106 protein-coding genes, 1 tRNA gene, 3 pseudogenes and 1 riboswitch are annotated in these 113,357 nt (G+C 59.0%); of the genes and pseudogenes, 57 read left to right on the top strand and 53 right to left on the bottom strand.

Features of this window, described 5'->3' with window-relative positions; all coding sequences use genetic code 11:
- Nucleotides 1–257 precede the first annotated feature (257 nt).
- The 13 genes from AKU94_RS13075 to AKU94_RS13010 all read right to left on the bottom strand — a co-directional run bounded on the left by AKU94_RS13075 (nt 258) and on the right by AKU94_RS13010 (nt 14,775).
- Nucleotides 258–1,334 (bottom strand): ABC transporter substrate-binding protein, encoded by a 1,077-nt coding sequence (locus tag AKU94_RS13075; RefSeq protein WP_050527700.1) that lies wholly within the window; start codon nt 1,332–1,334, stop codon nt 258–260.
- A gap of 81 nt (nt 1,335–1,415) precedes the next feature.
- Nucleotides 1,416–2,516 (bottom strand): ABC transporter ATP-binding protein, encoded by a 1,101-nt coding sequence (locus AKU94_RS13070; protein ID WP_050527699.1) that lies wholly within the window; start codon nt 2,514–2,516, stop codon nt 1,416–1,418.
- A gap of 239 nt (nt 2,517–2,755) precedes the next feature.
- Entirely contained in the window at nt 2,756–4,237 is a 1,482-nt protein-coding gene (locus tag AKU94_RS13065; protein ID WP_050527698.1) for a protein adenylyltransferase SelO, read from the bottom strand.
- Between the two features lie 18 nt (nt 4,238–4,255).
- Nucleotides 4,256–4,762 carry a peptide-methionine (S)-S-oxide reductase MsrA gene (msrA, locus tag AKU94_RS13060; protein WP_050527697.1) on the bottom strand — a complete coding sequence of 169 codons (507 nt, stop codon included), beginning with the start codon at nt 4,760–4,762 and terminating at the stop codon, nt 4,256–4,258.
- Between the two features lie 66 nt (nt 4,763–4,828).
- A complete protein-coding gene (locus AKU94_RS13055; RefSeq protein ID WP_050527696.1) occupies nt 4,829–6,115 on the bottom strand; it encodes an amidohydrolase family protein in 1,287 nt (428 codons plus the stop codon).
- Nucleotides 6,115–7,062 carry an ABC transporter permease gene (locus AKU94_RS13050; protein WP_050527695.1) on the bottom strand — a complete coding sequence of 316 codons (948 nt, stop codon included), beginning with the start codon at nt 7,060–7,062 and terminating at the stop codon, nt 6,115–6,117. Before AKU94_RS13050 ends, AKU94_RS13055 begins: the two co-directional genes overlap by 1 nt.
- Complete coding sequence (locus AKU94_RS13045; RefSeq protein WP_050527694.1) at nt 7,059–8,108, bottom strand: ABC transporter permease; 1,050 nt, start codon at nt 8,106–8,108, stop codon at nt 7,059–7,061. Before AKU94_RS13045 ends, AKU94_RS13050 begins: the two co-directional genes overlap by 4 nt.
- A complete protein-coding gene (locus AKU94_RS13040; protein ID WP_050527693.1) occupies nt 8,098–9,633 on the bottom strand; it encodes an ABC transporter ATP-binding protein in 1,536 nt (511 codons plus the stop codon). The genes AKU94_RS13045 and AKU94_RS13040 overlap by 11 nt, the downstream gene beginning before the upstream one ends.
- Nucleotides 9,630–10,640 (bottom strand): BMP family protein, encoded by a 1,011-nt coding sequence (locus tag AKU94_RS13035; protein WP_408633701.1) that lies wholly within the window; start codon nt 10,638–10,640, stop codon nt 9,630–9,632. Before AKU94_RS13035 ends, AKU94_RS13040 begins: the two co-directional genes overlap by 4 nt.
- 242 nt (nt 10,641–10,882) lie before the next feature.
- On the bottom strand, nt 10,883–12,370 hold the full coding sequence (locus AKU94_RS13025; RefSeq protein WP_050527691.1) for a malonate--CoA ligase: 1,488 nt from the start codon (nt 12,368–12,370) through the stop codon (nt 10,883–10,885).
- A complete protein-coding gene (locus AKU94_RS13020; RefSeq protein WP_050527776.1) occupies nt 12,367–13,659 on the bottom strand; it encodes a malonyl-CoA decarboxylase in 1,293 nt (430 codons plus the stop codon). The genes AKU94_RS13025 and AKU94_RS13020 overlap by 4 nt, the downstream gene beginning before the upstream one ends.
- Before the next feature lie 48 nt (nt 13,660–13,707).
- The gene (locus AKU94_RS13015; protein ID WP_050527690.1) at nt 13,708–14,367 is read right to left on the bottom strand and encodes a GntR family transcriptional regulator; all 660 of its coding nucleotides are present in this window, start codon (nt 14,365–14,367) and stop codon (nt 13,708–13,710) included.
- A gap of 21 nt (nt 14,368–14,388) precedes the next feature.
- Nucleotides 14,389–14,775 carry a YciI family protein gene (locus tag AKU94_RS13010; protein WP_050527689.1) on the bottom strand — a complete coding sequence of 129 codons (387 nt, stop codon included), beginning with the start codon at nt 14,773–14,775 and terminating at the stop codon, nt 14,389–14,391.
- A gap of 89 nt (nt 14,776–14,864) precedes the next feature.
- On the opposite strand from AKU94_RS13010, the gene AKU94_RS13005 reads away from it, so the two are divergent.
- The 7 genes from AKU94_RS13005 to AKU94_RS12980 all read left to right on the top strand — a co-directional run bounded on the left by AKU94_RS13005 (nt 14,865) and on the right by AKU94_RS12980 (nt 20,313).
- The gene (locus AKU94_RS13005) at nt 14,865–15,734 is read left to right on the top strand and encodes a fumarylacetoacetate hydrolase family protein (RefSeq protein ID WP_050527688.1); all 870 of its coding nucleotides are present in this window, start codon (nt 14,865–14,867) and stop codon (nt 15,732–15,734) included.
- The gene (locus AKU94_RS13000) at nt 15,731–16,396 is read left to right on the top strand and encodes a malonic semialdehyde reductase (RefSeq protein WP_083445062.1); all 666 of its coding nucleotides are present in this window, start codon (nt 15,731–15,733) and stop codon (nt 16,394–16,396) included. Before AKU94_RS13005 ends, AKU94_RS13000 begins: the two co-directional genes overlap by 4 nt.
- Before the next feature lie 83 nt (nt 16,397–16,479).
- Complete coding sequence (locus tag AKU94_RS12995; protein WP_050527687.1) at nt 16,480–17,553, top strand: C4-dicarboxylate TRAP transporter substrate-binding protein; 1,074 nt, start codon at nt 16,480–16,482, stop codon at nt 17,551–17,553.
- Between the two features lie 28 nt (nt 17,554–17,581).
- Nucleotides 17,582–18,127 (top strand): TRAP transporter small permease subunit, encoded by a 546-nt coding sequence (locus AKU94_RS12990; protein ID WP_050527686.1) that lies wholly within the window; start codon nt 17,582–17,584, stop codon nt 18,125–18,127.
- Nucleotides 18,128–18,129: 2 nt separating this feature from the next.
- Entirely contained in the window at nt 18,130–19,437 is a 1,308-nt protein-coding gene (locus AKU94_RS12985; RefSeq protein WP_050527685.1) for a TRAP transporter large permease, read from the top strand.
- A gap of 10 nt (nt 19,438–19,447) precedes the next feature.
- Nucleotides 19,448–19,705, top strand: a complete 258-nt coding sequence (locus tag AKU94_RS20465) for a dioxygenase (protein WP_232295766.1) — start codon at nt 19,448–19,450, stop codon at nt 19,703–19,705.
- Nucleotides 19,675–20,313: a dioxygenase family protein gene (locus tag AKU94_RS12980; protein ID WP_232295765.1), complete on the top strand. Its 639-nt coding sequence runs from the start codon at nt 19,675–19,677 to the stop codon at nt 20,311–20,313. The genes AKU94_RS20465 and AKU94_RS12980 overlap by 31 nt, the downstream gene beginning before the upstream one ends.
- Before the next feature lie 208 nt (nt 20,314–20,521).
- Here the strand turns inward: AKU94_RS12980 and AKU94_RS12975 are convergent, their stop codons facing one another.
- Nucleotides 20,522–21,628 carry an acyltransferase family protein gene (locus AKU94_RS12975; protein ID WP_269744967.1) on the bottom strand — a complete coding sequence of 369 codons (1,107 nt, stop codon included), beginning with the start codon at nt 21,626–21,628 and terminating at the stop codon, nt 20,522–20,524.
- A gap of 666 nt (nt 21,629–22,294) precedes the next feature.
- On the opposite strand from AKU94_RS12975, the gene rnk reads away from it, so the two are divergent.
- Nucleotides 22,295–22,735, top strand: a complete 441-nt coding sequence (gene rnk / locus AKU94_RS12970; protein ID WP_050527683.1) for a nucleoside diphosphate kinase regulator — start codon at nt 22,295–22,297, stop codon at nt 22,733–22,735.
- A gap of 58 nt (nt 22,736–22,793) precedes the next feature.
- Here rnk and metG read toward each other — a convergent pair whose 3' ends face one another.
- Nucleotides 22,794–24,503, bottom strand: coding sequence for a methionine--tRNA ligase (gene metG, locus AKU94_RS12965; RefSeq protein ID WP_050527682.1), 1,710 nt, complete (start codon nt 24,501–24,503; stop codon nt 22,794–22,796).
- A 150-nt stretch (nt 24,504–24,653) separates the two neighbouring features.
- On the opposite strand from metG, the gene AKU94_RS12960 reads away from it, so the two are divergent.
- Both AKU94_RS12960 and AKU94_RS12955 read left to right on the top strand, forming a co-directional pair.
- Nucleotides 24,654–25,334 carry an AzlC family ABC transporter permease gene (locus AKU94_RS12960; RefSeq protein WP_050527681.1) on the top strand — a complete coding sequence of 227 codons (681 nt, stop codon included), beginning with the start codon at nt 24,654–24,656 and terminating at the stop codon, nt 25,332–25,334.
- Entirely contained in the window at nt 25,327–25,638 is a 312-nt protein-coding gene (locus AKU94_RS12955) for an AzlD family protein (protein ID WP_232295764.1), read from the top strand. Before AKU94_RS12960 ends, AKU94_RS12955 begins: the two co-directional genes overlap by 8 nt.
- Here the strand turns inward: AKU94_RS12955 and AKU94_RS12950 are convergent.
- The 5 genes from AKU94_RS12950 to AKU94_RS12930 are packed head-to-tail and all read right to left on the bottom strand — an operon-like array spanning nt 25,605 to nt 33,185.
- Nucleotides 25,605–27,773 carry an aminoglycoside phosphotransferase family protein gene (locus tag AKU94_RS12950; RefSeq protein ID WP_050527680.1) on the bottom strand — a complete coding sequence of 723 codons (2,169 nt, stop codon included), beginning with the start codon at nt 27,771–27,773 and terminating at the stop codon, nt 25,605–25,607. The two genes, AKU94_RS12955 and AKU94_RS12950, sit on opposite strands and share 34 nt — an antisense overlap.
- Nucleotides 27,757–29,580 (bottom strand): ABC transporter ATP-binding protein, encoded by a 1,824-nt coding sequence (locus AKU94_RS12945; RefSeq protein ID WP_050527679.1) that lies wholly within the window; start codon nt 29,578–29,580, stop codon nt 27,757–27,759. The genes AKU94_RS12950 and AKU94_RS12945 overlap by 17 nt, the downstream gene beginning before the upstream one ends.
- Nucleotides 29,577–30,728, bottom strand: a complete 1,152-nt coding sequence (locus AKU94_RS12940; protein ID WP_050527678.1) for a glycosyltransferase family 4 protein — start codon at nt 30,726–30,728, stop codon at nt 29,577–29,579. Before AKU94_RS12940 ends, AKU94_RS12945 begins: the two co-directional genes overlap by 4 nt.
- On the bottom strand, nt 30,728–31,957 hold the full coding sequence (locus AKU94_RS12935; protein WP_050527677.1) for a glycosyltransferase family 4 protein: 1,230 nt from the start codon (nt 31,955–31,957) through the stop codon (nt 30,728–30,730). The genes AKU94_RS12940 and AKU94_RS12935 overlap by 1 nt, the downstream gene beginning before the upstream one ends.
- Before the next feature lie 13 nt (nt 31,958–31,970).
- On the bottom strand, nt 31,971–33,185 hold the full coding sequence (locus AKU94_RS12930; protein WP_157056545.1) for a glycosyltransferase family protein: 1,215 nt from the start codon (nt 33,183–33,185) through the stop codon (nt 31,971–31,973).
- A gap of 126 nt (nt 33,186–33,311) precedes the next feature.
- On the opposite strand from AKU94_RS12930, the gene AKU94_RS12925 reads away from it, so the two are divergent.
- Genes AKU94_RS12925 through AKU94_RS12915 form a run of 3 tightly spaced genes read left to right on the top strand, consistent with a single transcriptional unit; the run spans nt 33,312 to nt 35,653 of the window.
- Complete coding sequence (locus tag AKU94_RS12925) at nt 33,312–33,650, top strand: PepSY domain-containing protein (protein ID WP_232295763.1); 339 nt, start codon at nt 33,312–33,314, stop codon at nt 33,648–33,650.
- 6 nt (nt 33,651–33,656) lie between these two features.
- On the top strand, nt 33,657–34,316 hold the full coding sequence (locus AKU94_RS12920; protein WP_050527675.1) for a response regulator transcription factor: 660 nt from the start codon (nt 33,657–33,659) through the stop codon (nt 34,314–34,316).
- A 2-nt stretch (nt 34,317–34,318) separates the two neighbouring features.
- Complete coding sequence (locus tag AKU94_RS12915) at nt 34,319–35,653, top strand: sensor histidine kinase (protein WP_050527674.1); 1,335 nt, start codon at nt 34,319–34,321, stop codon at nt 35,651–35,653.
- Between the two features lie 24 nt (nt 35,654–35,677).
- Here AKU94_RS12915 and AKU94_RS12910 read toward each other — a convergent pair whose 3' ends face one another.
- Together AKU94_RS12910 and AKU94_RS12905 are read right to left on the bottom strand one after the other, a co-directional pair.
- The gene (locus tag AKU94_RS12910) at nt 35,678–37,069 is read right to left on the bottom strand and encodes a TRAP transporter large permease (protein WP_050527673.1); all 1,392 of its coding nucleotides are present in this window, start codon (nt 37,067–37,069) and stop codon (nt 35,678–35,680) included.
- Complete coding sequence (locus tag AKU94_RS12905; protein WP_050527672.1) at nt 37,069–37,647, bottom strand: TRAP transporter small permease subunit; 579 nt, start codon at nt 37,645–37,647, stop codon at nt 37,069–37,071. The genes AKU94_RS12910 and AKU94_RS12905 overlap by 1 nt, the downstream gene beginning before the upstream one ends.
- Nucleotides 37,648–38,037: 390 nt before the next feature.
- Here AKU94_RS12905 and AKU94_RS12900 point away from each other — a divergent pair, with 390 nt between their 5' ends.
- Nucleotides 38,038–39,066, top strand: coding sequence for an acyltransferase family protein (locus AKU94_RS12900; RefSeq protein WP_050527671.1), 1,029 nt, complete (start codon nt 38,038–38,040; stop codon nt 39,064–39,066).
- Between the two features lie 4 nt (nt 39,067–39,070).
- Here the strand turns inward: AKU94_RS12900 and trxC are convergent, their stop codons facing one another.
- The 4 genes from trxC to gcvT all read right to left on the bottom strand — a co-directional run bounded on the left by trxC (nt 39,071) and on the right by gcvT (nt 44,029).
- Nucleotides 39,071–39,514 carry a thioredoxin TrxC gene (trxC, locus tag AKU94_RS12895; RefSeq protein WP_050527670.1) on the bottom strand — a complete coding sequence of 148 codons (444 nt, stop codon included), beginning with the start codon at nt 39,512–39,514 and terminating at the stop codon, nt 39,071–39,073.
- Nucleotides 39,515–39,611: 97 nt separating this feature from the next.
- Nucleotides 39,612–42,452: an aminomethyl-transferring glycine dehydrogenase gene (gene gcvP, locus AKU94_RS12890; RefSeq protein ID WP_050527772.1), complete on the bottom strand. Its 2,841-nt coding sequence runs from the start codon at nt 42,450–42,452 to the stop codon at nt 39,612–39,614.
- Nucleotides 42,453–42,518: 66 nt separating this feature from the next.
- A complete protein-coding gene (gcvH, locus tag AKU94_RS12885) occupies nt 42,519–42,878 on the bottom strand; it encodes a glycine cleavage system protein GcvH (protein WP_050527771.1) in 360 nt (119 codons plus the stop codon).
- Between the two features lie 32 nt (nt 42,879–42,910).
- Nucleotides 42,911–44,029, bottom strand: coding sequence for a glycine cleavage system aminomethyltransferase GcvT (gene gcvT, locus AKU94_RS12880; protein ID WP_050527770.1), 1,119 nt, complete (start codon nt 44,027–44,029; stop codon nt 42,911–42,913).
- Nucleotides 44,030–44,174: 145 nt separating this feature from the next.
- A riboswitch (glycine riboswitch) is annotated at nt 44,175–44,277 on the bottom strand.
- 77 nt (nt 44,278–44,354) lie between these two features.
- On the opposite strand from gcvT, the gene AKU94_RS12875 reads away from it, so the two are divergent.
- Together AKU94_RS12875 and AKU94_RS12870 are read left to right on the top strand one after the other, a co-directional pair.
- Nucleotides 44,355–44,915, top strand: coding sequence for a gamma-glutamylcyclotransferase family protein (locus AKU94_RS12875; protein WP_050527669.1), 561 nt, complete (start codon nt 44,355–44,357; stop codon nt 44,913–44,915).
- A 220-nt stretch (nt 44,916–45,135) separates the two neighbouring features.
- Nucleotides 45,136–46,041: a hypothetical protein gene (locus tag AKU94_RS12870; RefSeq protein ID WP_157056544.1), complete on the top strand. Its 906-nt coding sequence runs from the start codon at nt 45,136–45,138 to the stop codon at nt 46,039–46,041.
- A 79-nt stretch (nt 46,042–46,120) separates the two neighbouring features.
- Here AKU94_RS12870 and gltX read toward each other — a convergent pair whose 3' ends face one another.
- The gene (gltX, locus tag AKU94_RS12865) at nt 46,121–47,455 is read right to left on the bottom strand and encodes a glutamate--tRNA ligase (protein WP_050527769.1); all 1,335 of its coding nucleotides are present in this window, start codon (nt 47,453–47,455) and stop codon (nt 46,121–46,123) included.
- A 157-nt stretch (nt 47,456–47,612) separates the two neighbouring features.
- Between gltX and AKU94_RS12860 the strand changes: the two genes are divergently transcribed.
- Both AKU94_RS12860 and AKU94_RS12855 read left to right on the top strand, forming a co-directional pair.
- On the top strand, nt 47,613–48,830 hold the full coding sequence (locus AKU94_RS12860) for a multidrug effflux MFS transporter (RefSeq protein WP_050527667.1): 1,218 nt from the start codon (nt 47,613–47,615) through the stop codon (nt 48,828–48,830).
- 51 nt (nt 48,831–48,881) lie between these two features.
- Nucleotides 48,882–50,291, top strand: a complete 1,410-nt coding sequence (locus tag AKU94_RS12855) for a helix-turn-helix domain-containing protein (protein ID WP_050527666.1) — start codon at nt 48,882–48,884, stop codon at nt 50,289–50,291.
- On the opposite strand, the gene AKU94_RS12850 is transcribed toward AKU94_RS12855, so the two are convergent.
- The 5 genes from AKU94_RS12850 to betI all read right to left on the bottom strand — a co-directional run bounded on the left by AKU94_RS12850 (nt 50,288) and on the right by betI (nt 55,041).
- A complete protein-coding gene (locus AKU94_RS12850; protein WP_050527768.1) occupies nt 50,288–50,527 on the bottom strand; it encodes a YdcH family protein in 240 nt (79 codons plus the stop codon). The genes AKU94_RS12855 and AKU94_RS12850 overlap by 4 nt on opposite strands.
- A gap of 88 nt (nt 50,528–50,615) precedes the next feature.
- Complete coding sequence (locus AKU94_RS12845; RefSeq protein WP_050527767.1) at nt 50,616–51,272, bottom strand: thermonuclease family protein; 657 nt, start codon at nt 51,270–51,272, stop codon at nt 50,616–50,618.
- A 65-nt stretch (nt 51,273–51,337) separates the two neighbouring features.
- Nucleotides 51,338–52,984, bottom strand: a complete 1,647-nt coding sequence (betA, locus tag AKU94_RS12840; RefSeq protein WP_050527665.1) for a choline dehydrogenase — start codon at nt 52,982–52,984, stop codon at nt 51,338–51,340.
- 21 nt (nt 52,985–53,005) lie between these two features.
- Nucleotides 53,006–54,448, bottom strand: coding sequence for a betaine-aldehyde dehydrogenase (betB, locus tag AKU94_RS12835; RefSeq protein ID WP_050527664.1), 1,443 nt, complete (start codon nt 54,446–54,448; stop codon nt 53,006–53,008).
- Complete coding sequence (gene betI / locus AKU94_RS12830) at nt 54,445–55,041, bottom strand: choline-binding transcriptional repressor BetI (protein WP_157056543.1); 597 nt, start codon at nt 55,039–55,041, stop codon at nt 54,445–54,447. The genes betB and betI overlap by 4 nt, the downstream gene beginning before the upstream one ends.
- An 86-nt stretch (nt 55,042–55,127) precedes the next feature.
- Here betI and choX point away from each other — a divergent pair, with 86 nt between their 5' ends.
- From choX to choV, 3 genes are read left to right on the top strand one after another with little or no spacing between them, the layout of a single operon-like run.
- Complete coding sequence (gene choX / locus AKU94_RS12825; protein WP_050527662.1) at nt 55,128–56,060, top strand: choline ABC transporter substrate-binding protein; 933 nt, start codon at nt 55,128–55,130, stop codon at nt 56,058–56,060.
- Nucleotides 56,061–56,107: 47 nt separating this feature from the next.
- Nucleotides 56,108–56,962, top strand: coding sequence for a choline ABC transporter permease subunit (choW, locus tag AKU94_RS12820; RefSeq protein ID WP_050527661.1), 855 nt, complete (start codon nt 56,108–56,110; stop codon nt 56,960–56,962).
- Nucleotides 56,959–57,990: a choline ABC transporter ATP-binding protein gene (choV, locus tag AKU94_RS12815; RefSeq protein ID WP_050527660.1), complete on the top strand. Its 1,032-nt coding sequence runs from the start codon at nt 56,959–56,961 to the stop codon at nt 57,988–57,990. The genes choW and choV overlap by 4 nt, the downstream gene beginning before the upstream one ends.
- A gap of 67 nt (nt 57,991–58,057) precedes the next feature.
- Here choV and topA read toward each other — a convergent pair whose 3' ends face one another.
- A complete protein-coding gene (topA, locus tag AKU94_RS12810) occupies nt 58,058–60,805 on the bottom strand; it encodes a type I DNA topoisomerase (RefSeq protein ID WP_050527659.1) in 2,748 nt (915 codons plus the stop codon).
- A gap of 135 nt (nt 60,806–60,940) precedes the next feature.
- Nucleotides 60,941–62,110, bottom strand: coding sequence for a DNA-processing protein DprA (dprA, locus tag AKU94_RS12805; protein ID WP_050527658.1), 1,170 nt, complete (start codon nt 62,108–62,110; stop codon nt 60,941–60,943).
- Nucleotides 62,111–62,260: 150 nt separating this feature from the next.
- Between dprA and AKU94_RS12800 the strand changes: the two genes are divergently transcribed.
- From AKU94_RS12800 to AKU94_RS12770, 7 genes and pseudogenes are all read left to right on the top strand, one after another.
- Nucleotides 62,261–62,716: a tellurite resistance TerB family protein gene (locus tag AKU94_RS12800; protein ID WP_050527657.1), complete on the top strand. Its 456-nt coding sequence runs from the start codon at nt 62,261–62,263 to the stop codon at nt 62,714–62,716.
- Between the two features lie 82 nt (nt 62,717–62,798).
- A pseudogene (locus tag AKU94_RS12795) lies at nt 62,799–63,598 on the top strand (ABC transporter ATP-binding protein).
- 41 nt (nt 63,599–63,639) lie between these two features.
- Nucleotides 63,640–64,362: a transporter substrate-binding domain-containing protein gene (locus tag AKU94_RS12790; RefSeq protein ID WP_050527656.1), complete on the top strand. Its 723-nt coding sequence runs from the start codon at nt 63,640–63,642 to the stop codon at nt 64,360–64,362.
- A 67-nt stretch (nt 64,363–64,429) separates the two neighbouring features.
- Nucleotides 64,430–65,311, top strand: a complete 882-nt coding sequence (locus AKU94_RS12785) for an ABC transporter permease (RefSeq protein WP_050527655.1) — start codon at nt 64,430–64,432, stop codon at nt 65,309–65,311.
- The gene (locus AKU94_RS12780) at nt 65,308–66,135 is read left to right on the top strand and encodes an ABC transporter permease (RefSeq protein ID WP_050527654.1); all 828 of its coding nucleotides are present in this window, start codon (nt 65,308–65,310) and stop codon (nt 66,133–66,135) included. The genes AKU94_RS12785 and AKU94_RS12780 overlap by 4 nt, the downstream gene beginning before the upstream one ends.
- Before the next feature lie 3 nt (nt 66,136–66,138).
- Complete coding sequence (locus AKU94_RS12775; RefSeq protein WP_050527653.1) at nt 66,139–67,476, top strand: glutamine synthetase family protein; 1,338 nt, start codon at nt 66,139–66,141, stop codon at nt 67,474–67,476.
- Nucleotides 67,477–67,504: 28 nt separating this feature from the next.
- Nucleotides 67,505–68,110, top strand: a complete 606-nt coding sequence (locus AKU94_RS12770) for a glutathione S-transferase (RefSeq protein ID WP_050527652.1) — start codon at nt 67,505–67,507, stop codon at nt 68,108–68,110.
- Nucleotides 68,111–68,114: 4 nt separating this feature from the next.
- On the opposite strand, the gene AKU94_RS12765 is transcribed toward AKU94_RS12770, so the two are convergent.
- Nucleotides 68,115–68,432: a DUF3775 domain-containing protein gene (locus AKU94_RS12765; RefSeq protein ID WP_050527651.1), complete on the bottom strand. Its 318-nt coding sequence runs from the start codon at nt 68,430–68,432 to the stop codon at nt 68,115–68,117.
- A gap of 134 nt (nt 68,433–68,566) precedes the next feature.
- Between AKU94_RS12765 and AKU94_RS12760 the strand changes: the two genes are divergently transcribed.
- The 3 genes from AKU94_RS12760 to AKU94_RS12750 are packed head-to-tail and all read left to right on the top strand — an operon-like array spanning nt 68,567 to nt 71,907.
- The gene (locus AKU94_RS12760; protein WP_050527650.1) at nt 68,567–69,247 is read left to right on the top strand and encodes a type 1 glutamine amidotransferase; all 681 of its coding nucleotides are present in this window, start codon (nt 68,567–68,569) and stop codon (nt 69,245–69,247) included.
- A gap of 24 nt (nt 69,248–69,271) precedes the next feature.
- Nucleotides 69,272–70,627, top strand: a complete 1,356-nt coding sequence (locus tag AKU94_RS12755; protein ID WP_050527649.1) for a glutamine synthetase family protein — start codon at nt 69,272–69,274, stop codon at nt 70,625–70,627.
- Entirely contained in the window at nt 70,624–71,907 is a 1,284-nt protein-coding gene (locus AKU94_RS12750; RefSeq protein ID WP_050527648.1) for an NAD(P)/FAD-dependent oxidoreductase, read from the top strand. Before AKU94_RS12755 ends, AKU94_RS12750 begins: the two co-directional genes overlap by 4 nt.
- Nucleotides 71,908–71,925: 18 nt before the next feature.
- Here AKU94_RS12750 and phaR read toward each other — a convergent pair whose 3' ends face one another.
- The 3 genes from phaR to phaC form a co-directional block, all read right to left on the bottom strand.
- Complete coding sequence (gene phaR, locus AKU94_RS12745) at nt 71,926–72,480, bottom strand: polyhydroxyalkanoate synthesis repressor PhaR (protein ID WP_050527766.1); 555 nt, start codon at nt 72,478–72,480, stop codon at nt 71,926–71,928.
- Between the two features lie 141 nt (nt 72,481–72,621).
- Nucleotides 72,622–73,050: a hypothetical protein gene (locus AKU94_RS12740; RefSeq protein WP_050527647.1), complete on the bottom strand. Its 429-nt coding sequence runs from the start codon at nt 73,048–73,050 to the stop codon at nt 72,622–72,624.
- Nucleotides 73,051–73,213: 163 nt separating this feature from the next.
- Entirely contained in the window at nt 73,214–75,031 is a 1,818-nt protein-coding gene (phaC, locus tag AKU94_RS12735; protein WP_157056542.1) for a class I poly(R)-hydroxyalkanoic acid synthase, read from the bottom strand.
- 95 nt (nt 75,032–75,126) lie between these two features.
- Here phaC and phaZ point away from each other — a divergent pair, with 95 nt between their 5' ends.
- Entirely contained in the window at nt 75,127–76,416 is a 1,290-nt protein-coding gene (gene phaZ, locus AKU94_RS12730) for a polyhydroxyalkanoate depolymerase (RefSeq protein ID WP_050527645.1), read from the top strand.
- 56 nt (nt 76,417–76,472) lie between these two features.
- Here the strand turns inward: phaZ and AKU94_RS12725 are convergent, their stop codons facing one another.
- Complete coding sequence (locus AKU94_RS12725) at nt 76,473–77,219, bottom strand: alpha/beta hydrolase (protein WP_050527765.1); 747 nt, start codon at nt 77,217–77,219, stop codon at nt 76,473–76,475.
- Nucleotides 77,220–77,363: 144 nt separating this feature from the next.
- Here AKU94_RS12725 and thrS point away from each other — a divergent pair, with 144 nt between their 5' ends.
- The 3 genes from thrS to AKU94_RS12710 all read left to right on the top strand — a co-directional run bounded on the left by thrS (nt 77,364) and on the right by AKU94_RS12710 (nt 80,022).
- Nucleotides 77,364–79,337: a threonine--tRNA ligase gene (thrS, locus tag AKU94_RS12720; protein WP_050527644.1), complete on the top strand. Its 1,974-nt coding sequence runs from the start codon at nt 77,364–77,366 to the stop codon at nt 79,335–79,337.
- A gap of 38 nt (nt 79,338–79,375) precedes the next feature.
- On the top strand, nt 79,376–79,606 hold the full coding sequence (gene bufA1 / locus AKU94_RS12715; protein ID WP_083445060.1) for a BufA1 family periplasmic bufferin-type metallophore: 231 nt from the start codon (nt 79,376–79,378) through the stop codon (nt 79,604–79,606).
- 209 nt (nt 79,607–79,815) lie between these two features.
- Complete coding sequence (locus AKU94_RS12710; RefSeq protein ID WP_050527642.1) at nt 79,816–80,022, top strand: cold-shock protein; 207 nt, start codon at nt 79,816–79,818, stop codon at nt 80,020–80,022.
- 50 nt (nt 80,023–80,072) lie between these two features.
- Here the strand turns inward: AKU94_RS12710 and AKU94_RS12705 are convergent, their stop codons facing one another.
- On the bottom strand, nt 80,073–80,396 hold the full coding sequence (locus AKU94_RS12705) for an arsenate reductase family protein (protein ID WP_050527641.1): 324 nt from the start codon (nt 80,394–80,396) through the stop codon (nt 80,073–80,075).
- Between the two features lie 136 nt (nt 80,397–80,532).
- Complete coding sequence (locus AKU94_RS12700; protein ID WP_050527640.1) at nt 80,533–81,129, bottom strand: TetR/AcrR family transcriptional regulator; 597 nt, start codon at nt 81,127–81,129, stop codon at nt 80,533–80,535.
- Nucleotides 81,130–81,240: 111 nt separating this feature from the next.
- Here AKU94_RS12700 and AKU94_RS12695 point away from each other — a divergent pair, with 111 nt between their 5' ends.
- The 5 genes from AKU94_RS12695 to AKU94_RS12675 all read left to right on the top strand — a co-directional run bounded on the left by AKU94_RS12695 (nt 81,241) and on the right by AKU94_RS12675 (nt 86,011).
- On the top strand, nt 81,241–81,552 hold the full coding sequence (locus AKU94_RS12695; protein ID WP_050527639.1) for a hypothetical protein: 312 nt from the start codon (nt 81,241–81,243) through the stop codon (nt 81,550–81,552).
- An 87-nt stretch (nt 81,553–81,639) separates the two neighbouring features.
- The gene (locus AKU94_RS12690; protein WP_050527638.1) at nt 81,640–82,926 is read left to right on the top strand and encodes a homoserine dehydrogenase; all 1,287 of its coding nucleotides are present in this window, start codon (nt 81,640–81,642) and stop codon (nt 82,924–82,926) included.
- A 121-nt stretch (nt 82,927–83,047) separates the two neighbouring features.
- Nucleotides 83,048–84,013: a class II fructose-bisphosphatase gene (gene glpX, locus AKU94_RS12685; RefSeq protein WP_050527637.1), complete on the top strand. Its 966-nt coding sequence runs from the start codon at nt 83,048–83,050 to the stop codon at nt 84,011–84,013.
- A 101-nt stretch (nt 84,014–84,114) separates the two neighbouring features.
- Nucleotides 84,115–85,860: a single-stranded-DNA-specific exonuclease RecJ gene (recJ, locus tag AKU94_RS12680; protein WP_050527636.1), complete on the top strand. Its 1,746-nt coding sequence runs from the start codon at nt 84,115–84,117 to the stop codon at nt 85,858–85,860.
- Nucleotides 85,861–85,936: 76 nt separating this feature from the next.
- A tRNA-Glu gene (locus AKU94_RS12675) sits at nt 85,937–86,011 on the top strand.
- A gap of 533 nt (nt 86,012–86,544) precedes the next feature.
- On the opposite strand, the gene ettA is transcribed toward AKU94_RS12675, so the two are convergent.
- The gene (ettA, locus tag AKU94_RS12670) at nt 86,545–88,200 is read right to left on the bottom strand and encodes an energy-dependent translational throttle protein EttA (RefSeq protein WP_050527764.1); all 1,656 of its coding nucleotides are present in this window, start codon (nt 88,198–88,200) and stop codon (nt 86,545–86,547) included.
- 180 nt (nt 88,201–88,380) lie between these two features.
- Between ettA and AKU94_RS12665 the strand changes: the two genes are divergently transcribed.
- Both AKU94_RS12665 and dacB read left to right on the top strand, forming a co-directional pair.
- Complete coding sequence (locus tag AKU94_RS12665) at nt 88,381–88,989, top strand: nicotinate-nucleotide adenylyltransferase (RefSeq protein WP_050527635.1); 609 nt, start codon at nt 88,381–88,383, stop codon at nt 88,987–88,989.
- Between the two features lie 56 nt (nt 88,990–89,045).
- On the top strand, nt 89,046–90,485 hold the full coding sequence (dacB, locus tag AKU94_RS12660) for a D-alanyl-D-alanine carboxypeptidase/D-alanyl-D-alanine endopeptidase (RefSeq protein WP_050527634.1): 1,440 nt from the start codon (nt 89,046–89,048) through the stop codon (nt 90,483–90,485).
- Between the two features lie 9 nt (nt 90,486–90,494).
- Here dacB and AKU94_RS12655 read toward each other — a convergent pair whose 3' ends face one another.
- The gene (locus AKU94_RS12655) at nt 90,495–90,917 is read right to left on the bottom strand and encodes a tellurite resistance TerB family protein (RefSeq protein ID WP_050527633.1); all 423 of its coding nucleotides are present in this window, start codon (nt 90,915–90,917) and stop codon (nt 90,495–90,497) included.
- 118 nt (nt 90,918–91,035) lie between these two features.
- Here AKU94_RS12655 and AKU94_RS12650 point away from each other — a divergent pair, with 118 nt between their 5' ends.
- The 4 genes from AKU94_RS12650 to AKU94_RS12635 all read left to right on the top strand — a co-directional run bounded on the left by AKU94_RS12650 (nt 91,036) and on the right by AKU94_RS12635 (nt 94,163).
- On the top strand, nt 91,036–92,616 hold the full coding sequence (locus tag AKU94_RS12650; protein WP_050527632.1) for a lysine--tRNA ligase: 1,581 nt from the start codon (nt 91,036–91,038) through the stop codon (nt 92,614–92,616).
- A gap of 236 nt (nt 92,617–92,852) precedes the next feature.
- A complete protein-coding gene (gene rpmB / locus AKU94_RS12645) occupies nt 92,853–93,140 on the top strand; it encodes a 50S ribosomal protein L28 (RefSeq protein WP_050527631.1) in 288 nt (95 codons plus the stop codon).
- A gap of 108 nt (nt 93,141–93,248) precedes the next feature.
- A complete protein-coding gene (locus AKU94_RS12640; protein WP_050527630.1) occupies nt 93,249–93,614 on the top strand; it encodes a hypothetical protein in 366 nt (121 codons plus the stop codon).
- A 42-nt stretch (nt 93,615–93,656) separates the two neighbouring features.
- The gene (locus tag AKU94_RS12635) at nt 93,657–94,163 is read left to right on the top strand and encodes a copper chaperone PCu(A)C (RefSeq protein ID WP_050527629.1); all 507 of its coding nucleotides are present in this window, start codon (nt 93,657–93,659) and stop codon (nt 94,161–94,163) included.
- A 109-nt stretch (nt 94,164–94,272) separates the two neighbouring features.
- On the opposite strand, the gene AKU94_RS12630 is transcribed toward AKU94_RS12635, so the two are convergent.
- From AKU94_RS12630 to AKU94_RS12620, 3 genes are all read right to left on the bottom strand, one after another.
- Entirely contained in the window at nt 94,273–94,578 is a 306-nt protein-coding gene (locus AKU94_RS12630) for a hypothetical protein (protein WP_050527628.1), read from the bottom strand.
- Between the two features lie 164 nt (nt 94,579–94,742).
- Entirely contained in the window at nt 94,743–95,765 is a 1,023-nt protein-coding gene (locus AKU94_RS12625; RefSeq protein WP_050527627.1) for a hypothetical protein, read from the bottom strand.
- Between the two features lie 148 nt (nt 95,766–95,913).
- Nucleotides 95,914–96,504: a thymidine kinase gene (locus AKU94_RS12620; RefSeq protein WP_050527626.1), complete on the bottom strand. Its 591-nt coding sequence runs from the start codon at nt 96,502–96,504 to the stop codon at nt 95,914–95,916.
- 640 nt (nt 96,505–97,144) lie between these two features.
- On the opposite strand from AKU94_RS12620, the gene AKU94_RS12615 reads away from it, so the two are divergent.
- Both AKU94_RS12615 and AKU94_RS12610 read left to right on the top strand, forming a co-directional pair.
- Nucleotides 97,145–97,687 carry a biotin transporter BioY gene (locus tag AKU94_RS12615; RefSeq protein WP_050527625.1) on the top strand — a complete coding sequence of 181 codons (543 nt, stop codon included), beginning with the start codon at nt 97,145–97,147 and terminating at the stop codon, nt 97,685–97,687.
- A 111-nt stretch (nt 97,688–97,798) separates the two neighbouring features.
- Nucleotides 97,799–98,587, top strand: a complete 789-nt coding sequence (locus AKU94_RS12610; protein WP_050527624.1) for an inositol monophosphatase family protein — start codon at nt 97,799–97,801, stop codon at nt 98,585–98,587.
- A gap of 16 nt (nt 98,588–98,603) precedes the next feature.
- Here the strand turns inward: AKU94_RS12610 and AKU94_RS12605 are convergent, their stop codons facing one another.
- A complete protein-coding gene (locus AKU94_RS12605) occupies nt 98,604–99,068 on the bottom strand; it encodes an Lrp/AsnC family transcriptional regulator (protein WP_050527623.1) in 465 nt (154 codons plus the stop codon).
- 104 nt (nt 99,069–99,172) lie between these two features.
- Here AKU94_RS12605 and putA point away from each other — a divergent pair, with 104 nt between their 5' ends.
- Both putA and AKU94_RS12595 read left to right on the top strand, forming a co-directional pair.
- Nucleotides 99,173–102,622: a bifunctional proline dehydrogenase/L-glutamate gamma-semialdehyde dehydrogenase PutA gene (putA, locus tag AKU94_RS12600; protein WP_050527622.1), complete on the top strand. Its 3,450-nt coding sequence runs from the start codon at nt 99,173–99,175 to the stop codon at nt 102,620–102,622.
- Nucleotides 102,623–102,677: 55 nt separating this feature from the next.
- Complete coding sequence (locus tag AKU94_RS12595; RefSeq protein WP_050527621.1) at nt 102,678–103,427, top strand: rhomboid family intramembrane serine protease; 750 nt, start codon at nt 102,678–102,680, stop codon at nt 103,425–103,427.
- 58 nt (nt 103,428–103,485) lie between these two features.
- Here the strand turns inward: AKU94_RS12595 and metF are convergent, their stop codons facing one another.
- Nucleotides 103,486–104,355: a methylenetetrahydrofolate reductase [NAD(P)H] gene (metF, locus tag AKU94_RS12590; RefSeq protein ID WP_050527620.1), complete on the bottom strand. Its 870-nt coding sequence runs from the start codon at nt 104,353–104,355 to the stop codon at nt 103,486–103,488.
- Between the two features lie 93 nt (nt 104,356–104,448).
- On the opposite strand from metF, the gene AKU94_RS12585 reads away from it, so the two are divergent.
- On the top strand, nt 104,449–105,354 hold the full coding sequence (locus AKU94_RS12585; RefSeq protein ID WP_050527619.1) for a LysR family transcriptional regulator: 906 nt from the start codon (nt 104,449–104,451) through the stop codon (nt 105,352–105,354).
- Nucleotides 105,355–105,574: 220 nt separating this feature from the next.
- Here the strand turns inward: AKU94_RS12585 and AKU94_RS12580 are convergent, their stop codons facing one another.
- The 5 genes and pseudogenes from AKU94_RS12580 to AKU94_RS12555 form a co-directional block, all read right to left on the bottom strand.
- Complete coding sequence (locus tag AKU94_RS12580; RefSeq protein WP_050527618.1) at nt 105,575–105,982, bottom strand: glycine zipper family protein; 408 nt, start codon at nt 105,980–105,982, stop codon at nt 105,575–105,577.
- A 50-nt stretch (nt 105,983–106,032) separates the two neighbouring features.
- Complete coding sequence (locus AKU94_RS12575) at nt 106,033–106,377, bottom strand: response regulator transcription factor (protein ID WP_050527617.1); 345 nt, start codon at nt 106,375–106,377, stop codon at nt 106,033–106,035.
- 414 nt (nt 106,378–106,791) lie between these two features.
- Entirely contained in the window at nt 106,792–107,187 is a 396-nt protein-coding gene (locus tag AKU94_RS12565; RefSeq protein WP_157056541.1) for a hypothetical protein, read from the bottom strand.
- Nucleotides 107,185–107,698 (bottom strand): annotated as a pseudogene (locus AKU94_RS12560) (transposase); the annotation flags it as partial. The gene AKU94_RS12565 and the pseudogene AKU94_RS12560, both read right to left, overlap by 3 nt.
- Nucleotides 107,699–107,970: 272 nt before the next feature.
- Complete coding sequence (locus tag AKU94_RS12555; protein ID WP_198144907.1) at nt 107,971–108,642, bottom strand: polysaccharide deacetylase family protein; 672 nt, start codon at nt 108,640–108,642, stop codon at nt 107,971–107,973.
- Between the two features lie 93 nt (nt 108,643–108,735).
- Here AKU94_RS12555 and AKU94_RS12550 point away from each other — a divergent pair, with 93 nt between their 5' ends.
- From AKU94_RS12550 to AKU94_RS19300, 6 genes and pseudogenes are all read left to right on the top strand, one after another.
- Nucleotides 108,736–108,984 carry an acyl carrier protein gene (locus AKU94_RS12550; RefSeq protein ID WP_050527612.1) on the top strand — a complete coding sequence of 83 codons (249 nt, stop codon included), beginning with the start codon at nt 108,736–108,738 and terminating at the stop codon, nt 108,982–108,984.
- A gap of 128 nt (nt 108,985–109,112) precedes the next feature.
- A complete protein-coding gene (locus AKU94_RS12545) occupies nt 109,113–110,315 on the top strand; it encodes an AMP-binding protein (protein ID WP_198144906.1) in 1,203 nt (400 codons plus the stop codon).
- 1 nt (nt 110,316) lies between these two features.
- Nucleotides 110,317–111,036, top strand: a complete 720-nt coding sequence (locus AKU94_RS12540) for an SDR family NAD(P)-dependent oxidoreductase (RefSeq protein ID WP_050527610.1) — start codon at nt 110,317–110,319, stop codon at nt 111,034–111,036.
- Nucleotides 111,033–111,878, top strand: coding sequence for a hypothetical protein (locus AKU94_RS12535; protein WP_050527609.1), 846 nt, complete (start codon nt 111,033–111,035; stop codon nt 111,876–111,878). Before AKU94_RS12540 ends, AKU94_RS12535 begins: the two co-directional genes overlap by 4 nt.
- A 301-nt stretch (nt 111,879–112,179) precedes the next feature.
- The gene (locus tag AKU94_RS12530; protein WP_232295762.1) at nt 112,180–112,446 is read left to right on the top strand and encodes a hypothetical protein; all 267 of its coding nucleotides are present in this window, start codon (nt 112,180–112,182) and stop codon (nt 112,444–112,446) included.
- Nucleotides 112,447–112,583: 137 nt separating this feature from the next.
- A pseudogene (locus tag AKU94_RS19300) lies at nt 112,584–113,357 on the top strand (transposase); the annotation flags it as partial.

Here is a 113,357-nt window from a genome sequence, read left to right as displayed (position 1 = left end):
GGCGCGACACAGCGCCCCCAGTGGTATCAGCTCAGCAGCGCATGGCACCGGGCAGTAAACCCCCATCGCTTCCTTGATGCCGCTCAATTCCCTAAATGGCGTTCAACAGGATGCACTCTGGCCCTTCCCGTTAGAGCCGCCCCAAGAGATCAAGACAACTTCCTGCGCCACTTCGGTTATGGTGCGGCCCCATTGAAATCGCAGTGGGGCCGCACCGTTTCATCCAGATCGGCCGGGCACAAACCCGGCCAAAAGGGTTATTGCAACAGCCAGGCGTTGAAACGCTCGTTCAGCTCTGCATCGCGGTCCGCCCAGAATTCCAGATTAGAGAACAGGGCATTGCCCATGTTTTCAGGGCTTGTCGGCAAGTTGGGGCCCATTTCGGTTTTACCGTCCTGATACATGCCAACCAATGGTGCCGAGGATTTGCGTGGCGGGCCATAGCTGATCCATTCAGCAGCTTTTGCCAGCGGCTCGGTGCTGGTGGAATAGGCGATAAAGTCCATTGCCGTCTCAAGGTTCGGCGCGCCTTTTGGTACAACCCAACCCTCAACATCGTAAACCTGCCCATCCCAGATGATCTCGAACTCGCGCCCTTCGGAAACATTCGCGTTAAAGATCCGCCCGTTATAAGCCACGGTCAACGCCACTTCGCCATCCGCCAAAAGCTGCGGAGGCTGCGCGCCCGCTTCCCACCAGATCATCTCGGATTTGATCTCATCCAGCTTGGCAAAGGCGCGGTCCACCCCTTCGGGGGTCTCCAGCATGCTGTAAACTTCATCGGTGGGAACGCCGTCACCGATCAAGGCCATTTCCAGCAAAACCTTGGCGTTTTTACGCGCACCACGCTTGCCGGGGAACGTTTCCAGATCAAAGAAATCCGCCATCGTTGCAGGTGCTTCCTGACCTTCATAGCGCGCACCATCATAAGCGATAACGGTCGCATAAACATCCGTCGGCACAAAGCAATCGGTCACGGTGTCGGGCAGGAAATCATCCATTGCCGCGGTGCCATCGGGCGCGGGCGTCAGGATGGCAGGGTCGATCAGCTCCAGCAAACCCTCGTCACAAAAGCGCACGGCATCGGCAAATTCAACCGATGCGATGTCAAAGGTGACGTTGCCCGCCTCAACCTGCGCCTTGATCGGGGTGGCCGGATTATCGGCATCGATGGAGACAACCTTGGCGCCGGTTTTTTCAGCATAGGGCTTGTGATAGGCCTCAACCTGACTCACGGTATAGGACCCGCCCCAGCCCATGATATTCACTTCCTGTGCTACAGCAGGAAGCGCGAGACCACCGATGGCTGTAGATAAGATCAATAGTTTTTTCATTGAAAGACTCCCGTTCGGATTACACGTTTATTTTTGCTTGTGGGGGTATCTTTCCCCCATCAAGGTTACTTATCAAGCAGTTTAAGGCACCAGCGCGCGCGCGTCGGCAGGGGCCCAGCCGATCTTGATTTTCTCACCGGGGCGCAACATCGTCTGGCCTTGGGTGTTTCGGGATTTGATCACAAAATCATCATGGCCCGCCACACGCAGGCGGGTGCGGAACAGATCGCCCATATAGATAAACTCCAACACCTCGGCGTCGATCATATGCGCGCCTGCGGGCATCATTTCGGCCTTGAATTCCACCCGCTCCGGCCGGATGGAGACTAGCGTTCTGGCCCCTTTTTCCGCAATATTCACCGGCGTCGCCGCGATCAATTCACCGGAGGCGAGGCGCACCTTGGCCTGATCACCGGAAATTTCTTCGATCACCCCGTCAAGCTTGTTATTCTCACCGATAAACTGCGCGACAAAGGCATTGTCGGGACGTTCATAAAGCTCATCCGGGGGGGCGAGTTGCTGAATGCGGCCATCGTTGAAAACGGCAACACGGTCCGACATGGTCAGCGCCTCACCTTGGTCGTGCGTCACATAGACCACTGTAATCCCAAGGCTTTCGTGCAGATGTTTGATTTCAAACTGCATATGTTCGCGCAGCTGTTTGTCCAAGGCGCCCAAGGGTTCATCCATCAAGACAAGGCTGGGATCAAAGACCAAAGCCCGCGCCAAGGCGATCCGCTGCTGCTGGCCGCCCGAAAGCTGTGCGGGGCGGCGGTTGATGAAGTCAAACATCTGCACCATATCCAGCGCACGTTTGATCTTGGATTCACGCTCAGACTTGCCCATGCCGCGCACTTCGAGCGGAAAGGACAGGTTTTCGCCAACCGTCATATGCGGAAACAGCGCGTAGTTCTGAAACACCATACCGATGCCGCGCTTATGCGGGGGCACCGAATTGATCGGCTTGCCGTCCAGCAAGATATCCCCGTGGGTCGCGGTCTCAAACCCCGCCAGCATCATCAGACAGGTGGTTTTGCCCGAGCCGGACGGCCCCAACATCGTCAAGAACTCGCCCTTTGCGATGGACAGGTTCAAATCTTTGACAACCAGCGTTTCACCATCATAGCTTTTCTGCACATGATCGAAGACGACAAAACCATCGTTCTGGGGTTCTGTGACCACCCTATTCTCCCTGACTTTTCGGCAGGTAACCTGCACCTTGCTTTGAAACGACTAAAGCGAATAGTCAGGGTTTATGCAACAGCCCGCAGACCGTCATCTGAAATTTGCAGCACATAGAGGCAAATTGATGAAATACTAAGCAAATCACAGCCGAAACGCCTGAAAATAAAAGCTATCTCAGATAGAAGTGCATGCAAATCGTGTCGCGCGGATGCTGTTTAAGCAGGCAACGCAAAGCATCAGGTTCCGCAAAAGGTGCGGTAACTGCCAAAGCTGTCAGGCGCAGGCTGTGCATATTCGACCAGTCCCGCGCGTGCCGTGAAGGGGGCGGCCAACACACTGTGCAGGGTCTCGAACGGCTGCATATCGCCCTTTGCCGCGGCCTGAAGGGCGGCCTCTACCAGATGATTGCGGGGGATATAGATCGGGTTTGCCGCATCAAGCGCTGCCACCCGCCCGGTATCTTCGGGCCCCGACCCAAGGCGCGCAAGCCAGCGGTCCTGCCAATCCAACGCCACTTGTGGATCGGTGAACTGGTCGGCCAAGGCGCGATCATTGCCGCGCAACACATCTGACAACGCGCGGAAACTGTTGGTGAAATCGGCGCCCTGCCCCTCCATCGCGGTCAAAAAGGCCGCGGCCAGTTCGGCATCCCCTTCTTGCGCCACCATCAAGCCCAGCTTGGCGCGCATGACCGCAAGCCAAGCGCTGTCATATTCCGCGACAAAGCCGTCAATCTCGGCAGTAGCAAGGCGGATGGCTTCCTCCTCATCCTCCGACAAAAAGGGCAAAAGGGTTTCGGCCAGCCGCGCAAGGTTCCAGCGCGCAATGGCCGGTTGGTTGCCATAGGCATAGCGCCCCTGCCGGTCGATTGAGGAAAACACCGTGGCCGGATCATATTGGTCCATAAAGGCACAAGGCCCGTAGTCGATGGTTTCACCCGAAATCGAGGTGTTATCGGTGTTCATCACCCCATGGATAAACCCCACCCCCATCCAGCGCGCCACCAGACCGGCCTGCCGTTTGATAACAATGCGCAAAAACTGCAATGCAGCATCGGGCCTGCCCGCCAGTTCGGGGTCATGGCGCGCGATACTATAGTCCAGCAGTTGCCGGGTGCGGGCCACCTCGCCGCGCGCGGCAAAGAACTGAAAGCTGCCGACGCGCAGATGGCTGTCTGCGACACGGGCCAACACCGCACCGGGTTGGGGGCCACCGTCTCGCATGACACTTTGCCCCGTGGCGGTTGCGGCCAAGGCGCGGGTGGTGGGGATACCCAATGCATACATCGCCTCGCCCATCAGATATTCGCGCAAGACCGGCCCAAGCACCGCCTTGCCATCGCCACCGCGCGAAAACGGGGTCCGGCCAGAGCCTTTGAGGTGAATGTCGCGCCGCCGCCCCTGCGTGTCGATCACCTCACCCAGCAAAAGCGCGCGCCCGTCGCCCAGCTGCGGCGAGAAACCCCCGAACTGATGCCCGGCATAGGCCATCGCCAAAGGATGCGCGCCCGTCGGGGCCACCGCGCCGCACAGAATCTGCGCGCCCTCATCTCCGGTCAAGGCCGCGCCGTCCAGACCCAACTCTTCGGCCAGCGCAAGATTGAGGCAGATCACCTCGGGGGACGGGGCCGCCTCTCCTTGCCAATCCACATAGAACCCTTCGAGGTCGCGGGCATAGCTGTTGTCAAAGGCAAAGCCGAAATCGGGTTGGGCGGTCATGGCATTGCCTCCTGGTTGTCAGTCGCGGGCGCGTTCGGGCAGCACCCAATCGGGACGTATGAAATGGCAGGTGTAGCCGTCGGGGCGGCGCTCCAAATAATCTTGATGCTCCGGCTCTGCCTCCCAAAAATCACCCACGGGTTCAAGTTCCGTCACCACCTTTCCGGGCCAAAGACCAGAGGCATCAACGTCCGCGATCACCTCCTCGGCCACGGCTTTTTGCGCCTCATCCACATAGTAGATCGCGGAACGATACGACAGGCCCACATCATTGCCCTGACGGTTCGATGTGGTCGGATCATGGATCTGGAAGAAAAACGCCAAAATCGCACGATAGCTGGTTTGCGAAGGGTCAAAGATGATCTCGATTCCCTCGGCATGGGTGCCGTGGTTGCGGTAGGTGGCATGGGGAACATCCCCGCCGGTATAGCCCACACGGGTCGAGATCACACCGGGAAGCTTGCGGATCAGATCCTCCATCCCCCAAAAGCATCCTCCCGCCAAAACGGCACGTTCCTGTGTCATCTCCTGATCCTTTTCTTGCCCTAGGGTCTCCGCTCAGCTTTGGATATGGGCCCCAAGGGCCGCGTTTCAAGCCTTGGTGATTCCGGTATGGTGGCGACGGCGCAAAGAGGCGGGCCGCCCCGAGAGCGAAAGCTGCGCGTCATTGCGCGGCCGCTGTGACACCAGCTTGCCCTTGGAGACCACCGCCAAACGATCCGGCCGCAGGCGCAGCGCCTCAACAGGGCCTGCCGCATCCAGCACCACCAGCGAGGCCTGCGCCCCGACCCGCAACCCGTAATCGGGCAGGTTCAGGATGGCCGCGTTTTGCGCCGTAACCATCTCAAAACAACGGGCCATTTCGTCAGGGGAGGTCATCTGCGCCACATGCAGCCCCATAAAGGCCACGTCCAGCATATCCGCCGTGCCAAGGCTATACCACGGGTCCAGCACGCAATCCTGCCCCCAGCCAACGGGGATGCCATGCGCCTGCATTTCGCGCACACGAGTCAAACCGCGCCGTTTGGGGAATGTGTCATGCCGCCCTTGGATGGTGATGTTGATCAACGGGTTGGAGATCGCCGCCAGCCCCGATTCCGCGATCAGCGGCAGCAGTTTCGACACATAGTAATTGTCCATCGAATGCATCGAGGTCAGATGGCTTGCCGCCGCCCGCCCGCCAAGGCCAAGGCGCGTCACCTCATGGGCCAATGTTTCCACGTGGCGCGACATGGGGTCATCCGATTCATCGCAATGCAGATCCAGCATCAAGCCACGATCCGCCGCCAGCTCTGCCAATTCGGTTACCGAGGCCGCGCCCTGGGCCATCGTACGCTCAAAATGCGGGATGCCGCCGACAACCTCGACCCCCATATCCAGCGCGCGCAACAGGTTTTCACGGCCGGTTTTGGTGCGGTAAAACCCGTCTTGCGGAAAGGCCACCAGTTGCAGATCAAGATAGGGGGCGACGATGCGCTTGACCTCCAGCATCGCCTCGACGCCACGCATATGGTCAGGCGTGGTATCGACATGGCTGCGGATCGCCAACAGCCCCATCGACACCGCCCAATCACAATAGTTCAGCGCGCGGGCAATCATCTCCTCCACAGTCGCAATCTCGCGCAGCTCCCCCCAAAGGTTGATCCCCTCCAACAGCGTGCCCGAGGCATTCAGCCGCGGCATGCCATAAGACAGCGTCGCATCCAGATGGAAATGCGGATCGACAAAGGGCGGGCTCACCAGATCGCCGGTCGCATCAATGACCTGCGCGGCATTATCGGGCAGTTGCCCCATGGCGGTAATACGGTCGCCGACAATGCCGATATCGGCACGGGTGCCATCGGGCAGCGTACCGCCCTTGACCAAAAGATCGAACATCAACGTTCCCCTTTGTTGAACGGTTGCATAAGCGCTGCCGGAACCTGCGCCCGGCGCGACATCAAAATCAATGCCAGAATGGACAGGATATAAGGCGCCATCAGGAACATCTGATAGGGCACCACCTGTCCGACCGGCGTTTGCTGCAAGCGGATCTGCAAAGCGTCAAACCCGGCAAAGAGCAAGGCCCCCAACAGCGCCTTACCCGGCCGCCATGCGCCAAAGACCACCAGCGCAATACAGATCCAGCCGCGCCCGTTGACCATCTCGAAAAAGAAGCTGGAAAAGGCCGAAAGCGTCAAAAACGCACCGCCCACCGCCATCAGCCCCGAGCCGACAATCACCGCCCCCATCCGCAGCCCCGTCACCGAAAGCCCTTGTGCGGCAACCGCGCCGGGGTTTTCGCCTGCGGCCCGAATGGCAAGGCCCAAAGGGGTGCGGTAAAGCGTGACCGCCGTGATCACCACCACCGCAAAGGCGGCATAGGTCAGCGCTGTCTGCGCGAATAGCGCAGGGCCGACCAGCGGGATATCCACCAGATAGGGGATTTCCAAAGGTTGGAAAGGGGTGATCTTGGGCGGGCTTGTCACCTCTGGCAGGATCAGCCGATAGACAAAATAGCTGGTCGAGGTTGCAAGCAGCGTCACCCCAAGGCCCACCACATGCTGGCTTAGCCCAAAGGGCACCGTCAGCATGGCATGTAACAGCCCAAAGAGCATCCCCGCCAGCATCGCCACCGCGACCCCGCCCCAAAGCCCCATGCCCAGATAAACCGCCATCCAGCCCGAGAACGCCCCGATGACCATGATCCCCTCAATCCCGAGGTTCAAGACACCCGCGCGTTCGCAAATCAACTCCCCCATGGTGGCAAAGATCAGCGGCGAGGCGATGCGCACGGCAGCGGCCCAAAAGCTGGCGGTCAGCAGGATATCGAAAAGCATGCTCATCCCCGCACCACCCTGAATTTGGTCAAACCGATTGCCAGAACCATCAACAGCAGCCCCGTGGCCAGCATCATATCGGCGATATAGGTCGGCACGCCGGCGGCGCGGCTCATGCTATCGGCGCCGACAAAAATACCGGCAACAAAGATCGCGGTAACGACAACCCCCAGCGGATGCAGCAGCGCCAGCATCGCCACGATAATCCCGGTATAGCCAAAGCCCGGCGACAGATCCTGACTTAGGTGCCCCTTTAGCCCCGCCACCTCGGAAAACCCGGCAAGGGCGGCCAGCCCGCCTGACAAAAGCGCGGTCTTTACCAGCACGCCATTGACCGGAATACCGGCAAAGCGCGCGGCCTGCGGGTTCAAACCCACCGCGCGCATCTCATAGCCCAAGGTGGTGCGGGCTTGCACAAACCACACCAGCCCCGCCGCGATCAACGCCACGCCAAAACCCCAATGCAGGCGCAGCCCCTCGGCAATCCTCGGCAGGCGCAAGGCGCGGTCCAAGGGCGCCGATTTCGGCCAGCCCATGCCCATCGGATCCTTCATCGGACCCTCCAGAAGATAAGACACCAAAAGCAGCATGATGAAGTTGAACAGCAGGGTCGTCACCACCTCATCCACGCCAAAACGGGTTTTCAACACCACCGGCCCCAGCAAGACCACCGCCCCCGCAACCATCGCGCCCAAACCGACAATCGGCAAGGCCGCAGCCCCCATCCCCGAAAGCACCGAAGTGCCAAGAACCACCGTCACAATCGCACCCGCATAAAGCTGTGCCTCGGCCCCGATGTTCCAAAGTTTGGCGCGAAAGGCGACGGCGATGGCAAGGCCGGTAAAGATCAGCGGGGTAGCACGGTTCAAGGTTTCCAGCAGTGCGAATTTGGAACCGGCAGCGCCCTTTAACACTAACCCCAAGGTCAGCAAGGGATCGGCACCCGCAATGGCGGCCAGCAGGCTTGCGATCACCACCGTGACCACAAGGGCCGCCGCAGGAAAACCAAGGCGACGCCCAAGACCGGGGTTGGCAATAGGTTCAAGCCGCACGGTCAAACCCCTGTCCGGCCATCCACAGCCCAAGCTCGGCAGCAGTTTTTTCACCGCGCTGGAATTCAGGCGAAAGCTGCCCTTCAGAAATTACATGAACTACGTCTGATAATGCCATGATTTCATCCAGATCTTCGGAAATCAGAAAAACGGCCGCGCCTGCATTTCTTGCGGCCAGGAGCTGGCTGTGAACATAGGAAATCGCACCGATATCAAGCCCGCGCACGGGCTGGTTGGCAAGGATGATCCGCGGCGCCGCATCCAGCACACGCCCCAAAATCAGCTTTTGCATATTGCCGCCCGACAGCTGCCGGATCGGTCCATGCGGACCGGGACATCGCACGTCATAGGTCTCGATCAGATGGCGGGTCTGCTCTTCGGCGGCATGCCAGTTCATCAGGCCCCAGCGGCTGTAGGGCGCTTGGGTATAGGTTTCCAGAATGGCGTTTTCAGTCAGCGAGAAATCCGCGATGGTGCCGGTCTTATGCCGGTCCTCGGGGATACGCGCGATACCCGCCGCAATGGCCGCACGCGACGACCAACGCATCCTGCCCACGCCCTCCAGGCTGCCCGATTGCGGGGAGATCAAACCGGAGATCAGATCGGACAGCGCGGCCTGCCCGTTGCCCGACACACCGGCCAGCCCCGTGATCTGCCCAGCCCGCAGCGCAAGGTTGACAGCGTTCAGGCCCGGCGCGGCACCGATGCTTGGGGTCGACACCTCTCGCAATGTCAAAAGCGCAGGGCCGGGGGTGATCGGCGTCACAGCGGGAGGTGTGACCTCGGCACCTACCATCATCGCGGCAAGGGCATGGCGGTCGGTTCCGGCGGTCTCAACTTCCCCCACAAGTTTGCCGTGGCGCAGCACCACAACACGTGAAGAAAGCGCCATAACCTCATGTAGCTTATGAGAGATAAAGATAATAGAAAGCCCCTTGGCCACCGCACGGCGCAGCGTGTCAAACAGTGCATCGCTTTCTTGCGGGGTCAGTACGGCGGTCGGCTCATCCAAAATCAGGATCCGCGCATCGCGGTAAAGCGCCTTGAGGATCTCTACCCTTTGGCGTTCGCCGACGGTCAGGCTGCCGACACGCGCGTCCGGGTCCACCCCCAGCCCGAAATCGGCCGCAAGTTGCGCCAGTTTCGCGCGGGCCTTGGCCTGTCCCAATGCGGCACGCCACAAGGGCACGGTGCCAAGCTGGATGTTTTCCAAGACGGTCAGGTTGTCGGCCAGCGTGAAATGCTGATGCACCATCCCGAGGCCCGCCGCCAAAGCGGCGCGCGGATTGCCGGGGGGAAGTGGTTTGCCGAATACCTCTACCTGTCCCTCATCGGCGGTATATTGGCCAAAGAGGATATTCATCAATGTGGTCTTGCCCGCGCCGTTTTCCCCCAGCAAGGCAATAACCTCACCGCGCGCCAGCGTCAGGCTGATGGCGTCATTGGCGGTCAGTGCGCCAAAACGTTTTGTGATCCGGTCAAGGCGCAGGACAATCTCCTGCGCCTTGTGGTCTGTTGCCGTCACGAGGATTTCGGCTCTGTGTCGTTGACCTCGACCACGAAAGAGCCGTCCTTGATCGCGGCTTCTTTCTCGGCCACCAGCGCCAGTGCCTCTGCGGGAACCTTACCCTCAAAGGTGCCAAGCGGCGCAAGCGAACAGCCTCCCTCTTTCATAAAGGAATAGACGCCATAGTTATCGGCCTTGAAGGTACCCGCCTGCACAGCGGCAAGAGCCGCCGCCAAAGTCGGCTCAAAATGCCAGATGGCCGAGGCAACGACCGTTTCGGGGTAATCGGCCTGTGTATCGATCACATTGCCGATTGCCAGAATGCCCTTTTCCATCGCCGCATCCGAGACACCGAAACGTTCAGCATAAAGCATATCCGCCCCGTTTTCGATCATCGCAAAGGCGGTCTCTTTGGCCTTTGGCGGATCGAACCACGAGCCGATGAAGCTGACCTGAAAGGTGATGTCGGGATTGGCCTCACGGGCGCCGGCCATGAAGGCATGCATCAGGCGGTTCACCTCGGGGATGGGAAAGCCGCCGACCATGCCGATATTGCCCTTGGTCATGGCCCCCGCAATGATGCCCGACAGATAGCTGGCATCCTGGATGTAGTTGTCAAAGACCGCAAGGTTCGGCACCGCTTCATCCGGTGGAAAGCTGGAGCCCATCAGGAAGGCCACATCAGGATAATCGGCCGCAACCTCGCGGGCCTCTTGCTCTACGCCGAAAATCTCACCCACGATCAGCTGCACGCCTGCCTCGGCATATTCACGCATCACGCGCGGATAGTCGGTGTTGGAGACGTTCTCGGTAAAACTGTAATCGACCTGACCCGCCGCCTTTGCCGCCTCGGCCGCAAGGTGGATACGGCCCACCCATTGCTGTTCTACCGGAACGGTATAGATGCCCGCGACCTTCACGGGGGTCTGCGCCTGCAAGAGCTTGGGCAACAGGCCTGCGCCCAGAACGGCACCCGCCCCCATAAGCAGGCCGCGCCGTGTGGTTGAATACGTCATCTTATGCATGGCAGATCCTATCCCTGATTTTTATACGTTTTACACAATGTCATGGCACCCGCGATTCGTCCCAATCGCGCCTTCCCGCTATATCTGGCAAAGCACGCGGGCTGCTGCAACCTCCACATTCCCTCGATATGGGGCCAAGCGTGAAAACATAGCGGGCAGCCGCGACAAGACCAATGCCTTTGCGGCGCCGGTCTTGATGCCTCTTTAATCAGCGGTGCGTTTACGCGGGGCGGCCCGCGCCCCTAGCCGTATTCAGCACGCAGGATATTCTTTTGCACCTTGCCCATCGTATTGCGCGGCAATGCCTCCAGCATGATATAGCGGCGCGGGTGTTTGAACCGCGCCAAAAGCGGCTCTACCACCTCGGCAATTGCGGCACCGTCCAGCGTCGCATCCTTTTCCAGCACAATCGCCGCGACGACCGATTCGCCAAAATCGGCATGCGCAACGCCAAAGACAGCACTTTCCAGAACGCCCGGCACTTCGTTGATCACATCCTCGATCTCTTTGGGATATATGTTGTAACCACCCGAGATGATAAGGTCTTTTTGCCGCCCGACAATGCTGATCCGGCCATCGGCGGATTTCACACCCAGATCGCCTGTGATGAAAAAACCACTGTCGCGCAGTTCCTCAGCGGTCTTTTCGGGCATGTTCCAATAGCCTTGAAACACATTGTCGCCGCGCACCTCGATCATGCCGATTTCACCGGCGGGCAAGGGTTTGCCATCTGCGGTGATCTCCACCTCGGTCCCCGGCAGGGCAAAGCCGACGGTGCCCGCCACCCGCGCCCCGTCAAAAGGGTTGGAGGTGATCATATTGGTTTCGGTCATCCCGTAACGTTCCAGAATCCGGTGGCCTGTGCGCGCCTCGAAATCCGTATGGGTTTCAGCCAGAAGCGGCGCCGACCCCGACACAAAAAGACGCATATTGCGGCACAGATCGCGGGTCAGGCGTGGGTCATCCAGCAGCCTTGTGTAAAAGGTCGGCACCCCCATCAGCATGGTCGAGGCCGGAATTTCGTCGATAATCGCATTCACATCGAAGGCCGCCATGAAACGCACCTGCGCCCCCGCCAAAAGACAGGTATTCATCGCCACAAAAAGCCCGTGCGTGTGGAAAATCGGCAAGGCATGGATCAGGCGATCATCTTGTGTGATCTGCCACAGATCGGTCAGCACCTGCGCATTCGACAAAAGGTTCTTATGCGACAGCATCGCCCCCTTGGACCGCCCCGTTGTCCCCGAAGTATAAAGCAACGCGGCCAGATCCTCGGGGTCGCGCGGCGCGGTTTCAAAACGTGTCGGCATCGCATCGGCCTGTTGCGACAGGCTGCCAGTCCCGCCCGCGGCAAGGGTCAGGATCTGCACGCCATTGCAAACCGGCGCGACCTGCGCCTCATGCGCGGCATCGCACACCACAAGCGCCGGGGTCGCATCACCGATGAAATAGGCCAGCTCAGCTTGGGTATAGCCGGTATTCAGCGGCAAATAGACCGCGCCCACCTGCACCGCCGCCGCATAAAGCGCGATCGTATCGGCCAGCTTTGGTGCCTGAACCACCACACGGTCCCCCGGCTTGACGCCCGCCGCCTGCAAGACATTCGCCAATTGCGCCACACGCCCGACAAACCCGTCATAGCTAAGGGCGCTGCCGTCATCACACTGCAGGAAAACGGCATCGCTGCCAGCATGGGGCGCAATCAGCGCATCATAGAGGATATTGGTCACGCGGTACGCTCCTTTGATTTAATCTCGGCCTTGGCCAAAGCCAGCACAGGTTTGGACGCCTTCACTTTGAACTTCATCGCAAATTCGGCATGATTTATCTCGGTCTGCGACAGGTTATAGATATAGTTGACCATAGCGCCCCGTGATTGCGCCGCCCCGTTCTCGGATGTGTCGGCGCCCGCATGAATGTCATGCACCTCGGCGCCATTGCCAAGGTGAAAGCGCATCACAGGGTCCAGTGGCAAGCCGTCATCGCGTTTGGCCAGCAGCAAATACTGCGCCGCCATCGCCCGCAACACATCCGACCCCGCCGTACCCTCCAGCACCGAAACCGCCGCAGGCCCAAGCGTGTCATCGCCTGTTTGGGTTTTCAGCCAACGCGTCAATCCGGGAATAGGGGACAGCGTGACAAAGGTCTGGAGCTGCGGGAATTCCTGCGACAGGACATCCACCACATGTTTGATCAAGAGGTTGCCAAAGCTGATGCCGGTCAGCCCTTTCTGACAGTTGGAAATCGAATAGAAAGTCGCAACCTTGGCCGCCGCCGGGTCCAACGTTTCGCGTTGCTCGGACAGCAGGTCATCGATGGAATCGGGTACCGTTTGCGTCAGCGCAACCTCTACAAAAATCAGCGGCTCATCCGGCATCGCGGGGTGGAAAAACGCAAAGCAACGCCGGTCCGGTGGATAGACCCTGCGGCGCAAATCATCCCAATCGTCGATCTCATGCACCGCCTCATAGGCCACGATCTTTTCCAGAATATGCGCAGGCGTGTTCCAGCTGATCTGCTGAAGCACTAGGAAACCACGGTTGAACCAGCTGCGCAGCAAATGCACGAAATCGGAATTCGTGCGTGACAATTCGGGCGCATCCTTCAGCATTGCCAAAAGATCAACCCGCATCGAGACCAGATCGGCAGTGGCCCCCGCTGTCTGGTTCAGACGGCGGAACAGTTCCTGACGTTTCGGCTCGGCGGCGGTGGTCAGGTGCTGAAAGGCCTCGGCGCTGGGATCTTTGGCATAGTCTTGGGCAAGGGCGGCCAGTTTCAACGCGTCGACATCGAATTCATCATTCAGAAACTGGAAAAATGCACGTTTTTCATCTGCATTGAACCCGCGATAGCGCGCCAGCACCGAGGCCGCCAGCTTGAACCCCGACACCTCGCCCTCGGTCGACAGCATCGCATGGCAAAGCGCATAGATATCGCGTTTGTCGTTTTGTTCGGGCGCATTGCTGTTGCGGTCAAGCAGGGTGGCAAGCAAATCACCCAGAAATCGGTTTGGCTGCATTTTCATCCTCCGTTTTTGGCGGAACCAAGGTAAACATGGGGCGTCGCATCAAAGTTTGGTCAGCCGCTCGGACAGGTAGTCGCCCGTATGCCGGTAGTGCGTCAGCAGGCAGGCCGATGCCGCATCCGCATCACCGCGAATAACCGCATTCAAGATCATCTCATGCTCTGCCGCGATATTGCGCTTTTGATAATTGGGGCCACCCGCCGCCAGATTGCGGTAGCGGATGTTCAGATCATAAAGCTGGCTGCAAAACCGTTCCAACATGGGGGAGCCGGAATTATCGAGCAAGGCCATGTGAAAGGCCTTATGGGCCGTCTCAAAGGGCTCCACCCCCTCCTCTGCTCCGCGTTTCATGCGGTGATGTGACAGGACCAGCCGCTCCTCCCACTCTGCGGTTGCGGCGGCGATCGATTGGCGCAGGGCCTTTTCCTCCAGCACACAGCGCAATGAGAAAATCTCGTCGAAATTCGCAAGGCTGGCAGGGGCGGCGCGAAATCCGCGCTGGTCGATCCGCTCCACCAGCATATCCGAGGTCAGCAAACTCAGCGCCTCGCGCACGGGTGAGGCCCCCGTGGCCAACATCGCCCGCAGCTCTTCAATCTTGAGCTTCTGCCCCGCCGGGAGCGCGCCCGTCAGGATCATGTCGCGCAACGTCAGATAGGCCGTGCGCGTGGCCGAGACATCCTTGCCATCAATCACATTCATGATGCAGACCTCTTTGTGGATTCAGCATAGCGACAGGTGTTTCGTAGATAGCCCGACCGAGAGCGTAAATGAACCTTCATTAATCATCCAGCGCCGCAGGACATAGCTGCGCGCACCGCTTTGATGCATCGGGTCCGCATCGGCCAAGGCCCGCGCGGCCTCAAGGTCGGCGGCGCGGTAGATGATCATCCCCATGCCTTGCATATGCGCCCCCGTTTCATCCGAAAGCGGTCCTGCAAAGGCCAGCGCGCCCTCGCCCTCCAGCTTTGCCTGATAGGCCAGATGCGCAGGCAGCACCGCCTTCACATCCTCGGGCAGCTTGGCCGGAACACTCGTCGCCACATAAAGCTCCAGCGCCAGCGCGCCCCGGGATTTCGCCTCTGCCTTGTAATCCGCCCAAGCAACCATATTCCGCCCCTAAAATTAAAATATCGATATTTATTGACCTGCGTGGATATTGTAGGCAGAATTTTCATGAACTGACAAGGATGTTGAACATGAAATTTCTGGTAGGCACGGCTTCGGGCAAAACCGCAGTACATCTGGTGGATGGCGAAAATGCTGTTGATCTTACGGCACTTGATGCCTCTGTCGGGGCTGACCTGATGGGGGTCATCACAAACCCCGCATTGATCGAATCACTCGGCGACAAGATCGCAACGGCGCCCAAGGTGCCGGTCTCTTCGATCACGCCCGCCCTGCCCGTGGCCAGGCCCGGCACCATCATTTGCCTTGGTTTGAACTATACCGACCACATCAAGGAAGGCGGATATGAGATCCCCGACTACCCTGCGCTGTTCATGCGGGGCAAAAACTCGATCATGGCCGCCGGTGCGCCTTTGGTCCGCCCAAGCTGTTCGGATAAGCTGGATTATGAGGCCGAGCTGATGATCATCATCGGCAAGGGGGGGCGCCATATTGCCGAGGCGGACGCGCTGGATCATGTCTTTGGCTATACCGTGTTCAACGACGGCTCGGTCCGCGATTACCAGCGCAAGACCCACCAATGGACCCCCGGCAAGAACTTTGACAATACCGGCGCAATCGGGCCTTTTGTCATCACCGCGGACGCCCTGCCGGCGGGGGCTTCTGGGCTGAAAATCGAAAGCCGGGTCGGGTCGGAGGTGCTGCAATCCTCCAATACTGCCAATATGATCTGGTCTGTTGCACAGGCCATCGCAATCATCTCGGAATATACCACACTGGAACCCGGCGACATGATCGCCATGGGCACGCCGCCCGGCGTTGGCCATGCGAAGAAACCCAACCCCCGCTGGCTTGTTCCCGGTGAGGTGATCGACATCGAGATCGAGATCGAGGATATCGGTATTTGCTCCAGCCCCATCGTCAATGAGTCCGCGCAATGAGTGCCCCAAGTGGACAAGCGCTGGAGGCTGCCCGTGCCAAGGCACAGCAGGACCACCGTGACCTGCGGTCACGTATTTCCCGCCTGTCGGATGATGCGATCGACCTGATTTTGCGGGATGCGCGCTCTCATTACGCATGGTTGGCGCGGCCCGTCCCTGACGAGATCTTGCAAGAGCTTTATGGGATCACCATCAACGGTCCGACCAGCATGAATACCCTGCCCGCGCGCTTTGTTTTCGTGAAATCGGCGGCGGGCAAGGAAAAGCTGGCAAAATCGCTCAAGCCGCAGAATGTGCCCAAGATGATGGGGGCGCCGGTGACCGTGATTGTGGCCTATGACATGGATTTCTGGAAGGAGCTGCCCTTTCTTTTCCCGCATGAAGACCGCAGACATCTTTTCGACGGCAAGCCCGAATATTGCGCCGATACCGCCTTTCGCAACGGCACCTTGCAAGGGGCCTATCTGATGATTGCGGCACGGGCCTTGGGACTGGATGTGGGCGCGATGTCGGGCTTCTCCAACGCCATTGTCGATGAGGAGTTCTTTCACGGCAGCACATTGAAATCCAATTTCCTGTGCAACATCGGCTATGCGGATGAAACCGCGCTGTTCCAGAAACTGCCGCGGTTCACATTCGAACAAGCCTGCACCGTGGTCTAGGACGGATATCACGGCACAGCGGGTAACGGGACGATATAAAATTAAAAAACGGCCATTCGGCCAATATCTGGGAGGATATCAACATGATGAACTGGACAAAACGCAGCCTGATCGGCGCCGTTCTTGCCGCGATGACGGCCATGCCTATCGCCGCACAGGAAAAGATCCGCGCGATGGTGATTGACGGCTACCCCGACCGCTCGCTCTGGGTGCGCGAATTCACCGATTTCTTCATCCCCGAGGTTGACCGCCGTCTGGCCGAGACCGGCAATTACGAAATGGAATGGCAAGAGAGCTATGGTGGCTCGGTCGTGAAACCCAAGGGCGTGCTGGAGGGGATTCAGCTTGGGTTAGGCGATATCGGCATTGTGACCACCATTTTCCATTCGTCGAAACTGCCAAGTCAGGGGCTTGCGGCGGTCACGCCTTTTGTCTCGTCTGATGCCCGCGCGGTTGCCAAGGCGATTGACGAAATCGCACGCGAATTTCCGGCCATGCAGAACGAGTTTTCTGCCCAGAACCAGGTCTATCTGGCGACAGGTGTTGTCCTCGACAGCTATCAGGTCTTCTCAAGCAAGGAGATCGCAACGGTATCAGATCTGGAGGGGCTCAAGATTGCCGCGGCCGGTATGAACTTGCTCTATCTGGAAGGGATCCCGGATGCGGCGGGCGTGGTTGGCGGTCTGACCGATTTCTACAACATGCTGCAAACCGGCCTTGTCGATGCGGCCCTGCTGTGGCCCGAGGCGGCAGCGACATTCAAGATATCCGAGGTGGCCCCCTATATGATGCGCGCGGATATGGGCGCGGTGAATTCCAAAACCGTCACCGTGAATGCCGATTACTGGAATGCCCTGCCTGATGAGGTCAAAGAGGTGCTCAAGGCCGTGGCCATCGATTACCGCGACCATCTGGCTGGTATCACCATGGATAATGCCGCCGCATCCGAGGCCGCCTATGTCGCGGCGGGTGGCACCATTGTCGATATCACGGATGCGGACCGCGCCGCTTGGGCCAATGCCATGCCCAATATCGCCCAAGAGCTGGCCGAAACCCGCAATGCCGCGGGCGAACCCGGCACCGAGATGCTGGCCGCCTATTTTGGCAAGCTGGAGGCCGCAGGCTTCACCGGCGCGCGCGACTGGTCCAAACCATAAACCGCGGCGTCCCGGGATAGGATAGATCATGCTGAAACAAATGCTGGCTGGCCTGTCTTGGGTCGCCAATTCCATTGCGATTGCCGCCAATGCGGTTGGAACCCTGACGGTTCTGCTTTTGGTGGCAATCCTCAACATCGATGTGATCGCGCGCGGCGTGTTCCACGCACCGCTCAAGGGCACCTATGAGATCGTGCAGTTTTCGGTGGTGCTGTTCGTGTTCTTGCAATTGGCGGATGTGGTGCGGGTTGACCGCCTGACCCGTTCGGACGGCTTTCTGAACCTGCTGCATGACAAGGCCCCGCGTCTGACGGCCAACCTGCGCCGGATCATCAACGCGGTCTCGGCCATTTTTATGGGGCTGATTGCCTATATCATGTTCCCCGAGTTTTTGCACATGTGGCAGACGCAGGATTATTTCGGCGTGCCGGGGCTGTTCACCTTGCCTTGGTGGCCGGTCAAGCTGGTCATCGCCTGTGGCACCGCTTTGGCAAGCCTGCTGTTCACCATCAAAGTCATCACCGCGCAGGACCGCCCCCAGCTGATCCGCGCCCCAGAACATGACGAGAAATAGCCATGAGTCCCATTGAAATCGGCCTGATCTCGGTCATCGCAATCGTCTTTTTAATCTATTCCGGTGTCTATATTCCGGTCGCCCTCGGGGTGGTCTCTTTTATCTCGATCTGGCTGCTGCGCGATAATTTCACCCTCGCGCTGAACCTGCTCAAGGTCGCGGTGGGCGATAGCGCGATGGAATATTCCTTTGCCACGATCCCGCTGTTCACCTTCATGGGGTTAATCGTTTCCAAGGCGGGCTTGGGCAAGGACATCTATGAGGTGATGACCATGCGCTTTCGCCGCGTCAAAGGCGGCATCGGCATGGCCACGGTGGGTGCCAATGCGGTTTTCGCGGCGGTCACGGGATCCTCTATCGCCTCGGCCTCGGTTTTCACCAAAGTATCGGTGCCGCAGATGATCGCGCAGGATTACAACCCGCGCTTTGCCGTGGGTGTGGTTGCCGGGTCTTCGGTTCTGGGCATGATCATCCCGCCCTCGGCGATGCTGATCATCTATTCCTTTGTGACAGAGCAATCCGTCGGCGATATGTTCCTTGCGGGCGTTATCCCCGGTATCATGCTGGCCTTGGCCTATGTCGGCGCGATCTGGTTCATGGGGCGTTTCACCCCCGGTTTCGTCGGCGGTCGCGTGGTGGAGGAGACCGAATGGATGTCCCCGCGTGAGGTCGCCTCCAAAACCCTGCCGACCCTTGGGCTGATCACCGTCGTGCTTGGCGGCATCTATACAGGCTGGCTTTCCGCCGTTGAGGCAGGGGCGACCGGCGCATTGGTGGCGCTAATCATCGCCGTTCTTCGCCGCTCCATGACCGCCAGATCCTTTTGGGATGCCTTGTTGGAAACCGGCCATATCACCGCCGCGATCCTGTTTTTGATCACCGCCGCCTCTATCTACAGCCGGATGCTTGGCATGGCGGGGCTGCCCAACCAGCTTCAGGATCTGCTTGCGGATAATGCCTCATCCTTCTGGATGGTAATGCTGCTTTACATCCTGCTGATGCTGTTTCTGGGCACCTTGCTGGATACCGCCTCCATCATCTTGATCGTGGTGCCACTTTTCCTGCCGCTGGTCGAGGCGATGGAGCTTTCCATCATCTGGTTCGGGATCATCACCGTTGTCGGTGCCGAAATCGGCCTGTTGACGCCACTACTCAGCATTTCATGTTTCGTGATCAAATCCACCCTGAATGATGACAGCATCTCGCTCAAGGATGTGTTTCTGGGCGCGCTGCCCTTTGCCTTTGTCATGCTGATCGTGCTGCTCATCCTGATCGCCTTTCCGGGCCTTAGCCTTGCCCTTCTGAACTAGGAGTACCCCCATGCGTAATGTCACCGCCGATAATATCACCGAGGTTTTCGCCGCCTATTTCGGCCCGCAAACCGACCCCCGCACCCGTGAGGTGCTTGTCGCCATGGCCCGCCATCTCCATGATTTTGCCCGGGAGGTGAACCTGACCCATGACGAATGGCGCAAGGGGCTGGCGATGCTGGAGCACGCAGGCCGCATCACCACGCCGGAGCGCAACGAGTTTGTGCTGTTTCGGATGTGCTGGGGCTGTCGTCGCTGGTGGATATGATGCACTCCAATCCTGCGGCCACGTCATCTTCGGTGCTGGGGCCGTTCCATGTGTCCAATCCGCCGCCCTTGCCCATCGGGGGCGATATGAAGGGCGATCACGACGGTACCGTTCTGTTGGTTGAGGGACGGGTGCGTGATACCGACGGCAATCCCATCCCAAACGCCCAGATCGACATCTGGCAAACCGCCCCGAACGGGCTTTATTCCAGTCAGGATCCGGATCAGGATATCCACTCCTTTCACGGGTTGATGACCGCGGATGACAGCGGGCATTTCCGCTTTACCACCGTGCGGCCGGTCGAATACACTGTGCCCAGCGATGGCCCCGTCGGAGAGCTTCTGGAGGCCGCAGGCCGCCACCCCTGGCGCCCCTCGCATCTGCACTACATCGTCACGGCCCCCGGACACCGGACATTGGTCACCGAGATTTTCCCCGACGATGATCCCTACCTCGATCAAGACACGGTATTTGGAGTCCGCGACGATCTGGTCATGACTTATCATGAAAAGCCTGCCGGTGAATTCCCCGACGGCATGGCCATTTCAGGTCAGGTCACAGAACCCTTCCTACACGTCAAATTCGACGTCATCCTGTCACCGCAATAGCCCATGAGGACGGCCGGGCCTGCCGTTTTCCATGCTTTGAAATCAAGGAGGCAGGGTATCGCGGACCGTTGTGTCAATGATATGATTGCCCTGAATCCACGCGGCGTATACCTCCGGCATAGCTGGCCCAAAGACCCAAGACCAGTTCACGCGCCGCGCCACAAATAGTCAAAACCCAGTCCGGTATTGAATGAGGCTCTGGTGCGCTTCAGTAGGGGTGTTTGGGCGATGCGTCAAAAACCCCTATTGAAGCTGGCACTATGCTTCCGTCTTTTTCGAAACGGCACGCAACAGGAGCAACCGAGAGTTTGCGCCTGCCCGCAAGGTGCCGCGCCGCAAAACTTACAAGCGGCCGCTCCAGCCACAGATATGCGAAAATTGATGTTATGATGGCGGCAATCAAAACTGCACTGATAAACATTATGTCGTTTACCACGCCGTCGAAGTTCGTGTACTTCCAAAATACCCTAACGGCCCCCAAGACAAAAAAGTGCCAAATATAGAGCGCATAGGACGCATCGCCAAGAAGGCCAAGCCAAGGGATGTCACGGATGGTCGATGCTCTTTCCACAACAAGCAGACCGTACACAATCATCGCCGCCGGCACACCAGCCAACAGGAATGCAATCGCATTATCCAACCCATCAATGGTTATAGGCAAACTGAGAATAAGCGTCATGCCCACTGCGAAAATGCTCCAACCCAAAGCAGTCCCGCCGCGACACAATCTTTTTTCCCATAAAAGAGCGATCGCCATCCCAAAGATAAACTCGATTATAATGGGGTTCGTCCAAGCAGCCAATGTCTGGTTTTCCGGGTTTGCCAGAAATCCGACATGAACAAGGGCAAAGATCACACATGATGCAGCCATCGCGCGCAACACCGACGGTAAAAAGAAAACCGCAGCGAAAATCGCATAAAATTGCATTTCAGCATTCAGTGTCCATCCGATCTGGAGAAGAGGAAAGGCGCTGGCTGTTTCAGGATTATCCCACGGTATAAACAGGAATGATGCGATGGTGTGCGGCCACGTCAATGTCGTCGATTGCAGAACCTGCGGGATGAAAAGCGCAACAACAAGCATCACCGAAGATGCAAGGTAATAGGGCGGTGCGACGCGCGCAAAGCGGCGGGCCAGGAACGTCCAGCCATCATAAGCCGCATTTCGGGATACGTAGACGATGATAAAGCCGCTGATGACGAAAAAGACATCCACCCCCCGCGCGCCCTGCACAAAACTTGGAAGTGCCTCGGAACCGAAATCTCGATGAAGCGATTGAGTCGCATGAAAAAGCACGACCATAGTTGCCGCAATAAACCGAAGATATTTATCGAAAAAAGCATTGTTAAAACCACTTAATCACAACACAAGCACCCTTTTTATGCCGGATGCATCAAATACGCTCACCTAATAATTCAGCCTTTGTAAATTAATTGCGTAGCCTCTGGCAAGAGCCGATAGTTTTCATAGTAAAAACCATATCCTCGCCCTCACATCAAAGACCTAGGGATAGGGTAGAGGAAGAAATATTACAGTAGCAGGACATGCCTATTGGCATTTAATCATCCAGGCTGCGTTCTATCCCTTTCCGAAACCACCTTTTACAGAACGGGTTTGGAACGCTGTTTTTGAGTGGGTAAGTGACGTGGATCAGCTTGAGACACCAAGAACAAGGATACCGGACGTTCGACAGGGCCGCCGGACCAGCGCAGATCACACCAAGGCGCGTGACATTGACTTTTGCTGCAAGGCTACCTACCTCTGAAGTTATGATGGTACATGAAGATCATTTCCGGTTTCTTCTGCTGACCCGCCCCTTGCCCCGGGCGGTCTAGGCGCATTTGCGCCTGCCATACCCTCGGGGGCTTTACACCTTAGCTTAACGGACTGACGGGCGCACACCATGCCCGACAAGGTTCATCCGCTTGCCCCACCCACGCAAGCCCTTTGCCCGAAAAAACGAATTCAAGGAGAACACTCATGTCCGCAGAAACAGCGCCCATAAAAAAACGCACAACGCGCAGCCCCAAGATCATCATCAACGCCGAACATCTCGCCCATATCGAAGGGCTGGCCGAGGGGGCACGCCAACGCAACCCCGCGCTTTCCGACCGTCTGCTCGAAGAGCTGGGCCGCGCCAAGATCGTCCCCGCGGCCAAGATGCCCAAAGATGTCGTGTCCATCGGCAGCACCGTCACCTACCGTGACGAGGGAACCGGTCATGAGAAAACCGCCACGCTGGTCTATCCTGAGGATGCGGATATCTCAATGTTACGCATCTCCGTCATGACGCCAATCGGGGTCGCCCTTTTGGGCCTGACCGAAGGCGCGGGCTTTTACTGGGATACCCGTGACAACCAGCGCCGGACACTGACCGTGATCCGGGTAGAACAGCCCACCCCCGACCGCGAAGACGGCTGATCCATTCGCGGATGATCGCAGTGAAAATACCGGACCGCGCGCGGAACTCCTGCGGGGGTTACGCCCGCGTTCCGGCAAAACGCTCTTGCCATTCGGCGCGCTCGTCATCGGTGATCTTGCGAAACAGCACCTCGGGCACTTCGAACGCATGGCCGACCGGCAGGGCCGTCAGCGCGGCGCGCAAATCTGTGGGCCAAGACCAATCACCGGTCTTCATCCCCGTCATCATTGAGGCCGCGGCACCGGGAATAAAGGGTTTTGACACAACCGCATAGATCCGGATCAGGTTCAGCGCCAGACGGATAACTGCCGCCGCCTGCTCGGGATCGGTTTTCACCACTGTCCAAGGGGCTGCGGCTTGCAGGTATTCGTTGCCTGCCACCCAAAGGCTGCGCAGCTCGATCGAGGCTTTGCGAACCTCCATCGCCTCCATATAGCCCTCATAGGCATGCAGACGGCTTTCCAGTTCCGCGATCAGCGCCTCTTCGGCAGCGCCCCAAGTGCCACCCTCCGGCACCGCCTCACCGAATTTGGAGCGGCAGAATTTGGTGACGCGGCTGACCAGATTGCCCAGAACATCCGCCAGATCCTTATTGGCCGATTGCTGGAAATTCTCCCATGTGAATTCGGCATCCGCGCTTTCGGGCGCATGGGACAACAGCCACCAACGCCAGTAATCGGCGGGCAACAGCTCCAACGCTTGATCCATAAACACCCCCCGCCCGCGCGAGGTGGAAAACTGACCGCCGTCATAATTGAGGTAGTTGAAGGATTTGATGTAATCCACCAGCTTCCACGGCTGGTTGGAGCCAAGGATCGTCACCGGAAAACCAAGCGTGTGGAAGGGCACGTTATCCTTGCCCATAAACTGAGTATAGGTCACATCATCAGCACCCTTGTCGGTGCGCCACCAGCGCTCCCAATCCGCGCCGGTGCCTTCGGCCCATTCCTGCGCGCAGGCGATGTACTCGATGGGCGCATCGAACCAGACATAGAAAACCTTGCCCTCCATGCCCTCCCACGGGGCGCCGTCAAACTGTGCCGGCACGCCCCATTTCAAATCGCGCGTGATGCCGCGGTCTTGCAAGCCATCCCCGTCATTCAGCCATTTCTTGGCGATCGAGGTGGTCAGAACCGGCCAGTCATCCTTGCTTTCGATCCAGTCCGACAGCCGCTGTTTCATCTGCGACTGGCGCAGATAGAGGTGCTTGGTCTCGCGCAACTCCAGATCGGTCGAACCCGAAACGGTGGAGCGTGGATTGATCAAATCGACGGGGTCAAGCTGTTTGGTGCAATTGTCGCATTGGTCGCCGCGGGCAGAATCGAACCCGCAGTTCGGGCAGGTCCCCTCAATATACCGGTCGGGCAAAAAGCGGCCGTCGGCGACGGAATACATCTGCTGTTCCACCACTTCGCGGATCAACCCCTGTTCGGCCAGCCGTGCGGCAAAGGCCTGGGTCAGCGCATGGTTTTGCGGGCTGGAGGAGCGGCCAAAATGATCGAACGACAGCGCAAACCCCTTTGCGATTTCGGCCTGAACCGCGTGCATCTCAGTGCAATATTCGGCGACGGGCTTGCCCGCCTTGGCTGCGGCCAGCTCTGCGGGGGTGCCATGTTCATCCGTGGCACAGAGAAACAGCACCTCATGGCCGCGCGCCCGCAAGTATCGTGCATAGAGATCGGCAGGCAGCTGACTGCCCACAAGATTGCCCAAGTGTTTGATACCATTGATATATGGGATAGCGGATGTGATCAAATGTCTGGCCATTGGGTGCCCCTTGCGCGAATATCTTGCCCCCATTTACCCCAAGCCCGCGCCAAGGGCCAGAAGTCCCTTGCGCCAAATCGTAACTCTTGCGCTTGACGCCGCCCGCGCAGGGTGGCTAGAGCACGGGTTGCAACAAAAAGGCCCCTCCCCATGCAGCAATTCAGATCCGGGTTTCGCGATGTGGTTCCCCTGGCACTTGGCGGGGCGCTTTACGGGCTTGCCTTCGGACTGTTGGCCGCACAGGCGGGGATGGGGGCATTGCAAACCGGCGTGATGGGCACTGTGGTCTTTTCGGGATCGGCACAATTCGTCGCGGTGGAACGTCTGGCGGCGGGGGCCGGTGCGGGGGCGGCGCTGATCGCAGGGGTTGCGCTGAATTTGCGGATCTTGCTGATGACGGCCTCTTTGCGCGATGTGCTGGCCGGGCGGCCCTTTTGGCAAAAACTGCTGGGGGTGCATCTGACCACCGATGAGAGCTGGGCCTTGATGCATGCCACGCGGGCCAAGGGCGGGGCTGCGGGCTATTGGTATCTGGTGGGGGCGGGCACCTGTATGATGGCCATGTGGGTCGCAGCCACCACGCTGGGCACCGGCTTTGCCGCCACCCTGCCCGCACCGCGCGCCCTGGGCATTGATTTTGCCTTTACCGCCGCCTTTATCGCCATTTTACGCGGACTTTGGTCCGGCGCGCGGGATGTGGTGCCATGGGCGGCCTCGGCGGTGACGGTCGCTGTTCTGGCCAAGCTGACCCCGATGGAGCCGTCATGGGCGCTGGTCATCGGCGGCATTCTGGGCGCTGTTCTGGCCGGGATCGGGGGGCGCAATGCTTGAACTGTCCGATTTCACCATCGTCATCGCGGGGCTTGCTGCGGCGAATTTAGTGATCCGTTTGGGGGGATACTATCTGGGGGCCGCCCTGCCACAAAGCGGGGCTTGGGCGCGCGGGCTACAAGCCTTACCTGGCACCTTGATCACCGCGCTCGTCACCCTCCAATTGCTCAACGGTGGTCCGGCAGAGTGGGGCGCGGGGGCCGTGGCGCTTTTGGTGGCCATTGTCACCCGATCCCTGCCCGTCACCATGATCACCGGCATCCTGACGATCTATATTTTGCGCAGGATGCTCGGGGGCGGTTGATACCCCTGACAAAGAGCCGCGCAATGGTCAATCAAGGGCTTGGTCGTATGCGCCCGCCCTGCGATAATCCGGCTTAGGTTGATATGCCGTGCGAGGGAGACAAGGCGCAGCACCTCCAGCCTGTGCTGGTCACCTATGGGTCGCGCCGCTGCATAGCCCGCCAAAAAAGCCGCAGCATGACGCCCGAGGGCCGTCAGATCCCTATATTGGCGCAGGCCGAATTCATCCAGATGGGCAAGGAAATTGGCAAGATCAATCACCGGATCCCCCTCAGCATAAAGATCAAGGTCAAGTAACCAGACCCGCCCGCCGTCGATCAGCACTTGATCGGGGTAAAAATCGCGGTGGATACCCGTCGCCTCCACCGGCCCAAGCCGCTGGACAAGCCCTGCAGCCGCCACCGCGATCCCCTCGATCCGTGTCGCCTCGTCGGGCAGATGCGCACGGGCTGTGGCCAAGGCACGCTCCAGTACCCCGACCTCATCGGCCATGGTCCAGACCCGCGTCGCGGGCACCCCCGCCAAGTGCAATCGGGCAAGCGCCGTGCCCGTGCGGGCCACCGGGCCGATATCACCCCCGGGGTGCAGCATATCGGCAAGCAACCCTCCGGCCACCTCATCCTGAAACCACAGCGCAGGGGCGGCAATTGCCCCCCGTGCGGCGGGCACCCCGACATTCAGAGGCGCACGCCCGTCAAGACCCGCCGCCCGCAAGGCCTGATGGAGTGCGGGCGTCTTGCAATCGGGCCCTTTCGCCCGCAGTTTTCCCAAAACCCGCGCATCGCCCAGCCGGTAACGGATCAAGGCCCGCCGCCCCGGCTTGTGCCGGACAAGGTCAACGGCCACGGCTCTATCCGCCTGCCCCAGCGCATTGGCAACACGCGGGGCCATCACCTGCCCGTCCAGCGCAACATCAAGCGCGGGCAGGGCCGGATCGGTTGCTATGGCCGATAACACTTCGGTCGCGCGCGCTATCAGCGCCTCGGCGCGTTCGGGCCAATGGGGGCAACGCTGCCGGAACCCTTCGGAGCCAAGCGCCAAAAGCGCACGCGCATGTTGCAAGGCGATGTTATCCGCCTTGGCCGGACCACAATACCCCTGACGCAACGCCTCGGCAAAATCATCCCGCTCAACCAATGAGATTGCTCCGTCGATCCATTGTGCATCAAGCCGCGCCAGCGCGCTGCCGATGTCGCGTGCACGATCGCCGGTTGCCGCACGGTCCCAATCGATCACAGCCACCCTTGCGCCATCAATAAGCACCTGATCGGCGCTGAAATCCCCATGAATAAGCCTCGGCTGAACCGGCACCTTGGCCAGATGCACCGCGATCATATCGGCCAAGGGGGCCGCCAGTCGGGCAAGCTCCGGCGACAGCGCCCTTAGGTCAGGCACAACAGCGGCATTTTCCGCGGCCTCATCGGCGCGGGTGATCTGGCGGCCGGGGCGTGCCGACGACGCATGGATCCGCGCCAATGCAAGGCCCGCATTTCGCCATGCCGCAAGATCGCGGTGCCCGCCCTCTTGCGGACACAAGGGCACACCCCCAAGCCAGTCCCAGACGATACAGCGGTGGCGCTCTGACACGGTACGGATCGCAGCCCCGCCCAGCCTCTCGGCAATCCGCGCGCCCTCAAGGGCGGCGGCGAAATCTGTCTTGGAATAGGCTTTGACAAGCACATCACCGCTACGCAACACCAACCTGCGTCCGGGCTTGTAGCGCAAGATCTGCGGGCGGGCGCCCTGCCCCGCCAGCTTGTGCAGGAAAGCGGCCCCGCACTCCGGATCAGCAAGCAGCCGCGCGCCCTTGATTTTACGGTCGCGCGCAAGGGGGACAAGCACAAGACAGGCATTCCGGTCGAGGATGGCCGGATCCGGCCCGTCAAACCATTCGGGCCGCGCGGCAAGCTCTTGGAGCCGTGCGGGGGGAACGGCCCAGACCGCCATCACCCCAAACCCGCCATCCTCTGGGAGAAACGCGGCCATACAGCTCGTCCCCGGCTTATAGCGCAAATAGACCGGCGTCATGGGCGGCAAGGCAAAACGTGCGCCCAGCGCCCCCCCATCCAAGACAAACCGGAGGCCGGGCAATGCGCTGTCACGCGTGATTATTTCCTCATCAACCGACGATAACATGGCGCCCCTCCTTTCCCTCGTTCCACATCGCGGCATAACGGCCGCCCAGCGCCAAAAGCGTGGCGTGGTCGCCATCCTCAACCACCCTCCCGCCCTCAAGATGCAAGATACGATCCGCGCGGGCCGCAAGCTGAAGATCATGGGTGACAAGGAAGGTCGTGCGCCCCTTGGCCAGCCGGAAGATCGCACGAGCAACCGCCGCCTCGCTGGCGCGGTCAAGGCCCACGGTCGGCTCATCCAGAACCAGAATGGGTGCCGCGCGCAGGGCCGCGCGGGCAATGGCGATGCGCTGGCGCTGACCGGCCGAAAGTGTCACGCCCCGTTCAGCGGTCTCGGTCTCATATCCTTGCGGTTGGGCGCTGATGAACCCATGCGCATCGGCCAGCATGGCTGCGCGCTCGATCTCCTCTTGCGAGACCTCCCGCCCTGCGCCAAGGGCGATATTTTCCGCCAATGTACCGTTCAGGATCAGGGTTTCTTGCGGGACAAAAGCGATATTGGCACGCAGACTGGCCAGGGTCAGGGAGCGCAGGTCGTGGCCGTCGATACAGATACGCCCCTTGGCCGGATCGTAAAGCCGCAAGAGCAGGCTAACAAAAGTGGATTTACCGGTGCCCGATGGCCCTGTGATGGCGACCAACTGATGGGGAGGCACATCAACCCAAACCCCCTTTAACGTCGGCAGATCCGGCGCATAGCCAAAATGGACATCCTCAAAGGCAACCCGCCCCTCAAGCGGGGGCGCGCGCATGGCATCCGGCGCATCGCGTACCTCGGGTTCCTCGTCAAGCAGGGCCACAACGCGCTCTCCGGCGGCGGCAGCCTTGGCCAGACGTGCGGTATATTTGGCGTATTCTCGCACCGGTCGGAAAGTGTTTTTAAGATAGGTGATAAACACCAGCAGATCGCCCGGGCTGATGCGGCCAGCCATCACCTGCAAGCTGCCAAACCAAAGCACAATCGCCAAGCCAAGACCCGTCAGCACATCAACCGAACGTTCCAGCCCCGCCGACAACCGCTTGCCCTTCACGCCCGCGCGCAGATCCCGTTTGCCCGCAGCCCCGAATATCTCGGTGGCGCGATCCTCTAGGCCCATGGCCTGTACCGTGCGGATACCGGCCATGGTTTCGGCCCCCGTCGCGGCAAGTTCACCCTCACGCCGACGCTGGTTGCGGCTGACCTCACGGATACGGCGCGTCAGACGCAGCGACACCAGCCACAGCACCGGCAAAGGCGAAAGCGCCAACAGGGCCAGTCGCCAGTCAAGCCAGAGCATGACGCCCAGCATACCCACCAGAACCGCCACATTCGCCGCAAGCGGAAGTGCGGCCGTGACGGCGGTCTCTTTCAACATGCCGACATCGCTGACCAGCCGCATCGTCAGATCGCCAGACCGCGCGCGCGCGTGAAACCCCAAGGACAGGGTTTGCAGATGCCGGAACAGATCTGATCGCACTTGGGTCAGCACCCGGTTGCCGACAATCGCAAACCCAACGGTGGACAGATATTGGAACAAGGCCTTCAGCCCTGTGATCGCCACCAGCCCCCCTGCACAAAGCGCAAGCAGTGTCATCGGGGTAAGCTGCGCCAGACCGCCGGCCTCACCCACCGTTGAGGGCACAACCCGGTCAATGACGAATTTCAATGGCCAAGGCTCTAGCAACTTCATCGCGGTTGCCGCCAACAAGGCCAGAACCGAGCCGCCCAGCACGCCGTAATGCCCCCGCAGATAGGGGGCAAGCCGCGCCATAATACGCCCGAGGCTTGGCATAACCTCTGACAGCTTGTCCTTGCGTCCACTGCTCATGCCACGTCCCTGACGGTCAGACACGCAAGACCCAGCACGCGTTTGGCCACACCGTCCCATGTGTGATGTGCCAACACCTCATGGCGGGCGGCCTGTCCCAAGCGCAGCCGCAAGGCGGGATCCTTTGCCAGCCGTGTCAGCGCCTCGGCCAAAGCCCCCGCATCATCCGGCACACAGAGCAGGCCCGTGCGTCCCTCGGTGACAACCTCATCCAGGTGCCCCACACGGCTCGCCACCACGGGCAAGCCAGCGGCCATATATTCATAGAGCTTCAAGGGCGAGAAATAAAACGGCTGCTGCCCCGCATAGGGTGCCACAGCGGCATGCATTCCCGCCAGTACCGAAGGCACCTCCTCGGCACGCAGCGCGCCGGTGAACCGGGCGGCATGGCGCAGACCCAAGGCCGCAAGGCGTGCCTCCAATACGGGGCGTTCCGGGCCGTCACCGACAATCAACAGCCGGGCATCCACAACCGGACCGGCGCGCAGACAGGCAAAGGCCTCGATCAATGTTGCAACATCATGCCAGGGTTTCAGCGTCCCCAAAAAGCCGATCGTAAAAGGACCCTGCATCGGCTTGGTCGCGGGAAAGCGGGCTGGGTTGACGGCATTCGCGATCACATGAACATCCCGTGCGCCATAATCGCGCGCATAGGTTGCCACGCCCTTCGACACCGCCGAGACCATCCCCGCCGCCGACATCGCACGGCGCGCCGATTTGGCGGCCTCGGCCGGCAGGGCAAGGGCGCGATGATTGGCCTGTTCCGCGATAAGCGGCGCGTTGACCTCCAGCACAGAGGCCACGCCTTTTTCTGCTGCCCATTCCATCGCACCATGGGCAAAAAGCGCATGACGTTCATAGACAAGATCAAACGGCCCGTTTGCATCCAGCCCCGCGCGAACAGCAGCGTTCATGGCCAGCAAGCGACGCTCACGGCTTTCGGTGGTTTCTTTGGGCAATTCCGGCAAGGGAACGCGGCGCACCGCATCAAGATCGGCAGGGCCGCGATCCCCCAGACGCGGCGACAACAGCACCACTTCGGCACCCCGCCCCAGAAAGGCACGCAGCATTTCCTGAACATGGATCGAGGCACCCTTGGTGCCAAAGGTCGGGATGCCGGGATCGGTACAGACATAGGCAATACGCATCACGCAGCCCCCTTCTGGATCAGGCTCGGAGCAACCGCATCCGCAAAGACATCCCGCAGACGGGCGGCATTGCGGGTAATGTCGAACTCGGCCTCAATCAACGCGCGCCCTGCCCGCGACATCTGTTGCCCCAGCGCCGGATCATCCAGCAGCCGCCCCAGCGCCGCTGCCAGCGCCTTGGCGTCGTTTTGCGCCACGCAAAGCCCGGTCTCGCCGTCGCGCACCAACTCGGGGATGCCCGTCACATCGGTTGCCACACAGGGTGCGCCAAGCGCCATCGCCTCCAGCAGCACCGTCGGCAGCCCGTCGCGGTTGCCATCCTTGCCAACGACACAAGGGCAGGCCAGCATCGCCGCCCCGCGCAGGGCTGCGATCACCTCATTCTGCGGGCGGGGACCATCCAGACGGATAACATCCTCTAGGCCAGCCGCCACAATCCGTGACCGCAAACCCGCCTCTGCCTCGCCCGCGCCAATAATACGACAGGTGGTATTACGTCCCTCGGCCCGCAAAAGGCCCATGGCGTCGATCAGCACGTCAAAGCCCTTCTTTTCCACCAGACGCCCCACGGCCAGAATTTCGTCTTGCGGGGCTGTGGGTTCCGCCCATGTGAAACGGTCCAGATCAAGCCCGTTATAAATCCGCACCACCTTGCCCGCGTCCGCGCCAAAATTCTCGCACAGATAGGTCACGTTATAATCCGAAACTGTGACTGCCGCCGCCGCATCGCGCAGCTTGGCATCCAGTTCAACCGGCGAGTCATAGTCGTGATAGATATCCTTGGCATGGGCAGTAAAGCTGTAGGTGATCCCTGCCAGCCTTGCGGCCAGCCGTGCAACACTGGTTGAAACCGTACCGAAATGAGCATGCAAATGGCCGATGTTGCGCTGATGACAGGCAAGCGCCACGATGATGGCCTGCGCCACGTCCCGTCCCTCGGCGTTCTCTATCCCTTGCAGTGCCGCCCATCCACCCGGCAGGGTGCCGCGCGCCTGACAGATCAGAGACCACAGGGCATGTGGCGTACGAAAGCTGTCGGGCACCCGTTGGACGGGCGCACGCACCCGGCCCAGCATATCCTGAAAATGCGTTTCCTCTACGGGGCGCAGGGCAAAGATATCGATCTGGGTTCCCGCCGCCTCATGCGCCAGAATTTCGGTAACAACAAAGGTTTCGGAATAGCGCGGGTAGCGTTTCAGCACATAGCCGATCCGGGGAAGACTGGTCATCTGTTCGGTCCTTTCAATTTGCAATTCTAAGGTCGCGCGCGCCGGTCAACATCGCTTCGGCCAGGCCGCGCACCCGATCCAGACCGCCCATGTCGATCTGTCCCTGACCCGGCTGCGGGGCGGGATTTGCAAGCCATGCCCCAAGCGCCTCTGCACTGATCCGGTCCGGTCCGATCACCGACACCAGCCCGCGTGCCGCCAGCTTTTCCGCCCTTATCATCTGCTCGGCGCGCGGCGTTATGCGCGGTGCGATCAGTGCGGGACGGCGCAGCGACAACACCTCGCAGATCGTGTTATAGCCCCCCATTGCGATAATGCGGACGGCCCCCTGCATCAGCGCGATCGGCTCGGGCATGAAATCAACCAAGACCATATCACCGCGCGCCTCGGCCCGGTACCGCAGGTTGCTGCGCAGCACATCTGGCATCTGGCTGCCGGTAACCAGAATACCGCGATGACCTTCGGGCAAGGTCGTATCCACAAAAGCCTCGCACAGCGCATGGCCATCACGCCCCCCGCCCACGGCACAAAGCACATAGGGTCGGGGGTCATCACCCAGCACCGCATTCCGCGCCCGCGCCGCAATCGGCGAGGCCAACCGCGCGCTGTGGTCAAGATAGCCGGTAAAGCGCCCCTTGCCACCGAATGATCCGGTCATCCCGCATTCTTCCAGCAGGTTATAGAACGCCGGATCGCCGTAAACCCAGACATCATCGTAATAGCGCGCAACGGCCTCGTAATTGCGTTTTTCCGCCCATTGCCGCCGCACCGCCTCGGGCGTGTCGATCACATCCCGCAGGCCCAGAACCAGCCGCGTCTGCCCTTGTGCGTGCAAAGCCTGCAACAGCGAGTCCAGCTCTTCCAGCGCGCCGCGCGGGACATTGTCCACAATCATTAGATCGGGGGCAAAAGCCTCTACGGCTGCCTTGATGGCCTGTGCGCGGATCTGCACCAATGTGGCCAGATCACCACCCAGATCACGCGGCCGGTAGCTGCCGTCGCGCGCTTTTTCATAGGCGGGCATGCTCAGGCAATCGACCCCGCTGGGCAGTTCAAAGGCACCGGCCTCACGCATACCGGTAATCATCAGGATTTGCGGCGCCAAGGCACTGTCACGCAAGGCCCCGGCAATCAGCAGGTTACGCCGCAAATGGCCGAACCCCAACGTGTCATGGGAATAGAGCACGATCCGTGGCGCACGCGGCGGTGCAGTGATTGCGGTTTGCATAGGGCTTTCCTTGCGGTATGTCTGAATGAGGTCATTGCGGATGTTCCACATCTCGCACATCTGTCCTGACACGCCGCTGATCGGATCTGTCAGCTTGTTGTCAGCTTGCCGTGATAAGAGGTCGATATGCGTATTTTCATTCTGACCCTCATGTTTCTCGGATTGTCCTCGGCTTGGGCCCAAACAACGCCCGAGGATGACATCCTGCCCGACGGCGATATTGCGCGGGCGGCGGTGGCGCGTGGCGAGATCCTGCCACTGTCGATCCTGCTGCCGCGCATAGAGGCCCAATTCCCCGGCAAAGTGCTGGATATCGAGTTGGAGCTTGATGACGATGGCCGCTTTGAGGAATATGAGTTCGAGATTTTGACCCCCGACGGGCGGCTTATCGAGGTGGATGTCGATGCCGCCACCGGCGAGATCACCGAGGTAGAGCAGGAAGACTTTGATGACGACGATGACTGACCGCCAATGCGTTGCCTGATTGTAGAGGATGACCCGCGCATCGCAGGTGACCTTGCGCGCACATTGGAGGCATCTGGCTTTTTCGTCGAACATGCCGCCGATGGGGAAGCCGCATGGTTCAAGGGCGGCACCGAAGACTATGACGCCATCGTGCTTGACCTTGGCCTGCCGCTTATGGACGGGTTGGCGGTACTCAAACGCTGGCGCGCCGAAGGGGTGACGATCCCGGTACTGATCCTGAGCGCGCGCGGCACATGGATTGAACGGGTGGAAGGGATTGATGCAGGCGCGGATGACTACCTGCCCAAGCCCTTTCGCATGGAGGAACTCGTCGCCCGCGTCCGTGCGCTTGTGCGCCGCGCGGCAGGACGTGCCGCCCCGGTTGAGGTGGCAGGCGCGCTGGCCTTGGATACCACACGCATGACGGCATCGCTGGCGGGCAGGCCCATCACATTGACACCGCTGGAGTTTCGCTGCCTTGCCTATCTGGTGCTGCACCGAGACCGGCCCGTGCCCTCGACCGAACTGCTGGAACATCTGCATGGCGGAGAGGACGGTCATGAACTCAACGCGATCGAGGCCCTTGTCGCGCGGTTGCGTCGCAAGCTTGGCCCCGGGGTGATTGAGACGCGGCGGGGCTTCGGCTATCAGATCGCGGAGCCTTAGGAATGCGGCGTCTGTCCATCCGGTTCCGGCTTTTGCTGGCGGGCGGTATCGGCCTTATGGTCGCCTTGCTGGTGGCGGCTTGGGGGCTGGCCATACTCTTTGACCGGCATGTAGAGCGCGTCGCCGCCAGTGATCTGGACAACCGGCTGGACTATCTTGTCGCCGCCGTCGATTTTGACCATGACGGGCAGCTCCGGTTACCGGCACCGCCACATGATCCGATTTATCAACGCCCCTACTCGGGGCATTACTGGCAGATCACCGCCCCCGGCAAAGAGCTGCGCTCCCGCTCGCTATGGGATTATACCCTGCCCTTACCGCAAGAGAGGGCTGACCTCTGGCACGGGTCGCTGACGGGCCCGAGGGATGAGGTGCTGCTGGCGCTAATGCGCAGGATCACCGTCGTGGTTCTGGGGCAGCAAACCCCCCTGTATATCACCGTGGCCGTAGACCGCGCCGAACTCGATGCCGCGCGGGCGGGTTTTCTGGCAGATCTGGCCCCTTATATGGCGGTGCTGGCGCTGGCCTTGCTAGCCACGCTGGCCACGGCGGTGACAGTGGCATTGCGGCCCTTGTCGGCCATCGGCGACCGGGTCTCGGCGCTGAATGAAGGCACGGCACGCCGGATCGGCAAGGACGTTCCCGACGAGGTTTTACTGCTGGCCACCGAGATCGACACCCTGCTGGAAAAACGCGAGGTTGAATTGGAACGTTCACGGCTCAGGGCGGGGGATCTTGCGCATGGGCTCAAAACCCCGCTTCAGGCGCTTATGGGCGAAACCGCGCGGCTGCGGGCCATCGGTGCCAAGGATGCCGCGCTTGGTGTCGAAGAGATCGGCCGCAGCATGCGCAGCCATGTCGACCGAGAGTTGGCCCGCGCCCGCCGCGCCGCCGTTGCGGGCGGATCAAGCGATCCCGTCGAGGTCGCCAAATCTGTGGCCTCGGTGCTGCGCCGCACCCCCGAAGGGGCGCGCCTGCGTATTGCGGTCGAGGGGCCGACGGGCCTGATGGTGCCCTTGCACCGCGCCGACCTTGCCGAGGCGCTTGGTGCCCTCGCGGAAAACGCGGTGCGCCATGCCGCCACGCGCGTATCCATAACCTGTGTCCGGGATCATGACCGCATCACAATCCGCGTGCGCGACGACGGGGACGGTGCGACCGCTGACCTGCTGGAACGCTTGCCCGAACGCGGGCTGCGGCTGGATGAGCAACAAGACGGAACCGGCCTCGGGCTGGCCATCGTGGCCGATATCGCGGCAGAGGCTTTGGGCGCGCTCCACTTGCGCAACCTCAATCCGGGGTTCGAGGCCGAGCTGGTATTGCCCGGCCCGCGCTAGGTCCCTTGTCCCCGAACCGCCGTTTTACCCCGCAATAACGCGCGGCAACCATGTCACGATCTCGGGGAAAGCAAACAGGATCGCGATGGCAATGATCTGCAAGACCACAAACGGCAAAATCCCCTTGTAGATCGCGCTGGTTGGCAAAGTGTCGGGTGCCACGCCGCGCAGGTAAAACAGCGCAAAGCCAAAGGGCGGCGTCAGGAAAGAGGTTTGCAAGTTCACGCCCACCAGAACCCCCAGCCAGACCGGATCGACATCCAGCGCCAAAAGCACGGGGGCCGTAATCGGGATGACGATAAAGATGATCTCAAAGGTATCCAGAATGAACCCGAGAAAGAACATGATCAACATCACAACCGCCACGGCGGCCAAACGCCCCCCCGGCAGATTTGTCAGGAATTCATGAACGAGGTTATCCCCCCCCATCATCCGGAACACCACCGAAAACACCGAGGCGCCCAGCAAGATTACAAAGACCATGCTGGTGATTGTGGCGGTCGCAATCGCCGTCTCGCGCAGAATTGCAAAGGACAGCCGACGGCGCAGCACAGCCAGCACCATCGCACCCACCGCCCCGACCGAGGCTGCCTCTGTTGGGGTTGCGATCCCGCCAAGGATGGACCCGAGCACCGCCAGAATAAGCATCATCGGCGGCAGCAATGCGACAGCAACCTCACGCAAAAGCGTGCCTTTCTCGTCCGCAGGCACAGGCGTGGCGGGACAGGATTGCGGGTCCGTAATCGCCTTGAAGACCACATAAGACAGATAGATCACCACCAGCAATACACCCGGCAACAGCGCCCCCGCAAAAAGATCCCCCACAGACACCGGCGTCGGCGCAAAATTGCCCTTGGCCATCTGCACCTGACTGTTGATCCCCGAAAGCATATCACCCATGAAAATCAAAACGGTTGAAGGCGGGATGATCTGCCCCAAAGTGCCGCTTGCACAGATAACGCCTGTTGCCAGCTTGGGGTCATAGCCCGCGCGCAACATCGCAGGCAGCGATATCAGCCCCATCGTTACCACGGTGGCCCCCACCACCCCGGTAGAGGCCGCAAGCATCGCACCCACAAGCACCACCGAAATGCCAAGCCCGCCGCGCAGGTTGCCAAACATCTTGCCCATGGTCAGCAAAAGCTGCTCTGCGATGCGGCTGCGTTCCAGCATCACCCCCATAAAGATGAAAAGCGGCACCGCGACCAGTACCTCACTTGTCATAAAGCCGATATAGCGGTTGGGCAAAGAGCCGAAATTGGACGGATCGAACACGCCCAAAGACAGGCCCACCATACCAAACATAAGCGACACCCCCGCAAGGGTGAAAGCAACCGGAAAGCCCAGCAACAAAAAGCCGATTACGCCAAAAAACATTAACGCGGCGAGCAGCTCGCCAATAAGGACCGGGTCCATCAAAGGGTTCCTTCTTTTGGCAGCGGCTTTGCCTGATCGGCGGAATATTTAATGACGTCAGGGACCAGATCCTCATTCCCCGACAGCACAAGAACCGACCGGATCGCCATCGCCACACCTTGCAGCGCAATCAAAACGGCAAAGGCGATGATAAAGCTTTTCAAGATGAACAGCCCCGGCATCCCCCCCACATTCGCCGAGCTTTCGCCATAGCTCCAGGCACGCTGCACGAAGGGCATCGAATAGCTATAGACCACCCAGGTAAAGGGCAAAAGGAACAAGAACACACCAACAAGATCCGTCAGCGCCCGCACCCGTTTGCGCGCGGGGCGGTAGAAAATATCCACCCGCACATGATCGTCACGCAATAGCGCAAAACCTGCCACGGCGGTAAACATTGCCCCGTTCAGCCAGATATAGAGATCTTGCATCCACACATAACTTGTCGCGAAAATATAGCGTTGTACAACGACCGTGAAACAAATGGACACGATACCCAGTGAAAGCCAGGCGAATGTTTTGCCGATAAAAAGATTGAATGCGCATATCACTGCAGCAATTTTACCAAGAAACAGCATTCGCCCCCCTTTCCTTAAAAATTGTTCCGGGCACAAGTCTGCGCCTCAATCCAAGCACAACAGCGAAAAGTCAAGTTGTAGATCGCCTGTTTTCCCCAGACCACCATTGGATCGCAGGCGCTGGCCCGAGTTTATGCCCGCCTGATTCTTGGCTGAGGGGAGAATGCAGGCAGTACCTGTGCCACCGCCACAACCCAAAAGAATTCCACAAAATGCATAAATCGCAGGACGTGTGCTGATCGCCCTCAAGGCGAGAAATCCGGGCGGGAAACGGCCATAAACCGCTAGGACCGCCCCTATCGACCCTCAAATCCTCGACAAAGCTGATCTCTGTCGGCAGATATGGCGTGACAAGGTTAAAAGACCCTAACCCCTTAAAAGTGCGCAGATATGTCTGACCATCCCACAGTTGCAGATGCGCGCCCGCCCACCGCCCGGACCCGGTCGGAATGGATTGACACGGCAAAAGGATTGGCAATTCTATTGGTGGTTTTTGGCCATGCCTGGCGCGGGATCCATGAGGCTGGGCTAGTCCCGCCCGCATTATTCCACGCAGTCGATGCCCGGATATACGCCTTTCATATGCCGGTTTTCTTTGCCCTGTCAGGGCTGCTTGTGGCAGGCTCTTTGTGGCGGGCAACGCCGCATCATTTTACGGCCAGCCGGTTGTCACGCCTAATCTGGCCGATGATCCTGTGGACCTACCTGTTCCTCGGGGTCAAACTTGCGGCAGGGTCGGTCGCCAATCAGCCGATCACCATGAAGGACATGCTGATCCTGCCCATACCGGGGCATCTGCACCTGTGGTTTTTATGGGCGCTCTATGTGCTGCATATGGGTCTGTTACTGACCCGTCCGCTGATATCAAGAGGGCGCTATTTGCCATTGGCCCTGTGGGGGATGATGATCGCAACGATCGCTTTGGCCTTCATGCCGCTGCCCGATGTCCTCTACCGGTTGATCGGGCCAGCTATTCAGAATGCACCCTTCTTTGTGCTGGGCATCGTGCTAAGTCAAACGCTCGACCTCTCAACCCTTGGGCGGGGTGGTCGCCTAGGCGCGCTGACGGCGTTCGTCTTGGTGGTTGCGGTATGGCCGTTCTTGCCGCAATGGCCTGCGGTTCTGCTTGGCGGGTCCCTTTTGCTGACGTGGTGCTTTTTGGCAATTTGTGCCGGGCTTGCCCAAAACCTCAGCCCACAGCTTACCACTTGGCTGACGCGCCTCGGGCTGGCATCCATGGCGATCTATCTGGCCCATACGATCTTTTCCGCAACAATGCGCGAGGTGCTTTTTGCCATTGGTGTCTCCGGCCTTGGTTGGCACCTCGTCCTCGGGTTCGGGATTGGTGTTTTCGGGCCGCTGGTGCTGCTTAGGGTCGCGCAAAGAAGCGGTGCTGCGTGGTTGCTTGGGTTTCAGTAAACCCTCAACGCGGTTTGCTGTTCTTTTCGACAAAGGCTTGTATTTCGGCGGCAGGGCGTGCGCCCGGCAGGCGGGCAACCTCTCGCCCCTTATGCCACAGAATCAAAAGCGGAATACCCTGAATACGCAATCTGTCCGATACTTTCGGGTGATCTTGGGTATTGATCTTTGCGAAACGTGCGCGCCCTTCCAAGGCTCTGGCTGCCTTGGCAAATTCGGGTGCCATCATCCGGCAAGGGCCGCACCACGGCGCCCAGTAGTCTACCAGAATAGGCAGCTCATCGCCGCGCGTCGCCTTGTCATGGGTTGCAAAGTCCAGCTCTGCCACTGTGCCCGTCACCAGCGCATCACCACAAGAACCGCATTTCGGGCGGTCTTTCAGCTTGGCCACAGGCACCCGGTTCATTTGTCCGCAGGTTATACAGACGAGTTTCACAGCATCGGACATGGTTCACCTAAACACATTCACTGCACCGAATATATTGTCCGGCAATCTGCTTTCAAGCCCCTAAAAACGAATAGGCCGGGATAAACCCGGCCTGACGTTACTCTGCCGCATCCTCATAATCCGATAGCGGCGGACAGGTGCAAATCAGGTTCCGGTCGCCATGCACGTTATCGACCCGCCCGACGGGGGGCCAGTATTTATCTACGCGGAACGCGCCGGGCGGAAAGCATGCGGCCTCGCGGCTGTACTTGCGGTCCCATTCGGCGACCAGATCATTCACCGTATGGGGGGCATGGCGCAGCGGGCTATCCTCGGCTGAAATATCACCGTCCTGAACCGATTGAATCTCGGCGCGGATCGCCAAAAGTGCGGTGATAAAGCGGTCAATCTCGGCCTTGGTCTCCGATTCCGTCGGCTCCACCATCAAGGTGCCCGATACCGGCCAAGACATCGTCGGCGCGTGGAAACCGTTGTCGATAAGGCGTTTGGCGATATCATCCACCGTCACCCCAGCATCGGCAAATACCCGCGTGTCCAGAATACATTCATGCGCGACGCGGCCTTTGTTGCCCATGAACAAGATCGGATAAGCGCCGTTCAGACGGGCCGCGATATAGTTGGCGTTCAAGATCGCCACCCGCGTCGCCTGCGTCAGCCCCTCACCGCCCATCATCAGGCAATAAGCCCATGAGATCAGCAGGATACTGGCCGAACCATATGGCGTGGCCGAAACCGGCCCTTCCTTGCCGCCGACCTCAGGATGCCCCGGCAGATAGGGCGCCAGATGGGCGCCAACCCCGATCGGCCCCATACCCGGCCCACCGCCGCCATGCGGGATCGCAAAGGTCTTGTGCAGGTTCAGGTGGCTGACGTCGCCGCCGATCTTGCCCGGTTTCACAAGGCCGACCAGCGCGTTCATATTCGCCCCGTCGATATAGACCTGCCCGCCGAAATCATGGGTGATCTTGCAGACCTCGCGCACGGTTTCCTCAAACACGCCATGGGTTGACGGGTAGGTGATCATGCAGGCCGCAAGCTTGTCCCCCGCCGCCGCCGCCTTGTCGCGGAAATCATCAAGGTCCACATCGCCGTTGGGCGCGGATTTCACCACCACGACCTTCATCCCCGCCATCTGTGCCGAGGCCGGATTGGTGCCATGCGCCGAGGTCGGGATCAGGCAGATGTTGCGCTGTTCCCCGCCATTCGCGCGGTGATAGGCGGCGATGGTCAACAGCCCCGCATATTCCCCCTGCGCGCCGGAATTGGGCTGCATCGACATGGCGTCATAGCCGGTGATCTCACACAGCTTGGCCGAAAGATCGTCAATCGCTTCTTTATAGCCAAGCGCCTGATCTGCGGGCACAAAGGGGTGCAGCGACCCGAATTCGGGCCATGTGATCGGCATCATCTCGGCGGCGGCGTTCAGTTTCATGGTGCAAGAGCCCAAGGGGATCATCGCACGGTCAAGCGCCAAGTCGCGGTCCGACAAACGCCGCATATAGCGCATCATTTCCGATTCCGCGCGGTTCATATGGAACACGGGATGGGTCAGATAATCGCTCTGGCGCAGCATGGCATCGGGGAAACCCAGCTCTGCGCGGTGCGGTGGCACGCCCTCAATCCCGAAGGCGCGCAGAACGCTGATCAGCACCCGCTCATCCGAGGTTTCATCAAGGCTGATGCCGACGCGGTCATTCCCGATCTTGCGAAAATTCAACCCCTCTTGGCGGGCGGCGGCCAGAATGCCTGCTTGGCCCACGCCAACCTCAACCGTGATGGTGTCAAACACCGCATCGGGCGAGACCTTTGCCCCCGCGGCCTTCAATGCCCGTGCCAGACGGACGGTGGCGAAATGCACCCGTTCCGCGATGGCACGCAACCCCTTTGGTCCGTGGAACACCGCATAGAAGGACGCCATAACCGCAAGCAGCGCCTGCGCGGTACACACGTTCGACGTCGCCTTTTCGCGGCGGATATGCTGTTCACGGGTTTGCAGTGCAAGACGGTAGGCGGTGTTGCCGCGACTGTCGATTGACACACCCACAATCCGCCCCGGCATCGAGCGTTTCAGCGCATCGGTACAGGACATAAAGGCCGCATGTGGCCCGCCGTATCCCATCGGCACGCCAAACCGCTGGCTTGAACCAACCGCGATATCGGCCCCCATCGCGCCCGGCTCCTTGATCATGGTCAGCGCCAACAGATCGGTGGCCACGATGGCAATCGCTTTTGCTGCATGCAGGGCCGCGATCTGGTCGGTGTAATCGGTGACATGGCCGTAGGTGCCGGGATATTGGAAGATCCCGCCAAAGACCTTGTCGGCCTCCATCACAGCGGGGTCATCCACGATCACCTCGATCCCCAAAGGCTGGGCGCGGGTCTTGATGACAGCGATGGTTTGCGGATGGCAATTGCGATCCACGAAGAAACCGCGTGCCTTGGATTTCGCGCTACGCCCGGCCATGGTCATGGCTTCGGCCGCCGCGGTTGCCTCATCCAGCAGGCTGGCATTGGCAACCGGCAGGCCCGTCAGATCCGAGACCATGGTCTGATAGTTCAAAAGCGCCTCAAGTCGGCCCTGCGCGATCTCGGGCTGATAGGGGGTATAGGCGGTGTACCACGCGGGGTTTTCCAGAATATTGCGCTGGATCGCAGGCGGCGTCACCGTACCGTAATAGCCCTGCCCGATCAGGCTGGTCATCACCTTGTTCTTGGCGGCCACCTCACGCATTTTTGCCAAAAGCTCATGCTCGGCCAGACCGGACCAGCCAAGCGGCGTCTTTTGCTGGATCGAGGCCGGGATGGTTTCATCCATCAATGTTTCAAGGCTGGCGGTGCCTACAACCCGCAGCATCTCTGCCATCTCCTCGGGCGAGGGGCCGATATGGCGGCGGTTGGCAAAATCATAGGTATTATAGTCAACAGGCGTATAGGTCATGTCCATCCCCAAAAAATCCGGCAAAATGCCCCCGGAAACGCGATCGAGTCCGGGGGAAAGCGGCGATTACCCGATCAGGTCGTTATATTCGTCTTCTGACATGAAGGCACCCAGCACCGACATGTCGTCGATCTTCATCTTGAAGAACCATGCGTCACCGGTGGCATCGTCATTGACCAGGCCGGGCTTGTCGGACAGCTTGTCATTGACCTCGACGATCTCTCCGTCGACGGGGGCCAGAATGTCGGATGCCGCCTTGACGGATTCGATCACCACCACCTCATCGCCGGTGGCGACCATGGTTTCGGGTTCAGGCAATTCCACAAATACAACATCGCCCAATTGGGTTGCCGCATGTTCGGTAATGCCGACGACGACAAGATCGCCCTCTACCCGCAGCCATTCGTGATCTTCGGTATATTTCATCATCGTCGTGTTCCTTGGTCTAAAAAGTGGCCTTAGCGTTTATAATTGGATGGACGGAACGGAAGGGGAAAGACGGATACGGGCAGGCGTTTGCCGCGCACCTCTCCCCAAAGCTGGGTGCCATCGCCGGCAAGCGCGCGGGGCACATATCCCATGGCAATCGGCACTTCGACCGATGGGCCGAACCCGCCCGAGGTAACGCGGCCAACGGCCTCCCCCCCCTCTTCGCGGTCAAATAATTCGACACCTTCGCGCATCGGCGCGCGGGTTTCGGGGCGCAGACCGACACGCAGGCGCGCAGGCCCGTCGGCCAGCTGCGCCAAAATCACATCGGCACCGGGGAAACCGCCGGCCCGCGCGCCCTCGCGCCGTGCTTTGGGGATCGCCCAGCCAAGGGCCGCCTCGGCGGGGGTGGTTTCCTCGGTCATGTCGTGCCCATAAAGGCAAAGGCCTGCCTCCAGCCGCAAACTGTCACGCGCGCCAAGGCCGATCATCTCAACGCCCTCTAGCGCCAGCAAAGAGCGGGTAAAGCCCTCAACATCGGGGACCGACACCTCGAACCCGTCCTCACCGGTATAGCCCGAACGCGAGATCCACAGCGCGCCAAAGACCGTATCCACGGTAATCACATCCATAAAGCGCATCGCGGCAACATCGGGAACCAGACTTGCCAGCGCAGCCTCTGCTCCCGGCCCTTGCACCGCCAAAAGGCCGCGATCCATGACCTCGATCACCTCGGCCACATCCGCCAGCTTTTCACGCATCAAGGCGATATCGCCGTCGCGGCAGCCCGCATTGACCACCAAAAAGAAATGATCACCACGGTTGGCGAACATCAGATCGTCAATGATCCCACCCTGATCGTTGGTAAACAAGCCGTAACGCTGCCGCCCTTCGGCAAGCCCGGCAACGGCCACCGGCATCATCGCCTCAAGCCCCGCGACCAGCGCATCCATGCTGTCCTTGGGTCGCAAGATCACCTGCCCCATATGGCCGACGTCAAACAGGCCCACATGCGCGCGGCAATGCAAATGCTCTTTCATCACGCCAAGCGGGTATTGCACGGGCATCTCATAACCCGCAAAGGGCACCATCTTGGCACCCAATTCCACATGCAAATCGTATAATCCGGTCCGTTTCAAATCGGCCATATCGCCCCCTTCAAACGCCGGAAATCCCCGGCACCCCGCGAACAGGCCAACCCTACCCGCAAAATGCCCCCTCTGTCCTTGCCCAAAAAGGGCGCCTGAGATCGTTATCCCTTCGGCGGGCGAAAACGCCACTCTCCAGAGTCCACCATCAGAACCGGTCCTTTTGCCTGAGAGTTTACCGGGGCGGTTGCTCCTTCGGCACCAGAAAGAGGGCTTGCGCCCAGACCGGATTCTCCCGATCCTGATGGCTCAAAACCTATCCTGCGGGCCTGCCCCAAAGCAAGCCCGAAAAGGATACCACTGCATACAGAAACGGACTGCCTTTATGACCCAGCATTTCTTCGGCTACGGCTCTCTCGTCAACCGTGCCACACATAGCTATCCGGATGCACGCCCTGCCACACTGAAAGGCTGGCGGCGCACATGGATCCATACCAGCACCCATCCGCAGTCCTTTCTGTCCGTCATCCGCGACCCCGATTGCACGATTGCGGGCCTTGTCGCCCATGTGCCAAACGGTGACTGGGCCGCCCTCGATATTCGCGAGACCGGATATGCCCGCCATCATGACCATGCCGCACTGGGCCAGGAACCGCATCCGATTCAGGTCTATGCCGTCCCGCCACAGAACCGTGCCGCATCCGATCCGCATCCGATCTTGCTGAGCTATATCGATGTGGTGATCCAAGGGTTTGTAGTTGAATACGGGCCTCAGGGGGCTGCCGATTTCTTTAACACCACCTCAGGCTGGCACACCCCGATTCTGGATGATCGCAAGACCCCCATTTACCCGCGCGCCCAGCGGCTGACCGCACAAGAAACCGCGCTGGTGGATGAAGGTTTGCACGACTTGGGCGCCCGAATCATCCGACAACACTCCGTCTGACTGCCGTCCAAACCGGCACATTTTTTCACAGCTGCGCGGCTGTGTACCTTTTCGGATCAAAGACAATTTAGTGAAATTATGATGGCGGCATAGGCGAAACCTCACATTTACTTAACGAAGTTGACGCCAAATGGTACGGATATGAGGGTACTATACTATAATGCGTCGTTTTTTCATCTGGGTACTCGTTTGTTTCCTAATCCCCCTGGGTACGCCCGCAATGGCCAGCGTCAACGACATCTGTGCCGCCGTTGCAGATTTGAAACTTACGTATAGCATTGCCCTGCGGACAAGATCCGTCGACACACCCTTCGCGGCCCTTAGGGGCCTTGGTAGCCTTAGCAGGGATTTCACAGCATATCTGGTCCGCAATCCGGCACCCAATCTCTCGGAAATTGCGACCCGCCTGACCACAAGGTTCAACCAGTGGAACCATTCAGCGGGCATTCAAAGCCTGAATGAGGACGCAGTTCGCTCTACTATGTATTGGAATCTTTCTATCATCCAACGGGATCTGACCTTCATCGGCGGCGCATTGGATTGTGGGTCTGTGGTCGCAGCACGCAGCAGTTCCCGCACCGCGCGCCGGGGTGACAACCAGCAATCCCTGAGCGAAGATTTGAAAAGGACATTCAAAAAACTTGTCCCGTCCGGCGGCTATCTGGCAATTTTCGCAACCCTGATCGCTCTATTGGCCATCATATTCTATCCCCGAAAGAAAAAGCGGGGAAGCACTCGCAGAATCTGCAATATCCCTTTGCACATTTACTACGGCAAACAATGCACAGTAACCCGGATCGTTGATCTGAGTGAGGGAGGCATGAAGATCGAAGCGACCGAGAAATACATGGGCCAAACCTGGGCGGAATATAATTTTGCCGGTTTTCAACGTGAAGGAAAAGTCGCTTGGCGAAACACGGCTTATGCCGGCGTTAAATTCCGCAAATGCCTGACGTCTGAGATGATAAAGACCGCTATGAAATACAACAATAAACCTTTAGGCGAGTCTGGAATCGAGAAAACCGCGCCCGCTTGTTTTCATGTCGGCTGTCATAAAAACTGCGTGGATCATCTGCCGCCCACGCTTTCATCCAAACAGCGCAATCCTGTGCGTGGGACGTCATAAACAGAGCAGATATGACTTTGAAACCCGTTTTCAATTAACGGCGCACGATCCGGTTTCCCAGATCGCGCGCAAGATTGGATCAGCCTCGCGCCCGAACCACTTGCAACAGCGGCATCACATCGGCCATCTCTGGCCCATGCGCCTGCCCGGTCAGGGCTTTGCGCAGGGGCATGAACAGCCCCTTGCCCTTGCGGCCCGTGGCCTCCTTTACCGCCGAGGTCCACTCTTTCCAGGTGTCGGGTCCAAAGGGCGCATCTGGCAGCATTGCAACCGCCTCAGCCACAAACGCGCGGTCCTCCTCGTCGATCAGGGGTTCGGCCCCGTCGCGGAACATGGCCCACCAGCCGTCCAGATCGGACAGCACTGTGATATTTTCCTTGGCCACGCGCCAAAAGCCCTCACGCAACTCTTCCGGCACGCCCAGCTCGGCGATCCGTGCGGCGACGGTATCAAAGGGCAACCCCTGCACATAGGCACGGGTCAGCGGGAACAGGTCCTCGGCATCGAATTTGGTGGGTGCCGCGCCAAAATTGCCGATCTGAAAGCCGTCGATGAGCTCTTGGTGGCTGCCGGCCAGTTCCACAGGCTGGGATGACCCCAGACGCGCCATCAGCGAAAGCAGGGCCAGCGGCTCCACCCCGCGCGCGCGCAAATCACGCAAGGACAGCGTGCCCAGACGTTTCGACAGCGCCTCACCCTGCGGGCCAGTCAACAGCGAATGGTGCGCAAAGCTTGGCGGGGTGCCCCCCATCGCCTGCATGATCTGGATCTGCGTTGCGGTATTGGTCACATGATCGGCACCGCGCACAATCGAGGTCACGCCCATATCGATATCATCAACCGAAGAGGCAAAAGTATAAAGCACCTGCCCATCGGCCCGGATCAGCACCGGATCCGACACGCTTGCCGCATCAATGGAAACCGGCCCGATGATCCCGTCATCCCATTCGATCCGCTCTAGCGCCAGCAAAAAACGCCAATAGCCGGGGGTGTCCGCGCGCAGCTTGTCTTTTTCCGCATCCGACAAATGCAAAGAGGCACGGTCATAGACCGGCGGCTTGTGCATATTCAAAAGCTTTTTGCGCTTGAGGTCCAGATCGGTGGGGCTCTCGAAACACTCATAAAAGCGGTTGGCAGCCTTCAGCTCTTCGGCTGCCTCACGGTAACGCTCCAGCCGCAAGGATTGACGCTCTACCCGGTCCCATGTCAGGCCCAGCCACTCCAGATCCTCCATGATCCCGTCGACATATTCCTGTTTGGAGCGTTCCTGATCGGTGTCATCAAGCCGCAAGATAAAGGTGCCGCCCGACTTGCGGGCGATCATCCAGTTCATCAAGGCGGTACGAAGGTTGCCAACGTGGATAAATCCGGTCGGTGACGGGGCGAAACGCGTGATCGTGGGACGGGTTGTCATAATTTTGCTCTCCTGAACCATGCCGATTTGTCACATGAAACGGGCTTTGTCCATATCTGCGGGGGGCGGGCCAGCCAAAACAGATCGCGCGCGGGTTATTTCGATATCGCCAATTTGCTCGATGGACAGGGCAGGTCAAAGAGCATACCCCTTGGGAATGAATAACAGACCGACCGTCCGCTACCTAGACCGGACCACCGCCCCGCATATCACCACCCTTGTCATGCTCGCTGGCGTTGCCGCCATGTCGCTGAACGTGTTTTTGCCGTCACTGCCGTCAATGGCACGTCATTTCGGCGTCGAATACACGTTGATGCAGCTTTCGCTGTCGCTCTACCTCGGGGCCACGGCGTTTTTGCAATTGTTTGTGGGGCCGATCTCGGACCGTTTCGGTCGGCGTCCGGTCATGCTTGTCGCCACAGCGGTTTTTACAGTCGCCAGCATTGGCGCGCTTTTGGCGCCAAACTTTGGCGTGTTTCTGACCTGCCGCATGATACAGGCCGCAATTGCAACAGGGTTTGTCCTGTCCCGCGCGGCGGTGCGCGATATGGTGCCACAAGATCAGGCGGCCTCGATGATCGGCTATGTCTCGATGGGGATGTCGCTGGTGCCGATGATCTCTCCGATTATCGGGGGGCTGCTGGATGAGGTGTTCGGCTGGCAGGCCTCATTTGTCATGCTGACCCTTTCGGGCATGGCGCTGTTTGCAGTGGTCTGGTTTGATATGGGCGAAACGGCCACCACGCGCGCGACCAGCCTGACCGCACAATTCAGGCAATATCCCGCCCTGCTAACTTCTCAGCGGTTTTGGGGATATTGTCTGGCGGCGGCATTCTCATCGGGGGCGTTCTTTGCTTATCTGGGGGGCGCGCCCTATGTCGGGACCACCTTTTTCCATATGGATGCCGCAACTTTGGGGCTTTGTTTTGGCGCGCCTGCTGTGGGCTATATGGCAGGAAATTTTCTGTCGGGCCGCTATGCGGTACGCTTTGGCATCAACCGGATGATTATCGTCGGCGCGGTGACCACCACATCTGGCATGGCTGTCCTTGCGCTGTTGACGGTGCTTGGGCTGACCGGACCGCTGGCCTTTTTCGGGTTGATGATCTTTGTCGGGCTTGGCAACGGATTGCTGATCCCGTCGGCCAATGCCGGAATGCTTTCGGTACGACCTGAGCTTGCGGGGTCTGCCGCGGGGCTTGGCGGGGCCTTGATGATCGGCGCGGGAGCGGTTTTATCCGCGCTGGCCGGCTGGCTGCTCGGGCCGACGACCGGACCTTTGCCGTTGGTGCTTTTAATGCTGTTTACCTCTGTCATCTGCATTTTTTGCATCCAATGGGTCCGCCACCGCCAAAAGCAGCTTGGCGGCCCTTGACGCCACCGCTTTGCAAAGTCACCCTAGACTTTGCAAAGCAAGGTGCGAAACATGGCCACCCAAAAACTCTATGCCGGTGTGAAGCTGCGTGAATTGCGCGGGCGCATCCGGTTGACGCAAAAGGATTTTGCGCAAAAGCTGGGGATTTCTCTGCCCTACCTGAACCAGATGGAGAATAACCACCGCCCCATTTCGGCGAGTGTCGTATTGGCGCTGGCGCAGGAGTTCGGGCAGGATGTTACCGAGCTGACCAGCGGCGACAGCGAACGCATCGTCACCGACATGCGCGAGGCGCTGGCCGATCCGGTCTTTACCGCGCCGCCGCCTTTGGCTGATCTGCGGCTTGCGGCCTCTAACGCGCCGGGGCTTGCGCGTGCCTTTCTGGATCTACACCGCGCTTACCGCCAGACCCATGAACGGCTGGCCTCGCTGGATGAGGCTTTGGGCCGCGACGAATCCCCGCTTGCCCCCTCCCCATGGGATGAGGTGCGCGATTTCTTTCACTATTGCGACAATTACATCGACGCCATAGACCGCGCCGCCGAACATTTCGCCACCGCGAAAGGCCCCGATGTGCCGGTTGAGAATACCGCGCTTGCGACGCTAAAGCGGCTTGGTATTGACCTAACACTGTCCAACAACGGCGAAATGCGCAGCTTTGACGCCCAAACCAGAAACTTGCGCCTGTCGGGAAGGGTTTCGGCCACCACGCGCCGGTTTCAATTGCTGCATCAGATTGCCCTGCTGACCCAGAACGACCTGCTAGAGGCGACCTTGGACCTTGCGCAGTTTCACAGCCCCCAAGCACGCGGCATCGCCAAGATCGGTCTGGCCAATTATTTCGCCGGCGCCGCATTGATGCCCTATACCGCGTTCTTGCAAGCCGCCGACCGCGAGCGCCACGATCTGGAGCGTTTATCGGACCTGTTTGGCACGTCGATCGAGCAGATCGCCCACCGTCTTTCAACCCTGCAACGTCCCGGGGCAAAAGGGGTGCCCTTCTTTTTTGTGCGGGTCGATCAGGCCGGCACCGTCACCAAACGCCATTCGGCCACGCGTTTTCAATTCGCGCGGTTCGGCGGGGCCTGTCCGCTTTGGAATGTACACCAAGCCTTTGAGATGCCCGGCCGGTTCCTGCGCCAGCTGGCCGAAACACCGGACGGTGTGCGCTATGTCTGCCTGTCGCGGGATGTGTCCAAATCGGGCGGTGCCTTCGGCGCACCTGTGCGGCGCTATGCCATCGGTCTTGGGTGTGAGATCGGCCACGCCGAAAAGCTGGTCTATGCCGACGGGCTTGACCTGCGTGGACGGTTTGAGCCAATTGGCATTTCCTGCCGCATCTGTGAGCGGCCCGATTGCCATCAACGCTCGGTGCCGCCCTTGGAAAAGCGCCTGCTGGTGGACCCAGACAGGCGCGGTGTCGTGCCCTATGGGATCGGCACAACGGACAGCCCGCCTTAACCGGCCTTCAACATCGCCCAGATTTCATCTTTTAGACGTGCGCGTTGCTGGCGAAGGGCATTTTCATTCGCATCATCGGTCGGCTCTACATTTGTTTCCGCACGATGCACGGCACGGTTCACCTCGTGGTATTCATCATAGATCTTTGAAAAATGAGCATTTTCCAGCTTCATTTTGTGCATTTTATCTACTTCGGCCGGAAACTCTTCGGCCAATGTATGAGGTGTGTTCGCCATGGGAAGCTCCTTCTTTGTTCGCCATGGCATCATGGTATCCCAAGACCATTTCAGCGACATTGACCCTGATCAAACCGCACGGAAAACCTTAGCGTTTTGATCGGCGAAATCCGGCCGCGCGCGCTTCGGCCTCAGTGCAGAAATAGGCCTCCCCCTTATTGGGGGAAATCCGCGTGTCAAGATAGTGGCGCTGCCCCGGAACGTGATAGATCCGCGCGCCCTTGGCACTGATATTACCTTTGATTTTGCACCCCGATGACGCCTTGTTTGCCACAAGTTTGGTGCTTTTTCGGTACTCGGACGGTGCCGTTACCTCCCCCGACCAAAGGCCGCGGCCCTGCGCCCGCGCCTGATCCTCCAATGCGATATAGCCGCTAGAATAGCGGCGATAGGCCATCGCGGCACCCGCCCGTACCAGTTGCGCACCGACATCGCGACCGGAAACGGAACAGCGCGCCACCGTGCGGCCATAACGGTCACGGTCCACCGCCTCACAACTCAACTCTCCTTTGGCGACAATTTTGGCCAATACCTCTGCCGCCCATGCCCCGCATTTCCAATTGCGCCCCGATGGATCACAGCGCTGGCGCAATTCCGGCGCATCGATGCCATGCAGGCGGATGCGCTCTCCGGCGATCACAAGGCCATCGCCATCCACCACCCGCACCTTTCCAGATAGAGCGATTGCGAATGTGGGGGCTGTCAGCCCCAAAAGAAGAACAAGGAGGGTACGAATGATTAACATACCCTCGATATGCCGCCCCGTCCGGGCAGCAATCAAGCGTTATGGCGATTACTGGTAAATCATTGTTAACGCTGTTTTTCACGCCAATCTTGTGAAGTTTTTGGCTGTAAATTCAGGCGTGTAAGGGGGGTGCGACCCAATATGTGATCGGCCGCCTTTTCCCCCACCATGATTGACGGTCCGTTAAGATTGCCGTTGGGAATACGCGGAAAAATTGAACTATCTGCAAGGCGCAGCCCTTCCACGCCGATCACACGGCACTCGGGATCGACCACGGCCATCGGGTCATTGCGCCGCCCCATTCGCGCCGTCCCGCAAGGGTGATAGGCACTTTCGGCGTGCTCACGGATGAAATCATCAATCTCGGTATCGCTTTCGACGGCGCCGCCGGGCTGGATCTCATGTTTCACAAAGGGCTGCATCGCCTCTTGGGCAAAAATCTCACGCGTCAGACGGATGCAGGCGCGGAAATCCTCCCAGTCTTGCGGTTCCGACATGTAGTTGAAGCGGATCACCGGCTTGTCCGCCGGATCGGCGGAACGCAGCCGCACCGTGCCGCGCGAGGGGCTGCGCATCGGGCCGGTATGGACCTGAAACCCGTGCCCCTCGGCACTGACCTTGCCGTCATAGCGCACGGCAATCGGCAGGAAATGATACTGGATGTCCGGGTATTCCACCCCTGCCCGCGACCGGATGAACCCGCAAGCCTCGAACTGGTTGGAGGCCCCCAGCCCCTTGCGCGTGAACAACCATTGCGCACCGATCAGCGCCTTACCCAAAAGGTTCCAATGTTTGTAAAGCGTGATTGGCTGCTTGCTGGCAAATTGCATATAGACCTCAAGATGGTCTTGCAGATTGGCCCCGACACCGGGGCGGTCGGCGACCACCTCTATGCCGTGTTCGGCCAGATGGGCGGCCGGACCTATGCCCGAAAGCATCAGCAATTTTGGCGAATTGAGGCTGGAGGCAGCGAGGATCACCTCACGCGCGGCATGGATCACCTCGGTCTTGCCCGCGCGATCGACCTCTACACCCGTGGCGCGGCCATCCTCAATCACCACTTTGCGCGCCAGCCCGCGGACCAGCTGCACATTGCCCGTCTTCAACGCAGGCCGAAGATAGGCATTCGCCGCCGACCAGCGCCGCCCCTTGTAGATCGTCGCCTCCATCGGGCCGAAACCCTCTTGGGCGGCACCGTTATAATCGGGCGTGACCGGATAGCCGACCTGTTCGCCCGCCGCGATAAAGGCATCAAACAAGGGGTTATCCCGCGGCCCGCGGGTGATATGCAACGGGCCGTCCGTGCCGCGGTAGTCCGACGCGCCACCGTGCCAATGCTCCATCCGCCGGAAATAGGGCAGCACATCGGCATAGGACCAGCCATCCGCGCCCGTCTCGGCCCAATGGTCGAAATCCCGTGCGTGACCACGCACATAGACCATGCCGTTGATGCTGCTGGACCCGCCAATGACCTTGCCGCGCGGCGTCACCAGGGAGCGCCCGCCCAGATGGGGTTCAGGCTCTGTGCCCATACCCCAGTCATAGGTGCCCATATTCATCGGATAGGAAAGCGCCGCAGGCATCTGGATAAACGGCCCCACGTCCGAGCCGCCAAATTCCACCACGATGACCGAGGCCCCCGCCTCACCCAGCCGGTAAGCCATCGCACATCCGGCCGAACCCGCGCCGACAATCACATAATCCGCTTGCATTTTATATCCTAACCAACGGCCTCAATAGGGCGCGTCAACCGGCCCCATGCCGACATAAACGCTTTTGATCTGGCTGTAATATTCCAGCGCTGCCTTGCCGTTTTCACGGCCTACACCCGACATCTTCACCCCGCCGAAAGGCATTTCCACAGGGGTCAGGTTATAGGTGTTGATCCAGCAGGTTCCGGCCTCCAGCGCGCTGATAACACGGTGCGCGCGCGTCAGATCAGCGGTGAAAACCCCTGCGGCAAGGCCGAATTCGGTCGCATTGGCGCGGGTGATAACCTCATCCTCATCCTCAAAATCAAAGACCGCCATAACCGGGCCAAAGACCTCTTCGCGCGCGATGGTCATATCATCTGTGACATCGGCAAAAACGGTCGGCTCCACGAATTGGCCATGGTTGCCGCCCCCTGTGACCAGCGTTGCCCCCTCGGCACGGGCACCGGCAATATAGCCCAGAACCTTTTCATGCTGTGCCGGTGAAATCAGCGGCCCCATCTGGGTTTCCATGTCCAGCGGGTCACCCAGAACGATCTTTTCCGCCCGCGCGGTCAGCCGCTCCAGAAAGGCCTTGCGGATGCCTTTTTGCACGAAAACCCGCGTGCCATTGCTGCACACCTGCCCGGCCGAGTAGAAATTCGCCATCATCGCCGCACCAACCGCACTCTCAAGGTCGGCATCGTCAAAGATGATCAGCGGGGATTTTCCGCCCAGCTCCATCGTGACATGGCGCACCCCTTCGGCAGCGGCGGCATAGACCTTGCGCCCTGTTGGCACCGAGCCGGTCAAGGAAACCTTGTCCACCCGGCTATCCGTTACCAGCGATGCCCCAACCGCACCGCGCCCTTGCACCACATTGAACAGCCCCGCAGGAAGGCCCGCCTCGGTGAAAATCTCGGCCAGTTTCAATGCACCCAAAGGCGTCAGCTCCGACGGTTTGAAGACCATCGCATTGCCCATCACCAAGGCAGGCGCCGATTTCCAGCAGGCAATCTGGCTGGGATAATTCCACGCGCCGATGCCTACACAAACCCCCAGCGCCTCACGCAAGGTATAGGCGAAATCGCCGCCCAAGGGGATGGTTTCCCCGGTCACAGTCGCGGCCATCCCGCCAAAATATTCAAGCGCCTCCGCCCCCGAGGGCCAATCCGCCACCAGCGTTTCCTGCAATGGCTTGCCGGTATCAAGCGTCTCCAGCCGCGCAAGGCTGCCACCCTGCGCGAGGATCAGATCCGCCGCACGGCGCAAAATGCGCCCGCGTTCGACCGGCTTGCGTGACGCCCATTCGGCCTGCGCACGTTTGGCGGCATCCATCGCGGCATCAATCACCGCTGGCGTGGCCTCGTGCAGCCGCGCGATTGCCTCGCCGGTTGCGGGGTTAACCACCTCCAACGGGGTGCCGGCAGTATCTTCCAACCAGTTGCCATCAATGTAATGGCTCGCCTTGGGCTGTGCGATCATGGCCTGTCCTTCCTTGGTTCAATATTCAATTCCGCAGCAAGATGCCCCTGCACCAGCCGCAACGCCGCGGCCCCATCCGAAGGGCCATCGCGCAACGCCTCACGCAGGTACACCCCATCGATCAAAGCGCCCAAGGCATCGGCCAAGGCATCCGCGCGCGCACCCACCAAAGGGCGCAGCGCATAGCGCAGGTTTGATCGCAACCGCCGCTGGTACACCGACAAAAGCCTACGCGCGCCCGGCACGGATTGTGCCAAAACGTAGAAATTCAACCACGCGCTGATCACCTCATGGCGAAAATTCGGCGCGCTGAACGATGCCTGCAATATCGCATCCAGCCGCGTGGCCGGACATGTCGCCACCGCCAAAGCGCCCCGCACCTCGGCGGCGTAAAGCGCCAGAATATGCCGCATCGCCGCCAGAAAGATTGCCTCCTTGCCGCCGAAATAATGATGCGCAAGGGCCGTCGACATGCCCGCACGTTTGGCGATCTGTGCCACGGTCACATCCAGTGACCCCGCCTGCCCGATCTCCATGATCGTGGCATTGACGAGGGCCGTCTTTCGGATAGGCTCCATTCCCAGTTTTGGCATTTTTTTCCACGAATAACTTGCTGTCTAATCTATCTTGAAGTTAATTGACTCGTCAATCAACAAAAATAACGCCAATGGAGAGCACCATGACCAATATCAAATCCAACCTTCTGGTCGGCACCGCCGCCTTGCTTTTAGCAAGCCCTGCCCTTGCCGATTGCAGCGAGGTCACCTTCTCCGATATCGGCTGGACGGATATCACCGCCACCACGGCGACAACGGCCTTCGTGCTTGAAGCGCTTGGCTATGACACAGAGATCAAAGTTCTTTCGGTTCCAGTCACTTATGCATCGCTGGCCGAAGGGGATATTGATGTGTTCCTTGGCAACTGGATGCCCACGATGGAGGCCGACATCGCCCCCTACCGCGAGGCGGGCACCGTTGACACGCTGCGCACCAATCTGACCGGCGCGAAATATACGCTGGCCACCAATGCCGCGGGTGTGGCCGCCGGCATCACCGATTTTGCCTCTATCGCCCAGGCCGCCGAGGCGCTGGACGGCAAGATCTACGGGATCGAGCCCGGCAATGACGGCAACCGCCTGATTCTTGAAATGATCGAAAGCAATGCATTTGACCTCGAGGATTTCGATATCGTCGAATCCTCGGAACAGGGCATGTTGGCACAGGTCCAGCGCGCCGAAGACCGCGAAGAGCCTATCGTCTTTCTCGGGTGGGAACCGCACCCGATGAATGCCAATATCTCCATGACCTATCTGCCTGGGGGCGATGACTTCTTTGGGCCCGACCTTGGCGGGGCCTATATCGCCACCAATACCCGTCACGGCTATGCAGCGGAATGTCCGAACCTTGGCAAATTCCTGCAAAACCTCGAATTCTCGCTGAAGCTGGAAAACGAGATCATGGGCGCGATCCTTGATGACGGCGAGGACCCCGAAGACGCGGCAAAGGCGTGGCTGGCGGCAAATCCCGAGGTGCTGAATGGATGGCTTGAGGGCGTGACGACCCAAGATGGCAATGAGGCGATGCCTGCCCTGACTGCCGCACTTGCCCAATAAACCAATCGGCCCCGGTACAAACCGGGGCCTTTTTGCAAAGGAGAAAAATGGCCCTCTTTACCCCCCTTGTCGACGCGCTGACCTCTGCACAGATCCCTGTCGGGGATGCGGCGCAAAATGCGGTTAACTGGCTGAAATCCCATGCCTCCGGGCTTTTTGACATCATCTCGGGCCTGCTGGACGGGCTGATCGAAGGGGTAACATGGTCCATCGAGAGCATCGGCCCCATCGGGATGACACTTGTGTTTGTCGCCCTCACCTATGTGCTGCAACGCAGTGTGAAACGCTCTGTGATCGTGGCGCTGGGGATGCTGTTCATTATCAATCAGGGTTATTGGGACCGGACAATCGAAACCCTGTCGCTGATCCTTGTGTCCTGCATCGTTTGCATGGGGATCGGGGTGCCGATGGGCATTCTGACGGCGCGGCGCAAATGGGTGTTCTCGATTTTGGAGCCGGTTCTCGACCTGATGCAAACCCTGCCGCCGTTCGTCTATCTTATTCCGGCCGTTATCTTTTTCGGGCTCGGCCCGGTACCGGGGCTGATTGCAACGGTGATCTTTGCACTGCCGGCCTCTATCCGGCTGACGCATCTGGGGATTTCCTCAACCCCCACGGCCTTGACCGAGGCCGCGACCGCCTTTGGCGCAACGCCCATGCAACGGCTGTTGAAGGTAGAGCTGCCCTCGGCCTTTCCGCAAATCATGGTCGGGTTGAACCAGACCATCATGCTGTCGCTGTCGATGGTGGTGATCGCCACGCTGGTCGGCGCGGGGGGGCTTGGCCAGCCGGTGCTGAACGGGTTGAACCGGATGAAACCTGACCTCGGTTTCGAATCCGGTTTTGTGATTGTTGCCCTTGCCACCGTGCTGCGGGTCATGCTGGAGGTGCGCAAGAAATGAGCACAAGAACCGCAGTCGAATTTGACAATGTCTCTATCGTCTTTGGCGATCATCCCGAAACGGCCCTGCCGCTGATGGACCAAGGCCAGAGCCGCAGCGAAATCCAATCCGCCACAGGACAGATCCTTGGCGTTCACAACTGCTCTCTTAGCGTCGAGGAGGGAGAGATTTTGGTGCTGATGGGCCTGTCTGGATCGGGCAAATCGACGCTTTTGCGCGGGGTGAACGGGCTCAACCCTGTGGCACGCGGCGAGGTGCGGGTGCGCGACGGTGAGGAAATGACCTCGGTCACCCATGCCGATGCGGCCACCCTGCGCCGGTTGCGCCTATCCAATATTGCCATGGTGTTTCAGGCCTTTGGCCTTTTGCCATGGCGCAGCGTGCGCGAGAATGTCGGCCTCGGACTGGAGCTTGCCGGCCAATCCCCCCGTCAGCGCCGCGCCGCCGTCGAGGCCCAGCTGGAGCTGGTAAACCTGTCGCAATGGGCCGATCGCAAGGTCGGAGAACTCTCGGGCGGCATGCAGCAACGCGTCGGTTTGGCCCGTGCCTTTGTCACCAATGCGCCGGTCCTCTTGATGGATGAGCCGTTTTCCGCGCTGGACCCTTTGATCCGCGCCCATCTGCAAGATGAATTGCTGGAACTCCAAAAGCGTCTGCACCGCACCATCATTTTCGTTAGCCATGATCTGGATGAGGCCTTTAAGATCGGCAATCGCATCGCCTTGATGGATGGGGGACGCATCGTTCAATGCGGGACAGCGCGCGAGATTATCGCAAATCCGGCCAATGACTATGTCGCCAGTTTCGTCGCCCATATGAACCCGCTTACGGTTCTGACCGCCCGCGATGTGATGGAAGATCGTCAAAGCACCGCCGACCAAGAGCTTCCTGCCGAAACCCCGGTACTCCGGATCATGGAGGCGATCCGCGACGGTGCGCATGAAATCGCCGTGACGGATGGGGGCCAGCGCATCGGCACCTTGACCGCCGCACATGTGATGGGACGGCTGGTCGACCCGAGGGGGTAGCCCAAAAGAAAAGGCTTAGCACATCAATGCGTGCCAAGTCTTTTCAATGGGTTAAACGATCCGCGGCCTAGGCTTCTGGTTCGTCGGCCTTGGGCGCAGCCTTCTTTGCCGCGGGTTTCTTGGCCGCAGGTTTCTTGGCCGTCGTTTTCGTCGCCGTTTTAGGGGCTGCTTTTGCCGCAGGCTTCTTGGCCGCCGCTTTCTTGGCAGGTGCTTTCTTCTTGGCTGGCGCCTTCTTTTTGGCCCCCGCCTTGGCCGCCCGTTCGGCCAGCAACTCTATGGCCTGCTCAACCGTCACATCCGCCGGTTCCATCTCTTTTGGAACGGTGGCATTGATCTTGCCCCATTTGACATAAGGACCATAGCGCCCCGGCATCACCGCCATAGGGCCGCCATCCGGGTGCTCGCCCAGATCCTTGATCGGCTCTGCCGCGACCCGCCCTTTGGAGTATTTATTTGCCAAAACCTCAACCGCGCGGTTCATCCCGATGGTAAAGACTTCCTCGACATCCGGCAGGTTGGCATAGACCTTGTTGTGTTTCACATAGGGGCCATAGCGCCCGATCGCCGCCTCGACCATCGCGCCATCCTCGGGGTGCGGGCCGATCTGGCGTGGCAAGGACAGCAAGGTCAGTGCCTTTTCCAAGGTGATGCTTTCGGGCGGCCAGCCTTTGGGCAAGCTTGCACGCGGCGGTTTTGGCACCTCTTCGGTGGCCTCTCCGCGCTGGACATAAGGCCCAAACCGGCCGGTCCGAAGGCTGATTTCCTCACCCTGATCATCAACGCCCAAGACCTGCCCATCGGGGGAAATCACCGCCCCCTCATCGCCGCCCGCCACCGAGATCGGGCGCGTATAGCGGCACTCGGGATAGCTGCCACAGCCAATAAATGCCCCGCCGGAACGCGCTGTTTTCAAATGCAAACGCCCCTCACCGCAGACCGGACAGACCCGCGGGTCGGACCCATCCGCGCGCGGCGGATAGAGATGCGGCGACAGGAAATCATCGATTTTGGTCAGGACTTCGCTGATCCGCAAATCGGCCGTCTCGGCAACCGCGGCCGAGAAATCACGCCAGAAACGGGCGAGGACTTCTTTGTAATCACGCTCCCCCGCCGAGACGTCATCAAGCTGCCCTTCCAGATCGGCCGTGAAATCATATTGCACGTATTTTTCGAAATAATTCGACAGGAAGGCCGTGACCAAACGGCCCTTATCCTCCGGGAACAAACGGTTTTTGTCTTTGCGCACATACTCGCGGTCAACGATCGTTGTCAGAATAGAGGCATAGGTCGATGGACGCCCGATCCCCAATTCTTCCATCCGCTTGACCAAGGTCGCCTCGGTATAGCGGGGCGGCGGCTGGGTGAAATGCTGCGCGCCAAGCACCGATTGATCCGCGTTGGTCACGGCAGAGGCAACCCGCGTGGCAGAGCCTTCAATCACATCATCTTGCGCGGCGGCGGCCTTGGCAAAGCTCTCGGCAAAGGCGCCCGCAACAAACGCGGCGGCCTCGCCTTGGGTGATTTGGGGCAGGCGACCTTCGTCGCTGTCGTCATCATCGCGCCCTTCCTCGTAAAGCTTGAGGAATCCGTCAAACATCACAACCTGCCCCGTTGCGCGCAGCACCACCTGCTTGTCGGAACTGCCCACATCCACCGTCGTCCGCTCCAGCCGCGCGGCGGCCATCTGGCTGGCGATTGTGCGTTTCCATATCAGATCATAGAGCTTCTTTTGCTCTCCCTCGAGGCGCAGGTCATCGGCGGCCTTTGCCATATCGGTCGGGCGAATACATTCATGCGCCTCTTGGGCGTTCTTGGCCTTGTTTTTATAGACACGCGGGCTGTCGGGCACATATTTGTCGCCGTAACGTGCCTTGATCGACGCGCGGGCCTCGGTGATCGCCTCGGGGGCCATGTCGATGCCGTCGGTCCGCATATAGGTAATGTGGCCCGCCTCATACAGACGCTGCGCGGCACCCATACATTGCTTGGCACCCATGCCGAACTTGCGGCTTGCCTCTTGTTGCAGGGTCGAGGTCATGAAGGGGGCAGAGGGGTTGCGCGTGGCGGGCTTGGCCTCTACCGATTGTACGGTCAAAGCGCGGCTGGTAACGGCCTGCACCGCCAGATCGGCGGCATCGACGGTGGCAATATCGAACTTATCCAGCTTTTTGCCACCCAGAACCGTCAAGCGGACATCATATTCCTGATTGCGCGGGGTCTTCAGCCGGGCGTTCACCCCCCAGAATTCACGCGGACGGAAGGCCTCGATCTCCATCTCACGCTCGACGATCAAGCGCAGGCAGACCGATTGCACACGGCCTGCCGATTTCGCCCCCGGAAGCTTGCGCCACAAAACAGGCGACAGGGTAAAGCCCACCAGATAGTCCAGCGCACGGCGCGCCAGATAGGCATCGACCAGCGGCACATCGATCTGGCGCGGATTTTTCATTGCCTCGGTCACAGCCGCCTTGGTGATCGCGTTAAAGGTGACGCGGCTGACCTTGGTGTCTTTCTTGATGCTCTTGGCCAGCGCCTCTTGCAGGTGCCAGGAAATCGCCTCCCCCTCACGGTCAGGGTCGGTCGCGAGGATCAGTTCATTATCGGTTTTCAGCGCATCGGAAATCGCCTTGACGTGCTTTTTGCTGTCAGAGGCAACCTCCCATTTCATCGCAAAATCATGTTCGGTATCGACCGAACCATCCTTGGGCGGCAAGTCCCGCACATGGCCGAAAGAGGCCAGAACCGTAAAGTCGGATCCAAGATATTTGTTGATTGTCTTGGCCTTAGCAGGCGACTCTACAACGACAACAGCCATGAAAACCTCTTTTCCGAAACGGCACCAATTGCGGCGCAATAGATGTGGGTGAATAGGCCCCATTGTCAATGGAGCCAACCCCCATTCGAAAAACCACTGTTGCGCCAGCATTTAGGATCGGGGCTGTTTGCCCCCTCAATCCACCCGCGACAACAGCCCGCCGGCCTGACGCGTGACCTTGCCATCCAGTTCCAGCGTCAGCAATTCGGGGGTGATGCGGGCGGGGGGCATGGCCAGATCGCGAATCAGCTGATCCTCGGCCAAGGGGCTGGGACCAAGACGGGCGAGGATCTGGCTGTGAAGCGCCGAGACCTCTGACAACGGGCGGTGGTTTGGCACCGGGCCGGGCAGCGGGTTTGGTTTCTGCACGGGCGTCGTGGTGGGCTTTGCCACACGCGGGGCCAAAGGCACGCCCGTGCCAATCGCCTCGATCACATCGGATGAGCCGCGCACCAAGGTAGCGCCTTCGCGGATCAACAGGTTGCACCCCGCCGCGCGCGCATCAAAGGGATGCCCCGGGACCGCCAGCACTTCGCGCCCTTGATCCAAGGCATTGCGCGCGGTGATAAGGCTGCCCGAGCGCACGGCCGCCTCAACCACCACCACCGCGCGCGACAGGCCCGACACCAGCCGGTTGCGCAGCGGGAAATGGCGGGCTTGCGGGGCCGTGCCCATAGGCTGCTCTGATATGCGACAGCCTTTTTCGGCAATATCAATGGCAAGCTGGGTGTTTTCCTCGGGATAGATCACATCCACGCCGCCCGCCTGCACCGCAATCGTGCCCAGCGTCAGCGCGGCCTTATGGGCCGCGGCATCAATGCCCCGCGCAAGGCCAGAGATGGTCACGAACCCACGCTCCCCCAGCGTTTCGGCAAGGCGGGTGGCCATGCGCACCCCAAGGCTGGAGGCATTGCGCGCACCCACCAGCGCCACGCCGGGCCGGTTGAGCAGACTGGCATCGCCCATCACCCACAGCACCGGCGGCGCATCATTCAGACCATAAAGCGCCTTTGGATAGGCCGCCTCGCCCCAGCAAATCAACTGTGCGCCCGCCTTGCGACCCAGCGACATCTCATGCTGGGCCACCTCTACGGGGCAGATTGTGTATTTTTCCACACCTGCGGCGGCAGCGATTTCGGGCAAGGCCTGCAACGCGGCAGCGGCAGTTCCATGCTCATCGATCAGCCCGTGAAACGTCACCGGCCCCACCCGACGCGACCGGATAAGGCGCAGCCAATCCAGCCGCTCTGACGCCGTCAAGTCAGGGGCGGTGGGATGCGCGTCATCTGCAAGGTCCGAATACATGAATATGCCTTTGGGTTTATCTGACCCGAGCATTTCGGAAATGGGTTAACAGAATATGAACGACGCCGGAATCACGGTCAACTGTATCAAATTATCCACACTCTCTCGCTTGTGATTGGCAGCCCTGCAAGATGCGCCTATATATCGGCTATGTTTGAAGCATTGCTCCGCCGCCTGACGGCCCCGACACCCGAACGCCTGCCCGACCCTGACGCCGATCTGGCGCTGGCGGCGCTACTTGTGCGACTTGCGCGCGCGGATGGCGATTATGCAAAATCCGAGGTTGCGCGGATCGACCGGGTGCTTGGCACCCAGCGCGGCATTTCACAGGCCGAAGCCGCAGATCTGCGCGCGCGCGCCGAAGTGCTGGAGGCAGAGGCCCCCGACACCGTACGCTTTACGCGCGCCATCAAAGAGGCCACCGCCCTTGAGGATCGCACCCATCTGCTGGAGGCGATGTGGTCCGTTGCCCTTGCCGACAGCGCACGCGACGCCGCCGAGGACCAATTGATGCGACTTGTCGCAAACCTGCTGGGCGTGACCGATCAGCAATCAGCGCTGGCACGTCAGCAGGCAGCACAAAACCAACGCCCCAGCCGGACGTGACGTAAAGTCCACCAATTATCGCAGTTGCAAAGGGCCCGGAATACGGCCTTAATTGTGCAAAGCGTAATTGATGTGAGACCTCGTGACAGCCCAAGCCCAATCCGCCGAGACATCGCCCGATGGCGTTCCTGTCATAGAGATCAGGACCTTCACAAAAGCTATGGCAGCCTTGAGGTGCTGAAAGGCATCGACATGGTGGCCCCCAAAGGGCATGTGATCTCGCTTATCGGGTCGTCCGGCTCTGGTAAATCAACGCTCTTGCGCTGTTGCAACCTGCTGGAACACAGCCAACAGGGCACGATCAAGTTTGAGGGCGAGGCCGTGGCCTGGCAGGGCGAGGGATTGAACCGCCATCCGTCCGATCGCACCCAAGTCACCCGCATCCGCACGAATCTGTCGATGGTGTTCCAACAGTTCAACCTGTGGTCCCATATGACGATTCTACAAAATGTGATGGAGGCACCTGTTACTGTACTGAAGCGCAACCCGCTAGAGGTAGAGGCAAAAGCCCGCCAATATCTGGAAAAGGTGGGGATTGGCGACAAGGCTGATGCCTGGCCTGCGATGCTTTCAGGCGGGCAGCAGCAGCGCGCCGCCATTGCGCGCGCGCTATGCATGGAACCCCGCGCGCTTTTGTTTGATGAGCCGACATCGGCACTGGACCCGGAGTTGGAGCAAGAAGTCGTCAAGGTGATCAAGGCACTGGCCGAAGAAGGCCGCACCATGCTGATCGTGACACATGACATGCGAATGGCCGCCGATGTTTCGGACCATGTCGTGTTCCTTCACCAAGGCCGCACCGAAGAAGAAGGCCCGCCAGAGGCCGTGTTCGGAAATCCGCAGACAGAACGTTTGCGTGGCTTCCTTTCTGCAGGCGCCTAAGGCACAAAGAATGATAACAACTTTACGATAGGGAAAAACCAATGAAAAAACTGATCCTGACAACAGCCCTGCTGGCATTGACCGCTGGGACTTCCTTTGCCGACACCATCCGTATGGGGACCGAAGGCGCCTACCCTCCCTATAACTTCATCAATGACAACGGTGAGGTTGACGGGTTTGAACGTGATCTCGGCGACGAGCTTTGCGCCCGCGCCGCGCTGACATGTGAATGGGTCACAACCGATTGGGACAGCATCATCCCGAACCTGCAATCCGGCAACTATGACCTGATCATCGCCGGGATGAGCATCACCGCAGAGCGCAAGGAAGTGCTTGCCTTTACCCAAAACTATATTCCGCCGACAGCCAGCGCCTATATCGGCTTGTCAGCTGATATTGATGTATCCACGGCTGTCGTCTCGGCACAGACCGGCACCATTCAGGCAGCACATGTGGCCCAAAGCGGTGCGACCCTGCTGGAATTTGCGACCCCCGACGAATCCGTGGCCGCCGTGCGCAATGGCGAATCCGATGCTGTCTTTGCCGATAAGGATTTTCTGGTGCCAATTCAGGCGGAATCCAACGGCCAGTTTTCCTTTATCGGCGGGGATGTTCCCTTGGGCGATGGCATCGGCATCGGGCTGCGCAAATCTGATACCGAACTGAAAGCCACGCTGGATGAGGCTATCGACTCTATGAAAGCCGATGGATCTTTGAATGACTTGATCAAGAAATGGTTCGGCGAAGACGCCATCACCTACTGATTGGCAAAAATACCCCGGCCCGCCCCTTTGGCACTACAAAGGGGCGGGCTGCGGCAACGGGATCCCCATGTTTTCAAGCTGCGCCGACCCTTCGACCCTTCAAGGCCTGAACTGGCTGATGTGTTACCTGACAACGGGGAAGCACCTTGATTTCTATTGGTCTTTTGTCACCGTGCTGACGCTTTTGGCCGTGACCGCGCCTGTCGCGCTTGCGTTCGGCTTTGGCGGGGCGATGCTGGCGCGATCACATCATCTGGTGCTGCGAATTATCGGTAAGGGCTATACGGCGATGGTGCGCGGCGTGCCTGATATCGTGTTTTTCCTGTTTTTCGTGATTGCGCTTGATCAGGGCATCGAATGGGTCATGCATCAGGCCCGCTGCCCTGATTGGACCGATCCTATCCGCAACGGGTTGGAGTTTCGCGTCTGCCCTCAGGCCAAGGTCCCGCCCAACTCGGCTGCACAGGTCTGGCATTCGGTTTACGGTTTTGCGCTTGCCGTCGTGACCTTTGCACTGGTTTTCGGGGCTTTTGCCGCTAATGTGATCTATGGTGCGATGCAGGCGGTGCCGCGCGCGCAACTGGAAACCGCCGAGGCTTATGGCATGTCCCAAGGCCAAGTGTTTCGCCGCGTATTGGTGCCGCAAATGTGGATCTATGCCCTGCCCGGCCTGTCAAACCTCTGGCTGATCCTGATCAAGGCCACCCCTTTGCTGTTCTTGCTGGGCGTGCAGGATATCGTCTATTGGGCGCGGGAGTTGGGCGGCGCGAAAACCAGCGCCTTCAGTTATCCGCATCCTGACTGGCGGCTTTACTACTTCTTGGGACTGCTGGTGTTCTACCTGCTGATGACCCGCATCTCTGAGGTGTTTTTGACGCGGCTGCAAAACCGGCTGAGCCACGGTCAGGCCACCGCCGCCGGTGAAGCCCAGCGAAAGGCCGCCGCATGAGCTGTTTACAAACCATCGCCGATTACGGCCTGCGTTCCATGGGGATTGGTGAGCGGCTATTGCCAAGGGCGGATTTTACCCTGTGCCAACAGTTCACGCTGATCGGGTCCGGCATGATCTGGAACATCTATTTCGGGGTGCTGGCCTTGCTGTTCGGGTTTTTCTTTGCCAATGCGCTTGCGCTGGCCAAGGCCGCGCGCAACCCGCTTGCCCGCAAACCGGCCGAATGGTTCATCTTTGTGTTCCGCGGCTCTCCCTTGTTCATCCAGTTCTTTCTCGCCTATGAGGCGCTTGTCCTGCTCCCACGCAACGGGATAGAGATTTTCGGCATCACCGCCGAGGTCAGCTGGCTGTCGCGGGCTTGGGCCGGTGCCCTTATCGTGCTGTTTTTGAACACGGCCGCCTATTCCGCCGAGATCTTTTACGGCGCGCTGCGCTCTGTTCCCAAGGGCGATCTGGAGGCGGCCGAGGCCTATGGCATCACCGGCTGGAACAGATTCCGGCGGGTGGAATGGCCGACCATGATGCGGCTGGCCTGGCCCTCTTATACCAATGAGGCGATTTTTTTGTTTCATGCCACCACCTTGGTGTTTTTCTCCGGCTTTCCGGCCTTTCGGCAGGAAGGCGACGCGCTTTACTATGCCAGCTATTTCGTCGACAAGACCTTTAACCCTTTTGTCCCCTACCCGATCGTTGCCTTCTATTTCGTCATTTTGACATTGGCATTGACGGGGGTTTTCGGGGCTATCAACCGACGGCTGAACAGACATCTGCCGTCCAACGAGCGCAGCCGCGTCAAGCTGCGCCCGCAAATCATCAGGTGAAATATGAAAGACTGGCTGCGCAAACACCCCGAGGTCCGCACAATCCGCGTAGCAGCGGCAGACCTTAACGGGCAGGCACGGGGCAAACGCATCCCAGCGCGCTTTGCCGATAACGCGGTCAAAGGCGGCACCCGCTTTCCGTTTTCGGTCCTTAACCTCGATATCTGGGGCGAGGATATTGACGACAGCCCGCTGGTCTTTGAGGAAGGCGACCAGGACGGCGTGCTGCGCCCGACCGAGCGTGGCTTTATGCCGATGCCGTGGCTGGAGGCGCCGACGGCACTGCTGCCGATCTGGATGTTTCGTGAAAACGGCCAGCCCTACGACGGCGACCCGCGCCAGGCGCTTGCCGCCGTTGTTGCCCGCTACAAGGCGCGCGGGTTGACACCCGTTTGCGCGATGGAGCTGGAATTTTTCCTGATCGATGACAGCGGCAAGAAGATGCAGGTTCCCGCCTCGCCCCGTTCCAACAAACGCCGCAAGGCCGCCGAGACATTGTCGATCCGCGCGCTGGACGCCTTTGATACCTTCTTCACCGATCTTTATGATGCCTGTGAGGCGATGGATATCCCTGCCGATACCTCTACCTCCGAAACCGGGCTTGGCCAGTTCGAGGTCAACCTGATGCATTGCGATGACGCACTGCGGGCGGCGGATGATGCCTGGCTGTTTAAAATGCTGGTCAAAGGTCTGGCGCGGCGGCACGGGTTTGCGGCCTCATTCATGGCAAAACCCTATCCGGAATATTCGGGATCAGGGCTGCACACGCATTTTTCGGTGCTCGATGATAAGGGCGATAATATCTTTGACAGCGGCGGACCAAAAGGCACCGCCGCCCTGCGCCATGCCGTAGCGGGATGTCTAGATGCGATGCACGATTCTACGCTGCTGTTCGCCCCGCATGGCAACAGCTATGACAGGTTGGTGCCCGATGCCCACGCCCCCATCGCGATCTGCTGGGGTTATGAGAACCGCACGGCGGCACTGCGCATTCCCGCAGGCTCCACCGCCGCGCGGCGTATCGAGCACCGCGTTGCGGGCGGCGATGTGAACCCCTATCTGATGCTCGCCGTTATTCTCGGGGCCGCGCTGAACGGGATCGAGGACGGCGTAGAGCCGCCCTCTCCGATCACCGGCAACGCCTATTCCCAAGAGGGTCTGCCCCAGATCCCGACCGAATGGGGGGCTGCGATCGATGCTTTTGAAAGCTCGGACATTATGCCGCGGATTTTCAGCAAGGACCTGATCCGCAACCTGACTCTGACCAAACGGCAAGAGAAGCTCTATCTGGCAGAGCTTAGCCCCGAAGAGCAGGTCGAGCTTTACCTCGATACAGTCTGATCGCAACAAACATCAACGATAAGACCAAATGACACCCGTTCTCTATTCCTTTCGCCGTTGCCCCTATGCCATCCGTGCGCGGCTTGCACTGCATGCCTCGGGCGTTGAGGTGGAAATGCGCGAGATTTTGCTGCGCAGCAAACCCGCAGCATTTCTGGCCGCATCGCCTTCGGCAACAGTGCCATGTCTTGTGACCAAAGACGGGGTGATAGATGAAAGCCTTGATGTGATGCTTTGGGCGTTGCGTCAGAGCGACCCCGAGGGCTGGCTGGATATGCCTCAGGCAGGATATGATTGGATCACCCGCGCCGACGGGCCTTTCAAAGCCGCCCTCGACCGTGTGAAATACGCAAGCCGCCATCCGTCAAGCGATGTAGACGCCGCCCGCGCAAATGCCGTGTTGTTTTTTGACGATCTTGAGGCCACGCTCAACACATGGGTTTTTGACCGGGCCAGCCTTGCCGATTACGCGATGTTGCCCTTCGTGCGGCAATTCGCCTTTGTCGACAAGCCGTGGTTTGACGCGCAGCCATGGCCAAAAGTCCATGCATGGCTGGCGGCATTCCTTGCCTCTGACCGTTTCAACGCGGTAATGGTCAAACGCCCGCTTTGGAGCGGGGAACCCGGCACATGACCCCCTAGAGCAGGTCTTCTTCCTCGCCATCAACATCAATACCCATAGCATCCAACCCCGCCTCAAGGTTCTCGGCCAGATGCGGCATGCCCATCAGATAATCAGCCGTGGGCACGGTTTTCTCAGATTGTGCTGTGGCCAGTGCCTCGGCGTAATCTTCGGCCTCAAAGCTGCCGCGCCCGACCCACGCAATGGCGGTCAGGTGGTCTTGCTCATCCACGTTCAGATTGTCGATGAAGGCCGAAAGCTCTGCCGAACTGCTATGCCCTTCGCGGGCCTGAAAGATAATATGGACGACTTTACTGGGGCTGATTTCAATCATGGGCTGTCCTTAATTCGCTTTGCGCCATGGTGCGACAGGACGCGGGCCAGAGCAAGGGGGATCGCGGGTGTTTCCCTCTTGCCGATGAGGGGAGGAAGCGGATAGGCTAGTGGCATCAACCGCATAGGGATTTTATGCTGATCGGTATTTTGCAAACCGGCCTCTCGCCTGACCAGCTTATCGCTGAGATGGGGGATTACCCGGATATGTTCCAACGCCTTTTGGCGGGGCATGGGCTGACATTCAAGACATGGCGCGTGGTCGACGGCGAATTCCCGCCGGACGTTCATGCCGCAGAGGGCTGGCTGATCACCGGATCACGCCACGGCGCCTATGAGGACCACCCCTGGATCCCGTTGCTGGAGGATTTCATCCGCGCGTCATACGCGGCCCATGTGCCGACGGTCGGCATTTGTTTCGGCCATCAGATCATGGCGCAGGCCATGGGCGGCCGGGTCGAGAAATTCCCGCAAGGCTGGGCCGTGGGGCCAACCGAATACGACTTTGACGGCACCGCCATGGTGCTGAATGCCTGGCATCAAGATCAGGTCGTCGCCAAACCCGATTGCGCCGAGGTAGTGGGAGCGAATGAGTTTTGTGCCAATGCCGGCCTTCTCTATGATGACCGGATGTTCAGCGTACAACCCCACCCCGAATTTCGTGCCGAATTTATCGACGGGTTGATCAACACACGTGGCAAGGGCGTGGTGCCGGATGATCTGCTGGCAACAGCGACTTCCAAGCTAGCGCAGCCGTTGGACGATAGTGCCATGGCCACGCGAATCGCCACTTTTTTCAAACAGCCTCGGGGCTGATTTCCCAAGGACCGGAGCGTTGTAATGACCAAATGGACCGACACCATCCCCCAAGCAGCACAAGAGTATATCGCAGGGCGGCGCCTGGATGAGGTGGAATGTATCATCGCCGACATTGCAGGTGTGGCGCGCGGCAAGGCGATGCCCGCCTCAAAATTCGCGACGCAGGCCAATTACTTTTTGCCCAACTCTATTTTCTTGCAGACCATCACCGGGGAATGGGCCGAAAACCCCGGCGGGCAATTCACCGAGCCGGATATGGTTCTGGTGCCTGACTATTCGACCACAACTGCCGCGCCATGGACCGCCGATGTGACGGTTCAGGTCATACATGACGCCCAAGACCAGCAGGGCAACCCGATTGCCACCGCGCCACGCAATGTGTTGAAACGCGTGGTTGATCTCTACAAAGCCAAGGGCTGGGTGCCGGTCGTCGCACCCGAGATGGAATTCTTTCTGACCGCCCGTAACCTTGATCCGAATATGCCAGTCCTGCCTCCGATGGGGCGTTCGGGCCGCCGCGCTGCGGGCAAGCAGGCCTATTCGATGAGTGCGGTCGATGAATACGGCAAGGTGATCGACGATATCTATGACTTTGCCGAGGCGCAGGGCATGGAGATCGACGGCATTTTGCAAGAGGGCGGTGCCGGTCAGGTAGAGATCAACCTCGCCCATGGCGACCCGATCCGGCTGGCCGATGAGATCTTCTTCTTCAAACGGTTGATCCGCGAGGCTGCCTTGCGTCATGATTGCTTTGCCACCTTCATGGCCAAACCGATTGAGGGAGAGCCGGGATCGGCAATGCATATCCACCATTCGGTCGTGGATATTGAATCGGGCGAGAATATCTTTTCCGCATCCGATGGCACGGAAACGGACGCGTTCTTGCATTTTATCGCAGGGATGCAGAACCACCTGCCCGGCGCGGTCGCGTTGCTTGCGCCCTATGTGAACAGCTACCGGCGCTATGTTCCGGATTTTGCTGCACCTATCAATCTTGAATGGGGGCGCGACAACCGCACAACCGGCCTGCGCGTGCCCATTTCGGGGCCGGCGGCGCGGCGTGTGGAAAACCGGCTGGCGGGAATGGATTGCAACCCCTATCTCGGGATCGCGGCCAGCCTTGCCTGCGGATACCTTGGGCTGGTTGAGGGCAAAGCCCCCCGCGCCGAATGCACCGGAGATGCCTATAACATTGAGACGGATCTGCCCTATACGCTGAATGATGCGCTTGATCTGCTGGAGCTGGACACAACGCTTTGCGAGGTTCTCGGCCCCGAATTCTGTCGGATATATGATTCCGTCAAACGCAATGAGTATAAGGAGTTTCAGCAGGTTATCAGCCCGTGGGAGCGGGAGCATCTGTTGTTGAACGTATGAACCTATTGCATGCCAACGACCGGCCGGGGGAATATCCCGCCTCTTATTATGCCGCGACCGCGACTGAGCTGGCGCCTTTTGCCCCCCTAAAAGGACAGGTGACGGTTGATGTCTGCATAATTGGTGGCGGCTATACCGGGCTGTCGGCGGCATTCCATTGCGCACAGGCGGGGTTGAGCGTGGCGCTTTTGGAGGCGCACCGTGTCGGCTTTGGCGCATCGGGGCGCAACGGGGGGCAGGTCGGATCTGGCCAGCGGCTGGAACAGGACGCGCTGGAAAAGCTGGCAGGGAATGAGGCCGCGCATGCCCTGTGGGATATGGGCGAGGAGGCCAAGCAACTGGTCCGCGATCTTGCCGCTGGAATGGGCCTGCCCTTTCATGCGGGTGTGGCGCATGCATGCTATAGCGACGCGGAAGTGGCCCACGCCCGCCGCTATGCCGAAAAGCTGGAGCGCGATTACGGCTATGATCAGATCGAGCCCTTACCCGACGGGCTGATCGGATCTGCGGCCTTTAGGGGCGGCGATCTGGATTTGGGTGCCGGACATTTGCATCCGTTGAATTTCACCTTGGGCTTGGCCAAGGCGGCGGCCAAGGCGGGCGCCACAATATACGAACAATCCGAGGTGCATCAGATCACTCACGGGCCGCGCGCAATCGTACACACCGGCGCGGGGCGCGTAGATTGCGCCCATGTGATCTTGGCGGGCAACGGCTATTTGGCAGGGCTGGACCAAAAGGTTGCCGCCCGCGTGATGCCGATCAACAATTTCATCGTCGCAACGGAACCTTTGGGCGCAGAGGCCGCAAGTGTTCTGGCGCGCAATGTGGCCGTGGCGGATACCAAATTTGTGGTGAACTACTGGCGCTTGTCGGATGATAAACGGCTGCTCTTTGGCGGTGGGGAAAGCTATGGCTACCGTTTTCCCGATATTGTGAAAACCGTGCGCAAGCCGATGCTGGAGGTCTATCCCCATCTGCGCGACGTCAAAATCGACTATGCCTGGGGCGGGACTTTGGCGATTACACGCAACCGGATGCCCTGCCTGATCCGGACCCATCCAAATGTGGTATCGGCCGCTGGGTATTCAGGGCATGGGGTGGCGATGGCCACGCTTGCCGGGAAGCTTTTGGCGCAAACGGTGCAGGGGCAGGCAAGCGGTTTTGATGTGCTGGCCGCCCTACCCCAGCCGCGGTTTCCCGGCGGGGCGACGCTTCGTTGGCCATTGCTGGCGGCAGCGATGACATGGTACGGATTGCGCGACAGGCTGGGCCTTTAACGCCAAGCCTGCGCCGCCTTACATTTTGGAAAGCTTCTTTTGAAGCTCTGCCAGTTGCGCCTTTATCTCACGCAGCTCATCCGAGTCCTTGTTCGGGGTTCCTTCGGGATCTTCTTCGCCACCACCCCAGCCTGGCACGCCACCCATCATGGATTTCAGAAAGGCTTCTTGCTGTTTGCGCATCGCGTCAAACCCGGGAACCGAGGCCATCGGGTTGGGAACCTTGGTGATATTTTCCACCATCTTTGATTGGCTGTCGCGCAGCATATCAAAAGAAGAGGCCAGAAACTGCGGAACAATAGAGCTGACACCCGTGGTATAGCTGCGCACCAGATCATTCAGCACATTGGTCGGCAAAACCGATTCACCCTTGCTTTCATGCTCTGCCACGATCTGCAGCAGATATTGGCGCGTCAGGTCATCGCCTGATTTCAGATCGATAATCTGGACCTCACGCCCAGCCCGTACAAAGCCGGAGATATCGTCCAGCGTCACATAATCCGATGTTTCGGTATTATACAGGCGGCGACTGGCATAACGCTTAATCAATAGCGGTTTGTCGGTTTCGGCCATCAAGCCCCCCTTGGAAATGTTGCACTGCCGCAAAAGCTTAGGCCAGTGCAGCATAAAAGAAAAGAGCGGGCTTCATAAGAAGCCCGCCCTTGGCGCATGAATTGGCTGGGAGGAAGCCAAACGCGCCTAAAGCCGGTTGGCTTATTTCGAGGCTGTCGCTTTTTTCGCAGCAGACTGGACGTCAGCCGTTGCTTTTTGCACAGCAGCAGTGGTTTCTTCGGTCATGTCTTTGCCAGCAGCCAGCATCAGCTCAACAGTTTCCATCTGAACTTTCTTGGCAACCTCAGCGAAAGCAGCCATGTTCTCGGACGCCATTTCAGCAGCAGCAGAAGCGAAATCGCTTGCAGCTTTGCTGTACTCGGCTGGATCGGCTTTGGCCGCTGTTACATTGGTTGCTTTGGAAATTGCATCTTTTGCCCACTTGGAAGAAATCTCGGTGGATTTTTCAGCAGCTTCAAAGGCAACTTTGGACAGCTTTTCAGCCATTGCAGCTTGGCTTTTAAATGCGTTCTGGAACGCAGAATTGTCGGTTGGGAACGAAGCCATCATGTCTTGAACCATTTTTGTCATGTCAGGGTCTTAGTCATTTCAAATTCTCCTAATCAGCGGAGCTTTCCGCGTTTCCTGAAAAAAGATATACATGCTGCACTGCGGCATTGCAAGGGCTATTCTGCACTGCAGCATTTCTTAACGCCTAACCCGTTCAGGATAAAACACAAAAACTTCCCCTAGGTTAGCTTTCGGTCTTTTTGGCAGGCACCGCACCCACATAAGTGCCCGGGGCCGCGGCAAGAACCGGGTTGTCTGGGCCGCCCGGTTCGCGGGCCTCGACCTGCTTTCCGGACTGTTTGGCAAGCCACGTACCCCAGGTCGGCCACCAGCTTTGCTTTTCATGGAAAGTAGCGCCCGCCATAAAGTCCTCGGGCGTCGTAAGCGGGGCATCATTGGTGTAATGTCCGTATTTGTTTTTGTTCGGCGGATTCACAATGCCCGCGATATGGCCCGATTGCGCCATGATGAAGGTCTTATCCTTGGACCCGAATTGCGCCATGCCGTTATAGCTGCTTTTCCATGCGGCGATATGGTCGGTCTCACAGGCAATCGCACAGATCGGCAGCTTGATATCGGACAGCTTCACCGGATCGCCAAAAACGGGAAACTCACCTTTTGCCAAACCGTTTTGCTGACACAGCCCCTGAATGTACTCGACCGACATCTTGGCGGGCAGATTGGTGCCATCCCCATTCCAGAACAGCAGGTCAAAGGCGGGCGGCGCCTCGCCCATCATATAACTCTTGATCGCAGGTTGATAGATCAGGTCATTGGAGCGCAGGAAAGAGAAGGTCCGCGACATGAACGTCTTGTCCAATATCCCGTCCACCGCCACCTGTCGTGCGATGCCATCGACGAAATCATCGGTCAAAAAGACGCCGACCTCTCCGGGATCGACGAAATCGGTAAGGGTGGTAAAGAAGGTTGCCGATTTGACGGTATTATCCCCCGCCTTGGCCAAATGCCCCAAGGTCAGCGAAAGCGTCGTTCCCGCGATGCAATAACCCACAGCATTCACCTGTTTAGTGCCGCAAATCCGCCGCACCTCGGCCATCCCGCGCAAATAGCCGTCGCGGATATAGTCGTCCATCCCGACATCGGCATAGCTTTGATCGGGGTTGACCCAGGACACCACGAACAGAGTGAAGCCCTGATCGACGATCCATTTGATCAGGCTGTTTTGCGGCTTCAGATCCATGATGTAGAATTTGTTGATCCAAGGCGGAAAGATGATCAACGGGGTTTCATGCACGGTTTCCGTTGTGGGGCTGTATTGAATTAGCTCCATCATCTTGTTGCGATAAACCACAGCACCGGGGGTTGTTGCGATATTCTTGCCCACCTCAAAGGCCGATTTATCCGCAAGATTGACTAGCAACTCCCCATTATTCGCTTCGATATCACGGACAAGATTCTCAAGCCCCGCGACAAGGCTCTCGCCATCGGTTGCCACAGCACGCTCCAACGCGTCGGGATTGGTTCCGAAAAAGTTGGTGGGCGACATCATATCCACGATCTGCTGGGTGAAATATTCCACCCGCTTACGTTCAATCGGGTCAAGATTTTCCAGACCGCTTACCGTTTCTGCCACCATTTCCGCATTGAGCAGATATTGTTGTTTCAGATAATTGAAAAAGGGGTTTTCATCCCACATCGGATTGGAAAAGCGCCGGTCTTTTGGAAGGTTATCTTCAGGGGCTTTCACCTCACCCTTCAACAAAACACTCTGCGCATCCACATAATGTTGCAGGGTTTTACCCCAATAGCTGACCTGACTCTCGATCATCCGCGAAGGGTTTTGCATGACATCGGAAAAATAGGCGTTTGCCGCTTTCATATAAACATCCTGACTAGGGCCAGAAAGCGCCGGATCTGATGATTTCCGTTGCGAAAGCGCAGTAGTCAGACGTTTTGAAAGCTCTTCTACTTTTGCCAGATTGGCATTAAGCCGGGCTAAACTTTCGTTACTTTTATTCTGCGTTATTGCCATTTTAATCATTCCCCCCTATATTCGCTGCAGCGCAGCATGGCGGATGCGCCCCAACCAAGGATCCACAGCCCTATCGCCCAAACCTTGACGGCTCAGGAGATGCTATGAAGTATATGATGACCTACGACCTGATGGAAAGTGCCAGAAACACAAATGAGTGGATCGGCGCTACAGCAAAGGCGATGGCCAACTACCCGCTCTTTGCGTTATCAATGAATCCAGCCATCCAACTGACTGCCGCGTGGGGCGAGGTGATGGAGCGCAGCTTTGCGCGCATGGTTGATAAGCCCGACTGGGCAGTCCGGTCCATCGTGGGCACCAGTGGACAAGACCATCTGGTTGATCTTGTGAAGGTTGTGGAGCGTCCATTCGGCGATTTGATCCATTTTTCGGTCCGCCGCCGCGATCCGATGAAGCGCAAGGTTTTGCTGGTCGCACCGATGTCAGGGCATTATGCCACGCTGCTGCGTTCCACCCTCAAAAGCTTGTTGATCGACTGTGAGGTTTATGTCACCGACTGGCACAATGCGCGCGACATCCCGGTGTCGGCAGGCAAATTCGATGTCGAAGACTACACCCATTATCTCGTTGATTTTATGCGTGAACTTGGGCCGGATACGCATGTGATTGCCGTCTGTCAGCCGGTGCCGCTTGCATTGGCAGCGACGGCCTACCTTGCCGCCGAGGATCCCGATGCACAGCCGCGCAGCCTGACGCTGATCGGTGGTCCGGTAGATCCCGATGCCGCCCCGACCGAGGTTACCGATTTTGGCCGTCGGGTGACGATGGGCCAGTTGGAACATTCGGCCATCCAGCGGGTCGGTTTCAAATACAAGGGCGCGGGCCGCTTGGTTTATCCTGGTCTCTTGCAGCTACAAAGCTTCATCTCGATGAATGCAGAACGTCACAGCAAAGCGTTCCAGGAACAGATCATCCGCGTCGCCCGTGATGAGGCCTCGGATTATGACGCACATAACCGCTTTTATGATGAATATCTGGCGGTGATGGATATGCCGGCGGAATTTTACCTTTCGACGGTGGAACGGTTGTTCAAAAATGGCGAAATTGCCAAGAATACCTTTGAAGTTTCCGGAAAGCGCGTCGATATCAGTGCGATCACACGGGTTGCGGTCATGACGGTCGAGGGCGCGAATGACGATATCTCGGCCCCCGGCCAATGTATTGCGGCGCTTGATCTTTGCACAGGGTTGCCCGACAGCAAGAAAGCCAGCCATGTCGAACCCGGTGCAGGCCACTACGGGATCTTTGCTGGTAAAAGCTGGCGTTTGAACATTCGCCCGCTGGTTCTGGACTTCATCGACGCCAACTCTGGCGATGCGCCGCAAGAAAAGGCCAAGCCGGTCGCAGTAGCGGCGGTAAAGGCTGCATCCTGAATTCGACGCCATTCGACAGCAAAGCCCCTGCTATCTGCGGGGGCTTTTGCGTTCTATCAGCGGTGCAACAGGCTCTCGAGCGTTTGCGTCACCAAATCGAGGCATTCAGGGGTAGAAAAACGGTGATCAGCATCCTTCACCAAGGTCAGCCGCAAATCCGGGCTGGTCGCGTGATCCATCAGACGCAAAGCAACTGAGGGCGGCACATCCACATCCGCCGTACCTTGCAGCAGACGCACAGGGAACGGTAGCTCCAGCGGCGAACGCAGGACAAGACGGTCGCGTCCCTCCTCAATCAACCGTTTGGTGATGATATAAGGCTCATCCGAATAATCCGATGGCAGAACCACCTGCCCGCGCGCCAGTTCCGCGCGCTGCGCAGGCGTGAAACCGGCCCACATGCTATCTTCGGTAAAATCAGGCGCAGCAGCGATTCCCACCAATGCCGCCACACGCTCGGGCACGGCGCGCGCCACCAGCAATGAGATCCACCCTCCCATGGATGAGCCGATCAAGATCTGCGGACCGGTTGTCAGCGTGGTGATCGCCGCCAGCGCATCCTCGAACCAGTCGCCAATCGCGCCCTCCAGAAATTCACCTGACGAAGACCCATGCCCGGAATAGTCAAACCGCAAAAAGGCCGCTCCCCTCTCCCGCGCCCATTCTTCCAGATGCAGGGCCTTGGTGCCCTCCATATCGGATTTGAACCCGCCCAAAAACACCACGCCCGGCCCGCTCCCCGGTGTTTGATGATAGGCGATGCGGCGGTTTTGCGGGGTGGTCAGAAAGGATGGATTTGACATGCGGTCCTCAAGCTTTTTTCCGAGCATAGACCAGTGCCGCGCGCGGGCCAAGCGGTTGACATTTCCAAAACAAATCGCCATTTGGGGCGCTTGTAAACCCGCAACCGGGCGCATCGTGGGCGCCAAACCGAGGAGGTGGCCCAAATGGCCCAGATTTCCCTGACCTTTCCCGATGGCAATATCCGTCAATATGATGCCGGTGTAACCGCAGCAGAGGTCGCGGCCTCCATCGCCCCCAGCCTTGCCAAAAAATCGATCAGCGCCACCGTCAATGGTGCGCATTTCGATCTGCAATGGCCGATCAATTCCGATGCGACGATTGCCCTGAATACGCTGGCCGATGATGCCCCTGCGCTGGAACTGATCCGCCATGACTTTGCGCATGTGATGGCCCGCGCCGTGCAAGAGCTGTGGCCCGATGTAAAGGTCACCATTGGCCCGGTCATCAAGGATGGCTGGTATTACGACTTTGACCGCGCCGAACCTTTCACCCCCGAAGACCTCGCGCTGATCGAAGCAAAGATGAAGAAAATCATCAACCTGCGCGATCCGGTCCGCACCGAGGTCTGGGACCGCCCCCGTGCCATCGCGCATTATGAGCAAAAGGGCGAACCCTATAAGGTGGAGCTGATCGAGAGCATCCCCGGTGACGAACCCTTGCGCATGTATTGGCACGGCGATTGGCAGGACCTCTGCCGCGGCCCGCATTTGCAACACACAGGGCAGCTTCCGGCCGACAGCTTCAAGCTGATGTCGCTGGCCGGTGCCTATTGGCGCGGCGACAGCAACCGCGCGATGTTGCAGCGGATCTACGGCGTGGCCTTCAAGAACCGCGACGATTTGCGCGCCCATCTGACCATGCTCGAAGAGGCCGCCAAACGCGACCACCGCAAGCTGGGCCGCGAGATGAACCTGTTCCATATGCAAGAAGAGGCCCCAGGCCAGATCTTCTGGCACCCCAACGGCTGGACCATCTATACCGAGCTGCAAGACTATATGCGTCGCCGTCAGCACGCCGATGGCTACGTCGAGGTGAACACACCGCAGGTGGTCAACCGCAAACTGTGGGAAGCGTCGGGGCATTGGGAAAACTATCAAGAGCATATGTTCATCGTCGAGGTTGACGAGGATCACGCCCGCGAGAAAACCATCAATGCGCTCAAGCCGATGAACTGCCCCTGCCATGTGCAGATCTTCAATGTCGGCCTTAAATCCTATCGCGATCTGCCGTTGCGGATGGCGGAATTCGGCTCCTGCAACCGTTATGAGCCTTCGGGCGCGCTGCATGGCATCATGCGGGTGCGCGGCTTTACCCAGGATGATGCGCACATCTTCTGCACCGAGGACCAGATCGAGGCCGAATCGCGCAAATTTATTGATTTCCTCTCGGCGGTTTATGCGGATCTGGGCTTTGACAAATGGCGGATCAAGCTCTCGACCCGCCCCGAAAAACGCATCGGATCGGAGGAAAGCTGGGATTATGCCGAGGCGGCTTTGGCCAATGCGGTAAAGGCCGCCGGTCGCGACTATGAGATCTTTGAGGGCGAAGGCGCCTTTTACGGCCCCAAGCTGGAGTTTGTGCTGACCGATGCGATCGGCCGCGACTGGCAATGCGGCACCTTGCAGGTCGATCCGAACCTGCCCGAACGGCTTAATGCGCATTACATCGGGCAAGACGGCGGCAAACACCGTCCCATCATGCTTCACCGTGCCTGCCTCGGTTCATTCGAGCGCTTCATCGGGATTTTGATCGAAAGCCACGCAGGCAAACTGCCGTTCTGGCTGGCACCTCGTCAGGTGGTTGTCGCGGCGATCGTCTCGGACGCCGATGATTACGCGCTGGAGGTGGCCGCGGCCCTGACCGCCGCAGGTGTGCGGGCAGAGGTCGATTTGCGCAATGAAAAGATCAACTACAAGATCCGCGAACATTCCGTCGGTAAAGTGCCGGTGATTCTGGCCGTCGGCATGCGCGAGGTAGAGGAAAAAACCGTCTCGGTGCGCCGTTTGGGCGAGAATAAGACCGAGACCAGCACAATGGATGCAATCGTGCGGCTTTTGCGCGATGAGGCAACCCCGCCCGATATGCAGTTACCCAAAAAGCCGGAGGATTCCTTGTGATAGCGCACTCCAAACTACTCAGGGTCGCATTGCTTGGCATGCTGCTTGGCCAAGTCGGCCCAGTGGCGGCGCAAGATAGTATGGAAAAATGCTATGGCGTTGCACTCGCGGGTCAGGCCGACGGGGTTGATGGTGGCGGCAAATCAACCGTAAACTTTCAGGGCAACGCCTGGAAAATGGTTCGCGTCGGCGCCTGCACAGCGATGGAACTGCCCGAGGGGCGCATGGGCAGTCTGGAACCCTTGGGCCGCGATCTGCCCAAGGAATAAGCCTGCCCCCCTTCTTTCCGATGCATGGTTGTGACAAAACCCACTGCCGGAATTTGCGCAACGCCAACAAGTATCTTGATTTCTGTTTCTGTTTCGGCATGATTTTAAATGTGCGGGTCGGCTCTGGGCGCGAAATTATCGCCTTAGGCTGGCGCCCGCACGATCTTGCGGCATGTCGCCACGGGATGGATTGATGAAGGAGAAGCGGCATGCCAACTGGCACCGTCAAATGGTTTAACGGCACTAAAGGCTATGGGTTCATTGCACCGGATGATGGTGGAAAGGATGTATTTGTCCACATCTCAGCGGTAGAGCGCGCGGGGCTGACCGGGCTGAGCGATAACCAGAAAATTGGTTATGAGCTGCAATCAGGTCGGGACGGCAAGGAATCAGCGGGAGACCTGCGCTTGCTCTGAGGATTTAAGGGGGGATGTGGCGGCCCGCTGTTTGCGGGCCGTTTTGGCATTCAGAGGTATTTTGCCTGAACGTCCGCATCCCAACCCAATGTCAGCCCGTGATCACCGCGAATGACGGGGCGTTTCATCAAGGTAGGTTGCTGTTTCAATTGCTCGTCAGGTTCACAAGCCTTGAGCCAATCCGTAGCCCCGCGCCATGTGGTGGATTTCTGATTGATGATAGCACCGCCAAATTCTGAAATGAATTCATGGATTTCAGCCTCGCTGAGCGGGTTGGCACGCACATCGCGAAACTCAGGGGCATGGCCTGCGGCGGTCAGCGCCTTCAGGGCCTTCTTGCAGGTATCGCAGGTAGAGATGCCATAAAGGATCATCACGAGTTTCCTTATTCTAAGCGTGCACCGGCGCACGCAGTCCGTTGAAGCCAAAAGGGTTTGCAGTGACAGCCGCAAAATACCCGCTTGCGCGCCAATATAGGCGGAATTACCCTTAGGGACAGCCCTTTGATAATTATTCAATTGCTACGCTGACGGCGCGCAGGGCCATATCGGCGTAAAGGGTTTGCACATCGGCGCGGCTCAGCCGTCCGCCCTCACGGTACCAATTTGTCACGCCGGTCAACATCGCAATCAACGCAAGTGTCGTCATTTTGGCATCGCCAAAGATAAAGCGCCCTTTGGCCGCGCCTTCGATCAGGATGCCCTGCAAATGGTCCTCATAGCGGCGGCGCAGCGATTCGATGGCAGCGAAGTTGTCAGCGCTCAGGCTGCGCAATTCCATATAGGCGATGAAAACCGCATCCGGGCGGTCAAGGTGATAGCCAATATGAAACCGCGCGAATTGGTCAAGCTGTGCCGCCGGGTCACTGCATTGCGGAAGCGCTTGGAGCGCGCAGAGCAGGTCCGTCATGTGATCTTGCATCAGATCAAACAGCAACGCCTGCTTGTCGGCGGTATAAAGATAAAGCGCACCGGCCTGCACCCCCACCTCTGCCGCGATCTGACGCATGGAAACAGACGCAAACCCGTGCCGCGCAAAAAGCCGCAAGGCCGCGTCACGGATACGCGGGCCGGTAATTTCAGATGAGGATCCAATTTTACGTGCCATGCGCCCAACTTATCTGAATGCCCGTTCAATTCAAGATGGCTGTCCTGCATCCTTGCCCATAAGCGGGGCGGGCGTTAAAGGTAGGGAACCTCCTTTGCGAAAGCCTCTTTGATGCGCCCTGCCCTCTTGCCCTTTGTGCTGTGTTTTATTGCGGCCTTGGGCGGCTGCGGCGGTTTTGATGAGATTGACGCCATCCAGACACAGACCGTGCGCGGCGGTACCGAACCGCAACTTGTCCCGATCGAGGGGCTCATTGCCCAGGCTGAACCGGGACGCGCGACCGCATCTGCGCGCGATACCGTGGCGGCGCGGGCGGCAGGCCTTCGCGCAAGGGCAACAGCGATGCGCGGACCGGTCCACAGCCCTGCGACACGGGCGCGCTTGGCCGACGCGGTCGCCGCCCATCCGGCACAGCTCAACTGACAAAAGCGTATCCTGCCGCGTTGCAAGCACGGGCATGACAGGCTAACAGTTGCCCAACAGCATGCCCCCAGAAAAATGGAGAATTTTATGGCTGCCCCTTTGCGTATTGGTCTGGCCGGTCTTGGAACGGTGGGCATTGGCATCGTTCAGATCGTACAGAAACACGCAGCAATGCTTGCCGCCCGTTCAGGGCGTGAAGTGGTCATCACCGCCGTTTGTGCCCGTGATCGCAGCAAGAACCGCGATGCGGATCTGTCGGGGTATGCCTGGGAAACCGATCCGGTGGCATTGGCGCGCCGCGATGATGTCGATCTTTTCATCGAGGTAATGGGCGGCCATGAGGGCCCTGCGCGCGAAGCAACCGAGGCCGCGCTGACCGCCGGTAAGGATGTGGTCACGGCCAACAAGGCCTTGCTGGCCCATCACGGCCATGCGCTTGCCCTTGCTGCCGAGGCAGCGGGATGCATAATCCGCTTTGAAGCCGCTGTTGCGGGCGGTATTCCGGTGATCAAGGCCCTGACCGAAGGGCTGGCCGGCAATGAGATGCGCCGCGTGATGGGTGTGATGAACGGCACCTGCAATTATATCCTGACCCGTATGGAAGATGCGGGCCTGCCCTATGCGCAGGTATTCGAGGAGGCCCGCCAGCTTGGCTATCTGGAGGCTGACCCTAATCTGGATGTCGGCGGGATCGACGCAGGGCACAAACTGGCGCTGCTGGCCTCAATCGCCTTTGGCACGCAGGTTTCCTTTGACGCCGTAGAGCTGGAGGGGATCGGCGCGATTTCCATCGATGATATCCGCCATGCCGCCGATATGGATTACCGGATCAAACTTCTGGGCGTGGCACGGATGACCGGCCGCGGGCTGGAACAACGGATGACACCCTGCCTCGTGCCGGTGGGCAGCCCGCTGGGACAGCTTTCGGGTGGCACGAATATGGTTGTGCTAGAGGGCGATTCCGTGGGCCAGATCGTATTGCGCGGGGCCGGGGCCGGAATGGGGCCAACTGCAAGCGCTGTTATGGGCGATGTTGTCGATATCGCCCGCGGGCTGCGGATTCCGACCTTTGGGCTGCCTGCGACCGCGCTGACGGTGCCTGTTGCGGCGGCGGTCTCGGCCGCTTGTGCGTGGTATTTGCGCATGACCTTACTGGATAAACCCGGTGCATTGGCCAAGATCGCAACCGCCTTGGGCGAGGCCGGGATCTCTATTGACCGGATGCGGCAATACGGCCATTCGGACGGGCAAGCCCCAGTGCTGATCGTGACCCACAAAGCCACCCGCGCCGATATCGACGACGCATTGGCCCGTTTTGCCACGGCGGGCGTACTGGTTGCTGAACCCGTTGCCTTGCGGATTGAGGAGGTCTGATCCCGCGCACGCACTGCGGGTGCGTTTGCTTTTTCGGGCAATCTGTTAGCGCTCTCGCACTTGCGATGGGGACAGCAGCCGTTTAGTCCACACCCAACACATCATATCACAGGAGAGCCTTATGGCTGATGCACAGGAATTTCAGGATCGTTTGCTCTCACTCGGTTTGGCGCGCGTGTCAGAAGCCGCAGCGCTGGCATCGGCCAAGCTGGTCGGTCGCGGAGATGAGAAAGCCGCAGATCAGGCCGCCGTCAATGCGATGCGCGACCAGTTGAACCTGCTCGACATCAAGGGTGTGGTGGTGATCGGCGAAGGCGAACGTGACGAGGCCCCGATGCTGTTCATCGGCGAAGAGGTCGGCACAGGTCAGGGGCCTGCGGTGGATATCGCACTGGACCCGCTGGAAGGCACCACGCTGACCGCCAAGGACATGCCCAATGCGCTGACGGTTATTGCGATGGCGCCGCGTGGCACGCTCTTGCACGCGCCTGATGTCTATATGGAGAAACTGGCGATCGGCCCCGGCTATGCCCCCGACACCGTCACCCTTGAGATGAGCCCGGCCGAACGTGTCAGCGCGCTGGCCAAGGCCAAAGGCTGCAAGCCAGAGGAAATCACCGTTTGCGTGCTGGAACGCCCACGTCATGACGAAATGATTGCCGAGCTGCGCAGCACCGGCGCCGCGATCCGCCTGATCACGGATGGCGATGTCGCAGGCGTCATCCATTGCGCCGAGGCCGAGATCACCGGCATCGATATGTATATGGGTTCAGGCGGCGCACCAGAGGGTGTCTTGGCGGCCTCGGCCTTGAAATGTATGGGCGGGCAGATGTACGGCAAGCTGTTGTTTCGCAATGATGACGAGCGGGGCCGCGCCGCCAAGGCTGGGATCAACGATCTGGACCGCATCTATACCCGGGATGAAATGGTCACCGCCGATGTGATCTTTGCCGCGACAGGCGTGACGTCTGGGTCCATCCTTGCGGGCATCAAAAGCGAGCCGGGCTGGTTCACCACCGAAACGCTACTCATGCGCTCCAAAACCGGATCGGTACGGCGCATGACATATCGTAGCCCCGTCAAGTGATCACCGCTTCGGGCGCGACATAAACACAGACCTGAAAACCCGCCCCTTCAACAAGGGCGGGTTTTTAAGTATTCAGGCCGGAAATAGAATTGGGGCATGACATGACAGAACGCGCATTTTTGGGGGTGGACTCATCGGCAACCGGGCGGCGCTGGATTGGCCCCGAGCCGGAAACCAATCGCTTGGCCGAGGCAATGACGCAGGTCACGCGCCTTCCCCAAGCGCTTTGCGTCACCCTGGTGCGGCGCGGCGTATCGCCCGAAGATGTCCCGAGCTATATGGCCCCTGCCCTGCGCGACCTGCTGCCCGATCCCTTGACGCTCAAGGATATGGGGGTGGCGGCGACCCGCTTTCTGGCCGCACTCAAGGCCCGGCAGCGTATCGCGGTATTTGCCGATTATGACGTGGATGGCGGCTCTTCTGCGGCGCTGTTGCTGGTCTGGCTGCGGGCCATGGGGCATTCGGCCACGCTTTATATTCCCGACCGGATTGATGAGGGTTACGGCCCCAATGTCCCCGCGATGGAGATGTTGGCCAAGGCCCATGACCTGATCATATGCGTCGATTGCGGCACCCTGAGCCATGAACCGATTGCCGCCGCCAAAGGGGCGGATGTGATCGTGCTTGACCACCATCTAGGGACCGAGGAACTGCCCCCCGCACTGGCCGTCGTCAACCCGAACCGGCAGGATGAGACCGGCGACCTTGCGCATCTCTGTGCCGCCTCGGTCGTGTTCTTGATGCTGGTAGAGGCCAACCGCCAGCTGCGCGGTGAGGGTGTGAAGGGGCCGGATCTAATGGCGATGCTGGACCTTGTGGCGCTGGCAACGGTGGCCGATGTTGCCCCGCTGATCGGGGTGAACCGTGCGCTGGTGCGTCAGGGGCTCAAGGTGATGGCGCGGCGCGAACGTGTGGGCCTGCGGGCATTGGCCGATGTCGCAAGGATGGATCAGGCCCCCAACACCTATGCCTTGGGGTTCCTGCTTGGTCCGCGGGTAAATGCCGGCGGGCGCATCGGGGCGGCCGATCTTGGCGCGCGGCTTCTGGCCACCGATAACCCTGCCGAGGCCGCCGCTATAGCGGAACGTCTCGATATGCTCAATACCGAACGGCGCGATATCGAGGCCGCCGTCCGTGCCGCCGCCTTGGCACAGGCCGAGGAGCGCGGGCTGGACGGCCCTTTGGTCTGGGCAGCGGGCACTGGATGGCATCCGGGCGTGGTGGGGATCGTGGCCGCGCGCCTCAAAGAGGCGACAAACCGCCCTGCCGTGGTGATCGGCATAGAGGACGGGATCGGCAAAGGGTCGGGCCGCTCCATCGCGGGTGTCGATCTTGGCGCCGCGATCCAGCGCGTCACCAGTGAGGGGCTTTTGCTGCGTGGCGGCGGGCATAAGATGGCCGCGGGCCTAACGGTTGAGGAAGGCGCAATCCCCGCCGCGATGGAACGGCTGGCAGAATTGCTGGCGAAACAGGGCGCGGGCCTGGCTGGCCCCGCAGATCTTCGCCTTGACGGCTTGTTGATGCCATCCGCCGCCACCCCCGCCTTTATCGAGCAGATCGAGGCCGCAGGTCCCTTTGGCGCAGGCGCCCCCGCCCCGCGCTTTGCTTTTGCCGAACAAAGCGTTACCGCCCGCCGTGTCGGAGAGAGCCATCTGCGCATCAGTTTTGGCGATGGCATAGGCGCACGAATCGACGGTATCGCCTTTGGTGCATTTGACGGTCCGATCGGGCCAATGCTTGAAAATTCAGGCGCGGCGCGGTTCCATTTGGCAGGGCGGCTGGAAATAAATACCTTCGGCGGTCGCAGCAAAGTGCAGCTAAGATTGGAAGATGCAGCACGAGCCTAAAATATTTCCAAAAAGGTGGTTTTTACCCCTTGCGAGTCACGGCAACCCCATCTAAATACTGCCTCACAGAAAGCGCGGTCCGTTCGTCTATCGGTTAGGACACCAGGTTTTCAACCTGGGAAGAGGGGTTCGATTCCCCTACGGACTGCCACTGTACTTCCCCCAATCTGTTGAATTTTGTTGCAATGCGATGTCTTGTTCGTCTTCCAGAACGCACGGGCACCTTGCCCTGAATTCGGCGCCTCTTCCAAGTAGTCTCAAGCGATATCGAGGGTCAAACGGCCAAGGGAAAATTACGCGAAAGCATAGTCTTAGCATATGCCTATAAGTGATGCAGGTGATCGCATCGGCGCAATCATGGGCGCGGGACGCAGGTCAGCTGTACTGCTTGCCATCAAACCTGTTTGCTTGTGCTGCGCATCTACGACCTCCAGCGCCCCATCAGGGTTGCCAGACGCGCCACATGCAGGCATGCGCGGCCATCGCGTTGTCCAAGGCGCTCCATCTTGCAATGCGCTGGCAGGTGCCAGACGGGCTCATTTGGTTCCATTCAGCCAAAGCCCTCTGTCGGGACGGCCAGATCGTACCAAGGCAGGCTTATCGGCCAAGTTTTAAAAAAGGCCGTTTTCTGACTGTATGTAAACTACCGGGGCTGCGGTTGACCGCAGCTCCGGTAGATGAATTTTAGCGAGCGAAGCGCTTGTATTTTGCGCGCTTGGGTTCTAGTGCGTCGGGACCAAGGCGCCGGATCTTGTCCTGCTCATAGGCCTCGAAGTTGCCCTCGAACCATTCGACATGCGCATCGCCCTCAAAGGCCAGAATATGCGTACACAGACGGTCAAGGAAGAAACGGTCGTGGCTGATGATGATCGCGCAGCCCGCGAAATCCTCGATGGCCTGTTCCAGCGCTTGCAGAGTTTCCACGTCCAGATCGTTTGTCGGCTCATCGAGGAGCAACACGTTGCCGCCCGAGCGCAAAAGTTTCGCCATATGAACGCGGTTGCGCTCACCGCCCGACAAAAGCCCGACCTTTTTCTGCTGGTCCGTGCCCTTGAAGTTGAACGAGCCCGCATAAACACGGCTGTTCACGTCCATATCCCCAAGATGGATCACCTCTGCCCCGCCCGAGATCTCCTCCCATGCTGTGGCCTCGGGGTCCAGCGCATCACGCGACTGGTCGACATAGGCAAGCTGCACCGTCTCCCCCAAGGTTACCGTGCCCTCATCGGGCTGTTCCTGCCCGGTCAGCATGCGGAACAAGGTGGTTTTCCCCGCGCCGTTCGGCCCGATAACACCGACAATCGCCCCCGGCGGGATTGTAAAGGTCAGATCCTCGATCAATTGCTTGTCGCCCATATGTTTCTTCAGGCCGACAACCTCGATCACCTTATTGCCCAGACGTTCGCCGTTCGGGATAACGATCTGCGCGGTGCTGGCGCGTTCCATAACGGTTTGCCCCGCCATCTCATTGTAGCGTGTAAGACGGGCCTTACCCTTGGACTGACGCGCCTTGGCACCGGAACGGATCCATTCCAGTTCTTTCTCCAGTGCTTTTTTCTTGGTCTTGTCCTCACGGGCTTCTTGCTGCATCCGTTTGGCTTTTTGTTCCAGCCAGTCGGAGTAGTTGCCTTCATATGGGATACCCCGACCACGATCGAGTTCCAGAATCCAACTGGTGATATTGTCGAGGAAGTAGCGGTCGTGGGTCACGATCAGGATCGTGCCTTTGTAGTTCATCAGGTGCTTTTGCAGCCAGGCGATGGATTCCGCGTCAAGGTGGTTGGTCGGCTCATCGAGGAGCAGCATGTCCGGCTCTTCCAAAAGCAGCTTGCACAGGGCGACCCGGCGGCGTTCCCCGCCTGACAGATCCTCGACATTGGCATCATCGGGCGGGCAGCGCAGCGCGTCCATCGCCACACCCACGGTTGCCTCCAGCTCCCACAGGTTTTGCGCGTCGATCTGGTCTTGCAGGGCGGCCATCTCATCGGCGGTCTCATCCGAGTAGTTCATCGCCAATTCGTTATAGCGTTCCAGAATGCCGGTTTTATCCGCCACGCCCAGCATCACGTTTTCCTTCACCGTCAGGTTCGGGTCCAGATAGGGTTCCTGCGCCAGATAGCCCACGCGCGCGCCCTTGGCGGCCCATGCCTCGCCTTTGAAGTCCTTGTCGATGCCGGCCATGATTTTCAACAGCGTGGATTTACCCGCACCGTTCACACCGACCACACCGATTTTCACACCTGGCAAGAAGTTGAGCTGGATGTTTTCAAAACATTTCTTGCCACCCGGATAGGTCTTTGACACGCCGTCCATGTGGTAGATGTATTGATAGCTGGCCATGATGATATTCCTAAACGTTCTGGGCAAAGGGTTGGGGCAACCCGCCGGCATATGATTTTGCGGTCTTTTAGTGTGGAATGGCGGAAAGGGCAATCAGGCTTGGGCAGGCCTCGTTGCGCATTCCGGTTGAAAATGCCGCGAAGTGCTGGCAATCGGGTCATGCAAGGTAAGGGGCACCGGATGCGGCAGGGCTTTCCCATCGCGACCAAAGGTATGGTCATCGGCATTTTGGGCGGGTCGTTCGATCCAGCCCATGCAGGCCATGCCCATCTTGCACGAGAGGCAATCAAACGTTTCGGGCTGGATCGGGTCTGGTGTCTGGTCAGCCCCGGCAATCCGCTCAAGGCGCGCCAACCTGCGCCGCTGGAGGAGCGGATGGCACGGGCGCGAAAGGTGTTGTGTGACCCGCGTGTGATTGTGACCGACGTGGAGGCGCATCTGTGCACGCGCTACACCGCCCAAACGCTTGAAGCCCTGATCGCGCATTATCCCGGCGTGCGTTTTGTCTGGCTGATGGGGTCTGACAACCTGATCCAGTTCGACCAATGGGACCGATGGCGGGACATCATGGCGATGGTTCCCATCGGTGTTCTGGCCCGCCCCGGCAGTCGCGGCCCCGCGCGCCACGCCAAGGCCGCGCAGGTGTTCTGGCATCGGCGCCTGCCCGACAGCGCCTCACAACTTTTGCCATATGCCCCCCTGCCTCGGTGGAGCTTTGTTAATATGCCAATGATAGATATGTCCTCAACCGCCATTCGGGCTGCGGGCGATTGGCGCAACAAGCCGTAGCACTGGACGTCCATTCCGGATCTGGCTAGGCTGCGGATAATCACTTGAGGGTTAGCATGTATTCAAGACGTTGGATTTTGGCGGGACTGCTGGCAAGCGCAGCTGTTCCGGGCTGTGCCGAGGCGCCCTCTCATTCCCCACGTCCAGCGATGAAACCCGGTGCAGGCGGGGCAGAGGCCATTGTCCACGCCGCAGGTCTGGGTGGCACCGTCGGCTTTGTGGTGATGGACAGCGCCAGCGGCAAGGTGCTGGAGGCGATGAACGAAAACAGCGCGCAGCCGCCCGCATCGGTCGCCAAAGCCATGACCACGCTGTATGCGCTTGACCGGCTTGGCCCCAATTACCGCTATGCGACCCGCGTCATGGCTACGGGTCCGGTGCAGAACGGTCAGTTGCAGGGCGACCTGATCCTTGTCGGCAGCGGCGACCCCAGCCTTGACACCGACCGTCTTGGCGATCTGGCCCAAACCCTTGCCGTGCGCGGCATCAAGGAGGTGACGGGCCGCTATCTCGCCTTTGCCGGTGGCATACCCCATATTGACGAGATCGACCGCGACCAGCCCGATCATGTCGGCTATAACCCGGCGATTGCGGGGCTGAACCTGAACTACAACCGGGTGAATTTCAAATGGCAACGCGGAACCAAGGGCTATGCCCTGTCAATGGATGCGCGCGGCAAACGCTATGTGCCCTCGGTTTCCATGTCAAATGTGGCAACGGTTGCGCGCAAATCCCCCTTGTTCACCTATAAACGTGGCAGTGATCGTGACCATTGGACCGTCGCGCAAAGCGCCCTGAACAAGAACGGCAGCCGTTGGTTGCCCGTGCGCCACCCCGAGGCCTATACCGCCGAGGTGTTCGCCACATTGATGCAGGCCCACGGGCTGCGCCTGCCTGCTGCGCGGTTTATCACTGCCTTGCCCGCAGGCGTGGTTCTGGCCGAGAGCCGCAGCGATCCGCTGACAGATCTGACGCGCGCCATGCTGAAATATTCCAACAACCTTACGGCCGAGGCTGTCGGGCTGACCGCATCGGGCGCATCGGACTTGCGCCAGTCCGGCGCGCAGATGCAGGCCTGGGCGGCGGCCAAACATGGTATCGGCTGCAAGTTTGTCGACCATTCCGGCTTGGGGGGCGATTCCCGGGTCTCCGCCGCCGATATGGCAAACGCATTGCACCGTTCGCGGGGCGGATTGTTACCCGGGCTCTTGCGTGAACAGGGGCTGCGCGATGCAACGGGCAAAGAGGTCAAGAACCACCCCATCCGGGTTCATGCCAAGACCGGCACCCTCAACTTCGTGTCGGGACTGGCAGGCTACATCCGCCCGCCATCGGGCCAAGGCCTGACATTCGCAATATTCAGCGCTGACACCCGCCGCCGCAACGCCCTGTCCATGACAGAGCGGGAACAACCCCCCGGCGGCAGGCAATGGACCCGGAATGCCCGCGATATGCAGGCGCATCTGATCCGGCACTGGGCGGCAAAGTTTACCTGAACCCGTGCCCTAGATGGTCATATGCCGCGCCCGTGCGCCGCGCTCGATCGCGGCCGCATGCAGCCGGTCGATCATCAGCTCGTCCCGGATTTCCTGCAAGAACTGCAATTCCTGCTCATAAAGCGCGCCATCGGCCGCACCGACATCACAGGCCAGCGCATAGGCCGTCTCATAGAGCTTTTCGGGAAGGGCCGCCCGCAAAAGACCGAAGAACGCATCCAGCCCTTCCTCCTCCTCAAACAGGTCAAAGACGATTCGCGAAACCGGCTCGATCCGGTCGGCGTCATAATCCGCAAACACAGGCAGATGGTTCACGATGCGTTGAATGGCGACCAGTTCAGACGTACGGACATTCTCATCCGAGGCAGAGACCGCAACCATAACGGCCAAAAGCGCATCCTGAGCCGTCAGTGATGTGGGAAGAGGGGTCATTTTACGCGTCCTTATAGGGTCATTTGGGCGCAGATTATTGACCCCGAGGCGGTGGAGCAATAGGAGAGGCCGTCCGGTAACGTAATGTTGCCCTGTAACCAATATGAGGATGAGGCATATGTCTGCCCTGCGCGATGCTGCGATGAAGTCGAAAGCCTGGCCTTTTGAAGAGGCGCGCGCCATTCTTAAACGCTATGAGAAAAAGCCGCCTGAAAAGGGCTATGTGCTGTTTGAGACCGGCTATGGTCCAAGCGGCCTGCCCCATATCGGCACCTTTGGCGAGGTGGCGCGCACAACGATGATCCGACGCGCCTTTGAGGCGATCTCTGATATCCCCACCCGTCTGATCTGTTTTTCCGACGATATGGACGGGATGCGCAAGGTGCCGGAAAATGTGCCCCAGCAGGAAATGCTACGCGAACATATGCAAAAGCCGCTGACCTCTGTTCCCGATCCTTACGGCGAATATGACAGCTTTGGTGCGCATAATAATGCCATGCTGCGCCGCTTTCTGGATACTTTCGGGTTCGAATATGAATTCATCAGCGCGGCTGATTTCTATAAATCCGGCCGGTTTGATGATGTTCTGCGCCTTTGTGCCGAGCGTTATGACAGCATCATGAAGATCATGCTGGCCAGCCTGCGCGAGGAACGCCAGCAGACCTATTCCGCCTTTTTGCCGATCCATCCCGAAACAGGGCGTGTGCTTTACGTGCCGATGAAACATGTGGACGGCGCCAATCACACCATCACCTTTGATGATGAAGACGGTCGTGAATGGACGATTCCGGTGACCGGCGGCAATGTAAAGCTGCAATGGAAGCCCGATTTCGGCGCACGCTGGGCCGCCTTGGGCGTTGACTTTGAGATGTACGGCAAGGACCACAGCACCAACACCCCGATCTATGACGGGATTTGCAAGGTGTTGGGCGGGGCCAAGCCAAACCATATGACCTATGAGTTGTTCCTGGATGAAGAGGGTCAGAAGATCTCTAAATCCAAGGGGAACGGGCTGACGATCGATGAGTGGCTGACCTATGCCAGCACCGAAAGCCTGTCCTATTTTATGTATCAAAAGCCCAAAACTGCCAAGCGGATGCATTTCGATGTGATCCCGCGTGCGATGGATGAATATCACCAACAGCTACGTGCCTATCCGGGACAAACGCTGGAACAGCAGGTGAATAATCCGGTCTGGCATATCCATTCCGGCAACCCGCCCGAAAGCCGGATGGTGGTGCCCTTCTCGATGCTGCTTAACCTTGCCAGCGTGTCGGCGGCCAAGGATGCGGCCGGGCTTTGGGGGTTCATCAAACGTTACGCCCCCGATGCCAGCCCCGAAACCCATCCCGATCTGGATGCGGCGGCGGGCTATGCCGTGCGCTATTTCGCGGATTTCGTGGCGCCCAAACGGGTGTTCCGCCTGCCAAGCGATACCGAGCGTGCCGCGATGCGGGATCTACGCGACCGGCTAGCCGCATGGGATGGCGGCACGGATGCCGAGGCGCTGCAATCCATGGTCTTTGCCGTGGGCAAGGAACACGGGTTCGAGCCGCTGCGCGATTGGTTCAAAGCGCTTTACGAGGTGCTCTTGGGCGCCTCTGAGGGGCCACGTTTCGGCGGGTTTATCGCCCTTTATGGCGTGACCGAATCGCTCGCATTGATTGATCGCGGGCTGGCGGGTGAATTGGTCGGCTAGCCCCGCTTTCCGTTGAATTAGGCGGCGCGCGAGGGAACTTGCGCGCCGTTTGCATTTCCGACGGGGGTGCAATTGCCTGCCAAGGTATTAAATCTGCCTCAACCCCCCCCTTGTTCGCTTGACGGCGCAGAAGATTCCCCATAACTAACGCAGATGGAATTTTGGGCACTGCCATTCGCGGTGGCCTTTGATGTTGAAGTGATGCCCGAAGGGCGTTGAATACAAGGATCACGACTATGTCGCGCGTCTGCGAACTGAGCGGTAAAGGCCCAATGTCTGGCAACACAGTCAGCCACGCCAAAAACAGAAATCGTCGGCGCTTCTTGCCGAACCTGAACGTAGTAACCTTGGTTTCCGAGGCACTGGGTCAGTCTTACTCCCTGCGGATCTCCTCTGCTGCCCTGCGCACAGTCGATCACCGCGGTGGTTTTGATGCCTTCCTGGCAAAAGCCAAGGATGACGAGCTTTCGCCAAAAGCTCTGAAAATCAAGAAAGAATTGGCCAAGGCACAAGCAAGCGCCTGATATGTTTTCAAGTCTATGCAAGGCCCCGCCAATCGCGGGGCTTTTTGCATTTAGGACTGTGGTGAAATGCCCCTTCCCCTATCTGCCCCTGCAAGCTAGGTTTGGCGCATGAAAAATATGTTCCGCCTCATGGCCCTCATGGCCCTTTGCGCCACGCTGGTTGCGGGCAGCACATCTATGGCTGTGGCCCGCGGACAGGCGGCGGCCTTGTCAGGCGGCGGAACGACGATAGTTATCTGCTCTGGCTATGGGGTGATGACGATCGCGCTGGACCAACGCGGCGACCCGCTTGGCAATATTCACCCCTGCCCCGACTGTCTGGCGGGACATATTGCTTGTCTGATCCCCGACCAAATCCATGCCTTGCACCCGGATCCCATCTCTCGCAGGGTCACAACATCGCCGTTTCAGCTGCGTTTTGCGCCTCTTTTGCGCCGCGCCCCGCAAGCAAGGGGGCCGCCGGTAAACATTTGATCTCCGCTATTCCAGATGTTCAACCAAAAGAGAGAGACTCAAATGATCTATAAATCCTTTTCTACTGCTACTTGCGCGGCATTTCTGGTCCTCGCCGCGGCCCCTATGGCGCTGGCAAATGATATCACCGTGACGGACGCCTATGCACGTATTTCCGGCCCTACGGCCAAATCCGGCGCGGCCTTTATGGTGATCGAAAACACCGGTGAAGAAGACCGCCTTATCGACGCCAAATCCGATATCGCCATGAAGACCGAACTGCATACCCATCTGCACGGTGAGGGTGGTGTGATGAAGATGGTACATGTCGAAGAGGGTTTTGCCATTCCCGCAAACGGCCAACATGCATTGGCTCGGGGGAGCGATCATGTGATGTTTATGGGCCTCAAAGAAGCCCCGGCAGAGGGCGAGGTCATCACTGTGACATTGACCTTTGAAAAAGCCGGTGATGTCGTGATCGAAGTTCCTGTCAATAACGAGCGTACCGACGGTGGAATGGGCGCAGGCAAGATGGACCATGGCAAAATGAAAAAGGGTGAAGGTCAGTAATCCTCAGCGCCCTATTGGAAAATGACAAAGCGGCCCGGATCGGGGCCGCTTTACTTTTGGCAAATCAGCTTCGAAGAAATCTATTCGGCGCTACCGCCGGAACAAGGGGTCAGCCGCCACAATAGACTGCAGCGGTTTCCCCGAAATTCTTGTAACGCGCCCAGAATTCATTGTCCCGGTCACTCTTGGACATGCGGACTTTTTGGGCCTGATCGGGATCTGTAAAGAAACGCGCGGCCTTGCGTTGGTCGCCACCCTTCAAGGTCATATCCGCGACCTGCTGGATACAGCCGCAAACAGCACGATTCGCCTGCTTACGGTCCGATTTCAGGCAGGCGCTTTCAATCGGGCCGGCCATTGCGGCCGCGGGTAGGGAAAGTGCCAGAACGGTTGCCGCGAAGAAAATCTTAGTCATTGCTCGACCTCATTTTTGCGCAGGGTTGGCCCTGCTGCATCTACTGCCTTGGCTAATTCTAGCAAGAGCGGCGCGGTTTCTCAATAAAATACGATACGGGTGGCAGTTTGACGCTGAGCCCCCACACCTAGGGGCTGCGAACGTGTCAGCTACAAAATACTGCGCTATCTGGTGCAGATATCTTGCAAACTGACCCAATCACCATCCGGCATAATCGCTGCGGGAACAACATTGCTGAAAGGATCCGCCTCTATCAAATGTAGCGTAGATTCGCCCGAAGGGTCGCGCAGCTGAGCGTAAGGCGTCGTTGCCAGTCCCGCGGCCTCAAACCGAGCCAGCAAAATCGCATCCGAGGGCGGCGAGAACGGCGTAGCGATCAGCGTTTCCGCATATCCGGCAATTGCACCGCTCGGCAGCGCACCGCTGGTCAAAAGCCGAAAGGTGGCCCCGATCCCCGCATGATGCAGCAAAGGCAGCATCGGGTCTTGCATCTCGGCGCTGATGCGGGCGGCAAGGGCAAAACCGGCGGCCGCTTCGGGCCCGTCATGTTCGGCCAATAGCGACTCGGGTAGCACAATCAGCCGCCCCGGCAGGCTTTGGGCCTGCGCAACGGCGGTACGAACCACGACAATCTCTACCCCGCTATCGGGCCCGAACAACCGCGCCGAGAGCTTTGCAAGGGCTGCCTGCCCGCTTTTGGCGCTACAAGGTTGGCCGGTCAGACGCGTCAGATCGGCCAAGGCCGCGCGGCCAATTTCCGCCCTTGTGGTACGCGGCAGGAAGGACGCCGTATGCTGCACCAAAGCATCGGGAAGCCAAAAGACGCAAACCGCCAGGACCCCGGCCGCCATCGCCCCCAAAAGCGAATTGCGCAATCGCCCCGGATGCGGGCTGGCCGCGCGGATGGCCGCATGAACGGTTTCAAGCGCTGCGATCATCTCGGCGTCATCGATCTCCAGCGTCTCTCCCCCATCCGGGCCGGGGGTATAGAGGGCAGGCATCTCAGCGGGGTTCACGCGTTTGATGGCGGGCAGCGACCAATGAGCAAGCGCCATATCCTGCTTGGGATCCGATAGGATCAGCGAGGTGTCACCAAAATTGGCAATAACCTCGCGCCTCTGGCTTCCTGCGTTTTCACGCCAAAGACCAGAGCATTCCAGCTTTTGATATTTCGTTAGGGCCGTCATTGCCTGCTGTGGCCTTGTTTGCTGCCGTATTGAGGGCAACGATAGCCGAGCCGGAACAATTGCACAATCTTACAGCCTGCACCAAGGAACGTCGCCGGAAAGTTGCGGGGCTGCCTGTTGGCGCGACCAAACTGCTGCAACGGATCGATCACGAGGCGGCACCATCGCCGACAGCCTCGCGCCAATGACGGCGGCAAAGAGAAACATAGGTTTCATTGCCGCCGATCTGCACTTGTTCCCCTTCGCGCAGGATCTCACCATTCGGGCCTTTGCGTACCACCATGGTCGCTTTCTTGCCGCAGTGACAAATCGTGCGCACTTCGCGCATCTCATCCGCCCAAGCCAAAAGCGCGGCAGAGCCCGGAAAAAGGTTGCCCTGAAAATCCACCCGCAAGCCGTAGCACATGATCGGCACGCCAAGGTCGTCCACCGCACGGGCAAGTTGCCAGACCTGCGCGGTCGTCAGAAACTGCGCCTCGTCAATGAAGATGCAGGCAATCGGCCCCTGCGCAAGACGGGTTTCGATCTTGGAGAACATATCTTCACCCGGCGCAAAGGTGTCAGCATCCTCGCCGATGCCAATCCGGCTGGCAATGCGCGCCTGCCCTGCCCGATTGTCCAGCTTGGCAGTGATCAGATAAGTCGCCATACCCCCCTCGCGGTAGTTATGCGAGGCTTGCAACAACGCGGTCGATTTGCCCGCGTTCATCGTCGAGTAGTGGAAATAAAGCTTGGCCATGACCGCTTGTTAGCCTTGGCGCAGTGCAGGGGGCAAGAGGTAAAAGTGGCCCGCCATATCGAAGAAACCACCCTTTGCAGGGGGCCGGTACAGCGGGCCGTACAAACGCCGATGCTGGGGGCACCGGCCACTCGTTAACATTCCAACATACACTGGAAATGGCAACATGGCCCGGAAATCCTGAAGGCTAACTTAACGCGCAAAATGCAAATGCAAGGACGCATGGTTTTTGACCCGTTTTTATGGATTTGGGCGGCGCAAAAGCGCCTGTTTCAGCCTATGGTTACAGCAAGAATAGTGATTGAAAACATATGCTAAGATAGGTTGTCATCATTTGAGAAAAGTCTTAGGCAAAACCCCTCTCCTTTGCCAAAGTTGAAAGGGCACCTATCGTTGCGAGCAGACCGCATCTGTTCCGACAGGCACGACTTTTGGCGATGGGCGACCGCGCTGAAAGCGCCGCAAGGACGCTTTACCCGCCGGCGATCCTTGGCCTGTCATTCCGCCAAGTCAGTGACTGGACCACAAGCACCTCTGTCCGAGCACCGCAGTCATCTGGGCGAAAAACAAAGCCGTTCTTGCTGTAGCAAGCAGTTTTAGCTACTGCTTTCGCAACGCATTTTGGAAAATACTGGATCCCATGGAAAAGAACGTAACCTATATCGCCCTGTTTGCAGCCCTCATCGCTGTGCTGGGCCTTGTTCCACAAATCACATTGGCCGTCGGCGTGCCTGTCACCGCACAAAGCATGGGTGTCATGCTTTGTGGGACGGTACTGGGGGCGAAGCGTGGCGCGTTGGCGGCCCTGTTGTTCATCGGGCTGGTCGCCTTGGGGCTGCCATTGCTTAGCGGAGGGCGCGGCGGTTTGGGCGTATTTTCGGGGCCGACAGTTGGCTTTGTGGTCGGCTTCCCCATAGCGGCCTTTGTGACCGGACTCTTGATGGAGAAATGGCGGGCGCCGGTTGGTATTGCCGCGGCAGGGGCGTCGCTTTTGGGCGGTGTGTTGGTGCTCTACGGGGTCGGAATCACCGGTATGGCAATCGTTCTGGGCAAAAGCTGGATTGCGGCGGCGGGTATTATGGCCGTCTATCTGCCCGGCGACTTGATCAAGGTTGGCCTGACCGGTTTCATCACCCAAGGCCTCGCCAGATTGCGTCCTGATGCGATTTTGTCGCGTCATTAACCCTTCCTTGCCCAAATAGCCCGCCTTGGATGCCGATTACGGGTTGCGCCCCCTTGGCATCCGGGGCGCTCACCGCTATAGGCTTTGGCCGGACACGGATGGAGCCCCGGCATGCAAGGCAGCGCGAACCTCAACCTAATGAAGAAAGCCGCGCGCAAAGTTGGGCGCGCGCTCGTCAAGGATTTCCGCGAAGTGGAAAACCTGCAAGTTTCGGCCAAAGGCCCGGGGGATTTTGTCACCCGCGCCGACCGCGAGGCGGAAAAGACCCTGCGCGAAGAGCTGCTGGGCGGACGCCCTACCTATGGTTTCTTTGGCGAGGAAACTGCCGAGACCGAAGGCGCGGACCCTACCCGCCGCTGGATTGTGGACCCGCTGAACGGCACCACCAACTTTTTGCACGGCATGCCGCATTGGTCGATCTCTATTGCGCTAGAGCATAAGGGCGACATTATTGCAGGCGTGATCTTTGACCCGGCCAAGGATGAAATGTTCTGGGCGGAAAAAGGCGGCGGTGCATGGATGAACGAAAGCCGCTTGCGGGTTTCGGGCCGTCGCAGCCTGTCCGAGAGCATCTTTGCCACCGAGATCCCTGCCATTGGCCAAGCCACCCTTCCGGCCAGCTTGCAGGATTTCGCACGCCTTGCGCCGGTCTCTGCCGGCGTGCGCAGCTGGGGTTCGGCCGCGCTGAACATGGCCTATGTTGCGGCAGGCCGTTTTGACGGCTATTGGGCGCGCGGCATGAGGCCTTGGGATATCGCCGCCGGTCTGGTGCTGGTGCGCGAAGCAGGTGGTTTACTCTCGGCCGTACGCGAGGGCCATGATCCCTTGATCAACGGCACCATCCTGTGCAGCAACGAGCCGCTGTTTGAAGGCTTCCGCAAGGTGATCCGCGGCGAATAAGCCGCGCCCCCTCGGGTCAGACACCACTTTCCTTTACCGCTTCCATCGCAACATGGGTCGAGGTAGAGGAAACATGCGGCAGCGCCGAGATCCGCTCTCCCAACACACGGCGATATTCCTGAATGTCGCCGGTGCGCACCTTGAGCAAATAATCGAAACGACTGGCCATCATGTGGCATTGCTCCACCTCCGGTATCGCGAACACTGCCTTGTTAAAGGCCTGAAGCGCCGCCTCGCGGGTATCGGTCAGGCGCACCTCGACAAAAGCGACATGTGACAGGCCCATCTTGATCGGGTCCAGCTGCGCGCGGTAAGCGGTGATGACGCCTGCCTCCTCCAGCCGCTTCATCCGCGTTTGGGTCGGGGATTTTGACAGGCCGATACGCCGCGCCAGTTCGGTCGCGCTGATGCGCCCCTCAGAAGACAGCACCCGCAGAATCACCTTGTCAAAACGATCCAACTCAATGTCCTCTGACGGCATGGTTTATCCCCTTGTATTCAGCCAAATCGCCCGCGGATTGACGCAAATAGGGACGAACGGCTTTCATTTCCGCAGTACACTACCTCAAAGAGGAGTGTTTGCCCATGCCCATTACCCCCCATCAAACCGCCTGGACCATCATCGACCGCCAATCCCTGCGCCCCGAGGCAGACCTTATCCGCGAATTGATTGCCGAGGCAGGACTGGCCCCTGAGGATCGCGCCCGCATCGCCGCCAGCGGCGCCGATCTGGTTCGCGCCATCCGCAGCAGTGCCAAGCCCGGTCTGATGGAGGTTTTCCTTGCCGAATACGGGCTGTCTACCGATGAGGGCATCGCGCTGATGTGTCTGGCCGAGGCGCTTTTGCGCGTGCCTGATGCCGACACGATGGACAAGCTGATCGAGGATAAGATCGCGCCCTCGGATTGGGGTAAGCATCTGGGGCATTCGGCCTCATCCTTGGTCAATGCGTCGACTTGGGCTTTGATGCTGACGGGGCGCGTGTTGGATGATCGCAAGCCCGGCGTGGCAAAAAACCTGCGCGGCGCGGTCAAACGTCTGGGCGAGCCCGTGATCCGCAGCGCGGTGTCGCGCGCAATGAAGGAAATGGGCAAACAGTTCGTTCTTGGTGAGACCATCGAGGCCGCGATGAAGCGCGCGCAGGATCTGGAGGCCAAAGGCTTTACCTACTCCTATGACATGCTGGGAGAGGCCGCCCGCACCGAAGCCGATGCCCGCCGCTATCATCTGGCCTATACGGCGGCGATCACCGCGATTGCCAAGGCCGCGAAATCCGCCGACATCCGCGAAAACCCCGGCATTTCGGTGAAACTTTCCGCGCTGCATCCCCGTTATGAGGTCGCAAAGCGCGACCGCGTGCTGGCCGAACTGGTGCCCCGTGTCCGTGCGCTGGCAGGGCTTGCCAAGGCTGCCGGTCTGGGGTTCAACATCGATGCCGAAGAGGCTGACCGTCTGGCCCTGTCCTTGCAGGTGATCGAGGCGGTTCTGGCCGATGAAAATTTGAAGGGCTGGGACGGATTCGGCGTCGTGGTACAGGCCTACGGGCGGCGTGCGGGCCCCGTGATCGACTGGCTTTACGGCCTTGCCGCACGGCTGGACCGCAAGATCATGGTGCGCTTGGTCAAAGGTGCCTATTGGGATGCCGAGGTGAAACGCGCACAAGTGATGGGGTTGCACAGCTTTCCGGTGTTCACCCGCAAACAGGCAACCGATGTATCCTATATCGCCAATGCCAGAAAACTGCTGGGCATGACCGACCGGATTTATCCGCAATTCGCCACCCATAACGCCCATACGGTTGCTGCCGTTCTAGATATGGCCAGCGATAAACGCGCCTTTGAGTTCCAGCGCCTGCATGGCATGGGCGAACGCCTGCATGATATCGTCCTAGAGGATCAGGGCACCCGTTGCCGTATCTATGCCCCCGTTGGCGCGCACCGCGACTTGCTGGCCTATTTGGTGCGGCGCTTGCTGGAAAACGGGGCCAACAGCAGCTTTGTCAACCAGATCGTCGATGAGGCCGTCCCACCAGAGGAGGTCGCCGCCTGCCCCCTGACCGAGATGGAACAAATCACACCCGTTGAAAGCCCGATCCTTGCCACGGGGCCCGCGCTGTTCGGGGATCGCGCCAACTCCAAGGGATGGGATCTGACCGATACCGCCGATCTGGAGGGTATTGCACAGGCGCGCGCACCGCATGAAACCGCGCTGTTCAACGCAGGCCCCGTTCTGGCCGGTCCCGTTGCAGGCGGCCCCCGCCAAGAGGTGCATAACCCTGCAACCGGCGATCTGGTCGGTTATGTCCTGCCTGCCACGGCACCGGATGTACAAACCGCCCTCAGCGCCGCCACCCCTTGGCAGGCCGCCCCTGCCGAACGCGCAGCCGTCCTGCGCCGTGCCGCCGACCTTTATGAGGCAGAGTTCGGCACCATCTTTGCCCTGCTGGCCCGCGAAGCCGGCAAGATCCAGCTTGATGCCGTGGGCGAATTGCGCGAGGCCGTCGATTTCCTGCGCTATTACGCCGATCAGGGCGAGGCGCTCACCGCCCCCGCGCGCGGGATTTTCACCTGCATCAGCCCGTGGAACTTCCCTTTGGCGATCTTTTCAGGCCAGATCGCAGCGGCCTTGGCGGCAGGCAACGCCGTGCTGGCCAAACCGGCCGAGCAAACCAGCCTAATCGCAGGCTTTGCCATAGGGTTGCTGCACAAAGCCGGTGTGCCGACGACGGCGCTGCAACTGTTGCCCGGCGAAGGGGCGGTGATCGGGACGGCGCTAACCCGCGATCCGCGTGTGGCGGGGGTGTGCTTTACCGGCTCCACCGCGACGGCGCTGCGTATTCGCCGCACTATGGCCGAAAACCTTGACCCGACAGCTCCGCTGATTGCCGAGACCGGCGGGTTGAACGCCATGGTCGTCGACAGCACCGCCCTGCCCGAACAGGCCGTACGCGATATCCTCGCCTCCAGCTTTCAATCCGCGGGGCAGCGGTGTTCGGCCCTGCGCTGTCTCTATCTGCAAGATGATGTGCGCGGCACGGTTCTGGATATGCTGTTCGGGGCGATGGATGATCTGGAGGCGGGCAACCCTTGGGATCTGGCAACGGATATCGGTCCCGTTATCGATGCCAAGGCAAAGGTCGGCATCCGCGCCTATATTGAGGCCGCCCGCGCCGAGGGGCGTGTGCTGAAAGAAGGTCGTATACCCGCAGGTGGCACCTTCATCGCCCCTACGGTGATTGCCGTCACCTCCATCAGCGACATGCCGGACGAGATTTTCGGCCCCGTGCTGCATGTCGCACCCTGGAAATCGGGCGGGTTGAGCGGCGTCCTGACTGAGGTGAACGCGATGGGATACGGCCTGACATTCGGGCTTCACAGCCGTATCGACGACCGGGTAGAGCGGGTCGTAAGCCAGATCAACGTCGGCAACACCTATGTCAACCGAAACCAGATTGGCGCGGTGGTCGGCAGTCAACCCTTTGGCGGCGAGGGCCTTTCTGGCACTGGCCCCAAGGCGGGCGGCCCCGATTACATCGCGCGATTTACCCGACTTGCCGCCCCGGATCTACCGGGCGGCGAGGCAACGACACGCCTTGCCGATGTCAAAACCAACTTGGCCAATCATACGCCATCGCGCGCAGCAATCCATGTGCGCGACCTGCCGGGGCCAACAGGCGAATCCAACCGGCTTTCGGCATTTGCCCGTGCGCCCTTGCTTTGTCTTGGCCCGACCGCGCCGCAATGCCTTTCCCAAGCCGAGGCCGTGCGCGCCCTTGGTGGCACGGCCATTGAGGCAGGCAACCTTGATCCCGAGACCTTGCGCGATTTGCAAGGTTTTGCCGGCGCGCTTTGGTGGGGGGATGCCGAAATTGGCCGCGCCTATGCCTGCGCCCTTGCCGAACGGGATGGCCCGATTTTGCCCCTGATCGGCGGGATGCCCGATGTGGCACATGTGCGGTTGGAGCGTCACGTCTGCGTCGACACAACAGCCTCGGGCGGGAATGCGCAGCTTTTGGCAGAAATGGGTGATGCCTGAGCTTTGTAGGCAAACAGGCCTTGACCCTTGATCGCGGATCGGAAAACGTGACGCCATGTTTCCGATCCGCGATCATAACCCGTCAGGGCGCACGCCCTATGTCACCTATGCGCTTATTCTAACGAATATCGGCGTGTTTTTCAGCTATTGGCTGGCGATGCCTTCGGACACGCAGCTTTCGATATTGTTCATAAACTGGGGGCTTGTTCCACGACTGGTAATGGGCGGAGAAGGGCTGCACGGCATTTTCACCTCGATGTTCCTGCACGCTGGGTTGATGCATCTTGCGGGCAACATGCTGTTTTTGTGGATTTTTGGTGATAATCTTGAGGATGCTCTGGGCCACGGGCGTTTCTTTGGCTTTTATATCCTGTCAGGGCTGGCCGCCGCCGCGCTGCAGATCCTTGCGGATCCCGCTTCTCTCATTCCGATGGTGGGCGCCTCAGGCGCGATTGCCGGCGTGATGGGGGGCTATTTGCTGCTGTTCCCACGCGCCAAAGTGGATATTCTGATCATCTTTGTGATCTTCTTTCGCATCATTCCTATTCCGGCATGGATCATGCTGGGCCTTTGGTTCGCCATGCAAGTGTTCAACGGGGTGTCCATCCCGGGGGAGGAAGGCGGGGTGGCCTATTGGGCGCATGCCGGCGGGTTTATTGCGGGATTGCTTATGATGGTTCCGCTTTGGCAGAAACTGGGGGGCACGGCGTTTTGGCACCGCAATCACGGGCTACCGCCGCATCCTATCGCAAAATATGACACCGTCGTGTCCAGTATTCCACGCACGGGGCGGCGCAAACGGTAAGGGGGCCAATGCCCCCTTGTTCGTTTTATCTAATAGAAATCACGTTATCTAATAGAAATCACGCCACATCTTGCAGGTTTGCCTGCGGCGTCACCCCCAATGCATGGCAAACTTCGCGCGTCAAATGCGGTTTGTTGAGCGTGTAGAAATGAAGATCCTCTACCCCTTCGGCCAGCAAAGTATCGCAAAGCTCGGTGCAAAGCGCCGTCGCCAACAACTCTTCGCGGCCGTCACGGATTGCGGCGGAAAACGCCTCATCCAGCCAAGCCGGAACTTTGGTGCCACAGCGGGCCGCGAATTTCTTGGTGCCAGCCCAAGACTGGATCGGCAGGATGCCCGGAATAATCGGCGCGGTGATCCCTTCACGCACACAGGCATCGCGGAACCGCAGGAAGGTTTCCGCCTCAAAGAAGAACTGGGTCATCGCGCTGCTGGCACCCGCGTCGATCTTGCGCTTGAGGAACTGCACATCGGCCATGGTATCGGCTGAATCGGGGTGCGGTTCGGGATAGGCCCCGACACGGACCTTGAATTTTCCGGTCGCCGCCAACGCCTCCACCAGCTCCACCGAAGAGGCAAAGCCTTCGGGGTGAGGCGTGAACTTTTCCGCACCTTTGGGCGCATCACCACGCAGGGCCACGATTTCCGTCACGCCGGCGTCAAAATAACTGTCAGCGATCTCAAGGGTTTCGGCGCGGGTCGCATCGACACAAGTCAAATGCGCGGCGACATTCAGTCCGTAATTCTTGCCAATCGCCCCCACGGCCTCATGCGTCAGCTTGCGTGTTGTCCCGCCCGCACCATAGGTTACGGATACGAATTTCGGGGCCAGGGGCGCCAAGGTTTGCACAGTATCCCACAGCCGGAAAGACGCATCCAGCGTTTGCGGGGGGAAAAACTCAAACGAGATATTCGGGATCGTGGACATAATATAAGCTCCTGCTCTGACCTCTCTTGTCGCCGATTTCGTGATGTGAGACAATTTCATAATTCTAATCATGTTTATGAGGATGCCCCCATAATGCACATCGAGTTCCGCCACCTGCGTACAATCCGCGCCATACATCAGGCCGGTGGGCTGGCCCGCGCGGCCGAGATGCTGAACATGACCCAATCCGCGCTTTCGCATCAGGTAAAGGGGCTGGAGGAACAAGCCGGGGTAGAGTTGTTCGTGCGCCGGTCAAAGCCGCTCAAGCTTTCGGCGGCCGGTCTGCGGATGCTGCGCTTGGCCGACCGGATTCTGCCCGAGATCGAGGCGCTGGAGGAAGAATTCAGGGGCCTGCGCTCAGGAAAATCCGGACGGTTACACATCGCGATCGAATGTCATGCATGTTTTGAATGGCTGTTTCCGGTGCTGGAGCTGTTTCGCCGCGCATGGCCCGAAGTGGATGTGGATATCCGCGCAGGACTGGCCTTTGAAGCAATGCCCGCCCTGCAACGCGAAGAGGTCGATCTTGTCATTTCCTCTGACCCCGTTCCCCTGCCCAACGTCGTTTTCAACCCGCTGTTTGATTACCAGCCGATGTTTGTGGCCTCGGCCCAAAACCCCTTGGCCGAAAAGCCCATGATCGAGGCCGAGGATTTCCGTGATCAGATGTTGATCACCTATCCCGTCACCCGCGACAAGCTGGATGTTTTCACCGAGTTCCTGACCCCTGCCAAGGTTGAACCCCGCAGCATCCGTCAGGTAGAGCTTACCGCCGTTATTTTGATGCTGGTCGGCTCTAACCGCGGCGTTTCGGTACTGCCCGACTGGGTCTTGCGCGATATTCGCTCCAATGCGGATTACGTCACCCGCCCCTTAGGACCGCAAACCGTCACCAAACGTCTCTATGCCGCCATCCGCGAGGATGACGCCGCCAAGCCCTATATGGCACATTTCCTGAAACTGGGACGGAGTGAGCCCGTCAAAATGCAGCGCAACTGACAGGAGGCGCGGCGAAGGTTGATTGAGTATGTTGGATTATGATGTCGGCGGTGGGGTGCGGAATCTATTTACAATCAACAGATTGTTAGATTAGGGCGTAAAAAGTGCGTAACCGGCATTGAGAGTTTGCGAAAAATGGAACTCAAACGTCAAAGGCCCCCGCCTATTCAGGCAGGGGCATTAATCGCACAATTGGGTATCATCACCCCACGCTCACCAATCACCCTCGACCGATATCGTTCAATATGGTGTGACCCCGGTCTGCCATGCAGCGATCGATGATCCGGCGTGGTCCACCCTGCGCCAATTCAGTATCGGTCGCAGCCGCGCCAGCGCCAGCACCATAAGCGGCACCGGCTGCCGCATAGCCCGAACTGTCACCAATGACAGCACCCGCGACTGCACCCAAAAGGATGCCAGCCATCATATTGCGGCCCATTTCCTCACTCTGCCGCTTCTTATATTCAGCCTCGGCATTGAGGCCGACGTTCTTGCAAGCCGCCAGATCACGCTCAAATTTTGCCGCACTGGATTTAGCCGGATCAACGACCGGGCGGTACTCGGTAAGAGGCTCCTGCGCGCATCCAGCCAGCAAAAGGGTGACAGATAAAATTATGCAACGTTTCAATCGATTCTCCCTCGGTTTCAACGCCACAGATCACAAGACCGTGTGGCAATTTAAAGGAGGAACCATGGCCTCATTGCTGTTACCCAATCGCCGCGCCCGATCACAGCCGTCGGCACGTCCTCGGTCCATGAGTGCCCCATGCGGTAATGCGTTGCGATCATGTCATATCCGATCAGCTTGCGGATGCACTTTATGTGTGCTTGCACCCCGCGCCGGTCTATCGCCCATGCCTCACGGTGGATCATCAAAACAATACCATCCGGGCTTTTGGTCCAGCCCGGATACGATGCTGGGCCCAACACAATCCGCAGCAGCGTTGGTGTCAGGTAGACGGTGGTGCCGTCTGACAGCACCACATTTCCTTTCCGCTCGTCAATGGTGTCGGGGTTTGTCATGTCGGCTGGATAGCACCAGCAACTGCAGACCCATCAAGTGGGATCGGCCGCCCGAACCGGTCAAAAGATGCATGAACATCAATCGCGGGGATGGTTGCGATCAGCGACCCAGCTTGCGGCGTATATTCACCACCGCCCAGCCCCCTCCCGGTGAATGACGCGTCGTCAGCACACAGCAACCCCGACATGCCACCTGCGCTGGTATCACCAAGCCAACCACCGTGTCCCTAATCGCCAGTGCCGCCCATATTAGACCCGCGCGGGCAGGTGTTTTTACGGAAGCTCACGTTGTGAACAGTGGTCCAATTGCCAACACGGTTGCCGCTTGCCGTTGGGCAGACATCTGTTTTCGTGTTGCGGTGTTCGGAAACCTCGTTACGGAAGTATCCGCTCTTGTCGATCCTGACGGTGCCATCATCCTGATGAAGAATATTCAAGCGCGACCCAACAATGGTAAGCCTGAACATCATATTCCAGACCGTCCGACATCACATCGGAACCGGCCCGCAACTCACCAACGCCCGCTGACATTGGGCGCCATGGGTTAATAATCAAAATCCCGGCCCCAGTCCGCTTGTACCCTGCATAAAGCTGCAAATCCTCACGGCCCGAGTCATCAACGACCGCAACAATCCGTACCGCGCGATCCCGCGAAGATAAATTCACGGCCTCTTGCGCCAGCGTAAAGCCAGTTGGCGGCGGGGTCGCGGTTTCGTTCGAGACAAGATCCTCAAGCACAATGCGACTGAGTTGTTTCCCGTAACCACGCGGAAATCGAGCCTCTAGCCCCACCAGGTTAGTCTTGATCATGCCTGTCCATTCGCGGTGACAGCAGTCGTACTCGTCCCACCAATCAGCCCTGAGCCTTAAGCCGTGAGATTGTGGTCGCGGACAGCCCTGCGGCATTGGGGCCGAGGGGCGCGGCAAGCGCCTCGTGAAAGTCGCCGGTCGAAATACCCTTGAGATAGAGCCAAGGCAGCAGCTCTTCGATGGATTTGGCCATACGCAGATCGGGCGGCATGATCGTTGACGTAAAACGGATATTCTCAGCATCATCACCCCGATCGCGGACGCGCGGCACCTTGACTGGTACTGCCCCGTGCCCGGTTGTCACGTCGCGTTCCGGCAGGTGGCCATGGCGCACCAATCGTGCACGGCGATCCACCGTCCGATCGCCAGAATGAGCTTCCAGCAAAACTGACAGTTCGGCGTCAAATGCTTGCTGGATCAAGTCGCGTTCGCCCGCTCGGAGCAGATCGCTCAACAGGTCAGGTAAAAATCCATGTGGATCGCCCAGTCGTGCAATGGTATCCGCTGTCATGTGGCATATCCTTTTCTCTTTGAGAATTGACGGCGTCTTGAACACCGCCACGATATGCCGCCCATCAGGGGCCATCACCAACTTCTAGCTATATCGCAATATGGCCTCTTTACTGCTATTGCCCGACAGTCGCCCGAAGGTGCTCGCAAACGATGGCGCCTGGCATTAGAAACAGCTATAACCATTCGTGCGCAGCACTTCTATGTTTAGGTGCAACGGTACAGACTGCTAGGCCATAAAAAAAGCCATCGCAGGGCAACCAATGTCTTTTGTCAGCGCCAAGACTTCAGAACATGTTTCACCCGTGATTTCCCCCTGAAAAAAGGGGCCTCAAATTTTCTGATCAGGGAGGGGATATCTATGCCCCTATCAGACCGATAGCTGTAACGCCGTCGAAAACGATCACTGGCACGGGACAGTCCGGGATCCGAGCTGTAGATCGTCTTGTAACCCTTTGAGCCCAGAGCCCGCAAAACCTTTGAGTCATAGAACCCGAAGGGCAAGGCCGCATCTACTATTTCAACGCCGCAGGCTTCACCAATTTCAAGACGAGACTGGGACAATTCATAATCAAGCTGTTGGGGCGTCAGGCTAGGCCATTTGACGTGATCAATCCCATGACTGCCAATGCCAAAGCCACTTTCGGACAAGGACCGAATATCACTTTGTGACAGATAGGCAGGATCAGAGACCCTGCCGGAGCAGGGAAAAAAGAAGCCCGGAACTCCATACTGCAACAGTGTGGGGGCACCAATGGCAATATCGCTCTTGTTGCCGTCATCAAAGGTCACAAGCACCCCGAACCCTGTTCGGGCTGTAAATTCAGCAGCCTCTGCAATGATTTTCTGAAACACGTCCGCAGTGGCCCAGTAGTTCTTTTCCTCGTCCCCGATGCTGTCTGCGGGCGTGCCGATGCCATGGAAGGTCAAGATCAGTTCGGGCATATTGAAAATTTCTCGCATAAATCGCTTATTGCGTTACTTAATCCCATTATTATATAAGCAGGATGGTTTGCCCTTCAAGAAAGATAGTTTGTCATGCGCGAGATAATTTCAAATATTTTTAAGGGGATCTGGGTTGAGCAAACCCAGTCTGAGCCCCCCGTTCTGACAAATGATACCGTGCTCCTTGATACAGGTCTTGACAGTCTTGGCTTTGCAATCGTCGTTACGCGGCTTGAGGAAGAACTCGGGTATGACCCTTTCTCGATCTCCGAGGATGCCTATTACCCGCAGACTTTCGGTGAGTTTGTAGAGTTTTATGAGCTGCACAGGCCAAAAGCGTGAGTCCACTCGGAACGCGGATATCTCAAAGCCGTCAAGACGGTGTTCTGGTCAAAAACAAGTCAAAAACACTCTCTGTTGACCAGGTTTGCCGCGTTCAAACGACCATACCTTTTGCTCAGAGAGTGGCCGTGTCTGTCGAAGACGTCGGCGCATTAATACAGCTGTTAGTCGCCTGTGATGGGCATTGCGAAGCACTGCTACTACTGTCCGGCAGCCTTCCCGCAGATGATGTCGAGTCTCTTGCACAAGAGGCCCGGATCGACATGATCGTCTCCGACCGTACCGACCTGCACTCAGCGCGCCCTGTTTCCGAGGTTCTGGAGATGGCACCCGGGCAGCCCGGCAGCAGCATCACTCCCTGTAAAACGGAGTGGATCATGACCACGTCCGGTACAACCGGGCGTCCGAAGATGATTTCACATACACTTGAAAGCCTCTCCAGAACTGTTTCACGCCCCACAGAAGGCGCTCAGCAGAACATCTGGGGGCTGGTATATGATCCAACCCGGTTTGCTGGGATGCAAGTCGTTTTGCAATCGTTGCTTGGGGGCGGGGTGCTTGTCGTATCATCCCCGCAGGATTCAATGGGGCAACGTTTGGCCTTATTCGGAAACGAAGGCATTACCCATCTGTCGGCCACACCGACCCTCTGGCGCCGGTTTCTGATGCAGCCGGAGATATCGAGCCTTGCACTACGCCAGATTACCTTGGGTGGCGAAATCGCGGATCAGACCATTCTGGATGCCCTTCACAGGCAGTTTAGCGATGCACGGATCGTGCATATCTATGCCTCGACAGAACTGGGCGTCGGATTTTCGGTCAAAGACCTTCGGGAAGGGTTTCCTGCGGCGTGGCTTGATCAAGCGCCCGGCAGCATTGCCATGCGGATTACGGAGGGCACCCTGCGGATCAAGGCCGCCACAACATCTGCCGCATCCGGGGCCGAGCAACAGATGGCTCCCGATGATGACGGGTACCTAGATACACAAGATACCGTCGAGAAAATCGGCGGCCGTGTTCTGTTTCGGGGGCGGGACAATGGCACTGTGAATATCGGCGGCGTGAAGATTTACCCGGAAACGGTGGAACAAATCCTGAATGCCCGCCCCGAGGTTATGATATCGCATGTATTCTCAAAGAAAAATCCCTTTTCAGGCAACATTTTGATCGCAGAGGTTGTCATCAGCCCCGGCATCGATAATGAGGCCGACCTGAAAACCGATTTGCTGCGACACTGTCGGGACAAGCTGCCAAAAGAGGCGGTTCCGGCGCTTATCAGGGTGGTGCCTGATATTATTCTCAACCCTGCTGGAAAAGTAAGGAGAAGCTGAAATGAAAACAGTATTCGTTACAGGCGTCTCTCAGGGACTTGGCCTGGCCATCGCAAAACGACTCGCGGCCGATGGATACCGTGTTGTTGGATTGAGCCGCAGGCTGTCTGCTGAATACAAAACATTGATGGATCACCTGCCCGAAGCTGTCTCTTTTGAAGAATTCGACGTCTCCGATATTGCCGGGATGCCGGATCATGTGCGCAAGCTGCTCAAAACCTATGCACCCGTGTATGGCCTGGTCAACAATGCCGGCATCGGCCTTGATGGCGTGCTTGCAACCCAGCACCAAAGTGACATCGACAAGATTTTGAAAACGAACCTCACGGGCCCGATCACGCTTACAAAGTATGTTAGCCGCTCCATGATGGCACGTGGAGAGGGGCGGATCGTCAACATCTCGTCGATCATCGCCTCCACCGGCTTTCATGGCCTTGCGGTCTATGCCGCGTCCAAAGCCGGGCTGGAGGGATTCACCCGTTCATTGTCACGAGAGCTTGGCAAGATGAAGTTGACCGTCAATTGCGTTGCGCCAGGATACATGGAAACAGAGATGACTGATGGCTTGGCCGGGGAAAAGTTGAACTCCGTACGCCGCCGCGCGCCGCTCGGCCTACCTAGGGTCGAGGATGCAGCGGGCGCTGTGGCCTATCTGCTTGGTCCGGATGGAGCCGCCACTACCGGAACTGTGATCACAGTCGACGGTGGCAGCACAGCATGAGCAATATGCGCATTCGGGAAATCACCCATGACGATCTTTCCGATATCAAGAACCTGTTATGCGAAGGGTTCCCCCGCCGCAGCGAAGCATATTGGCACACCGCTCTCCAGCATCTTGATGAGCGGCCCGAGGTAGAAGGCTACCCCCGGTTTGGGTATCTTCTAGAGGTGGAAGGCAAAGCGGAAGGTGTTATTTTGCTTTTGACCTCCTCGCAAAAGGGTAGGATATTCAGCAATCTTTCAAGCTGGTATGTGCGCGAACCCCATCGGAAGTTTGCGGCATTTCTATTTCAGCGCAGCATGCGAACCAAGGGCGGTACATACGTCAATCTGTCTCCATCAGCTGTCGCCCTGCCAATTGCCCAAGCCTTTGGCTTCAAGCCCTACACCCAAGGCATGCTGCTAATGGGACCATTGGCGGCTTTCAAATCGGGGTCTGCGAAGGTTTCCACTGCCTCAGCAGAAGAAATAGTGCAGCTTTGTCACGAAGATCATTCCTTGAAGGATGTGGTTCAGCGTCAGATCGGGTTCGGATGCCGAGCTCTGAAGATTGAAGATGATCATGGGCCAATGCTGACGCTCTATCGTAGTACACGCTTTAAACGGTATCTTCCCGCAGCCCAGTTCCTGTTCGGAGACGTCGACCGCATCGTAGCAGCAGCAGGTCCGCTATACCGCGCGTTGGCACAACAGGGTTTTGCTTGCTTGCTATTGGACCGGCCTGAAAATCTGGATCCCGGTTTTGGCATCTTTGCACTGCCAAACAGAGGTATCCGCTATGCAAAAGGGACCGCTCCAAAGGTCGGGGACCTTCTAGAAACCGAGCTTTCCGTATTCGGCTGAGCTTGCGCGACATCGCCCGAAACTGAAAAGTTCAGCCAGTGAAAAGCTTACGTAAAAATCCGAGCATTTTTACCGTACTCGATCACTTTAGACGCCGACATTCCCTCACAGTCCATCGGTCTGCCTTTACTGACGCGTCATAGAGTGTGTTGATAAGTGTCCCCCGTTGATAGTGGACATCTTGAGTGCAGATATGACGGGTAAGAAGAAGCGGTTCTGGCCTGATGAGGAGAAGGTGTCGATCTGCGGGTAATCCTGCGCGCCGAGGGTATCTGTCGCGCAGGTCGCGCGGCGGTATGCCATGAACCCCAATTTGATCCATAAATGGTTGCGTGATCCCAAGTTTGCGCCGGATCGAGCGATATTTAAAGAGCAGGTTGCTCAGACGCCATGCTTTCTCCCCGTCGAGATTGTGGATCGCCCTCAGACCAAAGACACAGCCCCAACGACCGACGCCCAGCCCACACAAAGCGCGATTGAGATCGATATCGCAGGCCATCAGCTGAGGATTGTCGGCAGCTATGATCCAGAAGCACTGGCCCGGCTCATCCGAGGTCTGTCTGTATGATCCCGGTTCCGGCGAACACGCGGGTCTGGCCAGCTGCCAGTAATCCGCAAACCCGTGTGGGGGGAGGTAATCCCCCCCCCAAATTAAGGGGCTTCATAAGTAGAATTTTCTCGGCAAGATGTCTGAGGAGATTTTGAATGCAGAAAAGCAGATACACTGAGGCGCAGATCCTTTCGATCCTGCGCCAGGGCGAAGGTGGCGTGCCGGTGGCAGAGCTGTGCCGCGAGCACGGTATGAGCAACGCGTCCTTCTATAAATGGCGGGCGAAGTATGGCGGCATGCCCTCTCGGGCTTTTGCTTTGCAAAACCCTGCCGGGTAACAGACGCGTCCATGATCAGCCAGATGAAGGCCATGGAGTGAGGCGCAAACGCCATTGGTCCGAGAGCGCGCCGAACGAGAACCGTCGGCTGAAGCGGATGTATGCGGACCTGAGCATGCAGGCTGATTTGCTGAAGGAAGCTCTTGGAAAAAAGTAGGCGGGCCATCTCAACGCCGAGAGATGGCCGTGAATGCTGTGGCGCGCTGCGCAGTCAGCATTGCGCTGGCTTGCCGCGCCTTTGGTGTCAGCGAGACCTGCTATCGTTACAGCCCGCTGCTGAGCGACGAGAATGAGCATATTGCCGATCTGCTTGTTGGGCTGACCGAAGCCCGGAAGACTTGGGGATCTGGATTATGCTTTCTGCATCTGCGCAACGTGAAGGGGCAGCCTTGGATACTGTTACCTGGCAGTGCATGTTCACATGCATGAGAAGGCACAAAAGAGTTTACCGCATCTACTGTGAACTTGAACTGAACCTGCGCCCTTTCGGGCAATTGCTACGCAATGCCCTGCCGGGTAACAGATCAAACCCCGCAAAAGGATGAAGCGGGACAAGCCCGACGCGCAGGTGGTGCCAGAAGCGCCGAACAT

The sequence above is a fragment of the Pseudorhodobacter aquimaris genome (assembly GCF_001202025.1).
GTDB lineage: Bacteria > Pseudomonadota > Alphaproteobacteria > Rhodobacterales > Rhodobacteraceae > Pseudorhodobacter > Pseudorhodobacter aquimaris.
The sequence above is the reverse complement of the archived record's forward strand: the minus strand, read 5'-3'. Positions and strand labels throughout refer to the sequence as shown.

Bases quoted from the DNA above. Each gene is read 5' to 3' on its own strand.
- AKU94_RS13075 (WP_050527700.1), bottom strand. From the start codon at position 1,334: ATGAAAAAACTATTGATCTTATCTACAGCCATCGGTGGTCTCGCGCTT.
- AKU94_RS13065 (WP_050527698.1), bottom strand. From the start codon at position 4,237: ATGACCGCCCAACCCGATTTCGGCTTTGCCTTTGACAACAGCTATGCC.
- msrA (WP_050527697.1), bottom strand. From the start codon at position 4,762: ATGACACAGGAACGTGCCGTTTTGGCGGGAGGATGCTTTTGGGGGATG.
- AKU94_RS13055 (WP_050527696.1), bottom strand. From the start codon at position 6,115: ATGTTCGATCTTTTGGTCAAGGGCGGTACGCTGCCCGATGGCACCCGT.
- AKU94_RS13050 (WP_050527695.1), bottom strand. From the start codon at position 7,062: ATGAGCATGCTTTTCGATATCCTGCTGACCGCCAGCTTTTGGGCCGCT.
- AKU94_RS13035 (WP_408633701.1), bottom strand. From the start codon at position 10,640: ATGCATAAGATGACGTATTCAACCACACGGCGCGGCCTGCTTATGGGG.
- AKU94_RS13020 (WP_050527776.1), bottom strand. From the start codon at position 13,659: ATGCAGCCAAACCGATTTCTGGGTGATTTGCTTGCCACCCTGCTTGAC.
- AKU94_RS13015 (WP_050527690.1), bottom strand. From the start codon at position 14,367: ATGAATGTGATTGATGGCAAGGATGTCTCGGCCACGCGCACGGCCTAT.
- AKU94_RS13010 (WP_050527689.1), bottom strand. From the start codon at position 14,775: ATGGTTGCTTGGGCGGATTACAAGGCAGAGGCGAAATCCCGGGGCGCG.
- AKU94_RS13005 (WP_050527688.1), top strand. From the start codon at position 14,865: ATGAAATTTCTGGTAGGCACGGCTTCGGGCAAAACCGCAGTACATCTG.
- AKU94_RS13000 (WP_083445062.1), top strand. From the start codon at position 15,731: ATGAGTGCCCCAAGTGGACAAGCGCTGGAGGCTGCCCGTGCCAAGGCA.
- AKU94_RS12995 (WP_050527687.1), top strand. From the start codon at position 16,480: ATGATGAACTGGACAAAACGCAGCCTGATCGGCGCCGTTCTTGCCGCG.
- AKU94_RS12990 (WP_050527686.1), top strand. From the start codon at position 17,582: ATGCTGAAACAAATGCTGGCTGGCCTGTCTTGGGTCGCCAATTCCATT.
- AKU94_RS12985 (WP_050527685.1), top strand. From the start codon at position 18,130: ATGAGTCCCATTGAAATCGGCCTGATCTCGGTCATCGCAATCGTCTTT.
- AKU94_RS20465 (WP_232295766.1), top strand. From the start codon at position 19,448: ATGCGTAATGTCACCGCCGATAATATCACCGAGGTTTTCGCCGCCTAT.
- rnk (WP_050527683.1), top strand. From the start codon at position 22,295: ATGTCCGCAGAAACAGCGCCCATAAAAAAACGCACAACGCGCAGCCCC.
- metG (WP_050527682.1), bottom strand. From the start codon at position 24,503: ATGGCCAGACATTTGATCACATCCGCTATCCCATATATCAATGGTATC.
- AKU94_RS12960 (WP_050527681.1), top strand. From the start codon at position 24,654: ATGCAGCAATTCAGATCCGGGTTTCGCGATGTGGTTCCCCTGGCACTT.
- AKU94_RS12955 (WP_232295764.1), top strand. From the start codon at position 25,327: ATGCTTGAACTGTCCGATTTCACCATCGTCATCGCGGGGCTTGCTGCG.
- AKU94_RS12950 (WP_050527680.1), bottom strand. From the start codon at position 27,773: ATGTTATCGTCGGTTGATGAGGAAATAATCACGCGTGACAGCGCATTG.
- AKU94_RS12945 (WP_050527679.1), bottom strand. From the start codon at position 29,580: ATGAGCAGTGGACGCAAGGACAAGCTGTCAGAGGTTATGCCAAGCCTC.
- AKU94_RS12940 (WP_050527678.1), bottom strand. From the start codon at position 30,728: ATGCGTATTGCCTATGTCTGTACCGATCCCGGCATCCCGACCTTTGGC.
- AKU94_RS12935 (WP_050527677.1), bottom strand. From the start codon at position 31,957: ATGACCAGTCTTCCCCGGATCGGCTATGTGCTGAAACGCTACCCGCGC.
- AKU94_RS12930 (WP_157056545.1), bottom strand. From the start codon at position 33,185: ATGCAAACCGCAATCACTGCACCGCCGCGTGCGCCACGGATCGTGCTC.
- AKU94_RS12925 (WP_232295763.1), top strand. From the start codon at position 33,312: ATGCGTATTTTCATTCTGACCCTCATGTTTCTCGGATTGTCCTCGGCT.
- AKU94_RS12920 (WP_050527675.1), top strand. From the start codon at position 33,657: ATGCGTTGCCTGATTGTAGAGGATGACCCGCGCATCGCAGGTGACCTT.
- AKU94_RS12915 (WP_050527674.1), top strand. From the start codon at position 34,319: ATGCGGCGTCTGTCCATCCGGTTCCGGCTTTTGCTGGCGGGCGGTATC.
- AKU94_RS12910 (WP_050527673.1), bottom strand. From the start codon at position 37,069: ATGGACCCGGTCCTTATTGGCGAGCTGCTCGCCGCGTTAATGTTTTTT.
- AKU94_RS12905 (WP_050527672.1), bottom strand. From the start codon at position 37,647: ATGCTGTTTCTTGGTAAAATTGCTGCAGTGATATGCGCATTCAATCTT.
- AKU94_RS12900 (WP_050527671.1), top strand. From the start codon at position 38,038: ATGTCTGACCATCCCACAGTTGCAGATGCGCGCCCGCCCACCGCCCGG.
- trxC (WP_050527670.1), bottom strand. From the start codon at position 39,514: ATGTCCGATGCTGTGAAACTCGTCTGTATAACCTGCGGACAAATGAAC.
- gcvP (WP_050527772.1), bottom strand. From the start codon at position 42,452: ATGACCTATACGCCTGTTGACTATAATACCTATGATTTTGCCAACCGC.
- gcvH (WP_050527771.1), bottom strand. From the start codon at position 42,878: ATGAAATATACCGAAGATCACGAATGGCTGCGGGTAGAGGGCGATCTT.
- gcvT (WP_050527770.1), bottom strand. From the start codon at position 44,029: ATGGCCGATTTGAAACGGACCGGATTATACGATTTGCATGTGGAATTG.
- AKU94_RS12875 (WP_050527669.1), top strand. From the start codon at position 44,355: ATGACCCAGCATTTCTTCGGCTACGGCTCTCTCGTCAACCGTGCCACA.
- AKU94_RS12870 (WP_157056544.1), top strand. From the start codon at position 45,136: ATGGCCAGCGTCAACGACATCTGTGCCGCCGTTGCAGATTTGAAACTT.
- gltX (WP_050527769.1), bottom strand. From the start codon at position 47,455: ATGACAACCCGTCCCACGATCACGCGTTTCGCCCCGTCACCGACCGGA.
- AKU94_RS12860 (WP_050527667.1), top strand. From the start codon at position 47,613: ATGAATAACAGACCGACCGTCCGCTACCTAGACCGGACCACCGCCCCG.
- AKU94_RS12855 (WP_050527666.1), top strand. From the start codon at position 48,882: ATGGCCACCCAAAAACTCTATGCCGGTGTGAAGCTGCGTGAATTGCGC.
- AKU94_RS12850 (WP_050527768.1), bottom strand. From the start codon at position 50,527: ATGGCGAACACACCTCATACATTGGCCGAAGAGTTTCCGGCCGAAGTA.
- AKU94_RS12845 (WP_050527767.1), bottom strand. From the start codon at position 51,272: ATGTTAATCATTCGTACCCTCCTTGTTCTTCTTTTGGGGCTGACAGCC.
- betA (WP_050527665.1), bottom strand. From the start codon at position 52,984: ATGCAAGCGGATTATGTGATTGTCGGCGCGGGTTCGGCCGGATGTGCG.
- betB (WP_050527664.1), bottom strand. From the start codon at position 54,448: ATGATCGCACAGCCCAAGGCGAGCCATTACATTGATGGCAACTGGTTG.
- betI (WP_157056543.1), bottom strand. From the start codon at position 55,041: ATGCCAAAACTGGGAATGGAGCCTATCCGAAAGACGGCCCTCGTCAAT.
- choX (WP_050527662.1), top strand. From the start codon at position 55,128: ATGACCAATATCAAATCCAACCTTCTGGTCGGCACCGCCGCCTTGCTT.
- choW (WP_050527661.1), top strand. From the start codon at position 56,108: ATGGCCCTCTTTACCCCCCTTGTCGACGCGCTGACCTCTGCACAGATC.
- choV (WP_050527660.1), top strand. From the start codon at position 56,959: ATGAGCACAAGAACCGCAGTCGAATTTGACAATGTCTCTATCGTCTTT.
- topA (WP_050527659.1), bottom strand. From the start codon at position 60,805: ATGGCTGTTGTCGTTGTAGAGTCGCCTGCTAAGGCCAAGACAATCAAC.
- dprA (WP_050527658.1), bottom strand. From the start codon at position 62,110: ATGTATTCGGACCTTGCAGATGACGCGCATCCCACCGCCCCTGACTTG.
- AKU94_RS12800 (WP_050527657.1), top strand. From the start codon at position 62,261: ATGTTTGAAGCATTGCTCCGCCGCCTGACGGCCCCGACACCCGAACGC.
- AKU94_RS12790 (WP_050527656.1), top strand. From the start codon at position 63,640: ATGAAAAAACTGATCCTGACAACAGCCCTGCTGGCATTGACCGCTGGG.
- AKU94_RS12785 (WP_050527655.1), top strand. From the start codon at position 64,430: ATGTTTTCAAGCTGCGCCGACCCTTCGACCCTTCAAGGCCTGAACTGG.
- AKU94_RS12780 (WP_050527654.1), top strand. From the start codon at position 65,308: ATGAGCTGTTTACAAACCATCGCCGATTACGGCCTGCGTTCCATGGGG.
- AKU94_RS12775 (WP_050527653.1), top strand. From the start codon at position 66,139: ATGAAAGACTGGCTGCGCAAACACCCCGAGGTCCGCACAATCCGCGTA.
- AKU94_RS12770 (WP_050527652.1), top strand. From the start codon at position 67,505: ATGACACCCGTTCTCTATTCCTTTCGCCGTTGCCCCTATGCCATCCGT.
- AKU94_RS12765 (WP_050527651.1), bottom strand. From the start codon at position 68,432: ATGATTGAAATCAGCCCCAGTAAAGTCGTCCATATTATCTTTCAGGCC.
- AKU94_RS12760 (WP_050527650.1), top strand. From the start codon at position 68,567: ATGCTGATCGGTATTTTGCAAACCGGCCTCTCGCCTGACCAGCTTATC.
- AKU94_RS12755 (WP_050527649.1), top strand. From the start codon at position 69,272: ATGACCAAATGGACCGACACCATCCCCCAAGCAGCACAAGAGTATATC.
- AKU94_RS12750 (WP_050527648.1), top strand. From the start codon at position 70,624: ATGAACCTATTGCATGCCAACGACCGGCCGGGGGAATATCCCGCCTCT.
- phaR (WP_050527766.1), bottom strand. From the start codon at position 72,480: ATGGCCGAAACCGACAAACCGCTATTGATTAAGCGTTATGCCAGTCGC.
- AKU94_RS12740 (WP_050527647.1), bottom strand. From the start codon at position 73,050: ATGACAAAAATGGTTCAAGACATGATGGCTTCGTTCCCAACCGACAAT.
- phaC (WP_157056542.1), bottom strand. From the start codon at position 75,031: ATGATTAAAATGGCAATAACGCAGAATAAAAGTAACGAAAGTTTAGCC.
- phaZ (WP_050527645.1), top strand. From the start codon at position 75,127: ATGAAGTATATGATGACCTACGACCTGATGGAAAGTGCCAGAAACACA.
- AKU94_RS12725 (WP_050527765.1), bottom strand. From the start codon at position 77,219: ATGTCAAATCCATCCTTTCTGACCACCCCGCAAAACCGCCGCATCGCC.
- thrS (WP_050527644.1), top strand. From the start codon at position 77,364: ATGGCCCAGATTTCCCTGACCTTTCCCGATGGCAATATCCGTCAATAT.
- bufA1 (WP_083445060.1), top strand. From the start codon at position 79,376: ATGCTGCTTGGCCAAGTCGGCCCAGTGGCGGCGCAAGATAGTATGGAA.
- AKU94_RS12710 (WP_050527642.1), top strand. From the start codon at position 79,816: ATGCCAACTGGCACCGTCAAATGGTTTAACGGCACTAAAGGCTATGGG.
- AKU94_RS12705 (WP_050527641.1), bottom strand. From the start codon at position 80,396: ATGATCCTTTATGGCATCTCTACCTGCGATACCTGCAAGAAGGCCCTG.
- AKU94_RS12700 (WP_050527640.1), bottom strand. From the start codon at position 81,129: ATGGCACGTAAAATTGGATCCTCATCTGAAATTACCGGCCCGCGTATC.
- AKU94_RS12695 (WP_050527639.1), top strand. From the start codon at position 81,241: ATGCGCCCTGCCCTCTTGCCCTTTGTGCTGTGTTTTATTGCGGCCTTG.
- AKU94_RS12690 (WP_050527638.1), top strand. From the start codon at position 81,640: ATGGCTGCCCCTTTGCGTATTGGTCTGGCCGGTCTTGGAACGGTGGGC.
- glpX (WP_050527637.1), top strand. From the start codon at position 83,048: ATGGCTGATGCACAGGAATTTCAGGATCGTTTGCTCTCACTCGGTTTG.
- recJ (WP_050527636.1), top strand. From the start codon at position 84,115: ATGACAGAACGCGCATTTTTGGGGGTGGACTCATCGGCAACCGGGCGG.
- ettA (WP_050527764.1), bottom strand. From the start codon at position 88,200: ATGGCCAGCTATCAATACATCTACCACATGGACGGCGTGTCAAAGACC.
- AKU94_RS12665 (WP_050527635.1), top strand. From the start codon at position 88,381: ATGCGGCAGGGCTTTCCCATCGCGACCAAAGGTATGGTCATCGGCATT.
- dacB (WP_050527634.1), top strand. From the start codon at position 89,046: ATGTATTCAAGACGTTGGATTTTGGCGGGACTGCTGGCAAGCGCAGCT.
- AKU94_RS12655 (WP_050527633.1), bottom strand. From the start codon at position 90,917: ATGACCCCTCTTCCCACATCACTGACGGCTCAGGATGCGCTTTTGGCC.
- AKU94_RS12650 (WP_050527632.1), top strand. From the start codon at position 91,036: ATGTCTGCCCTGCGCGATGCTGCGATGAAGTCGAAAGCCTGGCCTTTT.
- rpmB (WP_050527631.1), top strand. From the start codon at position 92,853: ATGTCGCGCGTCTGCGAACTGAGCGGTAAAGGCCCAATGTCTGGCAAC.
- AKU94_RS12640 (WP_050527630.1), top strand. From the start codon at position 93,249: ATGAAAAATATGTTCCGCCTCATGGCCCTCATGGCCCTTTGCGCCACG.
- AKU94_RS12635 (WP_050527629.1), top strand. From the start codon at position 93,657: ATGATCTATAAATCCTTTTCTACTGCTACTTGCGCGGCATTTCTGGTC.
- AKU94_RS12630 (WP_050527628.1), bottom strand. From the start codon at position 94,578: ATGACTAAGATTTTCTTCGCGGCAACCGTTCTGGCACTTTCCCTACCC.
- AKU94_RS12625 (WP_050527627.1), bottom strand. From the start codon at position 95,765: ATGACGGCCCTAACGAAATATCAAAAGCTGGAATGCTCTGGTCTTTGG.
- AKU94_RS12620 (WP_050527626.1), bottom strand. From the start codon at position 96,504: ATGGCCAAGCTTTATTTCCACTACTCGACGATGAACGCGGGCAAATCG.
- AKU94_RS12615 (WP_050527625.1), top strand. From the start codon at position 97,145: ATGGAAAAGAACGTAACCTATATCGCCCTGTTTGCAGCCCTCATCGCT.
- AKU94_RS12610 (WP_050527624.1), top strand. From the start codon at position 97,799: ATGCAAGGCAGCGCGAACCTCAACCTAATGAAGAAAGCCGCGCGCAAA.
- AKU94_RS12605 (WP_050527623.1), bottom strand. From the start codon at position 99,068: ATGCCGTCAGAGGACATTGAGTTGGATCGTTTTGACAAGGTGATTCTG.
- putA (WP_050527622.1), top strand. From the start codon at position 99,173: ATGCCCATTACCCCCCATCAAACCGCCTGGACCATCATCGACCGCCAA.
- AKU94_RS12595 (WP_050527621.1), top strand. From the start codon at position 102,678: ATGTTTCCGATCCGCGATCATAACCCGTCAGGGCGCACGCCCTATGTC.
- metF (WP_050527620.1), bottom strand. From the start codon at position 104,355: ATGTCCACGATCCCGAATATCTCGTTTGAGTTTTTCCCCCCGCAAACG.
- AKU94_RS12585 (WP_050527619.1), top strand. From the start codon at position 104,449: ATGCACATCGAGTTCCGCCACCTGCGTACAATCCGCGCCATACATCAG.
- AKU94_RS12575 (WP_050527617.1), bottom strand. From the start codon at position 106,377: ATGACAAACCCCGACACCATTGACGAGCGGAAAGGAAATGTGGTGCTG.
- AKU94_RS12565 (WP_157056541.1), bottom strand. From the start codon at position 107,187: ATGATCAAGACTAACCTGGTGGGGCTAGAGGCTCGATTTCCGCGTGGT.
- AKU94_RS12555 (WP_198144907.1), bottom strand. From the start codon at position 108,642: ATGCCCGAACTGATCTTGACCTTCCATGGCATCGGCACGCCCGCAGAC.
- AKU94_RS12550 (WP_050527612.1), top strand. From the start codon at position 108,736: ATGCGCGAGATAATTTCAAATATTTTTAAGGGGATCTGGGTTGAGCAA.
- AKU94_RS12540 (WP_050527610.1), top strand. From the start codon at position 110,317: ATGAAAACAGTATTCGTTACAGGCGTCTCTCAGGGACTTGGCCTGGCC.
- AKU94_RS12535 (WP_050527609.1), top strand. From the start codon at position 111,033: ATGAGCAATATGCGCATTCGGGAAATCACCCATGACGATCTTTCCGAT.
- AKU94_RS12530 (WP_232295762.1), top strand. From the start codon at position 112,180: ATGAACCCCAATTTGATCCATAAATGGTTGCGTGATCCCAAGTTTGCG.